Below are 112,103 nucleotides of genomic sequence, written 5' to 3'. Positions count from 1 at the left end.
GCCGCCACGGCGGCGGTCAACGCGCCGACGGCGTCCTCGGGCCGGTAGATCGTCTCGAGCAGCGTGAACCGCTGGAGCTCCGCGAGGGTGGCGGCGCCCCGCCGGGCCAGTTCCGCCAGCAGCGCCCGCCGCAACGGCAGGAGCTGCGGGGTGAGCGAGATGTCGACCAGCGTGCCCCCGGCGTCGCGCGGGTCGCGGTAGCGGATGCCGGCGAACTCGTCCACCGCCCACAGCTCGTTCTTGAACGTCGCGAGGTGCCGGCTGTCCGCCGTCGCGAAGACCAGCGTGCGGGCCGTCCCGTCCTCGGCGACCAGGTCCACGGCGACCGCGCACCCGAGGCCGGCGGCCCGCAGCCGCTCGCGGTCGTCCGTTCCCGGCGCCGCCGCGAGCAGGACCTCGTGCGCCTTGCCCCGCACCAGGGACGGCGGCCAGGCGCCGGCCAGGTGCGCCAGCACCGGCCCGGCCACCCGGACGTCGGCGAGGTCGCCCGCCGTCCGGACCACCAGTCCCGCCGGCACCGCCGGCACCGCGGCCGGCACGGCCGCTCCGACGAGGACCACCTCCAGGTGGTGGCCGCCGAGCCGGTCGGCGAACTCGCCGAACACCCGGAAGGCGTCGGCCGCGAAGGCGCCGCACTCGACGTAGGTGCCGCCGCGCTGCGACCGCAGCACGGTCGCGGTCCACGCGTCGAGGTACCGCACCAGCACGTCACGTTCGACGGAACCGTGCGGGTCGGGACGCCGGTCGCGCTCGGCCACCTCCCGGTTGTACCGCATTCCCCCGCGCGTCACCAGAGAGAACGTCCGGGTGCGCCACTGCACCGGGTCGCTCTGTCCGATGTGGACTCTTCGCGACCGGCGCGGGCGGTCGTCACCCGGGACGGTCGCGGGATCACCCATCGGTGGCACGTGCCGTCCGACCGGGTTGAGTTTGCCGGACAGCCGGGCTTATCGTGGGCTCGACCGGTTCAGCCGCGAGCCGTCCCCCCATTCCGCGCGGGTGAGTTCGGTGGAATCGGAGCCTGCCATGTCCCAGCACCGTTCCGGCGGAAAGACTCTTGCCGATCTTCCGGCGCCCTCGTTCGGCGCGCGGATCGTCCAGGGAAGGCCCGGCGTGGTCACCGTGGCGGTGTCCGGGGAGCTCGACTCGGTCACCGTTCCCGGCCTCGACAAGGCGGTCCGCGACGCGCTCGCGGCCCGGCCCTGGCGCCTGACCGTCGACCTGACCGCCGTCACGTTCTGCGGCTCCGCCGGGTTGCGGACCCTCGTCGCGCTGCACGCGGCGGCCGGGGCGGCCGCGGCCCGGATGGCGGTCCGGCCTTCGCCCGCGATCGGCCGCCTGCTCGCGGTCACCCACTTGGACCGCACCCTGCCCGTCCTCGATCCCGCCCGTTCCTGACGGTTGCGGCCGTCCCTCACCGGGCAGTCCGAACGGGCGCCGGACGGGGAGGGAGAACACGGCTACCGCGATCGAGATCGCACCGGTGGAAGCCGGGCAGGCGCTCGTCGTCCGGGTGACCGGCACCCTCGACACGGGCACCGCCGCGGCCACCCTGATCCGGCTGCTCGGGGCCGCCGCGGCCCTGCTGCCGCCGCACCTGGTCTTCCTGGACCTGCGCGACATCGAAGTGCTCACCGCCGCGGGCGTTCGCGCCCTCGGCGAATTCGCGGTCACCGGAGCGCAGAGCGGCTTCCGCTCCGTCGCTCTGCTCGACCCCGGCGGGTCCCACGCCCGTGTCCTGCGCAGCGGGCTGCCCTCCGCCACGCTGCCCGTGTACGCCGGCGTGTCCGAAGCGCTCACCGCCCACACCGGCGAGCACCGGCTCGGCGAGCAGCTGGCGGACCTCACGCGGGTCCTGCTCGACGCTCCCAGCGTCACGCGGGCCCTGCAGCACGTGGTCGCCGCCGCAACCGTCGTCGTCCCGCACGCCCGGCTGGTCAGCATCACCCTGCGCGACCCGGGCGGGCACTTCTTCACCCCCGTCGAGACGCCGGACATCGCCGCCGACCTCGACCGCGTCCAGTACCGCACCGGCTCCGGCCCCTGCCTCGACGCCGACCGCCCCGACGGCCCCGCCTACGCCCTCGACCAGGACCTCGCGACGAGCTCGGCGTGGCCGCAGTTCGCCGCCGTCGCCACCGCCCACGGCCTCGGCGCCGTCCTGTCCACCGCATTGCTGCCGGCCCGGCCGGGCGGGTTCGGCGGTGCGCTCGACATCTACGCCCACCGCAGCGGGATCACCGACACCGACCGCCTGCGCGCGCTGCTGCCGGCCACGCACGCGTCACTCGCGCTGGCGCACGCCCGCAGCGTCGAGGTCGCCGAACTGGAGCGCACCCACCTGCGCCGGGCGATCGCGTCCCGGGACGTGATCGGGCAGGCCAAGGGGATCCTGATGGCGCGCCAGGGGCTCGACTCCGAGGCGGCTTTCGCGTTGCTGCGCCGCACTTCGCAGGACCTGAACGTCAAGCTGGCGGACATCGCCGCGACCCTCGTCCGGAACCACACCGTGCTCGCCCCGGCCGAAGAGGAGTGACGCCCGGCGGGTTTCCGGTTGGCCGCAGCCACCCCGGGTACGCGGCCCGGATGACCGACAACGGAAATCCCGCACCGGGCGTGACCGTCCGGCAGTTCACCGACGACCTGCTCGGCGCCGCGATGGCGGGCGACCACGACGACGTCACCGAGGCGGTGGCCGTCCTGGCCCGCTCGGGTTCGACCCGGGTCGCGACCGCGGTCGTCGGCGAGCTGGTCGCCCGGTGCCGCACGGCGATCGCCACCCGCCGGGACGCGGACGCCGGGGCGTTCTTCACGGTCGTCGTCGAAGACGCCCGAGGGGAGTCCGCCGAAGTCGAGCGGCTGCCCCCGGGGCCGCGATCGGCGCTGCGCGCGCTGCTGGCGGCCCTCAACGACGACGGGCCGAGCCGCGACATCCACGTCGAGCTGGCCGCGCGCGGCCGTCCGGCGGAGCTGGTCGCGGTGGTCACCCACCTGGTGGTCTGGTACCTGGAACTGTCCGGACCGGCGTCGGCGCTCCCGCTGCTGAGCTGCTTCGCCGACTGAGCCTCACCGAGCCTCACCCGCGGCCGCCCGCGACCGCGCCGGATCCACCGCCGAGCCGCGGTAGCCCGGGCCCGCGTGCCGCGCCGGGTCGAGCAAGCGCTCCGCCCGCTCAGCCGCCGCCACCGTCCCCGAGCTGCGTCTCCGACTGAGCCTCACCCGCGGCCGCCCGCGACCGCGCCGGATTCAGCGCCGCCGAGCTGCTTCTCCCACTGACCCTCACCCCGCCGCCGCCCGCGACCGCGCCGGATCCACCGCCGCCAGCAGGTCACGCGCGCACGCCCGCGCCGCATACACCGCCGGGCCGCGGTAGCCCGGGCCCGCGTGCCGCGCCGGGTCGAGCAGGCGCTCCGCCCGCTCGGCCGCCGCCACCGCCCGGTCCACGCTGCCGGCGCCGGCCAGCACGTCGCACGCTTCCGCCAGCTCCGCCACCGCCTCACCCCACGCCTGCGGCAGCTCTTCGCCGGCCTCGACGGCCGCGCGGGCGACGCGCACCAGCCCGAGCACCGCGTTGGCCTGCAGGGTCAGGTGCCTGCTGCGGGCGATGGCCTGGTGCACGCCGCGCCGCGACCGCCACCGGCGCGGGGCGATCAGCACCACCTGCCGCGCCGTTCCGCGGGCCTGGGACAGCGCCGCCAGCCGGGCGTGGATGCGCTGGCCCGTCGCCAGTTCGCGATCGGGGTCGTCCCCGGCGGCGGGGGTGTCCGAGAGCCCGGCCAGCGCGTCGCGCAGCTCCGCGAACAGGCCGCGCTCGGCTTCGGCGAGCAGGCGGTGCGGGTCCGCGGGCACCAGCAGGACCCCGATCACCACCACGACACCACCGCCGACGAGCGCGTCCACCAGCCGTTCGGTGCCCGATCCCGGGCGGTGCAGCGCCAGGATGAGGATCGCCGACGCCGCCGTCTGGTTGACGAACATCAGCCCCTGGCCGAACGGGCCGCCGCCGAAGGCCAAGGCGCCGTACACGGCCAGGAGCGCCGCGGCCGCGAACGCCACCGGACCGGTTCCCGCGACCGTCTCGACGACCGTGCCGAGCACGATCCCCAGTGCGACACCGCACATCAGCTGCAGCGCCCGCTGCCCGCGCAGCACGTCACTGGCCGACAGCGACACCGCCGCCGCGATCGGCGCGAAGAACGGCTGCGGGTGCCCGAGCAGGTCGTGGGCGATCCACCACGACACGCTCACCGCGACGGCGGTCTGGACCACCGCCCACCGCGGCCGCCGGAAGCGCGCGGCGGCCGCCCCCGCCGCCTCGCGCAGGCGTTGCCGCGCTCGAAGCTCCATCACCGGCGGGTACCCGCTGCGGCGGCGGTCAAGCCGCAAGTCCACTGTGGACTCTCCGGCACGGCGGAACGCCGGCGGGCCGTGGTGGGCGACCGCCGACGCTCCTGGTGACCACGCCGTGCGTGGTGGCTAGCCCAGTCCCGGGCCCCGCGCCGCCTGCGGACCCGACGTCGTCCGGCCCGCGCGGGACGTCAGCAGCCCCAGCGCGATCATGCCGACACCCAGCACCAGGTGCAGCCAGTTGTCCGCGTTGTTCACCGGCACGAAGTTCGCGTCGCTGCCGCGGTCGATCAGCAGCCCGTAGAGCCACAGCACCAGGTACACGACCCCACCGGCGATCAGGAACAGCCGCGCGCCCCGCGCGGTCCGGGCCGAGGCCAGCCCGACCACCCCGAAGAGCAGGTGCACGATGTTGTGCAACACGGACACCATGAACAACCCCAGCAACATCGCCATCGAATTGTGCCCGGCGAAGCTCAGCTGGTCGTAGTGAGTGGTGACACCCGGGATGAACCCGAGCACGCCGACCAGCAGGAAAACGACCGAAACGACCGCGGCCGCGACCTGCACCGGCGTCCGGGAGCCCGTGTGAGTGGCAGTGGACATGGCATTTCCTTTCCGCACGCGCCACGGGAGCGGCGCCACGACCGGCGCATACCCGGGCTCACCACCGTTAAGCGGCCCTCGGGGCACCGGTTTCCGGCGCGATCGGCAGGCATATTTTCCGCCGCAGCGGTTAACCTGAACCGGACAAGACGAAGACGTGCCACTCCCCTGGCGTGACGCTGCGGCCCCGGATGCGGCCGCGGAAAGGCGAGGGTCATGGCGGAAGTCCGCATGGAGCTCACCCACCGGTCGCGCTCGGCCGTGCTCACCCTGAGCGGGACCCTGGATGTGCGGTCCCACGCCACCGTGCGCGACGGCCTGCTGAAGGCCGCCACCGAAGCGCCGGAAGGCTTGATCGCCGACGTCTCCGGGCTCGATTTCGCGAGCAGCGCCCGGCTCAGCGTCTTCGCGCTCGTGGCGATGCGCCTGGGCAACTGGCCGGGGATCCCGTTCGCACTGGTCGCCCGGTCACCGGAGAAGGCGGCGCTGCTGCGCGGGCTGCCGATGGCGCGCTACGCGCCGGTGCACCGGGACCCGGCCGAAGCCGAAGGCGAGTTCGGCGGGCCGGTGCGGCGCCGAGCCGTCCGCGAGTTCCCGCGCACCGGCACGACCGCGGTCGTCGCCCGCGAGTTCGTCGCCGAGGTGTGCCGCGCATGGGGCGTGCCGGGGCTCGTGGAAGACGCTCTGGTGATCGTGACGGAGCTGGTGGAGAACACGATGCAGCACACGGCCTCCTGTCCCGAAGTCCGCGTGGACCTCCGCCGCGGCATCTGCACGATCGCCGTCGCCGACGACGACCCGCACCCGGCCGTGCTGCGCGAGCGGCAGACGACGATCGAACCCGGCCTCGGCTTGAAGCTGGTGGCGCAGTTCACCCGCGTGTGGGGCTGCAGCGAATCCTGGCGCGGCGGCAAGGTGGTCTGGGCCACCCTGAGCGTGGCCCCGGACGCCCTCGGCGCCGGCCCGGCGCGCTCCGGACGGCGATTTTCCTGACGGGGAACCCGCTTCCGCCCGGCGAAGGCCGCGGGGGGTACAGCCTGCGAGCGGAAGCGGGAAGCTGTGACGACCTCAGCCGGACCCGCACGCCCAGCCTGCGACTCTCCGACGAGGAACCCGCTTCCGCCCAGCGAAGGCCGCGGGGGGTACAGCCTGCGAGCGGAAGCGGGAAGCAGCGACGACCTCAGCCGGACCGACACGGTCCACCACCCACGATTCCCCCGTCGGGATCCCGCTCCCGCCCAGCGAAGGCCGGGGGGACGACCTGCGAGCGGAAGCGGGAAGCTGCGCCGGGCTCAGCCGGACGGACGCGGCCGGTAGTCGCGTTCGCTCTCGACGGCGCCGTCGGGGGTGTGGACCAGGTGCCCCACCCGGCGTTTCTTCGCCGCCTGGCGGCCGGCGACCACGGCGTCGACGCGGCGCGGGGACGTGTTCGAGGCCCGCGTGCCGCCTTCCACCCGGTTCTTCCACACGCCGTCCTCGTAGACGGTGTGCACGTCTCCTGCGGCCACGGTGCTGCTTCGGATCGGGCGCGATCGTTTGGCGATCGCTGATCGGGGGTATGCGAGGGGGTTCCGGCGTGAGGAGGCACGCATGACGGAAAGCCTGCGGGGCGTACGGCCGCCGCTGTGGTCGATCGAGGTCGTCCGCAGGGGAGAACGGCCGGTTGTCGTCGTGACCGGAGAGCTCGACCTGGGCGCCCACCCGGGGTTCGGGGAACGGTTGCAGGAACTGACCGCCGGCGCCGCGGACCCCGTCGTCGACCTCAGCCGGGTCCGGCTGCTCACCGCGGCCGGTGTCCGGCAGCTGCTCGTCGTGGCGGACGCACTCGCCCGCGGCGGACGGCACCTGCGCGTGGTGACGGGCTCCGCTGTCGCGCTGCGGGTGCTCCGGGCCACGCAGGCCACGGACGTCCTCGAAACCTCCGCCACGCTCGAAGCGGCGGAGCACGCCCTGCAGCGGCTCCGGGAGGCCGACGCCGGCACCGGTGAGCTCGAGCAGCTGCGGCGCGAAGTCACCGAGCTGCGCGCCAAGCTCGCCACCCGGCCGGTGATCGCCCGGGCCCTCGGCATGGTGCAGGAGCGGTACCGGCTGGCCGATCTGGACGAGGCGTTCCGGCTGCTGCGGTTCGCGTCGCGGACCCACAACGTCAAGCTGTTCGTGCTCGCCCAGACGCTGGTGGAGCTGCCCCGCCCGCGGGACAGGGCGTGGCTCATCGGCGCGTTGCAGCGTCCGGCGCCGCCCTTGGACCTGGCCGCCCGCCGAGCCGGGGCGAAGCCGGTCGCCGTGCTGGAGCAGCTGGTCCAGGAGGCACTGCGCCACACCGGGGCGGCGGCGGGGTACGCGCAGCTGCCGGACGGAACCGGGTTGCGCCTGGCCGTGCACCGCGGGCTGGGGCCGGACTTCGCCACGGCGTTCGCCCACCTCGACGGCGAGCAGTCCACCTGCACGGCCGCCCACGTGCGGGGCGTGCCCGTGCACAGCGCGGACATCGCCCGTGATGCGGTCTTCTCCCGGCCCGGACCCCGCCACGCCCTGCTCGCCGACGGGTTCGGCACCGCACGGAGCACGCCCCTCGCCACGCCCACGACCGGCAGCGCGGGCGTCCTGACCACGTTGCACGAAGGCATCGATCACCCCGTCGGCGTCCCGGCGACCGAGCGGGTGGAGACGCTCTGCCGCCAGACCGGCGCGTGGCTGACCTGGTACCGCCACCACGAAGTGCTCACGGCCCTGCAGGACCTCCACGCCCGGGTGACGGCGGGGAAGCTCGGCTGACGTCTGCGCGGGCCCGCCGGTGCTCCGCTCCGGATTCCTTGCCTGCCAACGGGTTCGGTTAAGTTCGGGCCGATCGCCCGGACACGCGTCGACGCACGTGCTCGTCGTCTGCCCGAGGCCGCCGCGCCACAGCCCGGGTGCGGCCGCGATGGCCGGGCGGGCCGGGCCGTCGGGGATCCGGCCCGGCGGTGCGAAGGGCAGGTCAGCCGGGGCCACGGTCGCCCTCCTCGGGCCGCCGCAGCGGCGTGCAGTCGCGTTCGGCCACGTACTCCGGCCGCCGGGCCGGCGCGGCGAACGGCTCGCCCGCGGCGTTGTCGACGCTGTTGAAGACGACGAAGAGGTTCGAGCGCGGCAGCGGCGTGATGTTGCTGCCCGAGCCGTGCAGGATGTTGGCGTCGAACCACAGGGCGTCGCCGGCGGGCCCGGTGAACTGGCGGATGCCGTGCCGCTCGGCCAGACGCGCGATGTCCGCCTGCGCCGGCACGCCGATTTCCTGTTCCCGCAACGAATCCCGGTAGTGGTCGGCGGGGGTCTCGCCGGTGCACGGCACGAACGTGCGGTGCGACCCCGGAATCAGCAGCAACCCGCCGTTGTAGGACAGGTTTTCGCACAGCGCCAGCGACATGCTGACCGCGCGCGGCGCGGGCAAGCCGTCTTCGGCGTGCCAGGTTTCGAAGTCGGAGTGCCAGAAGAACCCCTTGCCGACGAACCCGGGCATGCAGTTGATCCGGCTCTGGTGGACGTAGACGTCCGAGCCGAGGATCTGCCGGGCGCGGTCCAGCACGCGCGGGTCGAGCAGCAGCTCCGCGATCAGCGGGCTCATCCGGTGCACCTGGAAGATCGACCGCACCGCACCGGACCGCTTCTCCCGGACGACCCGGGGATCGACGTCCGGCCCGGGATCGTCGGCCAGCCGGGCGAGTTCGTCGCGCAAGGCCGCCACCTCGATCGCGGTGAGCAGCCCGGGAACGACCACGTAACCGTTCCGGTCGTAGCAGGCCAGGTCCGCGGCGGCGACGGGCCCGGGCGGTCCGCCCGGCCAGACGACGGGGTGGCTCCGCGGCACGGGCGCCGCGGGACGCGGAGTCCTGGTCGGGTAGCGGTCGGTGGCCGTGGTGGCCGTCGTGGTCATGGCATCCCCCGGGGTCGTGCCGACCCGGAGGAAAACGTGGGCTCCTCCGGACGGCGGCGCGGCGCACGGTCGCGCCGGCAGGCCGGTGACCCGTCACCTGCGTGCGACGGGCCCGGCACGTCCGGAGGGCTGGAGACGAACCAGGGCCAGGCTACCCGCCACCGCGGCGGGCAAACCAGCGGTCGCGGAGAATTTCGCGCCACGAGGGCCGGCAGCGGCGGGCCCGGGGTGCGGGCGAGCACGGCGGCCGCGGCGATCAGGTCCCAGCCGGGGGCGTACTGGTTCCCGGTGCCGGCGTGGGCGGCGTGGCGTTCGTAGCGCTCGAGCACCGCCTCCACCGCGGCGGCCAGGTAGACGTGCACGCGAGCTTACGCGGAGTTAGCGTTAACACATTTGGCGGCGCGAATCGCCGACCCGCTTCCGGGCCGCCGCCAGGAGACTTTCATTGCGGGTCGCCGCACCTGGAGTTCGAGCCAATGTAACCAGCCGACGAGACATCGTCAACGGGCGGTTTTCAGTATCAGAGCCGGAAATCGGGCCGTCCGAACACCACCCACCTTGTCGAATGCCATTCGACGAGGTGCTCTCGAAAAATCATCTTTGTACCGGCGTCACAAAACGAATTCTTCGAATGGCGGTCCGCCCGGTCGGCCGAAGGCGATTACCCCTTCGGCCGCGTTGCGCACGTCCGGTACCGAGCGAAGACCCGTCGGCATCCTGCGGCTGGGCACAAAGCGGGCGCTTACAATGACGATGACCGGGCCGGCCGTCGTGGCCGCCGGGGGGCGGTACCAGCTGGGAGGATCACCGGATGACCGTGTCGCTGTCGGCCGAGCTCTGGCCGGACGTGCAGCCGGAGACCGCCCGGCGGCTCATGCTCGCCGGGGTCGAGGCGTTCGCCGAGCGGGGCTACCACGCCACCACCACGCGGGACATCGCCGGGGCCGCGGGGATGTCGCCCGCCGCGCTCTACGTGCACTTCCCCTCCAAGGCCGCGCTGCTGTTCGCCATCAGCCGGTACGGCCACGAGCAGACCCTCGCGCTCGTCGAGAACGTCGTCGCCAAGGAAGCCGACCCGGTCGAGCGGATCCGGCTGATCGTCGAGGACTTCGTCGCCTGGCACGCGCGGCGCCACACCGTCGCCCGGGTCGTGCAGTACGAGCTGCAGGCGCTGCCCGAGCAGGAGTTCGAGGTGGTCGCCGCGCTGCGGCGGCGGATCGAGCGGATCGTGCGTGAAGTCATCGCCGAGGGCGCCGACGCCGGCGTCTTCACCGTGTCCGACCCGCACGTCGCCGCGCGGGCGGTGCTGTCGCTCGGCGTCGACGTCGCCCGCTGGTACAGCGAGCGCGCCCGGCAGACGCCGGCGGCGCTGGGCAAGGAGTACGGCGGGCTCGTGCTGCGGATGCTCGGCGTGTCCGCCGAGTAGCGGACAGATCCTGACCGCTTTCTCCGGCATGGTGCCTTCGTGTCCAACGTTCTCGACGCGCGGGCCCTCAACCGCGCCACGCTCGCCCGGCAGCTGCTGCTCGAACGCGCCGAGCTGCCCGTGCTCGACGCCGTCGCCCACCTCGGCGGCCTGCAGGCGCAGGAGCCGCAGGAACCGTTCACCGGGCTGTGGTCGCGCCTGCGCGGGTTCGACCCGGCTGCGCTGGACGCGCTGCTGACCGGACGGCGGGTCGTGCGCACCCACCTCATGCGCCGCACCGTCCACCTGCTCGCCGCCGACGACGTGCTGGCCTGGCGGAGCCGGTTCGACGCCATGCTGCTCCAGCGGGTCGTCGGCGTCTACCGCCAAGAGCTCGAGGGTGTCGACTTCGCCGAGCTGGCCGCGGCGGGCCGGGCGGTGCTGGCCGACGGCGAGCCCCGCTCGATGGGCGAGCTCGCCCGGGCCGTCGCCGACCGGTGGCCCGAGCCCGGCCCGCGCCCGCTCGGCGAACTGCTGGTCGCCGCGCTGATCCCGTCGGTGCAGCTGCCGCCGCGCGGGCTGTGGCGCACCAAGGCGGGCGCGCGGAACCTCCCCCTCGAAGCCTGGCTGGGCCGCGCCGCGGACCCGCTCGACCCCGCCGACGGCGTCGGGCGGACGCTGGTGCGGCGCTACCTGGCGGCGTTCGGGCCGGCGGCGACGGCGGACCTGCGCGCGTGGTCCGGCCTGGCCGGGCTGCCGTCGGCGGTGAAGGCGGTGCGCGAGGAACTGGTGGCGTTCCGCGACGAGCGCGGCCGCGAGCTGCTCGACCTGCCCGGCGCACCCCGCCCCGACCCGGACACCCCGGCCCCGGCGCGCTTCCTGCCGGCGTTCGACAACGCGATCCTCGGCTACGACGACCGCACCCGCATCATCGACGACGCCCACCGCGGGCTCTCGGTCGCGGGCGAGCGGGTGGTCCTGCTCGACGGCCGCGTCTCGGCGACCTGGACGGTGGCGGAAGCGGCCGTGGTCGTCCGCCCCCTGCGGCGGTTGACGAAAGCGGAACGCGCGGAAGTGACGGCCGAGGGCAGCGAGCTGGCCGCGTTCTTGAGCGAGGGCGAAAGCGCTTGCGTCCGGGTGGAAGCGCACTAGCCGACCCTGCCTCCACGCGCCCCAATGTGGCTTTCGGGCGCTCAGCCCACCGCGCGGGCGAACCGCTCCGCCACCTCCCGCAGCCGCTCGACCAGTCCCGGCGGCGCCTCCTCGACCACGAAGTCGAACCCCCACTGGGCCAGGTGGTACGGCACCGCGTCCAGGTCCTTCGCCCCGGTCCGGACCCGGCAGCTCTCTTCGTCGATCGCCTCGACGACGCCCGAGGTCGGCGGCACGCGGCGGGCCACCACGCCGGCCGGGGCCGCCACGCGCAGGACGAGCTGGTGCGGGTACGGCGCCGTCGAGATCTGGCGGGACACGTACTCCGCGAGGTCCGGTGCCGGGGGTTCGCGCGGGGTGAAGCGGAACCCGGTCACCGGCACCCCCGTGATGCGGTCCGCCCGGAACGTGCGCCAGCCCGCGCGGTCGACGTCGAAGGCGACCAGGTACCAGCGCCACCCCGTGTGGACCAGCCGCAGCGGCTCGACCGACCGGTGCGTCGCGGCGCCGGACCGGTCGGCGTAGCCGAAGCGCAGCCGCTCGTGGTCGCGGCAGGCCGCCGCGATCGCCGTCAGCACCGAGGCGTCCACCGTCGGGCCCGTGCCGGGCAGGGAGACCGTCGCCGCCTGCAGGGCGCCGACGCGGGGACGCAGGCGGGCGGGCAGCACCTGCTCCAGTTTCGCCAGCGCGCGCACCGACGTCTCCTCGATGCCGGCGACCGTGCCGCTCGCCGCCGTGCGCAGGCCGACCGCGACCGCGACGGCCTCGTCGTCGTCCAGCAGCAGCGGGGGCAGCGCCGCGCCCGCCCCGAGCCGGTAGCCGCCCGCCACCCCCGGCGTCGCGTGCACCGGGTAGCCGAGGGACCGCAGCCGCTCGATGTCACGGCGGATCGTGCGGACGTCCACCTCGAGCCGGGCCGCGAGGTCCGCGCCCGGCCAGTCCCGGCGCGCCTGCAGCAGCGACAGCAGCCGCAGCAGCCGTTCCGAAGTGCCGTACATGAGCACGCAGTGTGCCAGACATCGCGGACAGCTCCTGTCCGTGATTCGCCGGAACGGGCCGAACACTTGCCAGGCACCACCCGGGCCGGAAAGAGTGACGCATGCCGATCGATCCGCACGCCCTGCTGGCCGTCGCCCGCGAAGAAGCCGAACTGGGCAAAGCCGAAGGGGGCGTCCCGATCGGGGCCGCGCTCTTCGACTCCGCGGGCACGCTGCTGGGCCGCGGGCACAACCGGCGGGTGCAGGACGGCGACCCGTCGATGCACGCCGAGACCGCGGCGTTCCGCAACGCCGGCCGTCGCCCGCACTACCGCGACACGATCATGGTCACCACGCTCTCGCCGTGCTGGTACTGCTCGGGGCTCGTCCGTCAGTTCGGTATCGGGCGCGTCGTCATCGGTGAAGCCGAGACGTTCCACGGCGGTCACGACTGGCTCGCCGGGCTGGGTGTCGAGATCACCCTGCTCGACGATCCCGGCTGCACCGCGCTGATGACGGCGTTCATCGCCGCGCGCCCGGACCTGTGGTTCGAGGACATCGGGGTCGAGAAGTCCGAATAGGACAGTTCTGGCGAGGAGCCGGTATGCCGTCATCCGTTCCGCTCGTGGACCTTTCGCCGTGGTTCGCGGGCACGTCCGAGGGCCGGGCCGAAGTGGCGGCCCGGATCGACAGCGCGCTGCGGGAGTCCGGCTTCCTGCTGGTCACCGGGCACGGTGTCCCCGACGACCTGCGGCAGCGGACGCGCGAGCTGGCGCGGGAGTTCTTCGCGCTGCCCGAGGACGTCAAGCAGCGCTACGCCGTCACGGTCGGCGGCCGCGGCTGGCTGCCGCCGGGGGTCGAGGCCAACGGCTACGCCGAAGGCACCGAGACCCCGCCGGACCTCAAGGAGTCCTACTCGGCGGGCGCGGACACCCGCACCGGCGTCGCCGAGGTCGACGGGTTCTGGTTCCAGCCGAACGTCTGGCCGCACGAGGTGCCCGGCCTCGGCGAGGCGGCCACGGAGTACATGCGCCGGATGCGGGCGCTGGCCGACCACCTGCTGGAGATCTTCGCCGCCGCGCTCGGCCTCGCCCAGAGCCACTTCACCCGGCACACCGGGCACCCGACGTACACGTTCAACATCAACTGGTACCCGCCGCTGACCCGCGTCGGCCCGCCGGCGCCGGACCAGTTCCGGATCGGGCCGCACACCGACTTCGGCACGGTCACGGTGCTCGACCGCCAGGCGGGCGTCGGCGGCCTGCAGGTCTGCACGGCCGGCGGCGAGTGGGCGGACGCGCCCTTCCACCCGGACGCGTTCACGGTCAACATCGGCGACCTGATGGCCCGCTGGACGGGCGACCGGTGGCGTTCGACGCGCCACCGCGTCCTCCCACCGCCCGCGACGGCGCCCGAGGAGGACCTCGTGTCGCTGATCTTCTTCTACGAGACCGACCACGACGCGCGGATCACGTCGCTGGCACCGCCGCTGGGCACCCGGACCTACCCCGAGGTGATCGCGTCGCAGTACCTGAAGGAGAAGCTGGACGCGATCACGATGAGCTGACGCCGGGCTCGGCGCACACCGTCCGGTTCCGGCCCGCCGCCTTCGCCTGCAGCACCGCCCGTTCCGCGGCCAGCAGCGCGTCCGCGAGGACGCCGTCCGGTGAGCAGCCCGCCACGCCGATCGACACCGTCACCCCGACGAACTGCGGGCCGTCGCCCGAGGCCTTCAGCGCCACCAGCGTCGAGGCGATCCGCAGCCGGATCCGTTCGGCGATCGCCATCGCGTCGAAGGGGCCGGTGCCCGGCAGCAGCACCGCGAACTCCTCGCCGCCGGAGCGGCCCACGAGGTCGGCGGCCCGGACTTCGTCGCGCAGGGTGCCGGCGACCGCCCGCAGGACCGCGTCGCCGACGCGAACGCCGTAGCGGTCGTTGAGCAGGCGGAAGTGGTCGAGGTCGAGCAGCAACACGGCCGGGCCGGGGCCGCCGGGGCGGTCCAGCCGGGCTTCGGCGGCGCCGCGCCAGGAGGCGGCGGTGAGCACCCCGGTGCCGGGGTCGATGCTGACGTGGTCGCGGCGCCCGGCGCCCAGCCCGCCGCGGTGCAGCACGACGGTGGCGCCGGCCAGCACCGGGACCAGCAGCGGCGCGGCGGCGACGGCCCAGGCGAGCGGGAGGCCGAACGCCGTCATGGCGGCGTCGAAGGCGTGCCCCGGCGCGGCTTCGCGCGGGCGGCGAGGACCGTCGGCCCCGGTCACGAGCGCCGCGTTCACCACGAGGAACACCAGCCCGGCCACCGTGAGCAGGCCGACGGTCCGGGCGTCGAGGACCTCGCCGAGCGGCCGGACACCGGTCGCGGTGAGGAACGCCCCGGCGGCGAGCGCGGCCAGCGTGGTCGCCGCGGCGCCGAACACCTGCCGGTAGCCGGGTTTTCTGCGGACCCGGAACCACTGGTGCAGCGCGGAGAGCACCACCAGCGCGGTGGCGAGGCCGGGCCGCAGCACGAGCACCCCGGCGAAGATCCACGGCGTGTCGACGCCGGGCCCGAGCAGGGTGTCCTCGCGGTGGCGCTCGACCGGCCGCGCGAGCTCCGCCGACACGACCATCCCGGCCGCGAGCAGCGCGAACGGCGCCACCACGGCGGTGGCCGGCGGGAACCGGAGGGCGGCGAGCACGACCGCGGCGACCGCGAGGGCGTCGACCCCGACGAGGTAGCAGACGCTGCCGCGGCGCGGCAGCCCCCACAGGGCCCACCGCCGCAGGGCCCAGCGCTGCGGGACGAGGGCGGGCAGGAACCGGCCCGGGCGGCGTTCCCCGCCGGCGGCGACCGTGGAATCCCCCACCATTTCGGCAAAGTAGCCGGAATGCGCGCTGGTGTCGATCCGCCTTAAGGGGAATTTAACACCGTGACTCCGCGGCAGCACCGTCAGTCATTTTCCGACCGACGGAGGGTTGACACGCAACATTGGTCTAGTCCACTGTGTGGTGGCACGCAGCACTCCTCCCGGGATGACCCCGCCGCCTCAAACCGGAGGTGCTCCACCCTGCCCGTTCGGAGGACCCCCATGAAATCAGTGCGCCGTCTGCTCACCCTCGCGACCGCGGCCACGGCCGCCCTCGCGACGACGGTCGGGCTCGCCCCGCAGGCCATGGCCGCGGTCGACCCGGTGCTCGCCTCCCCGTACCTGTACCAGTGGGGCGGGCAGACCAGCCCCACCGCGGCGATGTCCGCGACCGGCGTGAAAGCGTTTACGCTCGCCTTCGTCCTGTCGGACGGCACCTGCAACCCCAAGTGGGACGGCACGCGGTCGCTGACCGGCTCCGACAAGACGATGATCCAGAACATCCGCAACGCGGGCGGGGACGTGATCCCCTCCTTCGGCGGCTGGTCCGGCACGAAGCTCGGCTCGAAGTGCACGACGGCCTCGGCGCTCGCGGGTGCCTACCAGAAGGTGATCGACGCCTACGGCCTCAAGGCGATCGACCTGGACATCGAGAACACCGACGAATTCCAGAACAACACGGTCCAGGACCGCATCCTCAACGCGGTCAAGCTGACCAAGCAGAAGAACCCGAACCTCCGCGTGGTGATCACGATCGGCACCACCACGACCGGCCCCGACTCGTGGGGCAAGCGCCTGATCACCCAGGCCAAGGCGATCGGCGCGCCGGTCGACGTCTGGTCGGTCATGCCGTTCGACTTCTCCAGCGGCGGTGACATGGCGGCGCTGACGAAGTCCGCGGTCGACGGGCTGAAGAACCAGCTCAAGACCACGTTCGGCTGGAGCGACGACACCGCCTACCGGCACAGCGGCCTCTCCTCGATGAACGGCAAGACCGACAACGCGGGCGAGACGGTCACGGTGGCGAACTTCAACTCCATCCGCGGCTACGCGGCGAGCCACCACTTGGCCCGCTTCACGTCCTGGGCCACCAACCGCGACTGCAGCGGCGGCGGCGAGTGCAGCGGCATCACGCAGGACAAATACGCGTTCACCAAGATCGTCGCCGGCTACACCGGCTGACACGGACCCGTAGTGGGGCAGTCGGAGGCCCTCTCACCGGCATCGGGGTCGGTGAGGGGGCCTTCGCGGGTCAGCGCCGCGGCCCGCCGGAGTAGGGCCCGCAGAGGTACGGGTAGCACGGGTTCCACGGCGGGTTGCTCTTCGTCGTGGCCGGCGGAGGTGGCAGCTCGACCGTCACGGTCGGGGTCGGGGTCGGCGTCTCGGTGCGGCGGGCGTGCATGACCACGGGTGAGGGCGTGGTGGTCTCGGTGGGAACGGCGAGCGCGCTCGAGGTGGGCACGGCGGTGGCCGGCTGCAGCTGCGGGAACTGCGTGGACCCGGGCACCGGATCCGGCCGCGTGGCCAGCACGAGCACGAGCCCGCCCAGCACGACGATCACCGCCGACGCCAGCGCCAGCCGGGCCGCCGCAGGGGTCGCGCGCCCGGGATCGCCGTCCCGCTGCGCCGCCAGTTCGGCCGCCCGCGAGCCCGGTTTGCGCGGCCGCTGGCCGGTCTGCCGGAGCAGCTCGTCGACCGTGACCCGATCCCGCCGCCTGCGCGTCATGCACGACCTCCACCCGGTACCCCCGCCGCGCTCGCCCGCGGCCGCCTGATCCGGGGTGGATCGTAGAAACCCTTGCGGTAATTGTAAACGCGCTGATCGCCGCGGTCTCGTTACCGTTTCGAGACAACCGGATCGCGCTCCCGGCCGTAGCCGTCAACGAGCCACGAGCCGCCGCCCCAACCCCGCCACCCGGCGCGTCACCGGAGGAACTCGGCCCCGGCGAGAACGATCGCGCTCCATGCCGCGGCCGTAGATCGCCGCCTCCAGCCACGCCGCCCGGCGGGTCACACAACCGCAGCGACCAACCGCCCTTCCGGCCGCGGCACTCGACGAGCCATGACCCGCTGCTGCAATCCCCCTACCCGACGAGTTACCTCAACCGCAGCAACCGCTCCCCCGGCCGACACCGATCGCGTTCCCTGCCGTAGCTGTCAGCGAGGCCGGGTGGCAGTGGGTCGGGCGCCCGGATCGGGCTCGAGCGGCACGGTCTTCCCAGCCCTCAACGAGCCACGAGCCGCCGTCCCAACCCCGCCACCCGGCGCGTCACCGGAGGAACTCGGCCCCGGCGAGAACGATCGCGCTTCGAGCCGCAGCCGGACCACCGCCACGGCCGGCACCGATCGCGCCTCCCGGTCGCAGCGCTCGACCAAGCCTGGGGTGGCACCCACCCGCAGCCATCAACGCACCAGCAGCCGCCGCAAACACGCTACCCGGAGCAAAACCGGACCCGGCGAAGCCGATTCGCCCTCCCAGTCACAGCCGTCAACGAGCCACGAGCCGCCGCCCCAACCCCGCCACCCGGCGCGTCACCGGGGTGAACTCCGGCAGCCTCAGCAACGCCAGCAACCCGAACGGCACCGCCATCCCCAGCAGTCCCTGCACCGGCAGCTTCACCCACGCCCCCGCGATCACCCCGAGCGAAGCCGGCACCGCGCGGCCCGCGAGCACCGCCACCACCACGCCCAGCCCGCTCACCGACAGCGTGATCAGCCCGACCCGCAGCGACCGCTTGCTGCGCAGGTGCCCGAGGCGGACCCACAGCCACACCTGACCGAGGACGGCGCCGACCACGAACCCGGCGCCGTTGACCAGCATCACCCCGTAGACCACGTGCTCGCCGTCGAGCAGGCCGCGGCACAGCAGCAGCAGGGGGATCTTCACCGCCGTCATCACCAGCATGATCAGCGTGGGCGTGCGGGCGTCCTTCATCGCGTAGAACACCCGCAGCTGCAACATCACCAGCGCGAACGGCAGCAGCCCGACCGCCGACACGGCGAGGGTCTGGCCGAGCCGCTCGGCGTCGTCGAGGGTGCCGCGGCCCCACGTGAAGATCGCGATGCCGATCGGGGTGCCGACCACCGCCAGCACCGCCGAAATCGGCACGAACAGCACCGTCGACATGCGGGAGGCGAGCGAAAGGTCGCCGACGAGCGAGACCGTGTCGCCGTCCGCGGCGGCGCGGCTCATCCGCGGCATCAGTGCCGTCAGCAGCGAGACCCCGAGAATCCCGTACGGCAGCTGGAAGAGCAGGGACGCGTAGCTGTAGGCCGTGACGCCGCCGCTGTTGCCGCCGGTCAGCACGCGGGTGGTGATGACGAACCCGACGTGGCTGACCACGACGTAGCCGAGGATCCACGCGGCGAGCCCGCCGAACTCCTTGATCCGCGGGTCGAAACCCCAGCGCCAGCGGAACCGGAACCCGGTGCGCAGCAGCGCCGGGATGAGCACGACCGCCTGCGCGACGATGCCGAGCGTGGTGCCGAGGCCGAGCACCAGCAGCTTGGGGTCGCTCATCCGGACCGGGTCGAGGGTCAGCTCCCCCGGCACGACGGCGAACACCACGAGCGTGCCGGTGACGACGACGTTGTTCAGCACCGGCGCCCAGGCCGGCGGGCCGAAGACGTTCTGCGCGTTGAGGATCGCCGACAGCAGCGCGAACAGGCCGTAGAACAGGATCTGCGGCAGCAGCAGGTACGCCAGCGCGGTGGTCAGCGCCGGGTTCGCGGTCGGGGACGATTTGTCGACGTACAGCGCGGTGAACAGCGGGGCGATCGCCACCGCGACGGCCGTGCCGACGGCCAGCAGCACCAGGGCCATCGTGATCAGCCGCTGGGTGTAGGCGCGGCCGCCGTCCGGGTCGTCGTGGGAGCGGACCAGCAGCGGCACCACCACGCTGGCCAGGACACCGCCGAAGAGCAGTTCGAAGACGATGTTGGGCAGCGTGTTCGCCACGGTGAAGGAGTCGTTGACGACCCCGGCCCCGGCCACGGCGGCGAGCAGGAGCTTCGCGACGAAGCCGGTGACCCGGCTGACGGCCGAGGCGACCGCCATCCGGCCGCTGGAGCGGGCCAGCGACGAGCCGGCGCCCTCGCCGCGCCCGGCGCTGACCGGCGACGCGGGCGGCCGCGCGACGATCTGGCCGGCGAACTCGTCGTACGGTCGGCGCGAGACGTCGAGGTCACGGGTCGGCCAGTGCGGGCCCCGCAGTTCGCTCGGGAGGAAGACCGTCGCCTCGTTGTCCACCGTTGGTGGGTGCTCCGCCATGGGGACAAGCCTGCCAGGTCAGGGGCATCGACGGGAGCCCGAACACCTGTTCGAACCCGCGACCCTCCGTGACGCTCAGGCGGCGACGGTGATCGCCAGCGCGGCCCGCCCGGCCTCGGTCAGTTCGGCGGGCACCCGCCCGGTGCTGCCCTCGACGGCGGGCCGCAGGTAACCGCCGTGCGCGAGCGCGTGCGCGGTGATCTGATCGCAGCAGGCGAATCCGTCGACGAAGAGGTCCGGCTCGCAGCTGCAGGACATCTGCGCGCGCCCGGCGGCCACCGCCTTCAGCATGGCCATCGCGCGGTGGGTGAGCTCGACTCCTGAACCGGACACCGGACTGCCTCTCTTTTTTCGCCACTACAACGGGTTATTCGCCCGTTGGGCCGATTGTGTTACTTACGGCACTGTGACGCTTGGGACGCGGTCGAGGTTCCGTCCGGTCTCGGCCGGGCGGTCACTCGACTCGGCCCGTAGCCGGCATGGTGGTCGAACGACCTGGCCCGACCGGCAACGACTGATCGGCTACCGCATCCGCCGAAGTCCGGACAGGCGCGCAGACCTCGCGGTGCGTGCATTCGGGTGAGACCCCTCCGCAGGCGTCAACCTGGCTATTGAGGTGAGCGTGTTGGGCTGCGAGCCCGAAACTTCCGGGCCCCGAATCGACCACGAGGGGATCTTCTTGCTCACCACGCTGAAGTCCACGTCACGTCCCGTGCCGGCGTCCGCGCGCCGCACCCGCCGCCGTACGGTTGCGGCGGCCGGCGTAGCCGCAGCGGGGCTCGTCCTCGCCACCGCGCCCGCCGCGACGGCTGCGCAGGTGTCCGTCGTCCGGAACTTCTACGTCCCCTACGGGGCCAGCTACGCCACAGGCACCGCCACCTTCACCAACCGGTGGGTGACCCTCGACGGCACGCTGCACGCCGTCGGGTGTGGCCGAACCGTCTACGGCGACTCCTACGCGGCGGGGAACCCCATCCCCGGTGGCAGCGCGAGTTCGACACCGCGTTGTGACGGAAACTGGCCGATCCACATCCCGGTCCCGGCCGACGTGGTGGGCGGCGCCGACAGCGTCGCCGTCTCACTGATCGTCCCGGATGGCTACAACTTCGTGGTGGTTGACCGCTGATCCGATTCTCGGCGGCGGTCGGTGCGATCGTGTGGGAGCCCGGCCCGGCCGGTCTTCAACCGGCCCGGCCGGTCTTCAACCGGCCCGGCCGCTGGTTGACGCCCGCAGCCGGGCGGACTCCGGCACCGCCGGACATCCGTCCGGTCTCGGCCGGGCGGTCAGCGGCGGGGTTCGAGCTTCAGGTCCCCGCGCATCACCGCCCGGATGTGGTCGCCCGCCAGCAGGTCGTGCGGGTAGCCGAGGTCCACGGCGCCGGCCTCGTCGAGGCGCGCGAGCTGCTCGCCGGTGAACTCGACCGCCAGGGCGTCGAGGTTCCCGGCGAGCTGCTCGGGTGTGCGGGCCCCGACGATCGGGGCGGTCACGCCCGGGTTCTGCAGCGTCCAGGCCAGCCCGACCTGCGCGGGCGTCCGGCCCAGCTCCGCGGCGACCGCCGCGACCACCTCGGCGATGGCGAGGTTCCGCTCGGTCACCAGGCCCAGCCCGGCGTTGAAACTCGCCCGGGCGCCCTGGACGGCGTCGCCGCGGCGGTACTTGCCGCTGAGCAGGCCGCCCGCCAGGGGCGAGTACGGCGTCACCCCGAGTCCCATCGCCCGCGCCATCGGGATCAGGTCGCGTTCGGCGACGCGGTTGACCAGGTTGTACTCGACCTGCAGCGCGACCAGCGGCGACCAGCCCCGCAGGTCGGCGATCGCCTGCATGCGCGAGATCTCCCACGCCGGGGCGTTGGACACCGCCACGTACAGGACCTTGCCCCGGCGGACCAGGTCGTCCAGACCACGCAGGATCTCCTCCACCGGGGTCGTGAAGTCCCACACGTGCAGGTAGAGCAGGTCGAGGTAGTCGGTGCCGAGCCGCCGCAGGCTGGTTTCCACCGAGGCGAACAGGCTCTTGCGGTGCGCGCCGGTGGCGTTCGGGTCGCCGGGGCGGCGCAGCGTCGTGTACTTCGTGGCCAGCACGAGGCTTTCGCGGTGGTCGCGGCTGAATTCGCCGAGCAGGCGCTCCGAACTGCCGTCGGTGTAGGTGTTCGCGGTGTCGATGAAGTTCCCGCCGCGCTCGACGTAGGTGTCGAACAGCTTGCGCGCGTCGGCCTTCTCCGCGCCCCAGCCCCATTCGGTGCCGAAGGTCGCCGTGCCCAGGGCCAGCGGGGAAACCCGCAGCCCGGAGCGGCCCAGCAGCCGGTAGGTGTCGAGGGTGAGCGGCATGTGTCCTCCCGTTGTCGATGTCGATGTCGATGTCGATGTCGATGTCGGGAGCGAGTCTCGGTCCGCCGCGGCCGCGGGGTAAGGGAGGCGGTTTCCTGGGAACACGAGTCCCACCCCGGCTGTTGCAGCGATCATGACGACGCCCACCGCGGAGCTGGCCGCGTTCCTGCGCACCCGGCGGGAACGCCTGGACCCGCGCGACTTCGGCCTGCCGCCCCGCCGCCGGACGCCGGGACTGCGCCGGGAAGACGTCGCCGAGCTGGCCGGCATCAGCGTCGACTACGTCGTCCGGCTGGAGCAGGCGCGCGGGCTGCGGCCGTCGGCGGAGGTCGTGGAGGCCCTGGCCGGGGCGCTGCGCCTGGCCCCCGGCGAGCGCGCGTACCTGTACGACCTGGCCGGGCAGCGTCCCCGTGGCACCGGCGAGGTCGCCACGACCGCGGCACCGCCGCTGGCCCGGCTCGTCACCGACCTGTCCCCGCTGCCGGCCATGCTCCTCAACCACCGCTACGACGTCCTGGCGTGGAACTCCGAGATGGCCCGGCTGCTGGTGGATTTCGGCACGCTGCCGCCGGCCCGCCGCAACGCGATCTGGCTGTGCCTGCGGCACCCGCGGGTGCGCGAGTTCTACGTCGACCGGGAGCGCGTGGTCCGCGAAGGGATCGCCCACCTGCGGGCCGCGTGGGCCGCGCACCCGGACGACCGGGCGCTCACCGGCCTCATCCGGGAGCTGACGAGCGGGGACGCGGAATTCGCGCGGCTGTGGGACCGCCAGGACGTCAAGGTCAACGGCCGCGGGCGCAAGGTCGTGCGCCACCCCGACGTCGGCGTCCTCACCGTGCAGTTCGAGACGCTCCGGCCGCTGGAGGACCCCGGCCAGCTGCTGGTGGTCCACCGCGCCGCCGACGAGGCGAGCCGGGTGGCGCTGGACCGGCTCACCCGAGCCGCAGCTCCAGCGTCCGCGCCCACTCCCTGACGATCTGCTGCCGTCGCCGTGCGTCGTCGGTGAGCAGGTTCGCCAGGCCGAGGCCGCGGGCGAGGTCGAGGGTGGCCTGGACCAGTTCGCGCACCCCCGGGCGGGACTCGTCGACGCCGAGGAGCTCGACCGTCACCCGGTGCGCCTCGCGGCCGACCCGGGCCTCCAGCGGCACGAGCACGTCGCGCAGGGCGTCGTCGGTCGCCGCCACCGACCACAGCTGCAGGGCCGCGCGGAACAGCGGGCCGGTGTACAGGTTCAGCACCATCTCCACGACCCGCTCGATGCGGGACGCGCCGCTCGGGAGGTCGGCGGCCTGCGCGCGCAGCTCGTCGATCTGGGCCTCGCCGAGCAGGTCCACCGCCGCCACCACGAGGTCTTCGCGCGCCGGGAAGTGGTGCTGGGCCGCGCCGCGGGAGACGCCGGCGCGCTCGGCGATGCCGGCCACCGTCACGCCGTGCCAGCCGCGCTCGCCGAAGCTGTCGAGCGCGGCCTCGACCAGGCGCCGCCGCGTGGTGCGGCTGCGTTCCTGCTGGGGTTCGCGGATCCCGGTCAAGCCCGGCCCCTAGTACGACTTCGGGAGGCCGAGGCTGTGCTGGCCGACGAAGTTGAGCACCATTTCGCGGCTGACCGGGGCGATCCGGCCGAGCCGCACCGCCGTCACCAGCGTGCCGAGGCCGTACTCGGTGGCCAGGCCGTTGCCGCCGTGGGTCTGCACGGCCTGGTCGGTCGCGCGGATGGCGACCTCGGCGGCCGCGTACTTGGCCATGTTGGCCGACTCCCCGGCACCGAAGTCGTCGCCGGAGTCGTAGAGCGACGCCGCCTTCTGCGTCATCAGCTTCGCGAGTTCCAGCTCGATCTTGATCTCCGCCAGCGGGTGCGCGAGGCCCTGGTGGGCGCCGATCGGGGTGCCCCAGACCTGCCGCTGGTTCGCGTAGCCGACGGCCTTGGAAAGCGCGTACCGCGCGATGCCGAGGGAGAACGACGCACCCATGATGCGTTCCGGGTTCAGGCCCGCGAACAGCTGCGCGATGGCCGCGTCCTCCTCGCCGACCAAGGCCTCGGCCGGGAGCTTGACGTCGTCGAGGAACAGCGAGAACTGGTTCTCCGGCGCGACGATGTCCATCGGGATCTTCGTGTACTCGAAGCCCTCGGTGCCGGTCGGCAGGATGAACAGCGCGGGCTTGAGCCGGCCGGTCTTCGAGTCCTCCGTGCGGCCGACGACGAGCACGGCGTCGGCCTCGTCGACGCCGGAGATGTAGACCTTGCGTCCGCTGAGGACCCAGCCGTCGCCGTCGCGCTTGGCGGTGGTGGTGATCTTGTGCGAGTTGGACCCGGCGTCCGGCTCGGTGATGGCGAAGACCATCCGCTTGCTGCCGTCGGCGATGCCCGGCAGCCACTGCTTCTTCTGCTCTTCGGTGCCGAACCGGGAGATCACCGTGCCGCAGATGGCGGGCGAGACGACCATGAGCAGCAACGGCGAGCCCGCGGCGGCGAGTTCTTCGAGCACCGCGGCGAGGTCGGCGATGCCCGCTCCGCCGCCGCCGTACTCCTCGGGGATGTTGACGCCGAGGTAGCCCAGGCGCCCGGCTTCGTCCCAGAGCTCGTGGGTCTTCTCGTCGGCGCGGGCTTTCTTCGCGTAGTACTCGTGGCCGTACTTGGCGCCGAGTTCGGCGACGGCCTTGCGGAGCGCGATCCGCTCCTCCGGCTCGATGAAGTTCATGTTCATTCTGCTTCTCCCACCACAGTGTCCGATTGCGCGTCTCCGACGACGGCGAGTACCGTGCCCACTTCGACCTGTTGCCCCACCGTCACCGGCAGTTCCGCGACCACGCCGTCGGCGGGGGCGGCGATCCGGTGTTCCATCTTCATCGCTTCCAGCCACAGCAACGGGTCGCCGGCCTTGACCGGGTCCCCGGCCTGCACGGCCAGCCGCACGACGGTGCCCGGCATCGGCGCCACCAGCGATCCGGCCGCGAGCGCAGCGTCCGGGTCGGCGAACCGAGGTTCGGCCTTGAGCACCACCGAGCCCAACATCGAGTCCACATAGGACACGCCGTCGTGGCGGGCAACGTCGAACGCGCGCCGGACCCCGGCGACGTCCAGGACGACCCGGCCCGGCTCGGCCGACACCAGCTCGGCTTCGAAACCTTCCGCCCGGAGGCCGTCCCGCGTCAGCGAGTAGACGACCTCGTACTCGCGGTCCGCAACCGTGAAGACCTTGCGCTGCCCGGCCGAGCGGACGTTGCGCCAGCCGCTCGGCAGCCTGCCCTGCGTGGTCGCGGACGCCCGGTTGCCCGCCGCGTCCGCCAACGCCGCCGCCAGCGCGGAGAGCCGCTCGGTGTCCACAGTGGCCAGGGGCGCGGCGAGGGTGTCGAGGCCGTGGCGGTCGAAGAACGCCGTGTCGGTCTCGCCCGCCAGGAACGCCTCGTGGCGCAGGATGTTCACCAGCAGATCGCGGTTGGTGACGACGCCGTGGACCTTCGCCGCCGCCAGGGCCTTCGCGAGCCGCCGGGCGGATTCGGCGCGGGTCGGCGCCCACGTGATGACCTTGGCCAGCATCGGGTCGTAGTGGACGCCCACCACCGAGCCGGTCTCGAAACCGGAGTCGAGCCGCAGGCCGGGTCCGTGCGTGAACGAACGGTCCACCTCGGGCACTTCGAACGTGTGGAGGGTGCCGCTTTGCGGCTGCCAGCCCGCGGCCGGGTCTTCGGCGTAGAGCCGGACCTCGATGGCGTGGCCGACGGTCGGCGGCGGGTCGGCCGGGAGCCGCTCGCCCTCGGCGATCCGCAACTGCAGGGCGACCAGGTCGAGGCCGGTGACGTTCTCCGTGACCGGGTGCTCGACCTGCAGCCGGGTGTTCATCTCCAGGAAGTAGAACCGGCCGTCGGGCCCGGCGAGGAACTCGACCGTGCCCGCGCCGACGTAGTCGATCGCCTGGGCGGCCTTGCGCGCGGCATCGAACAGCTCCTCGCGCATGGCCGCGTCGACGAACGGCGACGGCGCTTCCTCGACGACCTTCTGGTGCCGCCGCTGGATCGAGCACTCCCGCTCCCCCACCGCCCACACCGTGCCGTGGGTGTCGGCAAGCACCTGGACCTCGATGTGGCGCCCGGTCTCCAGGTACCGCTCGCAGAAGACGGTCGGGTCGCCGAAGGCGGACCCGGCCTCCGCGCTGGCGCCTTCGACCGCCTCGGCCAGCTCGTCGAGCGAACGCACCACGCGCATGCCGCGGCCGCCACCACCCGCGGACGCCTTGACCAGCAGCGGAAGGTCGGCTTCCGTGACCGAGTCCGGGTCCAGTTCGGACAGGACCGGCACCCCGGCCGCGGCCATCAGCCGCTTGGACTCCACTTTGGAGCCCATCGTCTCGATCGCCTCCGGCGGCGGCCCGACCCAGGTGAGCCCGGCGTCGAGGACAGCCCGGGCGAAGGCGGCGTTCTCGGACAGGAAGCCGTAGCCGGGGTGCACGGCGTCGGCGCCGGTGCCGGCCGCGGCCTTGACCAGCAGTTCGGCCCGCAGGTACGTCTCCGAAGGCGCGTTGCCGGGCAGCCGGACGGCCGCGTCGGCCTCGAGCACGTGCGGCGCGGCGGCATCGGCGTCGGAGAACACCGCCACCGTGCCGATCCCGGCGTCGCGGCAGGTGCGGAAGACGCGGCGGGCGATCTCGCCGCGGTTGGCGACCAGCAGGTTCTGGATCATCGCTCGCTCACATCCGGAAGACGCCGAAGCCTTCGGCGCCCTTCACTGGTCCATTGTGGATGGCGGACAGGCTCAGCCCCAGCACGGTGCGGGTGTCGCGCGGGTCGATGATGCCGTCGTCGTAGAGCATGCCGGAGAGGAACATCGGCATCGACTCGGCTTCGATCTGGCCCTCCACCATGGCCCGCATGGCCTTGTCGTGCTCCTCGTTGTACTCCTGCCCGCGGCTTTCGGCCGCGGCGCGGGCTACGATGGACAGCACGCCGGCCAGCTGCGCCGGGCCCATCACCGCGGACTTCGCGCTCGGCCACGCGAACAGGAACCGGGGATCGTAGGCGCGGCCGCACATCCCGTAGTGGCCGGCGCCGTAGGACGCTCCCATCAGGACGGACAGGTGCGGCACCTTCGAGTTGGACACGGCGTTGATCATCATCGCGCCGTGCTTGATGATGCCGCTCTGCTCGTACTCCTTGCCGACCATGTAGCCGGTCGTGTTGTGCAGGAACACCAGCGGCGTGTGGATCTGGTTCGCCAGCTGGATGAACTGCGCGGCCTTCTGCGACTCCTCGCCGAACAGCACGCCCTGGGCGTTGGCCAGCACGCCGACCGGGTAGCCGTGGATGCTCGCCCAGCCGGTGACCAGCGACGAGCCGTACAGCGGCTTGAACTCGTCGAAGTCGGAGCCGTCGACGACCCGGGCGATGACCTCGCGCGGGTCGAACGGCACCTTGAGGTCGGTCGGCACGATGCCGAGCAGGTCTTCGGCGGCGTACAGCGGCTCGGCGTAGTCCGGCTTCGGCGTCGGCCCCTGCTTGGTCCAGTTGAGCCGCTTGACGATGTTGCGGCCGAGCCGGATCGCGTCCTGCTCGTCGACGGCGAGGTAGTCGGCCAGGCCCGACGTCCGCGCGTGCATCTCGGCGCCGCCGAGCGACTCGTCGTCGGACTCCTCGCCGGTGGCCATCTTGACCAGCGGCGGCCCGCCGAGGAACACCTTCGCGCGTTCCTTGACCATCACGACGTAGTCGGACATGCCCGGCAGGTACGCGCCACCCGCCGTCGAGTTGCCGAAGACCAGCGCGATGGTCGGGCAGCCCGCGGCCGACGCCCGGGTGAGGTCCCGGAAGATCCGGCCGCCCGGGATGAAGATCTCCTTCTGCGTCGGCAGGTCCGCGCCGCCGGACTCGACGAGGTTGATCGACGGCAGCCGGTTCTGCGCGGCGATGTCCGCGGCCCGGAAGCTCTTCTTCGTCGTCCACGGGTTGCTGGCGCCGCCCTTGACCGTCGGGTCGCTGGCCGAGATCAGGCACTCGACGCCTTCGACAACGCCGATCCCGGTCACCAGGCTCGCGCCGACGCGGTAGTCGGTGCCCCACGCGGCCAGCGGCGACAGCTCCAGGAACGGCGAATCCTCGTCGAGCAGCAGCTCGATCCGTTCCCGCGCGAGGAGCTTGCCGCGCTTGCGGTGCCGTTCGACGTACTTCTCCCCGCCGCCGGCCACGGCCTTGGCGTGCTCGGCGTCGATCTCGGCGAGCTTCTCCAGCATCGCGTCGCGGTTCGCGCCGAACTCGGCGGCCCGCGTGTCCACTGTGGACCTCAGAGCAGTCACGACGTGTATCCCAATCGCTTCGCGGCCAGGCCGGTGAGGATCTCGGTGGTGCCGCCGCCGATGCCGAGGATCCGGACGTCGCGGTAGTGGCGTTCCACTTCGGACTCGCGCATGTAGCCGAGCCCGCCGTGCAGCTGGACGGCCTCGTTGACCACCCACTCGGCGGCCTCGACGGCGGTGTTCTTGGCGAAACAGGCTTCGGCGATGACCTCCTCGCCCGAGACGTGCCGGATCGCGGCCTGCCGGGTGTAGACCCGGGCCACGTCCACGCGACGCGCCATCTCGGTGAGCTTGTGCTGCACGACCTGCCGCGAGATGAGCGGACGGCCGAACGTCTCGCGCAGCCGGCACCAGTCCAGCGTCAGGTCGAGCGCGCGCTGGGCGTGCGCGTACGCCTGCACGGCCAGCGAAAGGCGTTCGGTGACGAACTGGGTGGCCACCTGCGCGAACCCGCTGTTCTCGGCGCCGACCAGGTTCTCCACCGGCACCCGGACGTCCACGTAGGACAGTTCGGCGGTGTCGGAGCAGAGCCAGCCCATCTTCTCGAGCTTGCGGCTCACCGTGAACCCCGGTGTCCCGCGTTCGACGACGATCAAGGAGAGGCCGTGGGCGCCGTCGCCGCCGGTGCGCACCACCGTCGTCACGAAGTCGGCGCGGCAGCCGGAGGTGATGTAGGTCTTGGCGCCGTTGATGACGTACTCGTCGCCTTCGCACACGGCCGTGGTCCGGATCCCGGCGACGTCGGACCCGCCGTCCGGCTCGGTCACCGCGAGCGAGCCGATCTTGGTGCCTTCGAGGGCCGGGCGCACCCAGCGTTCGATCTGCACCGGGTCGTTCGCTTCGGCGATGTGCGGGACGGCGATGCCGCAGGTGAACAGCGAGGCGAACAACCCGCCGGAGCCGCCGGCATAGTGCATTTCCTCCGCGACGACCAGTGCGTCGAGGTAGTTGCCGTCCCCGCCGCCGATCTCCTCGGGGAAAGCCACCCCCAGCAGGCCCAGGTCCCCGGCCTTGCGGTGCAGGTCGCGGGGCAGCTCGCCGGCGCGCTCCCAGTCGTCGAGGTGCGGCAGGACCTCCTGCTCGACGAACCGGCGCACGGTCTTGCGCAGCTCGGCCCGTTCGGGCGTCCGGAAGGGGTCGGTCACAGCAGGACCTCCGGAACGTCGAGCTCCCGCGACCGCAGCCACTCGCCCAGTGCCTTCGCCTGCGGGTCGAACCGCGCCTGCGAAGCGACGCCCTCGCCGAGGATCCCTTCGACGACGAAGTTCACCGCCCGCAGGTTCGGCAGCAGGTACCGGGTCACCGGCAGACCGGCGGTCTCGGGCAGGAGCAGCTGGAATTCGGCGACCGTGAGCCGGTGCGCCAGCCACCGCCACGCCTCGTCCGAGCGCACCCAGACACCGACGTTGGCGTTGCCGCCCTTGTCGCCGCTGCGGGCGCCGGCGACCGTGCCGAGGGGCACCCGCCGCACCGGCCCGTGATCGAGGGGCTCGGGCAGCGCGGGCTCGTCCACATCGGACACGTCCCGGGTGGACAGGGCGGGCGCTATGTCGACACGCATGCCGTCGGGCAGCACGGCGACGTGCGGGACCTTCCCGGCGTCCACATAGGCGGCGGTGTAGACGCCGTACGGCGAGGCGTCCGACGGCGGCGCGGTCACGTGGAAGCCGGGGTAGCTGGCCAAGGCGAGTTCGACGGCGGCACCGGTGAACGCGCGACCGGCCACCTTCGGGTCGGCGTCCTTGACGGCGACGTGCAGCAGTGCGCTGGCGGTCTGCTCGGTGCCGGCGTCGCGGTGATCGGTGCGCGCGAGCGTCCACCGGACGTCGGCGGGCGGCCGGTCCTTCAGGGACGCTTCCAGCTGTTCTCTGACCAGCGCGGCTTTCGCCTCGATGTCGAGTCCGGTGAGGACGAACGTCGTCTCGTTGCGGAAGCCGCCGAGGGTGTTCAGCGCGACCTTCAGCGTCGGCGGCGGCGCCTCTCCGCGGACGCCGGAGATGCGGACGCGGTCCGGACCTTCCTGGGTCAGGGAGAGCGTGTCGAACCGGGTCGTGACGTCCGGCCCGGCGTACCGCGCGCCGGTGATTTCGTACAGCAGCTGCGCGGTGACCGTGCCGACGTTCACCACACCGCCGGTGCCCGGGTGCTTGGTGATGACGCTGGCGCCGTCGGCCTCGATCTCGGCGATCGGGAAGCCCGGGACGCCGAGCGAGTGCTCGGTGAAGAAGGCGTAGTTGCCGCCGGTCGCCTGGGCGCCGCATTCGATGACGTGCCCGGCGGCGACCGCGCCGGCGAGGGCGTCGAAGTCGTCTCGGGCCCAGCCGTAGTGCGCGGCCGCCGGGCCGACGATGACGGAGGCGTCGGTGACGCGGCCGGTGACGACGACGTCGGCACCCGCGTTCAGGCACTCCGCGATGCCCCAGGCGCCGAGGTAGGCGTTGGCGGTCAACGGTTTCCCGAGGTCCAGCTCGTCGGCCCTGGCCACCAGGTCGTCGCCTTCGACGTGCGCGATCGCGACGTCGAGGCCGAGCTCGGCCGCCAGTTCGCGTAGGGCGCCGGCGAGCCCGGCGGGGTTGAGCCCGCCCGCGTTCGCGACGATCTTGACGCCCTTTTCCTGCGCCAGCCCGAGGTTTTCCTCCATCTGGCGGAGGAACGTCTTGGCGTAGCCGCGGTTCGCGTCCTTCATCCGGTCACGGCCGAGGATGAGCATGGTCAGCTCGGCCAGGTAGTCGCCGGTCAGGACGTCGAGGGGGCCGCCGGTGAGCATCTCGCGCACCGCGGAGAACCGGTCGCCGTAGAACCCGGAAGCGTTGCCGATGCGATAAGTCATGCGAACTGCCCCGGCTCGCGGCCGTTCCCGGGCGGTCCCGCGAAGGCCTGCGCGACGGTGAGCCACTCCTCGACGTCGGCACCGTGGGCGACCAGGTCGGTGTCGGCCGGGTGCCGCCGCTGGGTGACGACGAGGCAGAAGTCCAGTGCGCTGCCGGTGAGCTTCTGTTCGGCGTCCTCCGGCCCGAACGCCCAGGTGGAGCCGTCGGGCGCGGTCAGCTCGACGCGGAACTCCTCGGCCGGCGGTGCGAGGGAGTTGACCTTGTAGGCGAAGTCGCGCGTGCGGGTGCCGAAGCGGGCGATGTGCCACAGCCGCATGGTCGGCTCGCGGGTGAGCCCGAGCGCGTCGAAGACGTCCTGGCCGTGCGCCCAGGTTTCCATCATCCGCGCGGTCGCCATCGAGGCGGCGCTCATCGGCGGGCCGTACCAGGGCAGCTTCTGCCCGTCCGGCACCGCGGCCAGTGCTTCGGCCAGCGCCGCGCGCCCCGCGCGCCAGTCTTCGAGGATGTCCTGCGGCGGGAGCTGGGCCCCGGCCGCGGCGCCGTCGTCGACGTAGGTCTCCCCGGCTTTGAGGAGCTCTTCGACCTCGGCCTGCCAGTCTTCCGGGTGCGCGGCCGCGATCAGCGCCTTCCGGTCGGTCCAGGCCAGGTGGGCGATCTGGTGCGCGATCGTCCACCCTTCGGCGGGTGTCGCCCGCGCCCAGTCCGCCGCGGGCAGCTGCGCCACCACGTCGTCGATCGTCCGTGTCTCCGCGTCGAGATCCCCGAGGATCACGCCGAGGTCCGCCATCGCCCGCCTCCTTGCGTCCTGCGGCCCAGCGTGGCACCGGGGGCGAGAAAAATCAAGCACGCCTGATTGTTTTGCCGCGGACGCTGCGGACCCACTATTGACATCTTGCCAGTAGCACCCGGCTGCCCTAGCGTCGTCGCATGGCCGACTACGCCGAGATCACCTACGCCGTCGCGGACCGGGTCGCCACGGTCACGCTGGACCGCCCCCAGGCGCGCAACGGCTACACGATCCGGATGGCCGACGAACTCGCCGCGGCGATGGACCGCGCCGATCGCGACGAGGACGTGCGTGTCGTGGTGCTGACCGGCGCGGGCCCGGACTTCTGCGTCGGGGCCGACCTCTCGCAGGGCGGCTTCGACTTCGACCCGGCGGACGGCCCGGACGCGGCGTGGCAGGAGCCCGCCGGGCGGTGCTCGAAGCGGATCTTCACCATGAACAAGCCGGTGCTCGCCGCCCTGCAGGGCGCGGCCGTCGGCGGCGGGCTCACCATCACGCTCTCCTGCGACTACCGGCTCGCGTCGGAAGATTCGCGGTTCGGCTTCGTGTTCACCCGCCGCGGCATCTACCCCGAAGGCGCGTCGGCGTGGTTCCTCCCCCGGCTCGTCGGGATGGGCACCGCCCTCGACTGGATGATCAGCGGCCGCGTCTTCGACGCGGCCGAGGCCCTGGAAAAAGGCCTGGTGCACAAGGTGTTCCCCACCGGAACCGTGCTCGAAGAGGCGCAGCAGCTCGCGCGGGAGATCGTGGAGAAGACCGCGCCGGTGTCGGTCGCCGTCACCCGCCAGCTGCTCTACCGGATGGCGAGCGCCGAGTCGCCGTTCCCCGTGCACGCCCTCGACTCGAAGCTGATCGGCGGCCTCGGCGCGAACCCGGACGCCGTCGAAGGCGTCCTGTCGTTCCTGCAGAAACGGCCGCCGTCGTTCGGCATGCGCGTCGAGACGGACCTGCCCGACTACCTGCCCTGGCTGGAGAAATGACCCCGTACCCGCCGCCGCCCTGGAACCTGGTCGCCGACGCCCACCTGTCGATCTGGCGCGTCCCCGCTCGTGACGTCCACCCGGCCGCGCTGTCCGTCGCCGGCTACACGTCCGTGTTCACCGCGTGGATCGCCTACCGCGAGCCCGGGCAGCTCAGCTACCACGAACTGCTGGCCGCCGTCCCGGTCCGGGGCAAGCGCACGACGTGCACGATCACGCAGATCTGGGTCGACTCCGCCGTCTCGCTCGCCGGCGGCCGCGAGCTGTGGGCCATCCCGAAGGACCTCGCGGCCCTGCAGTTCACCGACCGCACGTACACCGCGGCGACCGACGCCGACTGGATCGCCACCGCGGCCTTCACCCGGCGGGCGGGTGCGCCGCTGGCGCTCCCCAGCCGCTTCGACGTCCTCCAGGACCGCGACGGCACGCCCGTGCGAACCCCGGTCGGCGCCAAGGTCCGGCCCGCGCTCGCGGCGGCCGACTGGAGCGTCAACGCGCGCGGTCCGCTCGGCTACCTGGCCGGCCGGCGACCGTTCCTGAGCCTCGCCCTGCCCGGCACGGAGCTGGAGTTCGGCACCGCTGGGTGATCACGTAATCCCGTCAGGGTGAACTCGCGACACGCCATCTAGGGGCCCGTGCGGGCGATCACCCCAACATGTAGTCTCTCAACACCGGCAGCCCCCAGCGACGGGGAGACCGCTGCGGAGGGTCGCCGGGCAGCTTTGGAGAAACCGCAGCGCACGGCCTCATGCGGCCGTGTGGCGATCGAACGCGCCCGAAAACTTGGAGACACGCATGTCAGTCGATACCGGTCAGCGGCCCTCCGCTGCCGACGCACCCACCGCGATCCGGGTCATCCGGCGGGACGGCAGCGTGTCGCCGTTCGACGCCGGGAAGATCTCGGTCGCGCTGACCAAGGCGTTCCTCGCGGTCGAGGGCGGCGACGCCGCCGCGTCCTCCCGCGTGCACCACGTCGTCGCCGAGCTGACCGAGCAGGTCGAGGCGTCCCTGCTCCGCCACGCCGGCCCCGAGACGGCCCTGCACATCGAGCAGATCCAGGACCTGGTCGAACTCGCGCTGATGCGCGGCGAGCACCACAAGGTCGCCCGTGCCTACGTCCTCTACCGCGAGGAGCGCGCGAAGGCCCGCGAGGCCGCGAAGCCGGCCGCCACCGAGGTCGCGCTGAACGTCAAGGGCACCGACGGCGTCCTGCGCCCGCTCGACTGGGCCCGCGTGTCCCACGTCGTGGGCGAGGCCGTCGCCGGCCTCGACGACGTCACGGCCGAGCCGGTGCTGGCCGAGACCAAGCGCAACCTCTACGACGGCATCAGCGCCGACGAGCTGGCCCTGGCCCAGATCATGGCCGCCCGCGTGCTCGTCGAGCAGGAGCCGAACTACTCCTACGTCTCCGCCCGCCTGCTGCTGGACAAGCTGCGCGGCGAGGCACTGAGCTACCTGGCCAAGCAGCCGCGTCAGGCCAGCCAGGACGAGATGGCGGCCGAGTACCCGGCGTACTTCCGCGCCTACCTGCGCCGCGCGATCGAGCTGGAGCTGGTCGATCCGGAGCTGCAGCGCTTCGACCTCGGCAAGATCACCGAGGCGATCCGCCCCGAGCGGGACCTCGACTTCGGCTTCCTCGGCCTGCAGACGCTGTACGACCGGTACTTCCAGCACCACGACGGCACCCGCTTCGAGCTGCCGCAGGCGTTCTTCATGCGCGTCGCCATGGGTCTCGCGATCCGGGAAGACGACCGCGAAGCCCGCGCGATCGAGTTCTACGAGCTGCTGTCGAGCTTCCACTTCATGGCGTCCACCCCGACGCTGTTCAACTCGGGCACCACGCGCCCGCAGCTGTCGTCGTGCTTCCTGACCACGGTGGACGACGACCTGGACTCGATCTTCCAGGCGTACAAGAACAACGCGCTGCTGGCCAAGTACTCGGGCGGCCTCGGCAACGACTGGACGCCGGTCCGCGGCCTCGGCGCGCACATCAAGGGCACCAACGGCCAGTCGCAGGGTGTCGTGCCGTTCCTCAAGATCGCCAACGACACCGCCGTCGCGGTCAACCAGGGCGGCAAGCGCAAGGGCGCGGCCTGCGCGTACCTCGAGACGTGGCACGTCGACATCGAAGAGTTCCTCGACCTGCGCAAGAACACCGGTGACGACCGCCGCCGCACCCACGACATGAACACCGCGAACTGGGTGCCGGACGAGTTCCTCCGCCGCGTCGAGGCCGACGCGCAGTGGACGCTGTTCTCGCCGAACGAGACGCCGGACCTGCACGACCTGTACGGCAACGAGTTCGCGCAGCGCTACCGCGAGTACGAGGCCGCCGCCGACCGCGGCGAGATCAAGGTGTTCCGCCGGATCCGCGCGGTCGACCTGTGGCGCCGCATGCTGACCATGCTGTTCGAGACCGGCCACCCGTGGATCACCTTCAAGGACCCGTGCAACCTGCGCTCGCCGCAGCAGCACGTCGGCGTGGTGCACTCGTCCAACCTGTGCACCGAAATCACGCTGAACACCAACAGCGAAGAGGTCGCGGTCTGCAACCTCGGCTCGGTGAACCTGCTCAAGCACGTCACGCCCGAAGGCCTGGACACCGCGCGGCTCGAGAAGACCGTGCGCACCGCCGTCCGCATGCTGGACAACGTGATCGACATCAACTTCTACACGATCCCGGAGGCGCGCCGCTCCAACCTGCGCCACCGCCCGGTCGGGCTGGGGCTGATGGGCTTCCAGGACGCGCTGTTCGAGCTCGGCCTGCCGCTGTCGTCGGAAGCCGCCGTGCAGTTCGCCGACACGAGCATGGAGCACATCTCCTACTACGCGATCTCGGCGTCGACCGACCTCGCCGAGGAGCGCGGCCAGTACCAGTCGTTCGAGGGTTCGCTGTGGAGCAAGGGCATCCTGCCGATCGACTCGATGCAGCTGCTCATCGACGCGCGCCAGGGTGACAACCTCGACGTCGACACCTCGGCCACGTTGGACTGGGCGCCGCTGCGCGAGCGGGTCAAGACCGTCGGCATGCGCAACTCCAACGTGATGGCGATCGCGCCGACCGCGACGATCTCGAACATCTGCGGCGTCGGCCAGTCGATCGAGCCGCTGTTCCAGAACCTGTACGTCAAGTCGAACATGTCCGGCGACTTCACCGTGGTGAACCCGCACCTGGTCCGCTCGCTCAAGGCGCGCGGGCTGTGGGACGAGGTCATGGTCAGCGACCTGAAGTACTTCGACGGCAGCCTCGGCCAGATCGACCGCGTCCCGGACGACCTCAAGGCGCTGTACGCGACGGCGTTCGAGATCGAGTCGAAGTGGCTGGTGGACGCGGGTTCGCGGCGCCAGAAGTGGATCGACCAGGCGCAGTCGCTGAACCTCTACATCGCGGCGCCGAGCGGCCGCAAGCTCGACCAGCTCTACCGCTACGCGTGGCACAAGGGCCTCAAGACCACGTACTACCTGCGGGCGCAGTCCGCGACGCACGTGGAGAAGAGCACCCTGCGCGGCACCGACGGCAAGCTGAACGCCGTCTCGGCCACCCCGGCTCCGGCCGCGGCTGCCCCGGCCCCCGCGCCGACGCCTGCCCCGGCCCCTTCGCCTGCGCCCGCGCCTTCGCCCAAGCCCGAGCCGGACGTCGACTTCGTCGCCACCGAAGGCGCCGCCTGCCGCATCGACGACCCCGACTGCGAAGCCTGCCAGTAAAGGAATCCCTGCACAGATGACCAACGTGGAGACGACGGACGCGACCGGCCTCGGGGAGATCGAGGTCGGCGCCGCCCGGATCAACGTCGACGACAAGCGCATGATCAACGCGCGCGCCGACGTCAACCAGCTGCTGCCCATGAAGTACAAGTGGGCGTGGGAGAAGTACCTGGCCGGCTGCAACAACCACTGGATGCCGACCGAGGTCGCCATGCAGGCGGACATCGCGCTGTGGAAGTCGCCGGACGGCCTCACCGAGGACGAGCGGCAGATGCTCAAGCGCAACCTGGGCTTCTTCGCGACCGCGGAGTCCTTGGTGGCCAACAACATCGTGCTCGCGGTGTACCGGCAGATCACCAACCCCGAGTGCCGCCAGTACCTGCTGCGCCAGGCGTTCGAGGAGGCCGTGCACACGCACACCTTCCAGTACATCTGCGAGAGCCTCGGCCTGGTCGAGGGCGAGCTGTTCAACATGTACCGCGAGGTCCCGTCCATTTCGGACAAGGACGCGTGGGCGCTGAAGTACACGCAGAACCTGGAGAACCCCGACTTCGAGACCGGCACGCCGGAGGCCGACCAGGCGTTCCTGCGTGACCTGGTGGCGTTCTACGTGATCTTCGAGGGCATGTGGTTCTACACCGGCTTCGCGCAGATCCTGTCGCTGGGCCGCCGGAACAAGATGGTCGGCATCGCCGAGCAGTACCAGTACATCCTGCGTGACGAGTCGATCCACCTGAACTTCGGCATCGACTGCATCAACCAGATCAAGATCGAGAACCCGCACCTGTGGACCGAGGAGTTCCAGGCCGAGGTGCGCGGGATGCTGAAGGAAGCGTGCGAGCTCGAGGTCAAGTACGCCCGCGACACGATGCCGCGCGGCATGCTCGGGCTCTCGGCGCAGCTGTGCGAGCAGTACATGCACTTCATCACCGACCGCCGCGCGCAGCAGATCGGGCTGGCGCCGATCTTCGGCGAGACGGAGAACCCGTTCCCGTGGATGTCGGAGGCGATGGACCTGAAGAAGGAGAAGAACTTCTTCGAGACCCGCGTGATCGAGTACCAGTCGGGCGGCGCCCTCGACTGGGACTGACGTCCCGGTGAAGCCGGCCCCGCCCTGGTCCGCCAGGGCGGGGCCGGTTCACGTCCGCACGGCGATTTCCGCGTCGAGCGGGCTCATGTCCGGCTCGACGGGCTCGCGCGGCGACCACCACCGGAACCCGAGTCCCTCCTCGCTCAGGGTGAGCCGGGGCGCGGCCGCGAGGTCGGTCCGGTAGACGGCGAGCAGCTCGCGCCGCGCGGGCCGGAGGAGCTCGAACTCGGCCACGGCGGCGAAGGTCGGCGCCACCCCGCGGATGCCGGTTTCCTCGGCGAGCTCGCGGACGGCGGTCTCGCGGGCCGTTTCGCCGGCTTCGGCCATCCCGCCGGGGAGCTCCCACTGCCGCCGGCGCCGGTCGAACACCATCAGAACGGCCCCGGCGTGGACGACCACGACCACCGAGGCGGGCACCGGCGGCAACTCGCTTTCGGCGACGCGGCGCACGGCGAGCAGCACGGTGCCCGCCGGGTCCCGCAGCGGGAGCTCGGCCATCCCGGCATCCTCCCGGGTCAGTAGGCGTAGCGGCGCACGGTTTCCGGGTGGATCACCAGGCGCAGCAGCTCGGACTTCAGGATCGCCTCGAGTTCGGCGGCGCGAGCCGGGTCGTCGAGGTCCCAGTACCGGGGCGCCAGGCGCGCGGCGAGGTCCTGGGCGCCGTCCGGTTCCACCGAAACCCGGCCCGCCACCGAAACCCACCGTTCGCGCTCCCCCACCGGGGCCGCGACCACGAGCGACGCCCGCGGGTCGCGGCGGGCGCCCCGGACCTTGAGCGCGTCCGCTTCGGAGAAGAGCTGGATCAGGCCGTCGCCGGTGGTCTCGAACCACACCGGGCGGGGTTCGCCGCCGGCCACGGTCAGGAAGCCGTGCAGGGGACGCCGGAGGAACTCGATGTCGTCGGGAGTCAGCGCGTTCATGAGTTCCAGTGAACCGCAGCGGCTCGGACGATCCCATGGGTGAAACGCCGGAATCCCTGTCCGTTCGTCTAACCTCGCGAGGGTGGACGACCTCTTTCGCGGTGTACGGGCCCACGGGGCGCTGTTCGGCAGCTCGGTGCTCACGCCGCCCTTCTCCCTGCACTTCGTCGACGGCGCCCCGCTGACCCTGTGCACCGCGCTCTCCGGCGGCGGCTGGATCGTGCCCGAACACGGCGAACCCGAACGCCTCGACGCCTACGACACCGTCGTCGTGCGCGGGCCGGGGACCTTCACCTTCGTCGACGAGCTCGGCACCCGCGCCGAACCCGTCGCCTGCGGTGAGTACTGCGCCGCTCCCGAACTCGGCGGGACGCGGTACCGGCGCGGCTGGCGCGACGACGGCGACGGCCCGACCACCCTGATCGTCGGCGCCTACCCGGCCGGCGGCGAGGTCAGCCGGCCGCTGCTGGACGCGCTTCCGCCGGTTCTGCGCGTCGACGGCGGCGGCACCGGGGACCCCGTCCTCGACCACCTCGCCGCCGAAGTCGCCGTCGACGCCCCGGGGCAGCAGGTGGTCCTCGACCGGCTGCTCGACTGGATGCTCGTCTGCACCCTGCGCGCGTGGTTCGACCGCCCTGGCGGCGAACCCCCGGCGTGGTGGACCGCCCAGCGCGACCCGGTGGCCGGCCCGGCGCTGCGCCTGCTGCACGACGACCCCGCCGCGCCGTGGACGGTCGCCACCCTGGCCGAGCGGGCCGGAGTCGCGCGCTCGACGCTGGCCAAGCGGTTCGCCGAGCTGGTCGGCGAACCGCCGCTGACGTACCTGACCCGCCGCCGGATGGCCCTCGCCGCGGACCTGCTGGCCGACCGGCCGTCGGCGACCGTCTCGGAAGTGGCCCGCCGCGTCGGGTACGCCGACGCCTTCGGCTTCAGCGCCGCCTTCAAGCGGGTCCGGGGCGTCACACCGAGCGAGTACCGGCGGAGGCCGGGACCACCCGAAAAGACGGCCGACGAGGTGTTGTCAGACCGTCAACAAGAGGGCATCGTGAAGGGGTAGTCCGATCTCGACGGGGAGATGGTCAGATTGCCGGGCACCGTGAGCCGAGCCGCCGAAGCCCTGCGTGAACGCGTGCCGGCGCTGACCGCGCTTCCCCTTCCGGCCAAGGTCGACCAGCGGTGGCTGCGGTCGCGGTGGCCGGTCGAGGAGCTCGCCACGCCGCCCGCCGGGAGCGGCCTCAAGCCGGTGCTCGGCGACGAAGGGCCGCCGGTGGTCGGGCACATGCTCGAGATGATGCGGTTCGGCCCCGCGTTCGGCCTGCGCCGCCACGAGCTCTACGGCCCGGTGTCGTGGACCGGCGGGTTCGGCCGCCGGATCGTCGCGCTGTCCGGCCCCGAAGCCACGCAGATCGCGCTCGTCAACAAGGACAAGGCGTTCTCCCAGGAGGGCTGGAAGTTCTTCATCGAGAAGTTCTTCGAGCGCGGCCTGATGCTGATGGACTTCGGCGAGCACCACCTGCACCGCCGGATCATGCAGGAGGCCTTCACGCGCCCGCGGCTGGCCGGCTACGTCGGCGAGATGGGACCCGCGCTGCGCGAAGGCGTCGCGAGCTGGGGTGCGACCGAGCGGCCGCGGCTGTACTGGTCGCTCAAGCAGCTGACCCTCGACGTCGCCACCCGCGTGTTCATGGGGATGCCCAGCGGCGCCGACGCGGCCCGGATCAACCGCGCGTTCGTCAGCTGCGTGCGGGCCGGCACCGCCTTCGTGCGCTTCCCGGTGCCGGGCGGGCGCTGGTCGGCCGGGCTGCACGGCCGGAAGGTGCTCGAGCGCTACTTCGGCGAAACCCTGCCCGCCAAACGGGGTTCGGGCGGCGACGACCTGTTCGCCGCGCTCTGCCAGGCGACCACCGAGGACGGCGACCGGTTCTCCGACACCGACATCGTCAACCACATGATCTTCCTGATGATGGCCGCGCACGACACGACCACCATCACCAGCAGCGCCATGGCCTACTACCTGGCGAAACACCCGGAGTGGCAGGAACGGGCCCGCGCGGAGTCACTGGCGCTGGGCGACGACGTCCTCGACATCGACGCCGTCGAAAAGCTCGAAACCCTCGACCTCGTGATGAAGGAGGCACTGCGGCTCGTCGCGCCCGTGCCGTCGCTGACCCGGCAGACCGTCAAGGACACCGAAGTGCTCGGCCACTACATCCCGGCGGGCACGCTGGTCGGCGTCTCGCCCACGGTCAACCACTTCGCGCCGGAGTGCTGGACGAACCCCTTCGCCTTCGAACCGGAACGCTTCGCCGAGCCGCGGCGCGAGGACAAGTCGCACCGGATGGCGTGGCTGCCGTTCGGCGGCGGCGCGCACAAGTGCATCGGGTTGCACTTCGGCGGTCTCGAGGTGAAGTTGCTGATGCACGAACTGCTGCGGGCCTACCGCTGGTCGGTTCCGGAGAGTTACACCGCGCGCTGGGACTACGTCTCGCTGCCGGTGCCCGCGGACGGTTTGCCGGTGCACCTGACCCGTCGCTGACCCGGTCACCGTCCACCGATGCATACACTAGGTAACGAAAAGTTACCGGTTGTGGAGATTCGTTCACTCGTTCAGCCGGTAGACACCCCGTGACCCGCATGATGGCGTGGCATCGATCGTGGGTGACGGCTGCCTGGTGCGGCTTCCCGATCCCCGACACCGTGTCCGACCTGGCCATACCTGTGCGTGAAGAGGTGGAGTGTGCCTGAACCCGGTGCCGCGTCCGGACTACTGGACGTGGCGCGCCGGTGGGCGGCGACGTTGGCCGACACCAAAGGAGTAACGCTTCCCCCGGAGGAGCTCGAAGCGCTCCTGCTGGAGGTCGCGAACGACGCGGTCGACCAAGCCGGCTCGCAGCACGACGGCGCCCTGCTGCGGTTCACCGCGCTGTACGCCGCGTCGCCGATGGGGATCGCGCTCGCCGACCCCGACGGCGCCATCGTGGAGGCGAACCTCGCCCTCGGCCAGCTGCTCGGCTGCTCGCCGGAACGGTTGCGGGGCAAGCACATCACCGAACTCGGGTCGACCGAGCACGACGTCTCGCGCCTCGAAGCCGGCCTGGAGCAGGTGCGCCACGGGCGCGACCGCTACCAGGAGCGGATGCTGCTCGACCACACCGAGGACGGGCAGCTCTGGACCGACGTGACGCTCGCCCGGCTGCCCGGCGACCGCCCCGGCTCGGTGTACCCGGTGCTGATGGTGTCGGACGCGAACGAGCTGCACCTGCTGCGGGAACGGCTGCTGCACCAGAACGTGCACGACCCGCTGACCGGGCTGCCCAACGCGTCGTCGTTCACCACCAAGCTGGAGGCCGCGCTCGGCGCCGGCGCGCGCGACGACATCGCGCTGGTCTACCTCGACGTCGACGGCTTCAAGGTGGTCAACGACGGCCTCGGCGCCGGCGTCGGCGACCAGGTGCTGCGCGGGGTCGCGAACAAGCTGTCGGCGGTGTTCACCGGCCGCCACGACGGGTTCGTCGCGCGGCTGTCCGGCGACGGCTTCGCGGTGCTGCTGCGCGGCGAGCTGACGGCGGCCGAGGTCGTCCGGCTGGTCGAGCGCGCCCTGGAGGACCTCAACGAGCCGATCTACCTGGGCGGCCACGGCATCGGCGTCAGCGCGAGCGCGGGCATCGTCGTGCGCGCGGCGGTCGAGGGCGGCGCGGCGGAACTACTGCGGGCGGCGGAGATCGCGCTGCACCGGGCCAAGGAGGCCGGCAAGGCGCAGTGGATGCTGTTCGACCCGGAGGCCGACGCCCGCGACCGCGGCCGCTACCAGCTGGGCGCGGTGATCGCGGGCGCGCTGGAGAACGGCGAGTTCTCGCTCGTCTACCAGCCCACGGTGAAGCTGTCCCGGCCGGACGAGCTCGCCGCCGTCAACGCCGGGCTGCGCTGGAACCACCCGGAGAAGGGCGAGCTCGACTCCGAGGAGTTCTACCCGCTGGCCCAGACGACGGGCATGACGGTGCCACTGGGCCGCTGGCTGCTCGCCGAGTCACTGGCGGCCACGGCCCGCTGGCGCACGCACCTGGGCGACGCGGCCCCGGACGTCTGCGTCCGGCTGCCGACCCGGCTGGCGATCGACCCGGACCTGGTGCTGCTGGTGAAGGAGCAGCTGGACAAGCACGAGCTCCCGGCGCGGGCCCTGCGGCTGTGCACGGACCGCGCCTCGATGCTCGACCCGCGCGGCGAGGTCCTGGATTCCTTCGCGGTGCTGGCCGACCTGGGCGCGCAGCTGGTGCTGACGATCTCGGGGTCGGCGGACCTGGAGCTGATCCCCCAGCACCGCCTCCCGATCCGGCACGTGATCCTGTCGGGCCCGGTGGTCGACGCGCTGGACACCGACGAGCCGGCCGAGCCCGACCTGCGCCACCTGACGCAGCTGATCACCCGCGCCCGCGAGCTGCACCTGCGGGTGGGCGCGGAAGGCGTCCGCACGCACGAGCAGGCGGCCCGGCTGCGCCAGCTGGGCGTGCTCGCCGCGCGCGGCCCGTTCGTGGCGGACTCGGCCACGGGCGACGAGGTCGACGAGATGATCGCCCGCCACCCGCCGAAGTGAGCCTGAGCGCCCCGATGAGGCTTCCCCGCCGAGTCCGTGGTTCGTGGTGGGTGCGGACGAGGGCGGCTTGGACGACCCCGCCGACGATGCCCGGGTCGCGGGCGGCGGAGAGGTTGTTGCGGGCGCCGGGCAGGGGCTGGTGAAGTCCAGAGCGGGAACCCGTCGGTCGCTGGTCAGGAACTGGGTCTTACCGCCGAATGGCGCTCATGGCGGCGAGCCGGGGCAAAGCATCCAGCGGCCCTAGCCGGTAACGGCGCTCCAGCAACGTTACAAAGTAGGCGTTACTGAGCGATGCGGTACGCTCCGGTCGTTGTAAAGCGATGGGGCGGACGCCCGGTTCGGACACCCGCCCCCTGCCTAGCGACCCAAGAGCCTGGAAACTTCGTGGATCGTGGCAGCCAGCACCGCGAGGAGCTGGATCACCCAGATGAGGACGTGGCGCCGGTCGGGGTTCTTCTCCCCGCCGGGGTCACGGTCCGGTGGTTCACTGCCGGACGCGTCGTCGCCGTCTTCACCTTTCTGACGGTCACTCACCCGTTCTCCTTCCTCTCACGGAGGTCGGTCCCGACCCCCTCCCCGAGGGGCGGGAGCGGCAACAACGGGCGCTGAGTGACACCGTGCGCTAGCGTAGCCTGCCCGATCTTCGTTCGAAGATATGGGGCCCTGCAAAGGAAATACGTCAACTCATGTGGACGTGAGGGCCGCGAAGACCGGATCAACGAGGCTGAGCCGCCGCCTGCGGTGGAGATCGTGCCACCGCAGTGGGTGACGGAGACGGGGCGCGGGATCTGGGACCGGCTGGCGCCGAGCCTGACCACCCACGGGACCACGCCGAGAACCCGCGACTTCCGGTGTGCGGCTGGTCCTTCGACGGACGTGCCCGCCGCCGGCGCGGCGACCACCTCTGCCAACAGCGCCGGCACCGTCGAGAAGGTACCCCTGGGCCAGGGCGGGCCGGCGCCTGCTCAAGACGCCGGGCAAGGAGTCCTCTACTCCGAGCCGCTGGCCAAGACGGACTCGGCAGACGAGGTCCAGATCTACCGAGAGATCGGGCTGGAATACACCTCTGCCCCCGCTGGCGACGCTTGCCGATCGGCGAGCACGAACCGAAATCAAGGTGTCCACTGAGCAGAAACTCGAGCGACCGTGCGGCTGACCGACGCATCGGAGCGGGTCCGGCAGGAGGTTCCGGACCCGCCGGACCCGACTACCGCAGGCGGGGAACGCGGGGGCCGTACTTCTCGAGCAAAGCCGTGTTCGCCTCGTCGCCACCCTCCACATTGGAGCTCCGCCAGAGCGGGACGTCGAGACCTTCGGCCGTGCCGCGGTCGTAGACCTCGGCCAGCACGAGGTTCCACAGGAACGCGGTGACCACAGTGGACAGCGGGCCGGTGCGCGGGGCGTCCGGCGGGTAGCTCGCGTCGCCGGGGACGACCAGCGAGTCCAGCACCACCGTGCCCTGCTCGACCAGCGTGCTCGACGACCGCCGCGGCGCCGCGGCCACGCACGCCCGCGACGTCACCGCGATCACCGCCGCGCCCCGCTCGCGCGCCTCGATGCACAGCTCGACGGGGTACGGGTTGACGCCGGACGTCGAGAACACCACCAGCACGTCGTCCGGCCCCGGTGCGCGCTCGGCCAGCACCTCCGCCGCCAGGCCGCTGCGCCGCTCGGTCTGCGTGCTGGGCACCGCGCCGTGCAGCGGCAGCAGGTCCGGGTGGTACAGCGGGTAGACGCAGGCCAGCCCGCCGGCCCGGTAGAACGTCTCGGCCACCGCGGCCAGCGAGTGCCCGGCGCCCGCGGTGTAGACCAGTGCGTCGGCCCGGATCACCCCCAGCACCAGGTCCGCCGCGGCCCGCACCGCTTCGGCGTTGGCCTGCTCGACGTTCGCCAGCTGCTCGGCGATGCTGCCTGCGATGTCCGTGGCGCTCACCACACCCACCCTTCCGTCGGGGATCGGCCGCCGAATCTACCGTGCGGACCACTTCGCACGGTGGAATAGCCGGGTGGGAGCCGAGGTTGACCCGGGAGCGGGGAACAGGAGGACGTGGGTGGGCGAAGCAGATCCGGCGGTGTCGGTGTGGCCTGCGCGCGGGCGCACGCGCGCCGTGGTGCTCGTGCTGCACGGCGGCGCGGAGCGGGGCACCGGGCGGGTGCCGCCCTGGAAACTCGCCTACCTGCGGATGGTGCCGATCGCGCGCGCCCTGCACCGGGCCGGCCACAAGGACGGCGTCGAGGTGCGGCTGGTGCGCAACCGCCGGTACGGCTGGAACGCCCCCGCCGAAGACCCGATCGAGGACGCCCGCTGGGCCCTGGACCGCATCCACGCCGACCACCCCGGCCTGCCGGTCGTGCTCGTCGGTCACTCGATGGGCGGACGGGTGGCGCTGCGCGTCGCCGACGACCCGGCCGTGCGCGGGGTCTGCGCGCTGGCGCCGTGGACGCCGCGGGGCGAGCCGGTCGACGCCGTCAGCGGCCGCTCGGTGCTCATCGTGCACGGCACCCGCGACCGGATGACGAGCCCGGCGGAGTCGCACGCCTTCGCCGAACGGGCCGCGCAGGTCGCCGCCCGCATCGCCCGCTTCGAGATCGCCGACGAAGGCCACGCCATGCTGCGCCGGGCCCGCGTCTGGACCCGGCTGACGGTGGCCTTCACCCGGGACGTGCTCGCCGGGGACGACGGCGGGGCGCTGCGCGGCGCGTGGGCCGAGACCGGCCCCGGCCGGCTGCGGATACCGGTGTGAAAGCGCCCCGAACAGGGCATTCGGCGAAGCGCGCCGCGGGGGTGCGGCGACTAGGATCGATCACCGGCGAACCTGGCCGGCCGGAGGGAGTACCCGTGACCACTTCGAGCGCTGACCGGGCGTCGGCCCGGACCGTCCCCGACGGGACCCGGTGGCCGGGCCTGGCCACCCCGCCGCACTCCGCGGTCCGCGCGCGAATCGCCGCCGCACTCTTCCGCCGCGCCGTCCGCCCGCTCGACGTGCGGGTGACCTTCCCGGACGGCACCGTGCTCGGCGCCGGCGGCCCGGATGCACCCGAAATGCGGATCCTGCGGCCCGCGGCCTTCTTCCACCGCCTCGGCGTCGACGCGAAGATCGGCTTCGGCGAGTCCTACATGGCCGGTGACTGGACCGCCTCGGACCTGGCCGACGTGCTGACCCCGTTCGCGGAGCGGATGGCCACCCTCGTCCCGCCGGCGCTGCAGAAGTTCCGCCGGCTGGCCGAGCGGACGCAGCCGCCGTCCGAAGAGAACACTCTCGAAGGCGCGCGGGCGAACATCCACCGGCACTACGACCTGTCCAACGACCTCTTCGCCACCTTTCTCGACGAGTCGATGACCTACTCCTCCGCGCTGTTCGCGCCCGAGGACGACGTCACCGCCGCGCAGCACCGCAAGATCGACAGCGTGCTGGACTACGCCGGCGTCCGCCGCGGCAGCGAGGTCCTCGAAATCGGCACCGGATGGGGTGAACTCGCCATCCGCGCGGCCGGCCGCGGCGCGCACGTGACGTCACTGACCATTTCCGAAGAGCAGCGCGCGCTGGCCACCGAACGCATCGCGGCGGCCGGGTTCGCCGACCGCGTCGAAGTGAAGCTGTGCGACTACCGGGAGTCGAGCGGCCGGTACGACGCCGTGGTCAGCGTCGAGATGATCGAGGCCGTCGGCGCGTCCTACTGGCCGGAGTTCTACCGGGTGATCGGCGAGCGGCTGCGTCCCGGCGGCCGGTTCGGCCTGCAGGCCATCACCATGGACCACGACCGGATGCTGGCGGCCTCGCGCGCCTACGGCTGGATCCACAAGTACATCTTCCCGGGCGGCCTCATCCCGTCGGTGCGGTCGATCGAGGAGGGCGTCAAGGCGAACACCCGGCTCAAGCTGGCCGGGATGCGCGAGTTCGGCCAGGACTACGCGCGCACGCTACGGTGGTGGCGCGAGCGGTTCCTGCAGCGCTGGGCCGACATCGCCGGGTTCGGGTTCGACGACGTCTTCCGCCGGATGTGGGAGTTCTACCTGGCCTACTCCGAGGCCGGGTTCCGGTCCGGGTACCTCAAGGTCCACCAGTTCGGCTACGAGGCGACCGGCCGGTAACTCCCCGCGGCAACCCGACCCCGGTGCCGCACGTCCTCCCATCGAGGACGTGCGGTGTACTGACGGCGACAGATTTGTCCGGATCGGGATTGGGTGATGGTGATGACGTACCGTGGCGACGACGGCGGGCGCCGGATGCCGCCGCCCCGGCCGCCTGCCGGCCGCTCCCGTGACCACCAGCGCGCGCAGATGATGCCGCTGCCCGGGCGGGGCCGCAGCCCGTACGACGAGCGCACCCGCCCGATGGGCACCCGCGAGCCGGAGTACGCCCCGCCCCCGCCGCCGCGGCAGGACCCGCCCCGCCGTCCGGTCGACGACTACCCGCCGTCCCGGCCGCCGCGCCGGCGCCGCTGGAGCATCGGCAAGGTCCTGGGCGCGCTGGTGCTCGTGTTCGTCGTGTTCCTCGCCGGCATCTGGGTCTACCTCGAGTTCTCGATCAAGCGCGTCGACGCGCTGGCCGACTACTCCGGCCGCCCGGTGGCGGCGTCCGGCACCAACTGGCTGATCGTCGGCTCGGACAGCCGTGAAGGCCTGACCGAGGCGGACGAAGAGCGGCTCGCCACCGGCGACGTCGCCGCGGCCGGCGGCGGGCAGCGCACCGACACGATCATGGTCGCGCACCTGCCGGACAACAGCACCAAGCCGACGCTGCTGTCGCTGCCGCGCGACTCGCAGGTGTCGATCCCCGGGCACGGCAAGAACAAGATCAACGCGGCGTTCTCGCTCGGCGGCCCGAAGCTGCTCGCGCAGACCGTCGAAGGCGCGACCGGCCTGCACATCGACCACTACGCGGAAATCGGCTTCGGCGGGTTCGCCAAGATCGTCGACGCGATCGGCGGCGTCGACATGTGCATCGACAAGGACATGGACGACACCATGACCGGGATCAGCATCAAGGCGGGCTGCCAGTCGCTGGACGGCCGGTCGGCGCTGGGCTTCGTCCGGATGCGCCACAGCTCGGCGACCCCGCGCTCGGACCTCGACCGCGTCGCCAACCAGCGCAAGTTCATCGGCGCACTGGTCAGCCAGATCGCCAGCCCCGGCACGCTGCTCAACCCGTTCGACTTCTTCCCGCTGCTGTCCTCGGCCCCGGACGCGCTGACCATGGACTCGGGCGACCACGTGCACAACCTGGCCGGCCTGGCGATCGCGATGCGCGGGATCTCCTCCGGCGGCGTGGTGACGACGACCGTGCCGGTGACCAGCGGCTCGGCGGAGAACTGGGACAAGGCCAAGTCGAAGCAGCTGTTCGACGCGCTGAAGACCGACGCCGAGGTGCCCGACAGCGTCATCGTGAATTAGTTCGCGTCCGACGTCCCGGCCGGGGCACCATGAGGTGCATGGAAACCCCGGCCGAGACCTACCGCGAAGACGGCTTCACGCTGGCCCGCTGGCAGCTGGCCGACGAGCCGGAGCTGACGGCGACGGTCAACGGGTCCCTCGAGCACATCGGCGCGTGGATGATCTGGGCGACCGGCGGCTACACGGCCGAAGACAGCGCGGAATTCCTGCGCACCACCCGGCGGGCCTGGGCGAGCGGCGAAACGCACGACTTCGCGATCCGCGTGGACGGCGCGATCGCCGGGGCGGTCGGCATCATGGCACGCGAGGGCGGCGTCGAAATCGGCTACTGGCTCGCGCGCGAGTTCGTCGGCCGTGGCCTGGTCACCCGCGCGGTCCGGGTGCTGACGGCGGAGGCGTTCCGCCTGGGAGCCGGGTACGTCGAGATCAAGCACGACGAGCGGAACGTCCGAAGTGGAGCGGTGCCCGCGCGCCTGGGGTTCACGAAGGTGCGCACGGAACCGGCGGACAAGCCGCCGGCCCCGTCGTGCACGGGCACCAACCACGTGTGGCGGCTGGCTAGGACACCTTGTTCCGCTCCCGCAGCACCTTGAGCGCCTCGTCGGCGTGGACGGTGAAGTTCAGCTCGCTCTTGATCTTCGCGAGGACCTTCCGGTCTTCACCGATGACGAAGGTGGCCCGCTTGGTGTGCAGCGGCAGCAGCTTCCGCCAGACGCCGAACTGCCGGGCGACCGTACCCTCCACATCGGACAGCAGCGGGTAGTCGAAGCCGTTGGCGTCGGAGAAGGCCCGCTGCTTGGTGACGCCGTCCGGGCTGATGCCGACCCGGTGCGCGCCGACGGCCGCGAACTCGGCGGCGAGGTCGCGGAAGTGGCAGCTCTCGGCGGTGCAGCCCCCGGTCATCGCGGCCGGGTAGAAGAACAGGACCACGGGCCCGGTGGCCAGGAAGTCCGAGAGCGTCCGCTCCTGGCCCTGGTCGTCGGGCAGCGTGAAGTCGGGGGCGAGGTCTCCGGCGTCCATGGACGTCCCTTCTCGTCGGGTCAGAACCCATCTTGCCGGGTCTTCGGAGCGGCGGGGACACCGGCTTGGTCCGGACCCGCTGCCCTCCACGAGCCGCTCCCCGGCCCCGGGGTCACGCGATGGCGGGTTCCTGGTCGGCGAACTGGGTTGCGTGGAGGGTTGCGTAACGGCCGGCCGCGGCCAGGAGTTCTTCGTGGGTGCCGCGCTCGACGATCTCGCCGTGCTCCAGGACCAGGATCTGGTCGGCCGCGCGGACCGTCGACAACCGGTGGGCGATGACCAGGGCCGTGCGGCCCGCGAGGGCGTGCGTGAGGGCCTCGCCGACCGCGGCTTCGGATTCGGAGTCCAGGTGGGCGGTCGCCTCGTCGAGGATCACGACCTTGGGCTGGGCCAGCAGGAGACGCGCGATCGTGAGCCGCTGGCGCTCGCCGCCGGAGAGGCGGTAGCCGCGCTCGCCGACCGTCGTGTCGAGGCCGTCGGGCAGTGCGTGGACCAGCTCGCCCAGCCGGGCCCGGTCGAGGGCTTCCCAGATCTCGTCGTCGGTGACGTCCGGGCGCGCGTACGCCAGGTTGGCGCGGATCGTGTCGTGGAAGAGGTGCCCGTCCTGCGTGACGACGCCGACCGTCTCCCGCAGCGAAGCGAAAGTCAGGTCCCGGACGTCCACATCGGACAGCCGCACCGAGCCGGAATCGACGTCGTAGAGCCGCGGCAGCAGCGACGCGATCGTCGACTTCCCCGCCCCCGACGACCCCACCAGCGCGACCATCTGCCCGGGCTCGGCCCGGAAGGAGATGCCGTGCAGCACTTCCTCGCCCCCGCGGTGGTCGAGCGTGGTGACGTCCTCCAGCGACGCCAGCGAGTACTTGTCCGCCGCCGGGTACCCGAACCGGACGTCGGAGAACTCGACCGAAACGCCGCCCGAGGATTCCAACGCACGCGCCGAAGGCTTCTCCTCGATCATCGGCTTGAGGTCCAGCACCTCGAAGACCCGCTCGAACGACACCAGCGCCGTCATGACGTCGACGCGGACGTTGGCCAGCGCGGTCAGCGGCGCGTAGAGCCGGGTCAGCAGCAGCGCCAGCGCGACGACGGTGCCCGGGGCCAGCGCCCCGGTCAGCGCCAGGTACCCGCCGAGGCCGTACACGAGCGCCTGCGCCAGCGCCGAAACCAGGGTCAGGCTGGTCATGAACCAGCGGGTCAGCATCGCGGTACGGACGCCGATGTCCCGCACGCGCCCGGCGCGCAGCCCGAAGTCGTCCGCTTCCTGCACCGGACGGCCGAACAGCTTCACCAGCGTCGCGCCCGGTGCGGAGAACCGCTCGGTCATCTGCGTGGTCATGCCGGCGTTGAGGTTCGCGGCCTCGCGCTGCAGCCCGGCCATCCGGCGGCCGAGCCGGCGCGCGGGGATGACGAAGATCGGCAGCAGCACCAGCGCGATCAGCGTGACCTGCCACGACAGCGTGAGCATGACGGCCAGCGACAGCGCCAGCTGGATGACGTTGGTGACCAGCCCCGACAGCGTCGCGGTGAACGTCCGCTGCGCGCCGATGACGTCGTTGTTGAGCCGCGAGACGAGCGCGCCGGTGCGGGTGCGCGTGAAGAAGGCGATCGGCATGCGCTGGACGTGCTCGAAGACCGCCCGCCGCAGGTCGTAGATGATGCCCTCGCCGATGCGCGCGGACTGCCACCGCTCGATCAGCCCGAACCCGGCGTCGGCGACGGCCAGCGCGGCGATCACCACGGCGAGCCAGACCACGATGGCGACGTCGTGGCCGCCGACGATCGCGTCGACCACCTTGCCCGCGAGCACCGGCGTCGTCACGGCCAGGACGGCCGAGACGACGGTGAGCACGAGGAAGGCCACCAGTCGCCGCCAGTGCGGCCGGGCGAAGCGCGCGACGCGCTTGAGCGTGCCGCGCGTGAGTGCCTTCGGCGCGTCGCCGGCGCGCATCGCCGAGCTCCACAGCCCCCACATGTTGTCCACGGGAAACCCCCAGTGTGTCAAACCTCTAGCTTAGCCGAGGTTTTCGCCGGATATGACCTGGGCAACGCCGTCGGTGCCCGTTTACTTCCCGATGCCGTTCACCCGCCGCGAACGACCTGGTGCAGGGCGGCGCGCAGCCGCTCGGCGTCCTCGGCGGAGAGAGGTTCCAGCAGCAGCGCCTCGGCCTGCCGTGTGACTTCCTCCCCCGCCTTGCGGACGCGCTCGCCTTCGGGCGTCAGCAGCACGAGGCGCTTGCGGCGGTCCCCGGGTGCGACCTCCCGCCGGACCAGTCCCTTGGCCTCCAGCTCGTCGACGAGCGCCACCATCGTCGTCCGGTCGACGCCGAGCCGGGCCGCGCCGTCCTGCTGCGACCGCGCGGGGCCGTCGCCGAAGAGGACGAGCAGCGCCAGCTGCCGCCCGGTGACGCCGAGCGGGACGTACAGCGGTTCGGCCAGCTCGGCGAGCCGCAGCTGCGCGTGCTTGAGCAGGTAGCCGAGCCGCTGCGTGACGGCGAGGGGCGCGCTGGACATGCGAGGACTCTACACCTACGCTGATCGTCAGTTTAACTGATGATTTATTCGACTGATGATCAGGAGTTCCCGTGACCACGATCGGTCTCAAGCCGCCGCAGCAGCACCTCGGCGTCACCGCGCTGCGCGAGATCTGGGCGATCGCCGACGACGCCGGTTTCGACGGCTGCTGGGTGTTCGACCACCTCGCCCCGATGGGCCCCGTCCGCACCGGCGACGTCTTCGACGGCTGGAGCCTGCTGGCCGCGATGGCCGAAGCGACGAAGCGGGTGCGGATCGGCTGCCTCGTCTCGGGCAACACCAACCGGCACCCCGGCACCTTCGCCAAGATCGCCGCGACCATCGACCACCTCTCCGGCGGCCGCCTCGACGTCGGCCTCGGCGCCGGCGGCGACACGATGACCGACACGATGATGGGCACGCCCACGCCGTCCGCGGCGGAACGCGTCGCCAGGCTGGCCGAGGCCTGCGAAATCCTCCGTCTGCTGTGGACCGAGCCGGTGACCTCGTACGAAGGCCGCCACTACACGCTGACCCGCGCCATCAGCGACCCGAAGCCCGTCCAGCGGCCGAAACCCCCGCTGTGGCTGGGCAGCAGCGGCGAGAAGCGCGGCCTGCGGGTCGTCGCCGAGCACGCCGACGTCTGGCTCAACGCGGCCTTGCCCGGCACGGAAATCGCCGAGCTGCAACGGCTTTCGCGCGTCTTGGACGCGCACTGCGCGGCGGTGGGCCGGCCTCCGGCGTCGATCCGCCGGGCCGTCCAGTTCCGGCTCCCGTCCGACGCGGATGTAGCCCTGCGTCTCACGCAGGGCTACGTCGACGCCGGGTTCACCGAGCTGGTCCTGATGCCCACCGGCGGCGAAGACGTCGTCGCGGCGTCCGAAGCGGCCGCGAAGCTGCTCCCCCGTCTGCGCGACGTCGGCTGAACCGGGCGGCGGGCTCCTCGGTAGCCTGGCGACGTGGGAACGGAGGTGGGCCAGGTGCCCGCATGGCGGCGCGCGGCCCGGCTCTTCACGGCGCCGTCACGCACTCAGGAGGCCGCCCCGCTGCGCTGGGACCTCGGGTTCTACCTGGCCTGCCTGGCTTTCGCGCTGCCGACGGCCCTGGTGTCCGAATTCTACGGTTACCGCGTCTGGGGCAACTTCGCGACGGCGGCGTACGCCTTCGGCGCGGGGCACAGCGGATACCTGCTGCTGTCCGCACGCCGCGGCCGTACGCCGCGTGGCGCACCCGGTTCACGCTGGTGCGGCATCGCCGCGGTCGCGCTGTTGGGGATGATCATCCCGTTGGCGCTCCTGGTGATCCGCCGCCTGACCGGAGTGGACTGGCTGATCACGCCGATCTCGTGGGCCGCCCAGCCCGAGGTCTGGGTGATCGAGCGGTCCGCGGACCTGCTGCTGCACCACGGAACGCCGTACGTCGACGTCACCGCGCTCGGTCGTGCGCCGGTGGTAAACGATTACACCCCCTACGGCCCGGTGATGGCGGTCTTCGGCCTGCCGCGGGCGCTGTTCGGCGGCACGCCGCTGACCGACGCGCTCACCGACGCCCGCTGGATGTTCGCGCTCGCCGCCTGCGCGTGCGTGCTGGGCACGCTGAAGCTGCTGAAGTGGCCCCGGGTACCGGTCGGTGCCGCGCAGCTCGCGCTGGCCTGCCCGCTCACCGCGCTCACCTGGGCCGTGGCCGGCCCGGACCTGGCCATCGTCGGCCTGCTGGTGCTCAGCTGCGCGCTCGCGGCCACCGGGCGCACCGCCTGGTCGGGCCTGGTGCTGGCCCTGGTCGTCAGCGCGAAGCTCATCGTGGCACCCGCGGCCGCGGTGCTGGCGGTGCTCGTGCTGGTGCGCCGCGGCGGCGGCCCCGACTGGGCGGCGCTGGGCCGGTTCGCGGCGGCGCTGCTGGCGACGACGGCCGCTCTGCACCTGCCGGTGTACCTGGTGGATCCGGCGGCGTTCACCGAGCACGTCATCCGGTTCCCGCTCGGGATGGGCGTCGTGCGATCGCCCGCGGCCAGCCCGCTGCCGGGCCACCTCATCGCCGAGACCGGTCCGGCCGGCCAGGTGGCGGCGTTCGTGCTCGTCGGCGCCGCGGCCGTGGCCATGGTGGTCTGGCTGGTGCGCCGGCCCCCCGCGAACGGCTCCGGCGCGCTGCTGCGCACCGCCGTCGGACTCGGCGCGTTGATCCTGCTCACCCCGGCCACCCGGTACGGCTACCTGGTGTACCCGCTGGTCCTGCTCGGGGCCCACCTCGCGTTCCGCGCGGCCGAAGTTCCCGCTGCGCCCCCCGCGCAGCAGTCCACGACTTCTACTTCTTCTTGACCCTGGTGGCCCCGCCGCGCCCCCGCAGCTGGACGCCGGACTCCGACAGCACCCGGTGGACGAACCCGTAGGACCGCCCCGTCGACTCCGCCAGTGCCCGGATGCTCGAGCCCTTCTCGTATTTCTTCTTCAGGTCAGCGGCCAGCTTGTCGCGCGTGTTGCCGGTGATCCGCGCGCCTTTCTTGAGATCAGCCACGTCGATCGCCTTCCCGCCGAGAGTGTTCTGGGCCACATATCAGCCCCTGCCGGGGCAATGATCGAACACTGAGCGCCGGATTGCCAGACGACAGCCGGGAAACAGCCGAAATTGCGATCACATTGGGCCATTCCAGTGCTCTGCGGTCCGCGATCTTGCACCCGAATGGACGCACGCCTCAGGCGAGCTGCACAAGCTCGAGGTAGTCCGCCGACCAATGGTCCTCGGTGCCGTCGGGCAGCAGGATGACCCGCTCGGGCTCCAGCGCCTCGACCGCGCCCGGGTCGTGGGTCACCAGGACGACGGCGCCGGAGAAGCTGCGCAGGGCGTCCAGGACCTGGGCGCGGCTGGCCGGGTCGAGGTTGTTGGTCGGCTCGTCGAGCAGCAACACGTTGGCAGCACTGGAGACCAGGCCCGCCAGCGCGAGCCGGGTCTTCTCGCCGCCGGAAAGCGTGCCGGCGGGCTGGTCGAGTTGTTCGCCGGTGAAGAGGAACGAGCCGAGCAGGTTCCGCAACTCCTGCGCGCCGGTGTCCGGAGCGAGATGTCGGATGTTTTCCCACACCGACGCATCATGATCAAGAGTTTCGTGCTCCTGAGCGTAATAGCCCAGGCGCAATCCGTGACCCGGAACGACGGATCCGGTGTCCGGGGTTTCCATTCCGCCGAGCAGCCGGAGCAAAGTCGTCTTTCCCGCGCCGTTCAGCCCGAGTACGACGACCTTCGAACCGCGGTCGATGGCGAGATCGACGCCGGTGAAGATTTCCAGCGAACCGTAGGACTTCGAGAGCCCCTCGGCGGTGAGCGGCGTGCGGCCGCAGGGCGCGGGCTCGGGGAACTTGATCCGGGCGACCTTGTCGGCCTGCCGGGTGTCCTCGAGCGAGGACAGCATCTGCTCGGCGCGGCGGGCCATGTTCTTGGCCGCCACCGCCTTCGTCGCCTTCGCCCCGAGCTTGGCGGCCTGCTGCTGCAGCGCCGACGCCTTCTTCTCGGCGTTGGCGCGCTCGCGGCGGCGGCGCTTCTCGTCGGTCGCGCGCGCGTCGAGGTAGCGCTGCCAGCCCATGTTGTAGAGGTCCAGCTCGCCGCGGGTGGCGTCGAGGAACCAGACCTTGTTGACCACGTCGGCCAGCAGCTCGACGTCGTGGCTGATCACGACCAGGCCGCCGTCGTGCTGCTTGAGGAACCCGCGCAGCCAGTTGATGGAGTCCGCGTCGAGGTGGTTGGTCGGCTCGTCGAGCAGCAGGATCGTCTCGGACTTGCCGCCGGCGCCGGCTTCGGCCGCGGCGAACAGGATCCGGGCCAGCTCGACCCGGCGGCGCTGCCCACCGGAGAGCGTGCCCAGCGTCTGGGCGAGAACCCGGTCGGCCAGACCCAGGTTGGAGCAGATGCGCGCCGCTTCGCTCTCCGCGGCGTACCCGCCGAGGGAGGCGAAGCGCTCTTCGAGCCGGGCGTAGCGGTTGATGGCCTTGTCGCGCGCGGCTTCGTCGACGAGCTCGGCCATCGAGGCCTGCGCCTTCTCCATGTCGCGCATCAGCTTGTCCAGACCGCGCGCCGACAGCACGCGGTCCTTCGCCGTGACCGAAAGATCACCTTCGCGCGGGTCCTGCGGCAGGTAACCGAGCTCGCCGGTGCGGCGGACCTCGCCCGCGTGCGGCTCGCCTTCGCCGGCGAGGACCTTCAGCGAGGTGGTCTTGCCCGCGCCGTTGCGGCCGACGAGGCCGATGCGGTCGCCGGGCTGGATGCGGAGCGTGACGCCGTTGAGCAGGATGCGCGAACCCGCGCGCAGCTCGAGGCCGGTGGCCGTGATCAAGGGGAACTCCCGTGGAATGGGGGCGTACGGAGGACAGCGTCAGGCGGCCGCGCGGGCCGCGGCGTCACTCCAGCTGGATATCCACGGAGCCCAGTGTACGGGGCGGTGTCGACGGGATTTTCCGGACGTGTGCGGTCTCACCCGTCGCGCAGCGTGACCTGCACCGACAGCGCCCGCACGGCGGCGTCCTCGAGCACGGCGTAGCTCGGCTCGCCGACGTCGAGCACCCGCGGTTCGGCCCGGGCGAACAGCGGCGCCAGCCGGCGGTCCGCGCGCAGCTCGTCGAGGGCGCGCCGATCCCCGCCGAGCACGACGGCGTCCACTTCGGACAACCTCGGCACCAGGACCTCGAAGACGTCGTCGGCCGCGTCCTGGAGCGCGTGCCGCGCCTGCCCCGCGCGGCGGCGGGCGAAGCGCTGCTGCGACCAGCCGCCCGCGGCGGAGCGCCCCTGGACGAGGTGCCGGCCGGTGCGCGAGACCCCGATCCGGCCGTCGCACGCGATGCCGATGCTGTGGCCGCCGCGGCGGACCAGCACGAGCGCGATCGTCCGCGGGAGCAGCGCGTGCGCGACGAGGGTGTCGACGGAGGGTGCGGCGAGAGGTCCGAAAGGGACGGTCGCGGCCGCGGTGGTCCCGTCGGCGGCGCTCACCCGGACCTCGTGCGGGGTTCCGGACGTGGCCACGATCCCGCCGTGCCGCCCGACGAACCGCTCGAACCAGCCCGTCAGCCGCTCGGGCGGCACCTCGACCGCGCGCCCGCCACCCGCGACTTCCCGCACCTTCGCCACGACCCCACGCTACGGCCCCAAGCGCCCCAATGTGGCCTTCGGTGCGTTGAACCAGCACTGCGGCGCGAAGCGCCTCCGTTGAGGGTGGCGGCGGGGGCATGGATGGAGCACCCAAGGCGGCCTTCGGTGCGTCACACGCACCGAAGGCCGCCTTGGGGCGCTTGGACTACAGCGGGTGCACCGGGCCGTTGTTCGTCACGCCCCGCACGTTCGACGGCGCTCCGGCCGCCGGGGGCTGGACGAACCCGTTGATGTGCAGCGCCACCGACCGGATGAAGCCGGTGTCGCCGCCGGCCGCGTCGACCACGCCGAACGTCCACGTGCCGTCGGCGACCGCGCCGGCGAGGTTGCCGGTCAGGGCCTGCGCCGGCCGCCAGGTGCCGGTGAACGGCGCGTTGGCCGAGGTGACCGTGCTGAACGCGGCCGCCGCGTTGTCGGCGAAGACCACCTTGCACAGGTTCTTGCCCGAACCGCCGTTGCGCTGGAACACCGTCGCCTTGGCGCCCGAAGGCGCGGTCAGCGTACCGACGAGGTCACCGACGTACGAGTGGTTCAGGCCCACCGCCGTCGACGCCGGGTCGGTGCTGCACGTGGTGCCGTCCACGGAGAACGTCACCTTGGCCGCGCGGCCGACCCCGGTGACCGGGATGGTCACCGACGCCCCGACCGGGCTGTTGTCCGGGATCGCCACCGGCGCGCCGGTGTAGGCGAAGTCCTGCGCGACCGGCGACGGGGTGCCGACCGGCAGCGAGAACGTCGACGTCGTCGGCGAGTGCGAGCCGGCGAAGGTGACGCGGGCGTTCAGCACCACCGGCACGCCGAGCTGCTGGCTCGCCGGGACGGTGATGGTGAAGTCGTTGACGCCGGTCTGCCCCGGGCTGATGGTGCCGTAGGACTTCGCCCGCGGCGCCACCGTGACGCCCGGGGTCGGGCTGGTGAGCACGACGCTGGTGGACACCGCGGTGCCGTCGCCGTCGTTGGTCACCGGCAGCGTCACCTTGGCGGTGTCGCCCGGGTCGAGCGCCGAGCCGCCGTCGGCCGGGGTGACCGTCGGCTGCTTGGCCACCGCGAGGGGCTGCGGGCTGGCGCCGGTGTAGGCCAGCACCTTGTCCGCGAGGATGACGCCGGCCCCGGTGAAGTTGTCGCGGCCCGGGGTTTCGATGTCGACCGCGGTGTTGATCAGCGCTTCCCGCACCTCCGCGGGCGGCAGGCCGGGGTTGCCGGACAGCACGAGCGCGGCGATGGCGGCCGCGTGCGGTGCGGCGGCCGAGGTGCCGAAGAACGGGTTGAACCCGGTCACGCTGGTCTGCACGCCGTCGGCCGCGGTGATCTCCGGCTTGTTCCGGACCTCACCACCGGTCGAGGAGACGTTGCCCGGGGTGATCGGCGTGCCGTTCGCCTCGTAGAACACGCGGCGCGGACCGTCGGAGCTGAACCGCTCGGCCTTGGTGGCGCCGCTGAACGAGCCCGGGTACGGACCCGCCGGGTTGGCCGGGTCGCCCGGCTCCAGCGCCCGGCCGAACGCCTTGGCCGCGGGGGCGGCCGCGACGCTGAAGGCGTCCCGCGCGGCCGAGTGGCCGACCGTGACGCCCGGGGTGTTGTACGCCTTGAGCCCGTCCGCGGAGTCGGAGAACCGGCCGCGCAGCGCGGACAGCGACAGGTAGCGGTTCTGGCCGGAGAACTTCACGACGGCCAGGCGCAGCCCGGTGCCGCCGAACGTGGGCGTCTGCAGGATCTCGTACGGGTCCTGGGTGCCGTCCTGGACGTTCTGGCTGAAGCTGACCACGGCACCCGCGGAGTTGAGCAGGTAGAGGTCGTAGTCGTTGGCGGACGCGCCGAGCGGGTCCGACCAGTGCAGCGTCACCGGCACGCCGGCCGAGGACGCGTTCGAGATCGGCTCGTAGATCTGGGTGCCCGCCGCGCCGGCGAAGTTGTGCGCGGTGCCGGCGAACTTGCCGACCGACTTGCCCGAGTCGACGAAGTCGCCTTCCCAGTGCGCGGCGGTGCCGCTGGCGACATTGCCTTCGTTGCCCGCCGAGGAGAAGTACAGCGCGCCGTCGGCGGTCACGTCGTTCACGGCCTGGGCGATGATCCAGTCCTGGAACGGCGATTCCTTGAAGTAGATGACGTCGTCGACGATGACGTCGCAGTGGGACTCGAAGCGCAGCTTGCGGATGTTGTCCGCGAAGCTGGCGTCGGAGTTGAACGCCGAGGCGAAGCCGAGCGCGGCGCGGGGCGCGAGGTCGTGGATGATCTCGAGCATCGCGGTGCCCTCGTCGCCCTCGCCCTCCTGGCCGGCGATGACGTCGACGTCCGGCGGGAGCTCGCCCTTGGCCTGCGAAGCGGCCAGGGAGTCGACGCCGTCGGACAGGGCGCACGTCTTGACCCCGACGCCGGTGACGCCGAACTGCTGGCGGGCGAGGTCGGCGTTGTGGGCGCGGTCGCCTTCGCTGACCAGCGGTGCGGCCGCGACGGCGCTGCGCTGGGACTTGGCGCTGACGGCCTTCTGCAGCTCGCCGGCGATGCGGTCGGCCTTCTGCTGCTTGGTTTCGGCCGGGGCCTGCTCCTTGCCCGTCGTCGCCGGGGTGGCCAGTTCACGGGCGGTCATCGCCTGGTCGGCCTGTTCGACGCGCTTGACGTCGCCGCGCGCGGCGATCTCGCTCACCTTGGCCACCGGGAGCTCGGCGCGGACGCTGCCGTACCGGTCGGACACCGCGCGGATGCCCGCCCCGGTCTTGGTGAGCCCGGCGATGAGGTCCGGCGAGACCTTGCTCGCGCGGATGTCGACGACGACAGTGCCGCCGGCGCTCACGCCGGACTGCAGCGCGTTCAGCTGCTTCCCCAGTCCCTTCTCGGCGACCAGCAGCTTGCTGTCTACTTTGGACTCGGTGGCGGTGCGGCCCGCCTTGACCGCCTGCAGCGCGGCGATCTGCTGCTGCGCGGTTTCGCTGAAGCTGTCCGGTGTGGACGTCGTCGCGGCGCCCGCGGCGGGCGGCGAGACGAGGCCGAGGGCGGCGAGCAGTGCCGCGGCCCCGGCGGTCAGGACGGTGGTTCTCGATCTGTTGGAACGGGTACGACGCACGGGCGCCCTCCGATTCTCCAGGCGCGTGCCCCGACTCACGCTGACCGATCGCCGGTGATCACCGGCTGGACCCAGCTAAGTACCGTGAGTTCTCCGTAAACATCAGCCGTTCGAGTGACAAAGGACGGATAATTTCCCGAATGGGCCGGATGACGTAGGCCGTTCAGCGCAGCGGACAACCGGTCACCGGACACGCACCGGACAAAAGCTCGGCCGCAAGGGGGTCCACGGACCGGGAGTCCACAATCACCACCCCGGCGCTCAGAGCACGAAGGAATCCGACCACGGTTGCGCGGCCCGCCCGGACAACGCGTCCAGCAACGTCACCGCCTGCTTGTCCGTCAGCGACGCCACGAAGTCCACCACCGCCCGGCCGCGCGCCAGGCCGCGGACCGCGTCCGCCCCCGTCACCGGTTCACCCGTCGCGCCGACCAGCAGCTCCGGCGCCGTGCGCGCCAGCCCGGCGTACTCGGCGCGGGCCAGCTCCACCAGGTCGTGCAACCGGCGCGGGAGGCGGGAGACCTCGTCGCGGTCGAGCAGCCAGGCGTCGAGCGCGTCGACCAGGCTCGTCACCAAGCCGGCCTGCCCGCGCTGGTGCAGCGCGAGGTCCGGGCGCAGCAGCACGAACCGGCGGTGCACGAACTTCAGCACCTGGACCTCGTGCCACTGGGCGGGCCGCAGCGAGACGTGCCCGGTGCGCGTCGAGGGCGCCGGCAGCAGGAAGACGCCGTCGACCAGGCGGGCCGTCCAGTTCGCGGAGAACGCCGCCGTCGCCTGCTCCGCCTCGATCGAGCCGTCGAACTCGCCCGCCAGCAGGCCGTCGACCAGCTCCGCGCGCACCCGCGCGACCGCGGCGGCGAACGCGTCGTCGTCGACGATCCAGCCGTCCTTCGCGTGCATGCGGCGGCGGAGGCGTTCCAGCGACCGGCCCGGGCGGCGCAGGTCCGCGTGCAGCGTCTCGTCGTCCAGCGACGCCAGCTCGAGCGCGTGCTCGAGCCACTCCCCCAGCTCCGCCGCGACCGGCGCGTGCTGCAGGACGCCGATGCGGTGGAAGTCCTGCAGGTCGTGGATGGCGTAGGCGATGTCGTCGGCGGTGTCCATCACGGACGCTTCGACGGTCTGCTGCCAGTTCTCGACGCGGCCGGCGAAGACCGCGCGGGCCTGCTCGAAGTCGTCGAGTTCGGTGGCGTAGGCGGAGAACTTCGCCGCCCCGGTGCCCGGCAGGTCGCCGGGCTCGCCCGCGCCGCGCGGCGGCACGGCCAGTTCCGACGGGTGCGGGTCGGGGTGGTGCAGCCGCAGCCACGGGTACTTGAGGACGGCGGCGCGCACCGCGGCGGTCAGGTCGAGCCCGATGGCCGACGGCCCGCGCACGTCGGTCGTGGTGATGATCCGGAACGTCTGCGCGTTGCCCTCGAAGCCGTCGGCGAGGCCGAAGCGGTGGCGGGCGATCCGGTCGAGCGTCTGCTCCCCGAGGTGCCCGAACGGCGGGTGCCCGAGGTCGTGGGCGAGCGCGGCGGCCTCGGCGACGTCGGGATCGCACCCGCCGAGCTTGTCGGCGAGGCCGGCGTCGGGCCCGGTGGTGACCCGCTCGGCGATGGCCCGGGCGACCTGCGCGACCTTGAGGCTGTGGGTGAGCCGGTTGTGCAGCAGCCCGGCCCCGCCGGCGCTGACGACCTGCGTGACGCCGCCGAGCCGCGCGAAGAACGGCGACGCGGCGATCCGGTCGCGGTCGATCCGGAACGGGCTGGTCGCCAGGTCGGTGAACCCGCCGACGTTCGCCACGGGATCGCGCCGCGCGGCCCGCGGGTCGGTGTGCTCGCTGCCCTGATCCATGCGCCCGACCTTATCCGCCAGGTTCACCTGAACGGCGGGCAGGCGCGTGGGTATCCCTCGTGCATGTCCCGACGAATGGTGACCGCGGTCGCGGTCCTCGCCTTCGCCCCGGTCGCGTGCGGCGCCCCGTCCGGCAGCCCCGGCACGGCGACCCCCACGAAGACCTCGGCTTCGACCGCGACCGCGGCGAAGCTCATCAAGGTCCCGGACGTCTCCGGCATGAACCACCAGGACGCCCAGGACACGATGCAGCGAGCCAGCCTCTACAACCTGCGCGAGGTCGACGGCACCGGCCAGGGCCGCGCGCTGGTGATCGACCGCAACTGGGTCCAGACCGGCCAGAACCCCGCCGCGGGCACGGAAGTCACCCCCGACACGGTGATCACCCTGACCGCGGTCAAGTACACCGACCGCTGACCCGTGATGCCCCCGCAATCACGCGTGATGCCTTTCCAAGCACGCGTGATGCCCCTTCCGTCACCGGTGATGCCCGCGACACCCGCGAGGTCGGCCGCGGCGGACCGTGCGGCGAGGGGTCACACCCGTGACGGGACAGGCATCTCGCGTGATTGAGGGGGCATCACTCCGGGGTCAGGATTCCGGTGGGGTCGTGTACGCCTTCAGGGTGCGGTCGGCCGCCGCGCGGGCCGTGGCCGGGTCCGCGCCCGCCGCGACGTCGGCCTCGTACCACGCCTCGCTCGACGCCGTCATGAACCGGATGCCCTCCGGTGACATCATCCAGGCCATCGCCGCCTGCGGGTCGACCGGCGTGCCCGGCGTGCGCAGGTGCAGGACCAGGCCGACCAGCGCGCCGTCCCAGCCGATGCCGACCGCGCCGGGGCCGAACTCCTCCCAGCGGTCGTCGATGTGGGCCACGTGCTCCAGCTCGAACCGGGTGCCCGCCCCCTCGGGCGTCAGCCGCACCTCGATCCAGCTGACGTTGCCGCCGAACTCCCAGGTGGCCGCGAAGCTCTTCGGCGGGTCACAACGCTCGACCGTGCCGCCCGCGTTGCCCTCGAACTGGTACTTCCCGCCGACGCGCAGCTCGCCGGATACCGGCAGGAACCAGCGCGGGATGCGCTCGGGGTTCGTGCAGGCGTCCCACAGGTCGGCGAGGTCGGTGTCGTAGACCTGGCTGATCGTGAGGACGCGGGCCTCCTTCCCCTCGAGCACCCGGTCGCCGAGCGTGCGGCGGACGGCGCTGATCTGGTGACTGACGTCGATCACGAACCTTCTCCTTGACTGAGGCGGCGCTCGCGCTTGCCGCGGGCGATTTCGGTGGCCAGCGCGTCCAGCGGCGGTGTCCAGTACCGGCGGAACCGGTCGAGCCAGACGTCGACGTCACGCAGCGGGTCGTGCCCGACCGCGTACAGCCGCCGGGTCCCGTCCGCGCGGACGACGGCGAAGCCGTTCTCCCGCAGCACCTTCAGGTGCTGGGAGACGGCCGGCTGCGAGATGCCGAACTCGGCCCGGATCACCTCGGTCACCGCGCCGGCGGCCCGCTCGCCGTCGGCCAGCAGCTCGAGGATCCGGCGGCGGACCGGGTCGCCGAGGACGTCGAACGCGTGCACCTCGTCAAGCTACAAGCAGCAACTTATATAAGTCAACACTGAAACATGTACGCCGATGGTGGTAACCCCCGGTGAACATCAGTCGACATCGGTTCCGCTACGCCGAGCGACCCGCGACGATCGAGGCCGTGAAGTCGCCACGCACGGTCCGCTTCGCCTTCCAGCCGCTGTACAGCCTCCACACCGGCGGCGTGGTGGCGCACGAAGCGCTGGCCAGGCCCGGCCGCGGAACCGTCCCCGAGCTGCTCGCCGAGGCGCGCCGCGAAGGCAGGCTGGCCGAGGCCGACATCGGGCTCGCGATCGCCGCCGTCCGGCAGGACGCCGAGCACCCGACGTCGCTCCCCCTGCACCTGAACCTCTCGGCCCGCACCCTGGCCGCGCCGCAGGCGATGTACGACGACCTCCTCGAAGAGCTCGGCGACGCCGGCCGCCGCACCCGCGACGTCGTCCTGGAGATCGGGCCGCCGTTCGCGGCGCTGCCCGCCGGCCGCGCGCTCGCCGGGATGCGGGAGCTCACCGAACTCGGCTTCCGGCTCGCGCTCGACGGCCTCGGCCGCGGCGACCTGCCGCTGGGCCTGCTCGTCGAGGCGCCGATCGACGTCGTCAAGCTCGACCGGACGGTGCTGCGGGGGCTGCCGGACGAGCCGGCGCCGGCCGCCGTGGTCGAGGCGCTGCTGCACTACACGAACCGCACCGGCACCCGGCTGGTGGCGACCGGCGTGGAGACCGACGCGCAGCTCGACGCCGTCCGCGGCCTCGGCGTCCGGATCGCCCAAGGGCACCTCCTCGCGCCGCCGACCGCGGCCGGGCCCGCGCCGGCGCTGCTGACGCGCGGGCGTCCCGCGGCCGCGGCGCCCGCCCCGTGCGTCGGCGACTTCCTCCGCCCGGCGACGACGCTGCCTGAGACGGCGACCTGCGACGAGGTCCGCGAGGTGCTGGCGGCGGCCGACGCGCCGAGCGGCGTCGTCGGAGTGGACGAGCTGAACCGGCCGCGCTGGTCGGTCGACCGGACGCGGTTCCTGGTGGCGGTCACCGGCCCGTACGGGCACGCGCTGCACGCGAAGCGCCCGGCGGCCCGGCTGGCCGACACCCCGCACACGATCGAGGCCCGCGCGGGCGCGATGGAGTTCCTCGAGCTGGTGACCGACGCCGACTGGGGCCGCACCGGCGACGACGTGGTGGTGGTCGACGAGCTCGGCCGCTGCCTCGGCGTGGTGCTGGTGACCGAGGTGGTCCGCGGCGTCGCCGAGGCGAAGGTCGAGGCGGCCGCGGCGCTGAACCCGCTGACGCGGCTGCCGGGCAGCGACACGATCGCCCGCGACGTGGGCCGCCGCATCACGATCGGCGAGCCGTTCGTGGCGGCCTGGCTGGACATCGACGCCTTCAAGGCGATCAACGACACGGCCGGCTTCGCGGCGGGCGACAACCTGATCCGCGAACTGGGCGCCGCACTGACGGACCTCGCCGGCGGCCTGCGCCGGATGCGGGTGAGCCACGTCGGCGGCGACGACTTCCTGGTGGTCTGCGACGTCGACGAGATCGCCACGGTGGCGGCGGCGCTGCTGGACCGCCACTGGACGGCGGAGGGCCTGCCGGTGACGGTCTCGCTGGCGACGCTGGTCTGCGCGAGCGGCGCGATCGGCTCGTACCAGGAGGTTTCGCGGTTGCTGGCGCCGCTGAAGAAGCGCGCGAAGGCGGTACCGGGGTCGAGCTGGGTGCTGAGCCGCCCGGGTTCGGAGCGGGTGGAAGTGCTGCGCGGCATCGGAAGCCGCGGCTTGCAGGCGGCCGCCGGCTAGCGCCCCAAGGCGGCCTTGGGCACTTGAATCCGGCTGTCACGGCCGGGCGAGCGTCACCCGTGGGCCGCGAGGTAGCTCGCGAACCGCTCGTCGACCTCCTCGGCCGTCAACCCGAAGTCCGCCAGGCTGTACCGGTGCACCGGTTTCCGGTCCCCCGTCCGGCTCGCCTCGTGCACCGCCGTCATGGCCGCCCGCGCCGCCGGCGTGAACTCCAGTCCGAAGTGGTCGTACACAGTGGACACCGTGCCGATCGGGTCGGCGACGAAGTCGTCGTACCGCACGTCGCAGAACTGCGCCGGGTCGTGCCGGGCCCGGGCCCAGCCGAACTCGTCCGCGCCACGTGCCCACAGGTCGAGCTGACCGCGGCCGATCACCTCGCCGCGGAACTTCGCCGACCAGCCGTCCGCGGCCTTCTCGGCGAGGCTGCACATCGACGCCATGATCGTGCGCGGCGCCCGGTGCGTCTGGATCACCAGCGCGTCCGGGTAGTTCGCCATCAGCGCGTCCAGGGCGAACAGGTGGCTCGGGTTCTTGAGCACCCAGCGCCGGTCCGCGTCCGGCAGCCCGATCAGCTGCAGGTTGCGCTTGTGCCGCGCGTAGGCGTCCGTCCAGTCCTGTTTGGCCAGCCAGCGCGAATAGCGCGGCACGTGCGCCAGGCATTCGAACGAGATCGACCGCATCGACTGGCGCAGCAGCTGCCAGCACTCCTCCACCTGGTCGGCGGACATGTGGTGGACACCCATGAACTCCGGGTGCTCGACGTGGTGGCGTTCGTAGCCGGCCTGGATGCCCCGGAAGACCGGGTTGTCCGCCCACGTCTCCCGCGGCGGCCGCGGCTGCGGCACCTCGGCGAGCCACACTTCGAGGCCCTGGTGCGCCGGGTCCTCGGCGAGGAGCCGGTGCAGCGCCGTCGTGCCGGTGCGGGGCAGCCCGGTGACGAAGATCGGCCGCTCCACGCGGACGTCCGCGTACGCCGGATGCTGTTTCCACGACGCCTCGCTCAGCAAGCGTGCGACCAAAGCGCCGCGCAGGAACGCCCGGTGCACCTTGTTGCCGTACGGCGTCAGTTCCGCGTCCGCCTCGTACGACTCCAGCAGCACGCGCAGACCTTCGAGGTAGTCGTCCGCACCGAAGTCGGCGAGCCCGGTCAGCTTCGACGCCGAGGCGTGCAGGTCCTCGACGGTGCCCACGTCTTCCCGGCCGGGGAGCATCTCGTTCTCCTTAGTGGTGGTACTCGCCGCCGTTGACGTCGAGGCACTGCCCGGTGATCGCGCGGGCCATCGGCGAGGCGAGGAACACCACGGCGTCGGCGATCTCGTCGGGCTCCGGCAGCTTGCGCAGGTCTGTTGTGGACGCGGTTTCGGCGTAGACCTCCTCGGGCGTGACGCCGCGTTCCTTGGCCAGGTAGGCGAAGTACCACTGCAGGTTCGGCCCCCAGATGTACCCGGGCGCGATGGTGTTGACGCGCACGCCGTCCGGCCCGAGCTCGCTGGCGAGGCTCTGGGACAACGACAGCAGCGCCGACTTGGCCATCTTGTAGGCACCGAACGTCCGCCGCGAGTGCCGCAGCACGGCCGAGTTCACCATCACCAGCGAACCCTTGCTCTCCTTGAGCGCGGGCAGGAACAGCCGGGTCAGCCGGAGCACGGAAATCGCCGCCGTCTCGAACCCGGCGCGGACCGCGTCGAGGTCCACAGTGGCCAGATCGGTCAGCGGCGGGACGGCGAAGGCGTTGTGCACCACGGTGTCCACCCGGCCGAACGCCTCGACCGCCGCGCTCACCAGGTTCGCCGCGGAGTCCGCGTCGTCGATGTCGGTGCGGACCGCGACCGCCCGGCGCCCGAGGTCGGTCACCTCCTTCGCCACCTCGGTCAGCCGCGACTCGGTGCGCGCGGCGAGCACGATGTCCGCGCCGGCCTGCGCGCTGCGCACGGCGATCGACCGGCCCAGCCCGGGGCCGATGCCCGAGACCACGACCACCTTGTCCTGCAGCAGGTCCGCCACGCTCACCCCAGCATCCGGGCGGCGACGGCGTCCTGCCGGGCCGCGATCCTCGCCGCCCACTGCTCCGGCGTCACGCGCGCGTCGGAGTGGTAGGGCAGCCGGTCGGGCAGTTCGTCGGTCTTGACCACCTCGACGACCGGGCCGTCGGCCGGGCCGAGGTCACGGGCGAGCCGCTGCCAGCGGATCTGCACGTACCCGCGGTCGTGCCCGGTCAGCTCGAGCCAGTTCGCCAGGCCGGGATCGCGCTCGGCGATGACGAACCGGATCTTGCCGTCCGGATCGACGCGCGCCTGGTCGGCCGTGAGGCTCGTCTGGTGGTTGATGTAATCGAGCGAGACGTACCAGAGGCTGCCGAGCTGGATGCCCTGGTAGGGCGCGTCCGCGCAGCGCGGCACGGTGACGATCATCGCCTCCTCGCCGCTCAGCTCGTAGTGCCCGGCCGAGGAGAACTGCGTGGTGAGCCCGCCGGGGGTCGAGCGCGGCTCGGTCAGCGTGTTCACCGGCAGGTCGTAGTAGAACCACTTCGGGAAGGCCAGGAACGTCTTCAGCCGGCTCAGCAGGATCTTGCCGGTGACGCCGTAGCGCTTGGCCAGCGCGGCCCGGTCCGGCACCGGCGGCGCCTGGCCCGCCGTGTCGACGCACCGGATGCGGATCTCGCCCCGCCGTTCGGTCGCCCAGTCGCTGTAGACCTCGCGGACGACGAGCATCGACGAGCCTTCGCCGAGGACGAAGTAGTTCGGGCCCGGGTTCTCGCGGGCCGGGCCGAAGCGCAGCTCGAACCGGCCGTCCGGGCCGATCTCGATGGCGCGGTCGTCGAACGCGGCGAGGCTGTCGGGCACCTCGACCGGCGAGTAGTCGCCGTTGAGGACCTGGAAGCTCAGGTCGGCGGTGGTCCCGCGGACGCCGGTGACGACGTACTCGCGGTCGGCGCGGATGTTCGCGTTGAAGTACAGCGTGTCCGGGTTGTCCAGGCCCATCTTCGTGTAGGGCCCGGTGGACGCGGTGAAGTACGGGAAGTCGCGCTGGTAGGCCCAGGCCATCTGCAGCGACGCCCGGATGCCGCCCGCGAGGTAGTCGTAGCCTTCGAGGAGGTCCTGCTCGGTCCGCACGTGCGGCGCTTCCGCGATCAGCTTCTCGGCCTCGACGATGGCGTCGGCGAACGGCCGGGTCAACGAGAACTCGTTCTCGATCATGCCGGAACGGCCCAGCGGTTCGCGAGCAGCCGGAAGCCGGGGAGCGCGTCCCAGGACAGCATCGACTCGTAGGTCCGGACGTACCCGATGTGCGACATCCGCCAGGCGCCGTCGTCGTCGCGGCGGTAGGTGTCCTCGTAGAACGCAGCGCCTTCGATGATCACCTTGTGCTCGGGCACGATGACCTTGTCGGTGAACGACCACCGCCCGGTCGCGGTGTCGCCGTCGACCTCGATCTCGGGCTGACCTGCGTGGTGCACCGTGATGATGCCGTTGCCGAGGCTCTCGGTCAGGAAGCCGACGATGGCGTCACGGCCTTCGAACCGCTTCCCGGCACCGCCCACGGCGTGCGTCCCGTAGTCGGCCGTGGCGTCGGCGGTGAACGTGCCTGCCACCTCGTCCCACAGTTTCAGGTCCACCCCGCGCAGGTACCGGTACTTCAGCCGCTTGATCTCTTCGAGTACGACCAGGTCCATCTCCACAGGGTCCCGCACCGCTTGACCGATGACAAGAACATGTTCTACTTTTTTCCGGTGTCCGTGACCTCGTACGAGCTCTCGCACCTGGCCGCGCTCGAAGCGGAGGCCGTGCACGTCTTCCGCGAGGTGGCGGCGACCTTCGAGCGCCCGGTCCTGCTCTTCTCCGGCGGCAAGGACTCCGTGGTGATGCTGCACGCCGCCGCGAAGGCGTTCTGGCCCGCGCCGCTGCCGTTCCCCGTGCTGCACGTCGACACCGGCCACAACTTCGACGAGGTGCTGCGGTTCCGCGACGAGACCGCCGCCGCGCTCGGCCTGCGCCTGCTCGTCGCGCGCGTGCAGGACGACATCGACGCCGGCCGGGTCGTCGAGGAGACCGGGCCGGGGGCCAGCCGAAACCGGCTGCAGACGGTGACGCTGCTGCGGGCGATCCGCGAGGGCGGGTTCGACGCCGTGTTCGGCGGCGCCCGCCGGGACGAGGAGAAGGCCCGCGCGAAGGAGCGCGTGTTCAGCTTCCGCGACGAGCACGGCCAGTGGGACCCGCGGGCGCAGCGCCCGGAGCTGTGGAACCTCTACAACGGACGGCACCGGCGTGGCGAGCACATCCGCGTCTTCCCGTTGTCCAACTGGACCGAACTGGACATCTGGCAGTACATCCGGGACGAGCGGATCGCGTTGCCGCCGCTGTACTACGCGCACCGCCGTCCGGTGGTCCAGCGCGACGGCATGCTGCTGGCGGCCACCCGCTTCCTGTCGCTTGTGGACGGTGAGACGCCGTACGAGGCGACCGTGCGGTTCCGGACCGTGGGCGACGCCACCTGCACCGGCTGCGTCGAATCGTCGGCGGCGACCCCGTCGGAAGTGGTCGCCGAGGTAGCCGCCACCCGCGTCACCGAACGCGGGGCGACCCGCGCCGACGACCGGATTTCCGAGGCAGGCATGGAAGACCGCAAGCGGGAGGGCTACTTCTGATGCAGCTGCTGCGGATCGCCACGGCGGGCAGCGTGGACGACGGCAAGTCCACGCTGATCGGCCGGCTGCTGTTCGACTCGAAGGCGATCTTCACCGACCAGCTCGCCGCCGTCGAGCGCGCCAGCCGCGACCGCGGCGAGGACTACCCCGATCTGGCGCTGCTCACCGACGGCCTGCGCGCCGAGCGCGAGCAGGGCATCACCATCGACGTCGCCCACCGCTACTTCGCCACGTCCAAGCGGAAGTTCATCATCGCGGACACGCCGGGGCACCTGCAGTACACGCGGAACATGGTGACCGGCGCGTCCACCGCCGACCTGGCGCTGGTCCTGGTGGACGCGCGCAAGGGCGTGCTGGAGCAGTCGCGGCGGCACGCGTTCCTCGCGTCGCTGCTCGGGATCGGGCACCTCGTGGTGTGCGTGAACAAGATGGACCTCGTCGGCTGGTCGCCGGCACGGTTCGCCGAGATCCGCGAGGAATTCCGCCGGTTCGCGATGAAGCTCGACGTGGCCGACCTGACGTTCGTGCCGGTCTCGGCGCTGCACGGCGACAACGTCGTCCACCGCAGCGCGAGCATGCCGTGGTACGAAGGAACTTCGCTGCTGCACCAGCTGGAAGAGGTGCACGTCGCCTCCGACCGCAACCTGATCGACGCCCGGTTCCCGGTGCAGTACGTGATCCGCCGGTCGGACTTCCGCGGCTACGCGGGCACCATCGCGGGCGGGGTCTTCAAGCCGGGCGACGAGGTGGTGGCGCTGCCTTCGGGGTTCACGTCGAAGGTGCGCGCGGTCTGGGGGCCGGGCGGGCAGCCGCTCGAAGAGGCGTTCACCGGCCAGGCGGTGGCGGTGGAACTGGCCGACGACCTCGACCTGGGCCGCGGCGCCATGCTCTGCCGCCCCGGCAACCGCGCGGAGTCGGCCCGCGAGGTCGACGCGCTGGTCTGCTGGTTCTCCGAACGCGCGGCGCTGGCACCCGGCGCGACCTACGCGGTGCGGCACACGACCACCGAGACGCGGGGCACGGTGGAGCGGCTGGAGTACCGCCTCGACGTCACCACGCTGCACCGCGACGAGACGGCGGAAGCGCTGTCCTTGAACGACATCGGCCGGATCCGGCTGCGCACGCGTGCGCCGCTGCTGTTCGACCCCTACCGCCGCAACCGGGCCACCGGCGGCTTCCTGCTGGTCGACGAACACACCGGCGACACGGTCGCGGCCGGCATGATCACCGGGGCGGTGGCGTCGCCGGTCGTCTGGCACACGGCGGCGGTCCGGCGCGAGGACCGCCCGACCCGCGGCGCGACGGTGTGGCTGACCGGCCTTTCGGCGTCCGGCAAGTCGTCGGTGGCGGTCGAGCTGGAGCGCCGGCTGGTCGCGGCGGGCCGCCCGGCGTACCTGCTCGACGGCGACAACCTGCGCCACGGGCTCAACGCCGGGCTGGGGTTCAGCCCCGAGGACCGGGCGGAGAACGTCCGGCGGGTGGCCGAGGTGGCGCGCCTGTTCGCGGACGCGGGCGTGGTGGCGATCGCGTCGCTGATCAGCCCCTACTCGGAAGACCGCGCCCGGGCGCGGGCGGTGCACGACGGGCTGCCGTTCGTGGAAGTCTTCGTCGACACGCCCCTGGCGGTGTGCGAGGCGCGGGACCCGAAGGGCATGTACGCGAAGGCGCGGGCCGGGGAGATCACCGGCTTCACCGGCATCGACGCGCCCTACGAGCGCCCGTCGGCCCCCGACCTGGTGCTGCGCCCGGCCGACGGCGACCCGGCGGCGATGGCGGCGGCGGTCCAGGCGCTCCTGGACGAGCTCGGCTGAAAATCCCTTGCCCGCGCCTCCTAGGGTGGGCGCATGACGTCGGTCAGGCAGGTCCAGGTCACCTTCGACTGCGCGGATCCGGAGCGCGTCGCCCGGTTCTGGTGCGAAGTGCTGGGGTACGAGCGGCAGGGGGACACCGCCTGCGTCGACCCGGCGGGCGTGGGCCCGCGGCTGTACTTCCAGCGGGTGCCCGAAGGCAAGGTCGTGAAGAACCGCGTGCACCTCGACGTCCGGGTCGGCACCGGGCTCGTCGGCGAAGAGCGGCTGGCCGCGCTCGAGGCCGAGTGCGCGCGCCTGGTCGCGCTCGGCGCGGTCCGCGGGCAGCTCCTGCTCGCCGACGGCGAAAACGAATCGTGCCAGAACATGCAGGACGTCGAGGGCAACGAGTTCTGCCTCGATTGAGACCTATTCGGCTTCCAGCACGAAGAACAGGAAGCTCGGGAAGGTGTCGAGGATTTCGAAGTCGCCGGGGAACAATTCGCGCGCGGCCGGGACCGGGTGCGGTTCGCTGACGACGGCGATCCGGAAGCCCGCGGCGGTGAAGGCGTCGGTCATCGCGTGCAGCGGCTTGTTCCAGAACGTCATGCGCGCCTTGCGGCCGCGCAGTTCGAATTCGTCGGTCCAGGTGTAGGCCTCGAAGTAGTCGGGGCGCGGCCCTTCGTGGCGGTGCGTGAGGTTGACCATCATCGGGTGGTTGACCGACGCGATGAGCCGGCCGCCGGGCTTCAGCACGCGCCGGAACTCGGTGAGCAGCGGGTCCCAATCCCGCAGGTAGTGCAGCACCAGGGACGCCACGACGTCGTCGAACTCGCCGTCGGCGAACGGCAGCGGGTCGGCCAGATCGGCGACGCGCAGGTCGGCGCCGTCGCCGAGCCGCCGCCGGGCGTGCGCCAGCATTTCCGGGCTCTGGTCGATCCCGGTGACGACGGCGCCCTTGTCCCGCAGCGCCTGGAACAGCGGGCCGGAGCCGCAGCCGGCGTCGAGGATCCGCCGTCCGGCCACGTCACCGGCGAGCGCGAGGGTGGCGGGCCGCTCGTAGTAGGCGTTCATCAGGCTGGTGTCGTTCTCGGCCGTGTACGCCTCGGCGAAGTCGTCGTATGCGGCAGTCATGGGGCCCATGGTGCCCGAATCAGCGCGACGGCGTCACGAAGCCCGATTCGTAGGCCCGGATCACCGCCTGGGTCCGGTCCCGGGCGCCCAGCTTCGCCAGCACGTTGCCCACATGGGTTTTGACGGTCTGGACACCCACGTAGAGCTCGCCGGCGATCTCCACGTTGGAGAGCCCACCAGCCATCAGCCGCAGCACTTCGCGTTCGCGCTCGGTGAGGCCGGCGCGGGCGAGCCCGTCACCGGCGGGCACCGGCGCGTGCCGGGCGGCCAGCCGGCGGATGGCCGCCGGGAACAGCAGGGACTCACCGGCCACCACGGTCCGGATCGCCGCGACGATCTCTTCCGGCCGGGCCCGCTTGAGCAGGAACCCACTGGCGCCGGCGACGAGCGCGTCGTAGACGTAGTCGTCGTTTTCGAAGGTGGTCACCACGATCACCTTCGGCGGATCATCCACAGTGGACATGAGGTGCGTGGTGGCCCGGATCCCGTCGACGGCGGGCATCCGCACGTCCATGAGCACGACGTCGGGCCGCAGCCGCGCGACCAGCCCCGGCACCTCGGCACCGTCAGTGGCCTCGCCGACGACGGTCAGGCCGGCTTCGCTGTCGACGATCGCCCGCAGCCCGGCCCGGATCAGCGGCTCGTCGTCCACCAGCAGCACCCGCACACTCATCGCCTGCTCCCCCACGGCACCCGCACCACGACCTCCCACCGCCCACCGACCGGACCGGCCGAAAACTCCCCACCCAGCACCGCCACCCGCTCGGCCATCCCGCGCACGCCGCGCCCGCCCCCGGACCGGCGGGAGCCGCTCCCCAGCGGGTTCGTCACCCGGGCCACCAGCTCGTGCGCCGCGACTTCGACCGCCACGGCCACCGGCACCCTACCGGCGTGGCGCACCGCGTTCGTCAGGCATTCCTGCAGGATCCGGTACACCTCGCGCGACACCACCGGCGGCACGGCGGCCAGGTCGCCGCCGAGGTCGGCGGTCACCGCCGTCCCGGCGAGCCGCGTCGTTTCGAGCAGGGCGGGTAGCCCCGCCAGCGTCGGCTGCGGTGCGCGGCCGGCCGTCTCCTCGCGCAGCAGTCCCAGCACGTGGTCGAGGTCGTCGAGCGCGGTGCGCGCCGACTCCTCGATCGCGCCCAGCGCCCGCTCGGTGAAGTCCGGGTCGGTGCGCAGCGTCCGGCGAGCCGCGCCCGCCTGGACCGTCACGACGCTCAGCGCGTGCCCGACCGAGTCGTGCAGCTCCCTGGCCAGCCGGTTGCGCTCGGCGAGCTGCTCGGTCCGCCGTTCGAGCCGGGCGATCCGGTCGGCGGCGGTCGTCCCGAGCAGCGCGGCCGCCGCCCGGCGCAGCAGCCCGCCGACCAGGCTGACGGCGTAGCCGAGCAGCACCACGCCGAGCCCGAACACCACCGGCAGCCACACCGAACCCCAGCCCTTCGGCACGGTGACGGCGGCGCCTTCGCCGGTCTCGAAGAGCTGCCCGGTGAAGACGGCGCTGATCGACAGCCCGATCGCCACCGGCGCGGCCAGGCTGAAGAAGCTCACGACGAACCCGGCGCCGACGTGCAGCACGAACATCACCGCGGCGCGCAGGCGGCCCGAGCGGGTGCGCGGTTTCGCGGGGGCGTCCGGCACCGGGTCGTCGAGCAGCTCGCGGACCGCGGTCGACTCCAGGACCTGCACCGCGGGCAGGAACGCCGTCGCGGCCACGACGGCCAGGGTGAGCAGCCCGCCGACGACCGTGGCCCGCGCCACCGTGGTGACGAAGGGCAGCAGCGACGGCACGGCGACGGCCGAGAACAGCAGGTACGGCACGCTGATGGCGCCGCCGAGCACCAGGTAGACCCAGCGGCGGTAGGTCGCCTTGCTCGTCAGGGGCCGGAGGATGCGCACCGGCCGATCTTCGCAGCCCAGCGGCCGGGCGCGCCTCCCTCTCGCGGTGGACCGGCTCGGCACGGGCTGCACCGAAGAAGGACCGAGGTGGCCTTCGGAGCGAAGGCCACCTCCGACCGGATCAGTAAGCGACCGCGCGGGTCTCGGCCCGAGCCGCCAACCCGTTGACCCACAACGACTGCACCTTCGCCGCCTCGGCCGGCGACGGCTTCGCGTTCTTGCACGCCGTTCCCGGGCCGTGGCCGGACATCAGTTCCGTGCACGGTCCGCTGTAGTGGTCCGGCAGGCCCAGGTTGTGGCCCAGCTCGTGGGCCGCGATGCGGGTCGGGTCGTAGCCCTCCGCCACCTGGCTCGTGTCCAGGTAGACCTGGCCGCGGCCGTGGCCGTTCGTGTTCGTGTACGAGCCGCCGCTGTGGATCTCGTGGAACACGATCGTGGCGCTGGAGTCGCGCTTGACCAGCTTCACGTCCGTGACCGCCGCGTTCCAGTTGGCCGCGCCCTGGTCGATCTGGGCCAGGTAGTCCGGTGCGCCCGACGAGCTGTAGTACAGCGTCGTGACCGCGGCCGCCGAGGCGGCCGGGGCGGTGGCGAGGCCCAGCCCCAGCGGGGCCGCGACGGCCGTGGCCAACGCCACGACCCGGCTGATCACGCGTCCGTTCATCGTGTCTCCTTCGTCCGAATCAGGGAGCACTTCACCGTGGTTCGCGCGATCAGGTTAGAAGGCCACCACTTCCGCGGCCACGGCCGAAAGTCGTTCCCCCACGGGAGGGAGACGCCTCCCGCCGCCGCGTGAGCCGCCGGCCGCGGCCGGCGTGGTCTGCTCGGTCCCGGCGAAAGGGAACCGATGGACATCTTGCTGGGCCTGCTGACCCTCCCCCTGTACGTGCTGGTGCTGTGGCCGCTCGTCGCCGCCTCCCGGCGCGTGCTCGGCGTCCGGATCGGCGCCGTTCGGGCCCTCTGCGCGGCCGCGTTCGGGTGGCTCGTCGCCGGCGGCATCGGGCAGGCCTTCCCGGTTTCGCTGCTGCACAACGGCGGCGCGGCCCTCGGCCTGCTGATCCCGTTGGCGGGCAGCGCCTTCCTCGCGACGCTGATCTTCCTGTTCGTCGCGGAGATGGCGCTGCCGCACGGCATCGGGTTCGGCCGGCTGCGGGGCCGGCTCGGCCGCACCCGCCGGTACGTCCAGATCAGCCGGATCGCGGTCAAGCACGGCCTCGGCCGCTACCTGACCGGCCGGCGCGAACCCGGCCTCGCGCCGGGACGGCACGCGAAGCTCGCCCGGTCCCTGTGCCGCGCGCTGGAAGAGGGTGGCGTGACGTTCGTGAAGCTCGGCCAGCTGCTCTCCACCCGCGCGGACCTGCTGCCCCCGGTGTTCGTCGACGAGCTCGGCCGGCTCCAGGACCGGGTCGCGCCCGCCCGCGCCGACGCCGTGTGGGCCCTGCTGGCCGAAGAACTCGGCGGCTCGCCCGACGACGTCTTCGCCGAGTTCGACCCCGAACCGCTGGCCGCCGCGTCGGTCGCGCAGGTCTACCGCGCGAAGCTGCGCAGCGGCGAGGACGTCGTGGTCAAGGTCCAGCGGCCGGGCGTGCGGGAACAGGCCGAGCGCGACACGGCGATCCTCCGGCGGGTCGCCGCGGCGCTGGAGGACCGCGCGGACTGGGCGCGCTCGCTCGGCGTCGGCGAGCTGGCCGACGGGTTCGCCGACGCGCTGGCCGAAGAACTCGACTTCACCATCGAAGCCCGCAACATCGCCGCCGTCGCCGCCACGGGCGCCCCGGACGTCGCGCTCCCGCGAGTCCACAAGGGACTGTCCACCGAGCGCGTGCTGGTCATGTCCCGCCTCGACGGCAAGCCGCTGGCCACGGCGAAGGACACCCTGCCGCCGTCCGAGCGCAAGCGGCTGGCACGCTCGCTCCTGCGGTGCCTGCTCGACCAGGTGATGCTCGGCGGCGTCTTCCACGCCGACCCGCACCCGGGCAACCTCATGCTGCTGCCCGACGGCCGCCTGGGCCTGCTCGACTTCGGGTCGGTCGGCCGGCTCGACGCCGGGCTGCGCGGCGGCCTGCAGAACCTGCTGCTCGCCCTGGACCGCGGCGACCCGGCCGGCCTGCGCGACGGGCTCCTCGAGGTCGTCGACCGCACCGGCGAGATCGACGAACAGCGGCTCGAACGCGCGCTCGGCGCCTTGGTCGCCCGCCACTTCGGTCCCGGGAGGACCCCGGACCTCGACCTGTTCACCGGCCTGTTCCGGGTGGTCGCGGACTTCCGGCTCAGCGTGCCGCCACCGGTGGCCGCGGTGTTCCGCGCGCTGGCCACGGTCGAGGGCACGCTGGCGGCGCTCGACCCCGGTTTCGACATCGTCGCCGAGTCCCGCGCCTTCGCCGTCGAACAGGTCGGCGCCGGCCTCCGCCCGGGCCCCCTGGGCCGCACGGCACTCGGCGAGCTGACGGCGCTCCTGCCGGTGCTGCGCCGCATCCCCCGCCGCATCGACCGCATCGGCGCGGCGATCGAGGAGGGCAGGCTCTCGGTGAACGTCCGCCTGTTTTCCGACGAGCGCGACCGCGAAGTGGTCACCGGCCTGGTCCACGAGATCCTGCTGGCCTGCACGGGCGCGGCGACGGGCCTGATGGCGGTGCTGCTGCTGACCGGCTCGGGCGGCCCGCGCATCACCGCGGACCTGACGCTGCACCAGGTGTTCGGCTACAACCTGCTGGTGATCAGCGCCCTGGTGGGACTGCGGCTGCTCTTCGTCGTCTTCCGGCGCTCCGGCGCTACCCGGCGCGCGGGGCGTACATGATCACCGCAACCCCGGCCAGGCACAGCAGCGCACCGAGCACGTCGTACCGATCCGGCCGGTAGCCGTCCGCGACCATCCCCCACCCCAGCGATCCCGCGACGAACACCCCGCCGTACGCGGCGAGGATGCGGCCGAAGTGGGCGTCCGGCTGGAGCGTCGCCACGAAGCCGTACACGCCCAGCGCGACCACTCCGCCGCCGATCCACAGCAGGCCGCGGTTTTCGCGGACGCCCTGCCAGATCAGCCAGGCGCCGCCGATCTCGCACACCGCCGCGGCCAGGAACAGGAGGATCGACCGCAGGACCACCCCGGGATACTAACTCCCGTGCCGTTCACGTTGAGTCATCCCGCCGCCGTGCTGCCGCTGGCGAGACGGCCGCTGGTGCCCTCGGCGCTCGTCGCCGGGTCGGTCGCGCCCGACGTCTTCTGGTTCGTGCCACGGCTGCCCGATGTCGGCCTGAGCAAGACCCACGAGTTCGCGTCGGCCCTCTGGCTCGACCCGCTCATCGCCCTGGTCCTGCTGGCGCTGTTCCACGTGCTGCTCAAGCGGCCCCTGCTGGCGCTGGCGCCGCGACCGCTCGCCGAACGGCTCCCCCGTCACTTCGGCTGGAAGCGACCCGGCTGGATCGGCCTCTCGCTCGTCCTCGGCGCCCTCACGCACGTCGGCTGGGACGCCTTCACGCACGAAAGCGGCGGGTTCGCCTTCCTGCGGATCCCGCTCGTCACCGGCGTCGACGTCGGACGGCTGATCCAGCTGGTCAGCACGATCGCCGGCGCCGCCGTGCTCGCCTGGTGGCTGGTCCGCTGGTACCGCCGGGCCGCCACCGCGCCCGCCCCGCCGCCCAGCCGGCACCGGAGGCTCGTGACGGCGTTCCTGGCGGCCGGCGCGCTCGCCGGCGCCGCGGTGCAGGTGCTGCCGTTCCTCGCCGGGCACGACCCGATGACGCCCGCGGGCGTCTTCGGCAACGGGACCTACCTGGCCGTCACCGGCTCGGGCAGCGGGCTCCTGACCGCGCTCGTCCTCTACGCCCTGACCTGGCACACGTATAGGGCGTTATACGCGAAACGGGCCACCCCGGAGGGTGACCCGTTCGACGTGGCAGAACTCAGACGGTGAAGCCGAGGGCGCGCAGCTGCTCGCGGCCGTCCTCGGTGATCTTCTCCGGGCCCCACGGCGGCATCCAGACCCAGTTGATCCGGAAGTCCTTGACCAGGCCGCCGGAGGTCAGCGCGGCGTTCGTCTGGTCCTCGATGACGTCGGTCAGCGGGCAGGCCGCGGACGTCAGGGTCATGTCGAGGGTCGCCGTGTTGTCCGGTTCGACGCGGATGTCGTAGACCAGGCCGAGGTCGACGACGTTGATCCCGAGCTCGGGGTCCACGACGTCGCGCATGGCCTCTTCGACGTCCTCGATCTTGGCGAGGTCGAGGTCCTGCTTCGCGGTGGTCTCGGCGTCGAGGTCGGCGGCGGTGCGCCCCTCACGAGTGGCGGTTTCTTCGGTCATGCCTGTCCATTTCCACTGCTCGTCCGGGCGACGGCGTCCTTGAAAGCCATCCAGCCGAGGAGGGCGCACTTCACGCGGGCCGGGTACTTGGCGACGCCCGCGAAGGCGACCCCGTCCTCCAGCACGTCCTCGTCCGGCTCGACCTTTCCCTTGCCCTGCATCAGTTCCACGAAGGCGTCCATGGTGGTGAACGCCTCCTCAAGCGTGTGGCCGACGACGAGATCCGTCAAGACCGACGTCGAGGCCTGGCTGATCGAGCAGCCCTGGCCCTCGTAGGAGACGTCGGCGACCTTGCCGTCGTCGACCTTGACCCGCAGCGTCACCTCGTCGCCGCAGGTCGGGTTGACCTGGAACGACTCGGCGTCGAACGGGTCGCGCAGACCGCGCCCGTGCGGGTTCTTGTAGTGGTCCAGGATGATCTCCTGGTACATGCTCTCCAGGTTCACTGCCCCACCCCGAAGAACTTCTGCGCCTCGCGGACCCCGGCCACCAGGGCGTCCACTTCGGACAGCTCGTTGTACAGGTAGAAGGACGCGCGCACGGTCGCCTGCGCGTTGCAGGCCCGGTGCAGCGGCCACGCGCAGTGGTGGCCGACGCGGACGGCGATGCCGAGGCTGTCGAGCACCTGGCCGGCGTCGTGCGGGTGGACGCCGTCGATCACGAACGACACGGTCGCGCCGCGGTCTTCGAGGTCCGTCGGCCCGATGATCCGGACGCCGGGGATGGCGCCGATGCCTTCCAGCGCCGCCGCGGCGAGTTCCTTCTCGTGCGCCGCGACGCGGTCCATGCCGATGGCGGTGAGGTAGTCGACGGCCGCGCCGAGGCCGATGGCCTGCGACGTCATCGGCACGCCGGCCTCGAACCGCTGCGGCGGCGGCGCGAAGGTCGAGCCCTCCATCCGGACCATCTCGATCATCGAGCCGCCGGTCAGGAACGGCGGCATCGCGGCCAGCAGCTCGGTGCGGCCGTAGAGGACGCCGATGCCGGACGGGCCGAGCATCTTGTGCCCGGAGAACACCGCGAAGTCGACGCCGAGGGCGTGGAAGTCCACCGGGAAGTGCGGCACCGACTGGCAGGCGTCGAGCACGGTGAGCGCGCCGACGGCCTTGGCCTTCTCGACCAGCAGCGAGACCGGGTTGACCGTGCCGAGCACGTTGGACTGGTGCGCGAACGCGACCACCTTCGTGCGCGGCGTGATCAGTTCGTCCACATCGGACAGGTCGAGGCGGCCCTCCGAAGTGACCTTGAACCACTTCAGCGTCGCCCCGGTGCGCTGGCACAGCTGCTGCCACGGCACGAGGTTCGCGTGGTGCTCCATCTCGGTGACGACGATCTCGTCACCCGGGCCGACCACGAACCGCGCCGCTTCGGAACCGGCCGTGGCGGCGTTGCTCATCGAGTACGCGACGAGGTTGATGCCCTCGGTGGCGTTCTTGGTGAACACCAGTTCTTCGGGGTCGGCGCCGACGAACTCGGCGATCTTCGCCCGCGCGGACTCGTAGGCGTCAGTGGCCTCTTCGGACAGCTGGTGCGCACCGCGGTGCACGGCGGCGTTCGACGTGAAGACGTACTCGCGTTCGGCCTCGAACACCGCGGTCGGGCGTTGGGACGTCGCCCCGGAGTCCAGGTACACCAAGGGTTTCCCGTCGCGAACCGTGCGCGACAGGATGGGGAAGTCGGCCCTCAGGGCCGCCACGTCGAGTGGCACAGAGCTGGCCGAGGTGGTGGTCATCGGGCCGACTCCTCTCTTCTCGGTGTAATGGAACGTCAGACCGCGGCGGGCTCGGTCTTGCCGGTGTACTTGACGTACCCGTGCTCCTCGAGCTCGTCCGCCAGCTCCTTGCCGCCCGACTCGACGATCTTGCCGCCGGCGAAGACGTGCACGAAGTCCGGCGTGATGTGCCGCAGGATCCGGGTGTAGTGCGTGATCAGCATGACGCCGACCTCGCTCGAAGCCTTGTACTGGTTGACGCCCTCGGAGACGATCCGCAGCGCGTCAACGTCGAGGCCGGAGTCGGTCTCGTCGAGGATGGCGAACTTCGGCTTGAGCAGCGCCAGCTGCAGGATCTCGTGGCGCTTCTTCTCGCCGCCGGAGAAGCCCTCGTTGACCGAGCGCTCGGCGAACTCCTGCGAGATCTCGAGCTTGCCCATCTCCTCCTTGACCTCCTTGACCCAGTGGCGCAGCTTGGGGGCCTCGCCACGGACCGCGGTGGCCGCGGTGCGGAGGAAGTTGGACATCGACACGCCCGGCACCTCGACCGGGTACTGCATGGCCAGGAAGAGGCCGGCGCGGGCGCGCTCGTCGACGCTCATCTCGAGCACGTTCTCGCCGTCGAGCAGCACCTCGCCGGAGGTCACCTGGTACTTGGGGTGGCCGGCGATGGCGTAGGACAGGGTGGACTTGCCGGAGCCGTTGGGGCCCATGATCGCGTGCGTTTCACCCGACTTGATCGTCAGGTCGACGCCCTTGAGGATCTCCTTGGCGCCTTCCTCGGTGGTCACCGAGGCGTGCAGGTCCTTGATTTCCAGCGTTGCCATTCTTCGTTTTCCTAAGTCAGAGAGGGCGGTCAGGCGCCAACGGCTTCGAGTTCGGCTTCGATCGCCGCTTCGAGGCGCTCGCGCACCTCGGGGACGTCGATCTTGACCAGGATCTCGTGGAAGAACCCGCGCACGACCAACCGGCGGGCGGCTTCTTCGGCGATCCCGCGCGACTGCAGGTAGAACAACTGCTCGTCGTCGAACCTTCCCGTCGCGCTCGCGTGGCCGGCGCCTTCGATCTCGCCGGTCTCGATCTCGAGGTTCGGCACGGAGTCCGCGCGGGCGCCCGGGGTGAGCACCAGGTTGCGGTTGAGCTCGTAGGTGTCGGTGGCCTCGGCGGCCGCGCGGATCAGGACGTCGCCGATCCACACCGTGTGCGCGCCCTCGCCCTGCAGCGCGCCCTTGTACATGACGCGCGACTTGCAGTTCGGCACCGCGTGGTCGACGAAGAGCCGGTGTTCCTGGTGCTGGCCCTGGTCGGCGAAGTAGACGCCGAGCATCTCGACGTCGCCGCCCTTGTCGGCGAACGTCGCCGTCGGCGAGACGCGGACCAGGTCACCGCCGAGGGTGATCACGGTGTGCCGCAGCGCGGCGTCGCGGCCCAGCTTCAGGTGCTGTTCGGAGACGTGCACGGCGTCGTCGGCCCAGTCCTGGACGCTGACCACGGTGACCTTGGCGCCGTCGCCGATGACGAACTCGACGTTGTCGGCGTAGGTGCCCGAACCGACGTGGTCGAGCACGATCACGGCCTCGGCGAACGCCTCGGCGCGGACCTGCAGGTGCCCGTAGGCGACCTGCCCCTCGCCCGGGCCGTGGATGCGCAGCACCGACGGCTTCGACGCCTTCGTCTCCTTCGGCACCGTCACGACGGTGGCCTTGGTGAACGAGGAGTAGGCCTGCGCGGCGATCCGGTCGCTCGGGACGCCGGCCTGGCCCAGCCGCGGGTCGTCGCGGCCGACGGTCACGATGCCCAGCTCGGGCGCGGCCTCGACATCGATGGTGATCTCGCCGGTCGCGGTGGCACTGCCGTCGTGAAGGCCGCGAAGGCGCTTCATCGGCGTGAAGCGCCAGTTCTCCTCACGGCCGCCCGGGACCTCGAAGGCCTCGACGTCGTAGGAGGTGAAGCGCTCCGCGCGGGAGGCGGCCGGGATGACCGCCCCCTCGCGAAGGGCCTCGGAAACGTTGTTCTCGGTAACCGACATGACTAGCCGACGGACCCTTCCATCTGGAGCTCGATCAGGCGGTTCAGCTCGAGCGCGTACTCCATCGGCAGCTCACGGGCGATCGGCTCGACGAAGCCGCGCACGATCATCGCCATCGCCTCGGCCTCGTCGAGCCCGCGCGACATCAGGTAGAACAGCTGGTCCTCGCTGACCTTGGACACCGTGGCCTCGTGGCCCATGGACACCTCGTCGTTGCGGATGTCCACGTACGGGTACGTGTCCGAGCGCGAGATCGTGTCCACCAGCAGCGCGTCGCAGACCACGCTGGAGCGCGAGTGGTGCGCCCGCTTCGCGACCTTGACCAGGCCGCGGTAGGACGTCCGGCCGCCGCCGCGCGCCACCGACTTCGACACGATGGTCGAGGACGTGTACGGCGCGAGGTGCTCCATCTTGGCGCCCGCGTCCTGGTGCTGGCCCTCGCCCGCGAACGCGACCGACAGGACCTCGCCCTTGGCGTGCTCGCCCATGAGGAACACCGACGGGTACTTCATCGTCACCTTGGAACCGATGTTGCCGTCGATCCATTCCATGGTCGCGCCCTCTTCGCACTTGGCGCGCTTGGTGACCAGGTTGTAGACGTTGTTCGACCAGTTCTGGATGGTCGTGTAGCGGCAGCGGGCGCCCTTCTTGACGATGATCTCCACGACCGCCGAGTGCAGCGAGTCGGACTGGTAGATCGGCGCCGTGCAACCCTCGACGTAGTGCACGTACGCACCTTCGTCGACGATGATCAGGGTGCGCTCGAACTGGCCCATGTTCTCGGTGTTGATCCGGAAGTAGGCCTGCAGCGGGATCTCGACGTGCACGCCCTTGGGGACGTAGATGAACGAGCCGCCGGACCACACCGCCGTGTTCAGCGCGGAGAACTTGTTGTCGCCAGCCGGGATGACCGAGCCGAAGTACTCCTGGAACAGCTCCGGGTGCTCCTTGAGCGCGGAGTCGGTGTCCAGGAACAGGACGCCCTGCTCCTCCAGGTCCTCGCGGATCTGGTGGTAGACGACCTCGGACTCGTACTGCGCGGCGACGCCGGCCACGAGGCGCTGCTTCTCCGCCTCGGGGATGCCCAGCTTGTCGTAGGTGTTCTTGATGTCCTCGGGCAGTTCCTCCCAGGAGGTGGCCTGCTTCTCCGTGGACCGCACGAAGTACTTGATGTTCTCGAAGTCGATCCCGGAGAGGTCGGCCCCCCAGTTGGGCATGGGCTTCTTCTCGAAGAGCTTGAGCGCCTTCAGTCGCGCTTCGCGCATCCACTCCGGCTCGGACTTCTTCGAGGAGATGTCGGTGACGACGTCCTCGTTCAGCCCGCGACGGGCGCTGGCGCCCGCTTCGTCGGAGTCGGCCCAGCCGAACGCGTACTTGCCAAGGGACTCGATGGTCTCTTCCTGGCTCAGTGGCGCGGTGGTGGGAGTGCGCTGCTCGGCAGCGGCAGTCATGCGGGTTTCCCTCCATTCGGGATCCGTGCTGTGCGCCCAGGGGGCACCGTGCTGCCCGGCTCGGGATGGGCCGGGTTGTTACCCGCCGGAACGGGAACGTGGGTGGTGCACGCGGAGTCCCCGCGTGCGATGGTCGCCAGCCGCTGGACGTGGGTGCCCAGCAGCTTCGCGAACGCCTCCGTCTCGGCCTCGCACAGCTGCGGGAACTCCGCGGCGACGTGGGCGACCGGACAGTGGTGCTGGCAGAGCTGCGCTCCGACGTTCTGGCTGGTGCCCGTGACATTCTGGCTGGCTGCGGGAGCGCCGATCTGGCGGGTCGACGCAGCGTAGCCTTCCCTGGTCAGCGCGGTCGCGAGGGCCTCCGCGCGCGTCGCGGGATCACCCGGTGCGGTGATCGCGGAGCGGTGCGGGCCGACCAGCTTCTCGATGCGCCGCTCGGCGAAGGCGCGGACGGCGTCCTCCCCGGCGTGCTCGGCCAGGAAGCGGATGGCGGAGACGGCCAGGTCGTCGTAGGCGTGCCCGAACCGGGCGCGGCCGGGCTCGGTCAGCAGGAAGAGCTTCGCCGGACGACCCCGGCCCCGGGGTCCGCGGCGCGGCGCGTCCCGCGTCTCGGCTTCGCCATCCGCGAGAAGTGCGTCCAGGTGCCGCCGGACGGCGGTGGGGCTGATCCCGAGCTGCTCGGCGACCACGACGGCGGTCATGGGACCCTGTTCCAGCAGGAGCCGGGCGACCTCGTGCCGGGTCTTGCCCTCGGCGCTGACCTGCGACGGGACGTGCAGGTGCGCGGCGCGGAGCATGTCGCCGCCCGCCTGGTCACCCGCCTCCGTCTTTTTCACAACACAAGTGTGTCTTATTTCCGCCCGGGCGGCAAAGGCGGGGTGTCCGGCAGTGACCCGACTCACTCGCCGGGGGGACCGATACCCTGCACTGCGTGGCAGTGGGTGAACAGGAGCAGCAAGTCGCACGGCTCGAAACCGGGAGTACCCACCCGGTGACGCTGTCCCCCGTCCGCCCCCGCGAACCGCTCCCCCTGGAGGCCGGCGAGCAGCGCGGCCTGAACGTCGTCCGCCGCTTCGGCACGGTCGGGTCGCTGTTCCTCGCCCTCGGCTCGCTGGGCGCCGGCGCCGCCCCGGTGATCAACCCGGTGCAGGAGATCCCGGTGCTGCGGCTGTTCACCCGGATCCCGACGGTGTCGCTGGCCATCGCCATCTCCGGCATGGGCATCCTGGTGCTGAGCTGGTTGATGCTCGGCCGGTTCGCCCAGCCCAGCCGCACGCGCCTGGCGTCGCAGGGCCAGCTGGCGCGCACCATCGCGCTGTGGGTGCTGCCGCTGCTGGTCATCCCGCCGCTGTTCTCCCGCGACGTCTACAGCTACCTCGCCCAGAGCGAGATCGTGCACCGCGGGATGGACCCGTACGTCCTCGGCCCGGCGCAGGCCCTCGGCGTCGCCGACCCGTTCACCGCGGGCGTGTCGAACATGTGGCGCGAGACGCCGGCGCCGTACGGGCCGGTGGTGCTGCGCCTCGGCGGCTGGCTGGCCCCGCTGGCCGGCAACAGCATCGCCGTCGGCGTCCTGCTGCAGCGGCTGCTCGCGCTGGCCGGCGTCGTCCTGATCGTCTGGGCGCTGCCCCGGCTGGCGCGCCGCTTCGGCGTCCAGCCCGCGACCGCGCTGTGGCTCGGCGCGCTCAACCCGCTGCTGATCTTCCACTTCGTGGCCGGCGCCCACAACGACGCGCTGGCCGTCGGCCTGATGCTCGCCGGCCTCGAGGTCGGCATCCGGCGGCTGCCGATCCGGGTGAAGGGTGACACCCCGCCCCCGCTGGCGCGCGGCGAGCTGCTCTACATCGGGCTCGGCGTCGCGATCATCACCCTCGGCGTCGCGGTGAAGCTGCCCGCGGTGTTCGCGCTGCCGTTCTTCGCGGTGATGGTGGCCCGGCGCTGGCACGGCAGGCTGAAGGACCTGTTCCTGGCGGGCGCTCCGATGGCCTTGTGGTTCGGCGTCGTCCTGGTCGCCGTCTGCTTCGGCACCGGCCTCGGCTTCGGCTGGTTCGGGGCGACGTTCAACACCCCCGGCCTGGTCCGCTCCTGGATCTCGCCGACCGCCGAGCTGGCCAACCTCTCCGGCGTCCTCGGCATCGCGCTCGGGCTCGGCAACCACACCGACGCGCTGGTGCCGATCCTCGGCGTGCTCGGCTACGCGGTCGCGCTGGCCATCACGTTCAAGTTCCTCTGGGACAGCTTCAAGTGGCGCTACCGGCCCATCATCGGCCTCGGCGTCGCCCTCGGCGCGGTGATGATCCTGCAGATCAACCTGCAGCCGTGGTACGTGCTGTGGGCGGTGATCCCGCTGGCCGCCGCGGCCGGGACGTCCCGGTTCCGCGTCGCGGCGACGGTGATCAGCGCGGCCCTGCCGTTCCTTCTCCCGCCGACCGGCAGCACCTTCGACGGGCGCCCGTACGTCCTGCCGTTCGCCTACGTCGCGGCCGTCGTCGTCTGCGGCAGCGGGACGCTGATCGTGCGGCGGCTCGCTCCCGCGTTGCTCGCCAAGCCGTCCCCGCGGGTACCCGAGCCGGTCGACGCCGTATCGTGACCCGATGTGAGTGTCGTGGCCGTCGAGATCAGCGGGCTGGTAAAGAACTTCGGCTCCACCCGCGCGGTCGACGGCCTCGACCTGCGGATGGAGCGCGGCAGCCTGCTCGCCCTGCTCGGCCCGAACGGGGCCGGCAAGACCACCACCGTCGAGCTCTGCGAAGGCTTCCTGCGCGCTGACGCGGGCACGGTGCGGGTGCTCGGCCTCGACCCGGTCCGCGAGTCGGCGCAGCTGCGCCCCCGCATCGGCATCATGCCCCAGGGCGGCGGCGCGTACCCCGGCGTCCGCGCCGACGAGATGCTGCGCCTGGTGGCCTCGTGCGCGGCCTCACCGCTGGACCCGGCGTGGCTGCTGGAGGTCCTCGGGCTGGCCTCGGTGCGCCGGACGCCGTTCAAGCGCCTGTCCGGCGGCCAGCAGCAGCGGCTGTCCCTGGCGTGCGCCCTGGTCGGGCGGCCCGAGCTGGTGTTCCTCGACGAGCCGACGGCGGGCATGGACCCCCAGGCCCGCCGCCTGGTGTGGGACCTGCTGGGCGCCCTGCGCCGCGACGGCGTCTCGGTGCTGCTGACCACGCACCTGATGGAGGAGGCCGAAGCACTGGCCGACACGGTGGTGATCGTGGACCACGGCAAGGTGGTCGTCTCGGGTGCGCCCCAGTCGCTGACGACGGACGAAACGGGCAGCGCGGGCCTGCGGTTCAAGGCCCGCACCCGGCTGGACACGGCCCTGCTGACGGCGGCGCTCCCGGAGGGCTACGCGGTGCGCGAGTCGGCCCCGGGGACGTACACGGTGGTCGGCTCGGTGGACCCGCAGGTGGTGTCGACGGTCACGGCGTGGTGCGCGCAGCAGGGCGTGCTGCCGGAGGAACTGCAGGTCGGCAAGCGGACCCTGGAAGAGGTCTTCCTGGAGCTGACCGGACGGGAGCTGCGGGCATGACTTTCGCCCCTGGGACTTTCACCCCCGCGCCCGGCCGGGGATCGCTGGGCCGCATGCTGCGCACGCACGCGCGCGTCGAGGTGAGCTTGACATTGCGCCACGGCGAGCAGGTGCTCCTGACCCTGCTCATCCCGCTGGCGCTGCTGATCGGGCTGTCCCTTTTGGACATCCTGCCGGCGTCTTCACTGGGCGCTGTACCGCGAGTGGACTGGATCACCCCGCGGATCCTGGCGCTGGCGGTGATGTCGTCGGCGTTCACCGGCCAGGCGATCGCCCTGGGCTTCGACCGCCGTTACGGGGTGCTGAAGCGGCTCTCGGCAACGGCGTTGCCGCGGTGGCTGCTGGTGGCCGGCCGCCTGGCGGCGGCCCTGGTGGTGGTGCTCCTGCAGTCGGTGATCATCGGCGTGGTGGCGGCGTTCCTGGGGTGGTCGCCTTCGCCGGCGGGTCTCTTCTCGGCGGTGTTGCTGCTGGTGCTGGGAACGCTGGCGTTCGGTGCGCTCGGCGTCCTGCTGGGTGGGGCGTTGCGGGCCGAGGCGGTGCTGGCGCTGGCGAACATCGTGTGGTTCGTGTTGTTGCTGGCGGGCGGGATCCTGCTGGCGCCGTCGTCGCTGCCTGCGGGGCTGGCTCGGGTGGTGGAGCTGCTGCCTTCCGGGGCTTTGGCGGAGGGGATGCGCGCCGCGTTGGTGGACGGCTCGTTCGCGCCCGAACCTTTCGTGGTGCTCGCGGTCTGGGCGGTCGTCGCGGGTGCGGTGGCCTCGCGGACGACAAAGCTCACCTGAGCCCCAAGCGGTCCTGGCGCCTGGGTGACCTTGGTCCCTTGCTGCGGTCTTCCCGTTCTGGACGTCCGGGCCTGCCGGAAGCGCGTTTTCCGCGCGCTCTACCATCGATGGCGTGCCGTTCACCAGCCTCGTCGCCCGTCTGCCGTTTCCCTCCGCCGCCGTGCAGCGGGCCGTCGGGGTCGCCGCCGTCGTCGCGCAGGCGCTGATCGGCGTCACCGGGTCCATCGTGCGCGTCACCGGGTCCGGGCTCGGCTGCCCGACCTGGCCGCAGTGCGTCGCCGGGAGCCTCGTGCCGAAGCACGACTCCGGGATCGCCGCCCTCAACCAGTGGATCGAGTTCGGCAACCGGCTGCTGACCGTGGCCGTCATCCTGGTCGCCGCGGTCGCTGTCCTCACGGCGTGGCGCGTGCAGATCGACCACCCGAGCCGCACGCGCCTGGTCAAGCTGGCCTGGACGATGCCCGGTGGTGTCGTGCTGCAGGCCGTCGTCGGCGGGCTGACCGTGCTCGCGAAGCTCGAGTGGTGGACCGTCGCGATCCACTTCCTCGCGACGACGCCGCTCGTCTGGCTCGCCGTCCTGCTGCTGCGCGCGTTCGGCGAAGGCGACGAGCCGCCGCGGCTGCTCGTCCCGGCGGCCGGCCGCACGATCCTGGTCCTGCTCGCCGCCGTCATGTGGCTCGTGCTCGCGGCGGGCACCACGGTGACCGGCGCCGGCCCGCACAGCGGCGACATCAACACCCACCGCCTCGACGCCCCGGTCGAGTCGCTCGCCCAGGTCCACGGCGGCCTGCTGGTGCTCTACCTGCTGCTGCTCGCGGTGTTCGGCCTCCAGCTGCTGCGCGTCGGCGCCCCGAAGAGCCTCTGGCAGCGCTACACGGCGGTCTGGGTGGTCGCGGTCGCGCAGGGCGCGCTCGGCTCGCTCCAGTACGCGCTGGGCGTGCCGGAGGCGATGGTGTCGTTCCACGTCCTGGGCGCGATGGCGGTCATCATCGCGACGGCGACGCTGTGGACGGGCAGCCGCGACCGTGGCCCGGTGACCTCGCTGACGGCGGCGCCGCGCGAGCTCACCGCAGCCTGAAGTCAACGCCGGCTTAACTCCGCGTCGGCGTGGGTGTCCGGTTCGTGAGCTAATGTTCGCGCCATGACGTCGCGCACCGCGCCCAAGCCGCTGATCTCCCACCGCCGCGGCACCGGCGAGATGATCGTGCTCAAGACCTTCCTGCTGGTGCCCTTCGCGGCGCTCCTGCTAGCGGTCCCGCTGGTCTGGGGCTGGGGCATGACCTGGGTCGACCTGATCCTCGCGGCCGCGTTCTACGTGTTCGCGACGCTCGGGGTGACGGTCGGCTTCCACCGGTACTTCACCCACGGCGCGTTCAAGGCGTCGCGGCCGCTGCGGGTGGTGCTGGCCATCGCGGGCAGCATGGCGGTCCAGGGCTCGGTGATCTTCTGGGTGGCCAGCCACCGCCGCCACCACGCCTTCGCCGACCGCGAAGGCGACCCGCACTCGCCGTGGCTGTTCGGCACGTCGCCGTCGGCGCTCCTGCGCGGCTTCTGGCACGCGCACATGGGCTGGATGTTCGGCCGCGAGGTGACCAACGCCGACCGATTCGCGCCGGACCTGGTCGCGGACGCGGACGTCCGCTGGGTGAACCGGTACTTCTGGCTGTGGATCACGCTGAGCCTCGCCCTCCCGGCGGTGCTGGGCGGCCTGCTGACGTGGTCGTGGTGGGGCGCGGTCACGGCGTTCTTCTGGGCCGGGCTCGTGCGGATCGCATTCCTGCACCACGTGTCGTGGTCGGTGAACTCGGTGTGCCACCTGATCGGCGAGCGCCCGTTCGCCAGCCGCGACCACGCGGCCAACTTCTGGCCGCTAGCGCTGCTGTCGATGGGCGAGTCGTGGCACAACTCCCACCACGCCGACCCGACCTGCGCGCGGCACGGGGTGCTGCGGGGCCAGGTGGACGTCTCGGCGCGGCTCATCTGGGCGTTCGAGCGGCTGGGCTGGGCGACGGATGTCCGGTGGCCGCGAGCCGATCGGCTGGCCGCCAAGCGGGTCTGAGTTCGGCGGCTCTTCTACTCACGGTAGCCTTGTCTTGCAGACAGTGATCTGCGCATCCGAACAAATACATAGAGGAGAGAGCGCGTGGAGCACCACGACCACGCTGGCGGAGGCGGCGGCGAAGGCGGCGGCAACACCGGCAACTGACCTGGCCCTCCGGTGCCAGCTCTCTCCAGGGGAGGAGATGGAGCCACGTTGGCGTGATGTGGCTCCATACCCCTCACTTCCCCGGCCAGCTGAAGGCGATCCCGTACTCCTCTCGGGGGTGGCAACACCCGTCGAAGGTGTGCTGCACGAACCCGTCGCCGACGTCGAGCAGACGCGGGCTGCCCGTCGGCGGCCGGCGCAGTCGTTCGACTTCGAGCTGTTCGGCGTACCACCAGCAGGCTTCGGGCAGGCAGTCCTCGTCGAAGTTGACCCGGATCGTCAGTCCGGCCCGCGCCACGCCGTGGTGGTCGACCTCGACGCTGATCCACCGCCGCTCTTCGTCGAGGTGCGCGTCGACCGCCTCTGACACGAAGTTGTAGGCCTCGTTGACCCACAGCTTCCGCCGGAAACGCAGCTTGGCCAAGCCGGGATCGCCGGGCGAAGCCACGAGGCGGCAGTTCCACAGAGCCTTCACCGGGATGTCGGCGAGGTTGCCCGACCACCCGATCAACGCGTGGACGACGTAGCCGTCGACGCCGTCCTTGCGGGCGACGACGTCCCGTTCCGTGATGCGGCGCAACGCCGTCCGGCGGTGCATGACGACCGTGACGACCATCCGCTCGACGAACACCGGCTGCGCTCCCTCGGACGGCGTCCGGCAGCCATCCGGGCTGTTGTCGCCGGAGGGTGTTTCCGCCGCCGCGGCGGATCGCCCGATGTCCGCGTAGGGCAGCCAATCGTCGCCCTCGAGGTGTCCCAGTTTCCCCGTGACGGCGGTGGCGAGCATTTCCAGCGCGCCGGCCCAGGCTTTGTTCATCGGCGTGTTGGACAACGGTTTCCGTTCTCCGAAAAGACCACGGACCTCGGCCAATTGGCCGAATCGATCACCGAGGTTCGCCGCCCAGGTCGTGCTGCCGTCCGGAAGCGGCGGCAGGCGAAACGCGGCCAGCAGGACGAAGTGCTCCCGCGGTTCCACCACCGACCCCAGCTTGGCGATCTCGTCGACGATGAGGCCCCAGATCGCCCAGGCGCGCAGCGCCGGCGTCGCCCCCGGCAGCGAGGCGGTCGGATCCACCAGGCAGGCGAGCGGAGTTCCGGGGCCACCGGGCGAAGATTCGACCGCTCGGCGGAGCGCACCCACCAGATCCCCGTCCCGGCGCCTGGCCAACGACCCCAGCGCGGCCTTCGCCGGTGACTCCGGAAGAGCCTCCGGCAAAGATCGAAAATCCGCGGAAAAGTCCGACACGAAGAAACACCTCCGCACCACCAAAGATCAATTACGGCCCCGGCTCCCGCGTGGCACGCTGAAATGCGGGCGTACTAGTACACCACAAAGAAGGGTAGTACAGTGGGCAAGGAAAAGGACACTTCCCGGACAACGGGACAAATGATCAAAGCCAGCTTGACCGGGATCGGCGGGCTTTACGTAGTCACCGGTTCGGTGACCGTCACCGCGATCGGGGCGGTCGTCGCCCTGGGGCTGGCCGGGGCGCAGCGAGCCGGCCGGGGACGCTAGGCCAGCTGCTGCCGCACCGCGGAGGCGAACCGCATCGCCGCACCCTCGTCCGCCTGCCGGAACCCCAGTGACGGCTCCGTCAGCTCCAGCTCCAGCAGCAACGGCTTCCCGTCCGCCCCGCGCACCACGTCCACCCGCGCGTACAGCAACTCCGCCCGCAGGATTCCCAACAACGCCGAAGCCGCGTCCAGCGCGTCTTCCGCCAGCGCCACCGCGTCCGCGGGCGGCGAAGCCGGGGCCAGCTCCTCCGACAGGTACAGCCCGGAAGCGTCCAGAGTGGACCCCAGGATCGCGCTCTTGGTGAACCCGTGGGAGAAAACGCCGCCCAGGTACACCAGGGACAGCTCACCTTCACTGTCCACGCTGGACTGGTACGGCTGCACCAGCGCCGTGTGCCCCTCGGCGTGCAACGCAGCCACGTGCGAAGCAGCGTCGGCGCCCGCGGCGAACCGGGCCGCTCCGCGCGAACCCGCTCCCACCGACGGCTTCACCACGTAGTCCGACGTCGGGAAGGCGGCCGGCGAACCGGGCGGGACCAACGACGTCGGCACCACCGCCAGTCCCGCGTCGAGCAGCTCCACCAGGTACGACTTGTCCGTGTTCCACCGCACCACGTCGGCCGGGTTGAACAGCGACGGCACCGACTCGCACCACGACAGGAACTCCGTGCGCCGCGAAGCGTAGTCCCAGGTCGCGCGCAGGATCACCGCGTCCGCCGCCGCGAAGTCGTAGTCCGAATCCCAGGGTGCCCACGAGACCGAAAAGCCCAGCGCCGACAACGCCGACACCACGGCGTCTTCGTCGCCGTCACCCGAAGGGAGTTCCGCGCAGCTGACCAGGACCGCCGTGCGGCTCACCGGCCCGCCATCTTGCGGCGGTGCTCCGGGCCGATCTTCGTCTGGTTGACCGTCTCCGCGTCCCACGTCGCCGGGGCGAGGTCCTCGACCGCCTCGATCAGCGCTTCGCCCGTCGCCGCGGACGGGACCACGACGTCGCCGAGAGCGCCGTCCGCGCCGACCAGGACCACGCGGGCGCCCGCCCGGCCGATGTTCTCCACCACCGCACGGGAGGGCTTGCCGTGCGCCTTCACGAACTTGCGGGCCGCGGCCAGCTGGGCGCCGGTCGGCGGCACGACGGTTTCTTCGGTTTCAGCCACGTCCCGAACCATACAGCGGAGCGAAGCTCCTCCTTCGAGGGTGGCGGTGGGGAAGGTGGCGGAACAACCGGCCGGAACGCGGAACAGCGTGGCCTCGGCCATAGTTGGACCGGGGAGAACCCGATCCGAGGAGGACGCATGCCCACCGCAGTGCAGGTGACGAAGACCGGCGGCCCGGAAGTGCTCGAACCGGCCGAAGTGGACGTCCGCGCCCCGCAGGACGGCGAGCTCCTCGTCGACGTCGCCGCGGCCGGGGTCAACTACATCGACACCTACCAGCGCCAGGGCATCTACCCGATGGACCTGCCGTTCGTGCTCGGCCTCGAAGGCGCCGGCACCGTCGTGGAGGCGGGCGCCGGCACCGGCTTCGCCCCCGGCGACCGCGTCGCGTGGCAAGGGTCGATCGGCAGCTACGCGGCCCGCAAGCTCGTCCCGGCGTCGGTCGCGGTGAAGGTGCCCGAAGGCGTTTCCCTGGAGACCGCCGCCGCGACCATGCTGCAGGGCATCACCGCGCACTACCTGGTCGCGTCCACCTTCGAGGTCAAGCCGAGGCACGACGTGCTGGTGCACGCGGCCGCGGGCGGCGTCGGCCTGCTGCTGGTCCAGCTGGCGAAGGCGCGCGGTGCCCGCGTCATCGGCACGGTGTCGACCGAGGAGAAGGAGAAGCTCGCCCGCGAAGCCGGCGCCGACGACGTGATCCGCTACGACCGCGACGACTTCGCCAAGATCACCCGCGAGCTGACGAACGGCGAAGGCGTCGACGTCGTCTACGACGGCGTCGGCAAGGACACCGTCGACGGCAGCCTGGCCAGCCTGAAGGTGCGAGGCCTGCTGGCCCTGTTCGGCGCGTCCAGCGGCCCGGTGCCGCCGCTGGACCCGCAGCGCCTCAACTCCGGCGGCTCGCTCTACCTGACCCGCCCGACGTCCGTGCACTACGTCCGCACCCGTGACGAACTGGACTGGCGCGCGAAGGAACTCTTCGACGCCATCCAGGCCGGTCAGCTGAACATCCGCATCGGCGGCAAGTACCCGCTGGCCGACGCCCGCAAGGCCCACGAAGACCTCCAAGGCCGCCGCACCACCGGCAAGCTCCTGCTGATCCCGTAAAGCGTGAAGGCCACCTCCGTTCTCTCGGAGGTGGCCTTCACACACGTCAGGCGGCGGCGACCGACACGGCGTCGGTGACGAAGACCAGGGTCTCGTTCGGCTTCATCCGCCCGCCGCCGTCGCCGTAGGCGAGGTCCGGCGGGATGATCAGCAGGCGGCGGGCGCCCTGCTTGATGCCGGCCAGGCCCTGGTCCCAGCCCGGGATGACGTCCCCGGCGCCGAGGTTCAGGTCGAACGTCTGGCCGCGGTCGAAGGAGCTGTCCAGCTTCTGCTTGTCCGACCAGGTCACCAGCAGGTAGTTCATCTTGAGCTTCTGCCCGGCCTTGGCCGGCTCGCCGGTGCCTTCGGACAGGTCCTTCGTCACCAGCTTCTTCGGCGGGTCGCAGTCGTCGGGGATGGTGATCGTCGGCACTTCCCCGAACTTGCCCGTCGTCTTGACGTCGTCCGCGGTGCACTCGCGGCCCTTGCTCTGGGTCGCCGGTGCGGCGCTCGACGACGACGGGGCCGGCGGGCTCGCCGGGGCGGCCGTCTCGGTCTTGGCCTGCTGGCCGCACGCGGCCAGCGACAGCGCCGCCGCGGCGACGACCACGATCTTCCCGATGTTCTGCATGCCGGGCACCCTAGCCAAGCACGGAGAGTGCCGGGACGTCGTCACCCGTGGTGACCAAGCCGAGCCGGCGCGTGGCCCGGGTCAGCGCCACGTACAGGTCGTTGAGCCCGCGCGGCGACCCCGCGACGACCTCGTCCGGCGCGACCAGCACCACCGAATCGAACTCCAGCCCCTTCGACCGCTCCACCGTCAGCACGCTCAGCCGTTCGTCGTACGAGCCGAGCAGCGCCGAGACCGCTTCGAACCGACCGGCGGGCACCAGCACCGCCACCGTGCCACCGTCCGCTTCGGACAGTTCGCGCGCCACCAGCCCGGGCAGCTCCGCCGCCAGGGACTCCGGCCGCACCGACCACGGCGGCACCCCGGTTTCCCGCACCGACGACGGCGCCGACAGCTCCGGCGAGACCGCCGCGAGCACCCGCGCCGCGACGGCCATGATCTCGGCCGGCGTGCGGTAGTTCACGGTCAGCTGCTCCAGCCGCCAGCGGTCCTTGACGTACGGCGAGAGCACCTCGCCCCACGACCGCGCCCCACCCGCCGCGCCGGTCTGGGCGACGTCGCCGACCAGCGTCATCGACCGGTTCGGCGTGCGCCGCATCAGCAGCCGCCAGTCCATCGCCGACAGCTCCTGGGCCTCGTCGACGATCACGTGGCCGAAGGTCCAGGTCCGGTCCTGCGCGGCCCGCTGGGCGGCGGTCAGCTCACTGCGCTCCTGCTGGCGCTCGGCGAACAGCTCGGCGTCGAGGACGTCGGACACGCGCAGCAGTTCCTCGTCGATGATCTCTTCGTCCTGCTCGAGGATATCGAGCACGCCCTCGGCGTACGCGCGGTCCTCGCGCTCACGGCGTTTGCGCTCGACGCGGGCTTCGGTGTCGTCGACGCCGATCAGCTCGGCGAGCTCGTCGAGCAGCGGCACGTCGGCGGGTGTCCAGCGGGCGTCGCGACCGCTCTCGAGCAGGGCGCGGTCGGCCTCCGGCAGCAGCTTGCCGACGGCGCCGGCGAGCCGTTCGCGGTCGGCGAACAGGTCGTCGAGCACGCCTTCCGGGCTCAGCACCGGCCACAGCTCGTTCAGCGCCGCGGCGACGTTGTCGTCCGCGGCCAGCTCCGCGCGGATGTCGGCCAGGTCCTGCCCGTCGAGGAGGTCCTCCCCCAGCTTGCGGGCCGCCTGGCGGGTGAGCGCGTCGAGGACGTCGGAGACGAACAGGCGGCGCGCCGGGTTGTGCGGGCGCCGCGACCGGCGGGCGCGGGTGCGGGCGTCGGTGCACGTCTTGCGGTCCAGCTTGAGCACGTCGTGCTCGTACTCGATCTCCAGCACCGGCTCGGGCACGCGCTGGCGGTCGCGGACGGCGTTGGCGAGCACCTCGGCCATGACCAGCCTGCCCTTGACCTCGGTGGCCTCGCGGGGTTCGACGCCGTCGGCGTCCAGGCCCGGGTAGAGCTGCCCGATGGTGGCGAGCAGCACGCCGGTCTCGCCGAGCGACGGCAGCACCTGGCCGATGTAGCGCAGGAAGGTGCTGTTCGGGCCGACGACGAGCACGCCGCGCGTGGTGAGCTGCTGGCGGTGCGTGTAGAGCAGGTAGGCCGCGCGGTGCAGCGCGACGGCGGTCTTGCCGGTGCCCGGGCCGCCCTGGACGACCATGACGCCGCCGAGCGGGGCGCGGATGATGCGGTCCTGCTCGGCCTGGATGGTGGCGACGATGTCGCTCATCTCGCCGGTGCGCCGCTGCTCCAGGGCGGCCAGCAGCGCGGCCTCGCCGGCCAGCCCGAGGTCCTGGCCCTGGTCGGCGGCGGTGAGGTCGAGGACCTCGTCGTCGAAGCCGGTGACCTTGCGGCTCAGCGACCGCAGGTGGCGCCGCCGCCGCACCCCTTCGGGTGACGCGGCGGTGGCCAGGTAGAACGGCCGCGCGACCGGCGCCCGCCAGTCGACCAGCAGCGGCCGGTAGTCGTCGTCTTCGTCGAACAGGCCGAGCCGGCCGATGTAGGTGGTTTCCTCGGCGCTCTCGGGGACGAAGTCGAGCCGGCCGAAGGCCAGGCCCTGCTCGACCGAGCCGAGCTGGGCGAGCCGGTCGGTGTAGAGGGTGGTGGCGACGTCGCGCTCGGTGCGGGCCTGCGGGGTGCCGCCGGTCTGCCGCAGGGTTTCGTCGAGGCGGCGCTGGGCTTCGAGGCGCTCGGCGTCGAGCTTCGAGTAGAGGGTGGTGACGTACGCCTGCTCGCGGGCGAGCTCGGCGGAAAAGTCGTCCGAAGACAAGGATCCTGCTTTCGCCTCAAGGAAAAGAGCCAACGAAGTGTAACGGCGGCCGCCGCGGGATCATTCCGTCCCGAGGGCGCAGTACGGGGAGACCTCACCGGCCCGCACGGCGACCGGCAGCACCTTTTCCCCCGGCGCGCACGAAACGGCCGCCGGCGGCAGCTGCTCACCGCCGGTGATTCGCCCGTCCGGGGCACGGAACAGCACCGCGGCGCCCCGGCTGGTCAGCGGACGGCAGTTCCCGGAGCGGTAGCGGACCCCGCCGGGGACGACTTCGGCGGTCACGGGCGTGAAGCCGCCGAGCGACTCGAGCGGCAGCCAAGTGGCCGGGCCGACGACGGGGTGGCCGAGCACCACCCCGATCCGCTGCCCCGGGGTGAGCACGGGCACTTCGACGGTCTGGGCCCCGGAGGTGACGCCGATCCGGTAGGCAGCGAGGGTGCTGGTGTTCTCCAGCACGGCGGCGCCCGCTCCCTGCTCGGCGACGCGGACGGCCCCGCCGTCGGGAGCCGGGCCGGGGACCGCGGTGATCTTGGCCGGGATGGCGCAGCCGGTCCCGAGGAGCCGGTTCTGGTCGAGGTCGAAGCGGCCGCGCCCGAGGAGGGCGAGCAGCGCGAAGACGGCGATCGCGACCACGGCGATGCCGATCTTCTTGAACACCGGGGTTCTCACGGGATCCCGGCGTTCGAGCTCACGACGCTGTCGAGCTCGCGGGCTTGCCCGTAATACGCCCCGGCCACCTCGTAGACCATCGCCCGCGCACTGGGCAGCCAGTAAGCAGGGATCTCGTCCAGGTTTGCCGGGAACAGCACCTCCGCCAGCGGGACTCGCCGCCCGGCGAGCAGCGCGGTGATTCCGTCGAACGTCCGCGAGCCGGGGGTGTTCTCCGCACAGTCGTCGCCCAGCAGTTCCGCCACCCGCTCGGGTGACCAGGTGTGGTCGGCGCCGAGGACGGTGCCGGACTCGATGACGTCGGCGAAGAACTCCGCCGGGCTCAGAACCGGATTCAGAACGGCAGGCCGAGGGTGGGCAGCCCGATGGCCGAGTCCACGGCCAGGGCCACGAACACGATCATCAGGTACGTGTTCGACCGGTGGAACAACGCCATCGGCTTGGTCTCTTCGCCCCGCCGCACGGCCGCCTGCAAACTGTGCGCGTAGAAGAGGAACCAGCCGCCCGCGAGGATCGCGAACGTGCCGTACAGCCAGGACGTCACCGGGAGCAGCAGCAGCGTCCACGCCACCATCACCCACGAGTAGATGACGATCTGGCGGGCGACGTGCTGGGCCGTCGCGACCACCGGCAGCATCGGGACGCCCGCGCGCTCGTAGTCGTCGCGGTACTTCATGCCCAGCGCCCACGTGTGGGGCGGGGTCCAGAAGAAGATCACGCCGAACATCACGAACGCCGGCCACTGGACCGTGCCGGTGACGGCCGCCCAGCCGATGACCACCGGCATGCAGCCGGCCGCGCCGCCCCAGACCACGTTCTGCGACGTGCGCCGCTTGAGGCCGAGCGTGTAGACGAAGATGTAGAACAGGATCGTCGCGATGGCCAGCAGAGCCGAGAGCAGGTTCACCGTGAAATAGAGCACGACGAACGACGCGACGCCCATCACCAAGCCGAAGACCAGCGCGCCGCGGCGGGGCACCGAGTCCTTCACCAGCGGACGGCGCTTCGTGCGGTTCATCACCTTGTCGATGTCCGCGTCGATCACGCAGTTGAGCGCGTTCGCGCTGCCCGCGGCCATCGTCCCGCCGACCAGCGTGGCCAGGACCAGCCACGGCGAGGGGATCTGACGGCCGGCGAGGAACATCGCCGGGATGGTGGTCACCAGCAGGAGCTCGATCACCCGCGGCTTGGCCAGCGCGGCGTAGGCCCCGACGACCCGGCGGAAGCTTCGCCGGTCACCGTGCGGTCGCTCACCGGTCGGGTGCACGGCGCTGGTGTCGTCACTGCGTCCGTGCGCAGCGTTCACCAACGACATTTCTCTCCCTGCGTCAGGTTCGGGCGGGCAAGTCCGGGTAGGCAGTGGTGGTGCCGCGCAAACCTGCCGGACTGAACCCTCGAACGATGTTAGACGTGGTGAATCCCGTGGGTGATCGCGGGTCCTCGACCGGCCCAAGCACTAGGCTGACCGCGACGGGCCGCGATTGCCCCTGCGCATGGCCGCGAGCAGGAATATCGTCCCTTCGGGATCGATTGAGATAAGTAGCCGCGCGTACGGGTAACCGGAACGAGGAAGACCAGCCGCAACCATCATGACCGGGAGTTGGAGTTCAGTGTCCGAAACCGCCACTACCAGCGAGAACAACCCACTCCTCCGGCGCAACGTACCCGCCGACTGGACCGACACCGACACCCGCGCCGTGGACACCGTCCGGGTGCTCGCCGCCGACGCGGTCGAGAACTGTGGCAGCGGCCACCCCGGCACCGCGATGAGCCTGGCGCCGCTGGCCTACACGCTGTTCCAGCGCACCATGCGCCACGACCCGAACGACCAGCACTGGCCGGGCCGTGACCGGTTCATCCTGTCGGCCGGGCACTCCAGCCTGACCCTCTACATCCAGTTGTTCCTCGCCGGCTACGGCCTCGAGCTCGAGGACCTCAAGCAGCTGCGCAAGTGGGGCTCCAAGACCCCGGGTCACCCGGAGTACCGCCACACCGACGGCGTCGAGACCACCACCGGCCCGCTCGGCCAGGGCCTGGCGAACGGCGTGGGCATGGCGATGGCCGCTCGCCGCGAGCGCGGCCTGCTGGACCCGGACGCCGCTCCGGGCGAGAGCATCTTCGACCACCACATCTTCGTGATCGCCTCCGACGGCGACATCGAAGAGGGCGTCACCTCCGAGGCCTCGTCCATCGCGGGCCGCCAGGAGCTGGGCAACCTGATCGTCTTCTACGACGACAACAAGATCTCGATCGAGGACGACACCAACATCGCGCTGTCCGAGGACACCGTCGCGCGCTACGAGGCCTACGGGTGGCACACCCAGGTCGTCGAGGGCGGCGAGGACGTCGTCGCGATCGAAGAGGCGATCAAGAACGCCAAGGCCGAGACGCAGCGGCCGTCCTTCATCGCGCTGCGGACCGTCATCGGCTACCCGGCCCCCAAGAAGATGGGCACCGGCAAGGCGCACGGCGCCGCGCTGGGCGGCGAAGAGGTCGCCGCGGTCAAGGAGATCCTCGGCTTCGACCCGAACCAGTCGTTCGTCGTCGAGGACGACGTGCTCAAGCACACCCGCCAGGCGGCCGAGCGCGGCAAGGCCGCCCACGCCGAGTGGCAGGAGAAGTACGAGGCCTGGGGCCGGGCCAACCCGGAGCGCAAGAAGATCGGCGACCGGATGGCCACCCGCACGCTGCCCGAGGGCTTCGCCGACAACCTGCCGAAGTGGGAGCCGGACGCCAAGGGCGTCGCGACCCGCAAGGCCTCCGGTGAGGTGCTCAACGCCCTCGCCGAGCCGCTGCCGGAGCTGTGGGGCGGCTCGGCCGACCTGGCCGAGAGCAACAACACGACGATGAAGGGCGCCGACTCGTTCGGTCCCGAGAAGGCCGCCACCGACATGTGGCAGGCCAACCCGTACGGCCGGACGCTGCACTTCGGCGTCCGCGAGCACGCCATGGGCTCGATCCTGAACGGGATCGCGCTGCACGGCGGCACCCGCCCGTACGGCGCGACGTTCCTCATCTTCTCCGACTACATGCGCCCGCCGGTCCGGCTGGCCGCGCTGATGAAGGCGCCGGTCACCTACGTCTGGACGCACGACTCGATCGGCCTCGGCGAGGACGGCCCGACGCACCAGCCGATCGAGCAGCTCTCCGCGCTGCGCGCGATCCCGGGCCTCAACGTCGTCCGCCCGGCGGACGCCAACGAGACCGCGTACGCCTGGAAGGCCGTGCTGGAGGACATCCACCACCCGTCGGGCCTGGCGTTGACCCGCCAGAACGTGCCGGTGCTCGAGGGCACCAGCGCCGAGGGCGTCGCCAAGGGCGGGTACGTGCTCGCCGACAGCGACGGCACCCCGGACGTGGTCCTCATCGCCACCGGTTCCGAGGTCCAGCTGGCGGTCGAGGCGAAGAAGACCCTGGACGCCGACGGCGTCAAGGCGCGTGTCGTGTCCATGCCGTGCGTCGAGTGGTTCGACGCGCAGGACGCGGCCTACCGCGAATCCGTCATCCCGGCCGCCGTGAAGGCCCGCGTGTCCGTCGAGGCGGGCATCGCCCAGTCGTGGCACCGCTTCACGGGTGACGCCGGGGTGAACGTTTCCATCGAGCACTTCGGTGCGTCGGCCGACGCGGCCACACTGTTCCGTGAGTTCGGGTTCACCGCGGAAGCCGTCGTCGAGGCCGCCCGTCGCTCGATCCAGAACACCAAGAATTCCTGAAGGGGATGACAGCAATGAGCAACGACAAGCTCGCGGCTCTGTCCGAAGCCGGCGTATCGATCTGGCTCGACGACCTCTCGCGTGAACGCCTGAACACCGGCAACCTGGCCGACCTGATCCGCGACAAGCACGTCGTGGGCGTGACGACCAACCCGACGATCTTCGCCAACGCGATGTCGAAGGGCGACGCCTACGACGAGCGGACGCGGGAGCTCGCGGCCCAGGGCGCCGACGTCGAGGCGACCATCCGCGACCTGACCACGACCGACGTGCGCAACGCCGCGGACCTGTTCCGCGACGTGTACAACGCCACGAACGGCGTCGACGGCCGCGTCTCCATCGAGGTCGACCCGCGCCTGGCCAAGGACAGCGACAAGACGGCCGTCGAGGCGCAGGACCTGTGGAAGACCGTCGACCGGCCGAACGTGCTGATCAAGATCCCGGCCACCGAAGAGGGCCTGCCGGCCATCACGAAGACCCTGGCCGAGGGCATCAGCGTCAACGTCACGCTGATCTTCTCCGTCGAGCGGTACAAGAAGGTCATCGAGGCCTACTTCGCCGGCCTGGAGCAGGCGAAGGCCAACGGCCACGACCTGCGCGGCATCCACTCGGTCGCGTCCTTCTTCGTGTCCCGTGTGGACACCGAGGTCGACAAGCGCCTGGAAGCGATCGGCACCGACGAGGCCCTGGGCCTGCGCGGCAAGGCCGCCGTCGCCAACGCGCGCCTCGCCTACGCGGCGTTCCAGGAGCTGTTCGCCTCCGACCGCTGGCAGGCCCTCGCGGCCGACGGCGCCAACGCGCAGCGCCCGCTGTGGGCGTCGACCGGCGTGAAGAACCCGGACTACTCCCCCACGCTGTACGTCGACGACCTGGTCGTCAAGGACACGGTCAACACGATGCCGGAGAAGACCCTCGACGCGGTCGCGGAGCACTCCGAGCTCAAGGGTGACCAGGTCACCGGCCACGCCGAAGAGGCGCAGCAGGTCTTCGACAGGCTCGCCGAGGTGGGCATCGACATCACCGACGTCTTCCTGACGCTGGAGAACGAGGGTGTCGAGAAGTTCGAGAAGTCGTGGACCGAGCTCCTGGACACCGTGAACGGGCAGCTCGAGCAGGCGAAGGGCTGAAGCACGACATGACGACAGGCGAAAAGACCGGCGTCGAGATCGTGGACGCCGAACTGGCGGAGCGGGCCGCGCCGCTGGCCGAGCGGCTGGTCGCCGACCAGGCCGCGTCGAAGCTGGCGGCGCAGGACGCGACGCTCTGGGGGCCGGACGCCGAATCCGAGGCGTCGATCCGGCTGTCGTGGACGACGCTGCACAAGTCGTCGCGGCCGCTGATCGGCGAGATCGAGGCGCTGCGGACCGAGCTGCGGTCCGAGGGCGTCGACCGGGTCGTGCTGGCCGGTATGGGCGGCTCGTCGCTGGCGCCGGAGGTCATCACCGCGACCGACGGCGTCGCGCTGACCGTCCTCGACACCACCGACCCGGGCCAGGTCGCGGACGCGCTCGCGGGCGACCTCGAGCGCACGGTGATCGTGGTGTCGTCGAAGTCGGGCGGCACCGTCGAGACCGACAGCCACCGGCGGATCTTCGCGAAGGCGTTCGCCGACGCGGGGATCGACGCGGGCCGGCGGATCGTGGTCGTCACCGACCCGGGCTCGCCGTTCCAGCAGCTGTCCGAAAAGGAGGGTTACCGCAAGACCTTCCTGGCCGACCCGCACGTCGGCGGCCGCTACTCGGCGCTGACCGCGTTCGGGCTCGTCCCGGCCGGCCTGGCCGGCGCGGACGTCGCCCGGTTGCTGGACCAGGCCGCTTCGGTGGCCGAGGAGCTCGCCGCGGACTCGGCGGACAACCCGGCGGTCAAGCTGGCCGCCGCGTGGGCCGCCGCGCACGAGGCCGGCGCCGAGAAGGTCGTCCTCGCCGACACCGGCTCCGGGATCAAGGGCTTCCCCGACTGGGCGGAGCAGCTGATCGCGGAGTCCACCGGCAAGCAGGGCACCGGCCTCCTGCCGGTCGCGGTCGAGAGCCCGGACGCACCCGGCTTCGTGGACGCGAAGTCCGACGCGACCCCGACGGCGATCGGCAGCCCGCAGGGCGCGGCGAAGGTCGCGGTGACCGGCTCGCTCGGGGCGCAGCTGCTGCTCTGGGAGTTCGCCACGGCGCTGGCCGGCCGGCTGATCGGGATCAACCCGTTCGACCAGCCCGACGTCGAGGCGGCGAAGAAGGCGGCCCGCGCGCTGCTGGACGACCCGGAGAAGCTCAAGGGCGGCGAGGAACCGTCCGCTGTGGACGGTCCGGTCGAGATCTTCGGGTCCGATGGGGTTTCCACGGACGGCAGCCTCGCTGACGTGCTCCGCGCGTTCTTCGCTTCGGCGCCGGACGGGGGCTACATCGCGGTGCAGGCCTACCTCGACCGGCTCGACGACGCCTCGACGTCGCTGCTGCGCGGTGAAATCGCCAAGCGCACCGGGAAGCAGACGACGTTCGGCTGGGGCCCGCGGTTCCTGCACTCCACCGGCCAGTACCACAAGGGCGGGCACCAGAACGGTGTCTTCCTGCAGCTGACCGGCGCCGTCGAGCAGGACCTCGACGTGCCGGACCGGCCGTACACGCTGGGGCAGCTGCAGCACGCGCAGGCCCTCGGCGACGGGCAGGTGCTCGCCGAGCACGGCCGCCCGGTGCTGCGCCTGCACCTGACCGACCGGGCCGCGGGCCTCGCGGCCGTCGTCCGCGCGGTACAGGAGGGCTGAGCATGACCTGGACCAATCCGCTGCGCGATCCGCGGGACAAGCGGCTCCCGCGCATCGCCGGGCCCTCCAGCCTGGTGATCTTCGGTGTCACCGGCGACCTGGCCCGCAAGAAGCTGATGCCCGCCATCTACGACCTGGCCAACCGCGGGCTGCTGCCCGCGGGCTTCTCGCTCGTCGGGTTCGCCCGGCGCGACTGGGAGCACCAGGACTTCGGCGAGCTCGTGCACGACTCGGTCAAGGAGCACGCGCGGACGCCGTTCAAGGAGTCGGTATGGAACCGGCTCGCCGAAGGCATCCGGTTCGTGCAGGGCACCTTCGACGACGACGACGCCTTCGACCGGCTCTCGCAGACGGTCCGCGACCTCGACGCCGAACGCGGCACCGGCGGCAACACCGCGTTCTACCTGTCGATCCCGCCCGGCGCGTTCCCGGTGGTGACCAAGCAGCTGGCCCGCTCGGGCCTGGCGAACGCCGACGAGAACACCTGGCGGCGCGTCGTCATCGAGAAGCCCTTCGGCCACGACCTGAAGAGCGCCGAAGAGCTGAACGCGATCGTCAACGACGTCTTCCCCGAGGAGTCGGTGTTCCGCATCGACCACTACCTCGGCAAGGAGACGGTGCAGAACATCCTGGCGCTGCGCTTCGCGAACCAGCTGTTCGAGCCGATCTGGAACGCCAACTACGTCGACCACGTGCAGATCACCATGGCCGAGGACATCGGCCTCGGCGGCCGCGCGGGGTACTACGACGGCATCGGCGCGGCCCGCGACGTCATCCAGAACCACCTGCTGCAGCTGCTCGCCTTCACCGCGATGGAGGAGCCGCTGTCGTTCGAGCCGCGGGCCCTGCGCGCGGAGAAGATCAAGGTCCTCTCCGGCGTCACGCCGGTCGGGCCGCTGAACAAGACCACCGCGCGCGGGCAGTACGCCGGCGGCTGGCAGGGCGGCACGAAGGTGCCCGGCCTGCTGCAGGAAGAGGGCTTCGCGAAGGACTCGAAGACCGAGACCTACGCCGCGGTGACGCTGGAGGTGCAGAACCGCCGCTGGGCCGGGGTGCCGTTCTACCTGCGCACCGGCAAGCGGCTCGGCCGCCGCGTCACCGAGATCGCCGTCGTGTTCAAGCGGGCGCCGCACCTGCCGTTCGACTCGACGTCGACCGAGGAGCTGGGGCAGAACGCCCTGGTCATCCGGGTCCAGCCGGACGAGGGCATCACGCTGCGGTTCGGCTCCAAGGTGCCGGGGACCACGATGGAGGTCCGCGACGTCACGATGGACTTCGGGTACGGGCACGCGTTCACCGAGTCCTCCCCCGAGGCCTACGAGCGGCTGATCCTGGACGTCCTGCTCGGCGAGCCGTCGCTGTTCCCGGTGAACGAAGAGGTCGAGCTCTCCTGGAAGATCCTCGACCCGATCCTCGACCACTGGGCCAAGGAAGGCGCGCCGGAGCAGTACGCGCCCGGCACGTGGGGCCCGGCGTCCGCCGACGAAATGCTGGAGCGCACCGGCCGGAAATGGAGGCGCCCGTGATCATCGACCTGCCGTCCACCACGACTTCGGCACTGAACAAGAAGCTGGTGGAGATCCGCGAACAGGGCGGGCAAGTCGCGCTCGGGCGGGTGCTGACGCTGGTCATCGTGGCCGACGACGACAACCACCTCGAAGCGGCGATCGAAGCGGCCAACGGGGCCAGCCGCGAGCACCCGTCCCGGGTGATCGTGGTGGCCAAGGGCGCCCGCACCGCGTCACCGCGCATCGACGGCCAGATCCGGGTCGGCGGCGACGCCGGCGCGAGCGAGGTCATCGTGCTGCGGCTCTACGGCCCGCTGGCCGCGCAGGGCCAGAGCGCGGTGGTGCCGCTGCTGCTGCCGGACGCACCGATCGTGTGCTGGTGGCCCGGGGCCGGCCCGAAGGACCCGGACAAGGACCCGCTCGGCGAGCTGGCCCAGCGCCGGATCACCGACTCGGCCGCGGAGAAGAACCCGGTCAAGGCGCTGACCACGCGGGCCAAGGCGTACACCGAAGGCGACACCGACCTGGCCTGGACGCGGCTGACGCACTGGCGTGCGCAGCTCGTCTCGGCGCTGGACCTGCCGCCGTACGAGAAGATCACCGGCGCGACGGTGACCGGCGAGGCCGACTCGCCGTCCACCGAACTGCTGGCCGCGTGGCTGGCCGAGTACCTGAAGGTGCCGGTGAAGCGGGTCAAGAGCTCGGGCGCCGCCGGGATCATCTCGGTGACGCTGGACCGCCGCTCGGGCCCGGTGGAGCTGCACCGGCCGGACGGCCGCGTGGGCACGCTGACCCAGCCGGGCCAGCCGACCCGCCGGATCGCCCTGCAGCGGCGCAACACGCAGGACTGCCTGGTCGAGGAGCTGCGGCGGCTCGACCCGGACGAGGTGTACGAGGCCGCGCTGCACGGGCTGGGCAAGATCACGTCCGGCACGAACGGCAAGACGGGCGCGCCGGCCAAGGCCGACGTGACGTCGCCGGCCGCGGCGGAGGGCTCGGCTGCTTCGGGTGCCGCGAAATGAGCAAGACGGAAGTCGTCGTCTACGCGAACCAGGACCTCCTGGCGGCCGCGGCGGCAGCCCGGCTCGTCACGCGGCTGGTGGACGTCCAGGCGGCCAAGGGATCGGCATCCCTGGTGCTGACCGGCGGCGGCACGGGCATCGCGGTGCTGTCGGAGCTGCGGGAGTCCTCGGCCCGCGACGCGATCGACTGGTCCCGGCTGGACATCTACTGGGGCGACGAGCGGTTCGTGCCGGCGGATTCGGACGAGCGGAACGAGAAGCAGGCGCGCGAGGCGCTCCTGGACCACGTCCCGCTGGATCCGAAGCGGGTCCACGTGATGGCCCCGTCGGACGGCGAGTTCGGGTCGGACGTCGACACGGCGGCTGAGGCCTACGCTTCGGTGCTGGCTGCCCAGGCGGGCCCCGAGGACCACGGCGACGTCCCATCGTTCGACATCATGCTGCTGGGCCTCGGCGGCGAGGGCCACACGGCATCGGTGTTCCCGGAGTCCCCGGCGGTGCACGAGACCGAACGGTCGGTGGTGGCGGTGCGCAACTGCCCGAAGCCCCCGCCGACGCGCATCTCGTTGACCCTGCCGGCGATCCGCCGGGCCCGGGACGTGTGGCTGATGACGGCCGGCGAAGCCAAGGCGGACGCGGTGGCTTTGGCGTTGGCGGGAGCGGGGGAAGTCCAGCTCCCGGTGGCGGGGGCGCGCGGCCACCGCCGGACGCTTTGGCTGCTGGATCGGGCCGCGGCGGGGAAGCTGACGAAGGTGTACCAGCCGCCTACGGCTTGAGGTTTGTCCGGTGAAGGCCCCCTGCTTCGGCAGGGGGCCTTCGCTTTTGCGGTGTTGTCGCGCGGGCCGGGGTCGCCGGTGTGGCTGGAGGCTGCCGCTGGGCAGGTCCGGCGGGGTGGCCCGGGTGGTCGGTCACGGCCGGGGCGCCGCCCGGCGGATCGGTCCCGCTTGAGCAAGCCCGGCGTGCCGCCCGCGCTTCAAAAGCCCGACGTACCGCCCGCGAGGCCGGTCCCGCTCGATCAAGTCCGGGGCGCGCCGAGTGGCCAGTCGCGCTTAAGCAGGCCGCGCGCGTGCCGCCTGCGGGCCGCCCGCGCTTCAACAAGCCTGACGTACCGCCCGCGAGGCCGGTCACGCTCCACCAAGCCCGGCGCACCGCCCGCGAGGCCGGTCACGCTCCAACAGGGTCGGACCGCCGTCGGCGTGCCGGTCGCGGTACCTGCCGCGTCACTCCGTCCGCCAGCCCCGCTCCAGCCGGGCGAAGATCTCCTCCGCCGCCCGCCTGCGGTGCGGGTGGGCGAGGATCAGCTCCCTCGACGCCAGTGCGAACCGGGCCAAGGCCGCGCACGCCACGTCGTCCGCAGGCGCGCCCGACTCCTCGGCGATCGCCCGGGCCAGCGCCGTCTCGTGGCGCATCCACATGCTCCGCGCGTAGTCGCGCAGGGCCGGGGTGCTCTCGATCAGGCGGATGAACTGCTCGCTCGGGCCGCCGTCCGCGCTGTCGCGCAGCATGTGCTCCCGCAGCGCGTCCACGATCGTGTGCGCCGGGGGCCGTCCGTGCACCGCCAGGACCAGCGCCGCCTCGATGTCCTCGTCCTGGTCGAACACCAGCGCTTCCTTGCTCGGGAAGTACTTGAACAACGTCGTCACCGAGACGTCGGCGGCGTCCGCGACCTCCTTCACCCCCACCTGGTCGTAGCCGCGCTCCAGGAACAGCGCGAGCGCGGCGTCGGCCAGCGCCCGGCGGGTCTGCGCCTTCTTGCGCTCGCGGCGCCCGATCACTTCCGTCATGCGGCGAAGTCTAACTCACTTCAAAAGTTGAGTCGTTGCACTTTTTGAGTGACTATGCTTTCGTAGTGACATGACTTTTCCCCGTATCGCGATCGCCGGCGCCGGTCTCGGTGGGCTCGCCTGCGCCCGCGTCCTGCAGCTCCACGGCCTCGACGTCGCCGTCTTCGAACAGGAATCCGCCGCTGACGCGCGCCCACAGGGCGGCACGCTCGACCTGCACGGCGACACCGGCCAGGTCGCCCTCCGCACCGCCCGGCTGGAAGACCGCTTCCGGGCCCTGGCCCGCCCCGAAGGCCAGCAGATGCGCGGCATCGACCCGCACACCGCCGAGGTGGTCATCGACGACGCCCCCGACGGCGACTTCCGCCCCGAGATCGACCGCGGCCAGCTCCGCGGGATGCTGCTGGACTCCCTCGCGCCCGGCACCGTCCGCTGGGGCCGCCCCATCGCCGATGTCACCCGGGCCGGACAGGTGACGTTCGCCGACGGCGGCTCGGCGGACTTCGACCTGGTCATCGGCGCGGACGGGGCGTGGTCGCGCGTCCGCCGCGCGCTCACCGGCGTCCGGCCGGAGTACAGCGGCGTCACGTTCGTCGAGTTCGGCCTGGACGACGCCGACCGCCGTCACCCGGCCCTGGCCGCGCTGACCGGCCAAGGGACGATGATGACGAAGATCGGCGGCAAGGCGCTCGTCGCCCAGCGGACCAGCAGCGGTCACATCCGCTGCTACGCCACCTTCTACGCACCCGAGGACTGGGCCGCGGGCCTTGACTTCGCCGACCCCGCCGCGGTGCGCGACCACCTGCTCGAGCGGTACGCCGGCTGGCACCCGGACCTGCTCGCGTACCTGCGGGAGCAGGACGGCGGGTTCACGAACCGGCCACTGCACGTCCTGCCGGTCCCCCACGCCTGGACGACCACGCCCCGGCTCACGCTGCTCGGCGACGCCGCGCACCTGATGCCGCCGCTCGGGGTCGGGGCCAACCTCGCCCTGCTGGACGGCACCGAGCTGGCGACCGCGCTGGCCACGGCGCCAAGCGTCGAGGAGGCCGTCCGCGCGTACGAGGCCGGGATGCTGCCGCGGTCGATCGAGACGGCCAGGGCCTGCGCCTCGGGCCTGCACGACCTGCTGAGCGACGACCTCCACTCGATGGCAGCCTGAGAACTACCGCCGGACGACCACACGTGGGTAACATGATTCCCACGATGTGGTCGTCTTGGTGCACAGTGGGAAGCAGAATTCCCACTCTTGGTAGCAACGATCTCCGGCTATCCCCCGGACGGCCCAGCCGGTTACGGAATCCGGACGTGGGTACACCGACCGCGGGTGAAACTAACCGTCTCCGTACGCCACCTCGTTAGCATCCGCACATTTGTCGGCGGCTGCGCGTCCCGATCGGGCCCTGAGCGCCTCTCACCAACAAGTCCACAAGACGAATGGGGTCGCCAGCGATGAGTACAGAGGGACTCTCGATTCCAGGCATCTCGATCGCGAGCTCGGGGCCGTCGGCCGCCGAGCGGGTGCGCAAGCGAGGGCTGAGCGTGTTCGGCTCGGTGCCGCGTCCCGCCGTCGTCACGTTTTCCATCGAGGCGGCCGCGGTCATCCTGGCCGTGCTCGACGTGTGGCTGGTGATCCCCGAGAAGGCCCAGCCCTACTCGATCTGGCTGTCCGGCGCCGCGTGCCTTGCGGTGGTGTTCCGGCGGAAGTTCCCGTTCCTCGCCGTGCTCGTCGCGGTCCCGGGCTTCCTGGCCGGCTGGGCGCAGCTCGCGTCGATGATCACCCTCGGCATGCTCGCCACCCGCCGTCAGCTGCACTGGCAGACGCTGGTCGGCGCGGCGCTGGTGTGGATGTGCCGGTTCGTGCAGTGGCCGCTGGAGGACTTCGCCGAGCTCAGCTGGCGCGAGCACATCCTGGACGGCATCTACGGCGTCCTGGTCGCCGGCATGCCGATCGCGATCGGCCTGCTCATCGGCGCGCGCACGGAGATTTCGAACAAGCTCGCCGAGCTGGCCACGAGCCGCGACCGCGAGCGCCGGTTCCACGCCGACGCCGTCCGCGCCGAGGAGCGCGCGCGGCTGGCCCGCGAGATGCACGACGTCGTCTCGCACCAGATCACGCTGATCGCCATGCAGGCGGGCGCGCTGCAGGCCCAGACCACCGACGACCGCGCGCAGGAGACGGCACAGGTCATCCGCACGCTGTCCAAGCGGACGCTGGAGGAGCTGCGGTCGCTGCTGAGCGTGCTGCGCGCGGGCCCGGACGACGACGGCCCACGCCCGGGCATCAACGACCTCGACCGGCTGATCCGGACGTCGGAGGTGCCGGTGCACCTGTCGGTGGAGCACCTGCCGGAGGCGCTGCCCAACCAGGTCTCGGCGGCGGCGTACCGGACGGTCCAGGAGTGCTTGACCAACGTCCACAAGCACGCCCCGGGCGCCACGGCGACGATCCGCATCCAGGGTGAGCACGGCGCGCTGAAGATCGAGGTCCGCAACGAGCGCGCCAACCGCCCGGCCGAGCGCTTGCCTTCGGGCGGCCACGGCCTGACGGGCTTGGCCGAGCGGGCCCGCCTGCTGGGCGGCAGCTTCGAGACATCGGGGACCGAGGACGGCGGCTTCCGCGTCCGGGCGCGGTATCCGCTGGACCGCTGACCTCCGGCCCCGGTATCCAGTTTACCGGCGAGGGACGACGATTTCGGCTTCGATGGCCCCGCGAGCGGAGGATTCCGGACGGAAACGACCGGAAGCCTCCGCTCGCGGCGGTTCTGGGCCCGGAACTGTCGGTGCTCGCCCGTAGTGTGGAATCGGGGGCTGCTCAGCACCGGACCGGAGGCATCGCGCCCGATCAGGCGGGCAACTTACGTGACCGGCCGGCATCTCACGTGATCAGGCGGCCATCTGACGTGGCTTGGCGGGGCATCTCGCGTGTCTGGGCGCGCATCTCGCGTAAGCGGGCGGGCATCTCGCGTGAGCAGGCGGGCATCTCGCGTGACTGGCGGGGCATCACGCGTGATTGGGCGAGCATCTCGCGTGACTGGCGGGGCATCACGCGTGACTGGCGGGGCATCGCGACGATGCCCCTCCAATCACGGGTGTGGAGTTGCCCCGGTGAGGCGGACACGGGTTTTTCAGGCAGCCAGGGCCTGACGGTAGCTGGTTCGGGCTTCGGCTGGGGTGTGGTGGCCGACCGTTGAGTGCAGCCGGTTGTGGTTGTAGTAGCG

At 71.9% G+C, this 112,103-nt stretch carries 104 protein-coding genes (1 of these 104 running past the window's edge); 47 read left to right on the top strand and 57 right to left on the bottom strand.

The features are described 5' to 3' along the window. A protein-coding gene (locus tag ACLJPY_RS25270; RefSeq protein ID WP_410592027.1) for a hypothetical protein crosses the window boundary here: on the bottom strand, window positions 1-899 show its 5' portion. It extends 70 nt beyond the left edge of the window; 899 of the gene's 969 nt are visible here — the first part of the coding sequence; its start codon is at window positions 897-899; the stop codon falls past the left edge of the window. A gap of 127 nt (window positions 900-1,026) precedes the next feature. On the opposite strand from ACLJPY_RS25270, the gene ACLJPY_RS25265 reads away from it, so the two are divergent. From ACLJPY_RS25265 to ACLJPY_RS25255, 3 genes are all read left to right on the top strand, one after another. After that, a complete protein-coding gene (locus ACLJPY_RS25265; protein ID WP_410592026.1) occupies window positions 1,027-1,398 on the top strand; it encodes an STAS domain-containing protein in 372 nt (123 codons plus the stop codon). Window positions 1,399-1,483: 85 nt separating this feature from the next. Then, window positions 1,484-2,536, top strand: coding sequence for an ANTAR domain-containing protein (locus ACLJPY_RS25260; protein WP_410592024.1), 1,053 nt, complete (start codon window positions 1,484-1,486; stop codon window positions 2,534-2,536). A 50-nt stretch (window positions 2,537-2,586) separates the two neighbouring features. After that, on the top strand, window positions 2,587-3,063 hold the full coding sequence (locus ACLJPY_RS25255) for a hypothetical protein (RefSeq protein WP_410592023.1): 477 nt from the start codon (window positions 2,587-2,589) through the stop codon (window positions 3,061-3,063). Between the two features lie 216 nt (window positions 3,064-3,279). On the opposite strand, the gene ACLJPY_RS25250 is transcribed toward ACLJPY_RS25255, so the two are convergent. After that, window positions 3,280-4,347, bottom strand: coding sequence for an FUSC family protein (locus ACLJPY_RS25250; RefSeq protein ID WP_410592022.1), 1,068 nt, complete (start codon window positions 4,345-4,347; stop codon window positions 3,280-3,282). 129 nt (window positions 4,348-4,476) lie between these two features. After that, complete coding sequence (locus ACLJPY_RS25245) at window positions 4,477-4,953, bottom strand: DUF4383 domain-containing protein (protein WP_410592021.1); 477 nt, start codon at window positions 4,951-4,953, stop codon at window positions 4,477-4,479. 216 nt (window positions 4,954-5,169) lie between these two features. Between ACLJPY_RS25245 and ACLJPY_RS25240 the strand changes: the two genes are divergently transcribed. Next, window positions 5,170-5,946: an STAS domain-containing protein gene (locus tag ACLJPY_RS25240; protein WP_410592020.1), complete on the top strand. Its 777-nt coding sequence runs from the start codon at window positions 5,170-5,172 to the stop codon at window positions 5,944-5,946. Window positions 5,947-6,245: 299 nt separating this feature from the next. Here the strand turns inward: ACLJPY_RS25240 and ACLJPY_RS25235 are convergent, their stop codons facing one another. Next, window positions 6,246-6,461 (bottom strand): DUF2188 domain-containing protein, encoded by a 216-nt coding sequence (locus ACLJPY_RS25235; protein WP_410592018.1) that lies wholly within the window; start codon window positions 6,459-6,461, stop codon window positions 6,246-6,248. An 82-nt stretch (window positions 6,462-6,543) separates the two neighbouring features. On the opposite strand from ACLJPY_RS25235, the gene ACLJPY_RS25230 reads away from it, so the two are divergent. Continuing rightward, on the top strand, window positions 6,544-7,728 hold the full coding sequence (locus ACLJPY_RS25230; protein WP_410592016.1) for an ANTAR domain-containing protein: 1,185 nt from the start codon (window positions 6,544-6,546) through the stop codon (window positions 7,726-7,728). 202 nt (window positions 7,729-7,930) lie between these two features. Here the strand turns inward: ACLJPY_RS25230 and thpD are convergent, their stop codons facing one another. Then, window positions 7,931-8,860 carry an ectoine hydroxylase gene (thpD, locus tag ACLJPY_RS25225; RefSeq protein ID WP_410592014.1) on the bottom strand — a complete coding sequence of 310 codons (930 nt, stop codon included), beginning with the start codon at window positions 8,858-8,860 and terminating at the stop codon, window positions 7,931-7,933. 811 nt (window positions 8,861-9,671) lie between these two features. Here thpD and ACLJPY_RS25220 point away from each other — a divergent pair. Next, the gene (locus tag ACLJPY_RS25220; protein WP_410592013.1) at window positions 9,672-10,286 is read left to right on the top strand and encodes a TetR/AcrR family transcriptional regulator; all 615 of its coding nucleotides are present in this window, start codon (window positions 9,672-9,674) and stop codon (window positions 10,284-10,286) included. Window positions 10,287-10,325: 39 nt separating this feature from the next. After that, on the top strand, window positions 10,326-11,417 hold the full coding sequence (locus ACLJPY_RS25215) for a winged helix DNA-binding domain-containing protein (protein ID WP_410592012.1): 1,092 nt from the start codon (window positions 10,326-10,328) through the stop codon (window positions 11,415-11,417). Window positions 11,418-11,458: 41 nt separating this feature from the next. Here the strand turns inward: ACLJPY_RS25215 and ACLJPY_RS25210 are convergent, their stop codons facing one another. Continuing rightward, a complete protein-coding gene (locus ACLJPY_RS25210; RefSeq protein ID WP_410592010.1) occupies window positions 11,459-12,415 on the bottom strand; it encodes a helix-turn-helix transcriptional regulator in 957 nt (318 codons plus the stop codon). Between the two features lie 101 nt (window positions 12,416-12,516). On the opposite strand from ACLJPY_RS25210, the gene ACLJPY_RS25205 reads away from it, so the two are divergent. Both ACLJPY_RS25205 and ACLJPY_RS25200 read left to right on the top strand, forming a co-directional pair. After that, window positions 12,517-12,975 (top strand): nucleoside deaminase, encoded by a 459-nt coding sequence (locus ACLJPY_RS25205; protein WP_410592009.1) that lies wholly within the window; start codon window positions 12,517-12,519, stop codon window positions 12,973-12,975. Window positions 12,976-12,998: 23 nt separating this feature from the next. Further along, the gene (locus ACLJPY_RS25200) at window positions 12,999-13,961 is read left to right on the top strand and encodes an isopenicillin N synthase family dioxygenase (RefSeq protein WP_410592008.1); all 963 of its coding nucleotides are present in this window, start codon (window positions 12,999-13,001) and stop codon (window positions 13,959-13,961) included. On the opposite strand, the gene ACLJPY_RS25195 is transcribed toward ACLJPY_RS25200, so the two are convergent. After that, window positions 13,948-15,240, bottom strand: a complete 1,293-nt coding sequence (locus tag ACLJPY_RS25195) for a diguanylate cyclase (protein ID WP_410592006.1) — start codon at window positions 15,238-15,240, stop codon at window positions 13,948-13,950. The two genes, ACLJPY_RS25200 and ACLJPY_RS25195, sit on opposite strands and share 14 nt — an antisense overlap. A 219-nt stretch (window positions 15,241-15,459) precedes the next feature. On the opposite strand from ACLJPY_RS25195, the gene ACLJPY_RS25190 reads away from it, so the two are divergent. Further along, window positions 15,460-16,419, top strand: coding sequence for a chitinase (locus ACLJPY_RS25190; RefSeq protein ID WP_410592005.1), 960 nt, complete (start codon window positions 15,460-15,462; stop codon window positions 16,417-16,419). 70 nt (window positions 16,420-16,489) lie between these two features. On the opposite strand, the gene ACLJPY_RS25185 is transcribed toward ACLJPY_RS25190, so the two are convergent. The 3 genes from ACLJPY_RS25185 to ACLJPY_RS25175 all read right to left on the bottom strand — a co-directional run bounded on the left by ACLJPY_RS25185 (window position 16,490) and on the right by ACLJPY_RS25175 (window position 19,840). Then, window positions 16,490-16,963: a hypothetical protein gene (locus ACLJPY_RS25185; protein WP_410592003.1), complete on the bottom strand. Its 474-nt coding sequence runs from the start codon at window positions 16,961-16,963 to the stop codon at window positions 16,490-16,492. A 762-nt stretch (window positions 16,964-17,725) separates the two neighbouring features. Continuing rightward, a complete protein-coding gene (gene murJ, locus ACLJPY_RS25180) occupies window positions 17,726-19,507 on the bottom strand; it encodes a murein biosynthesis integral membrane protein MurJ (protein ID WP_410592002.1) in 1,782 nt (593 codons plus the stop codon). Window positions 19,508-19,582: 75 nt separating this feature from the next. Then, window positions 19,583-19,840 (bottom strand): hypothetical protein, encoded by a 258-nt coding sequence (locus ACLJPY_RS25175; RefSeq protein ID WP_410592001.1) that lies wholly within the window; start codon window positions 19,838-19,840, stop codon window positions 19,583-19,585. A gap of 346 nt (window positions 19,841-20,186) precedes the next feature. On the opposite strand from ACLJPY_RS25175, the gene ACLJPY_RS25170 reads away from it, so the two are divergent. Next, a complete protein-coding gene (locus tag ACLJPY_RS25170; protein ID WP_410592000.1) occupies window positions 20,187-20,633 on the top strand; it encodes a hypothetical protein in 447 nt (148 codons plus the stop codon). Between the two features lie 158 nt (window positions 20,634-20,791). Here ACLJPY_RS25170 and ACLJPY_RS25165 read toward each other — a convergent pair whose 3' ends face one another. Beyond that, on the bottom strand, window positions 20,792-21,835 hold the full coding sequence (locus tag ACLJPY_RS25165; RefSeq protein ID WP_410591999.1) for an aldo/keto reductase: 1,044 nt from the start codon (window positions 21,833-21,835) through the stop codon (window positions 20,792-20,794). A gap of 133 nt (window positions 21,836-21,968) precedes the next feature. On the opposite strand from ACLJPY_RS25165, the gene ACLJPY_RS25160 reads away from it, so the two are divergent. Beyond that, a complete protein-coding gene (locus ACLJPY_RS25160; protein ID WP_410591998.1) occupies window positions 21,969-22,808 on the top strand; it encodes a helix-turn-helix transcriptional regulator in 840 nt (279 codons plus the stop codon). Here the strand turns inward: ACLJPY_RS25160 and ACLJPY_RS25155 are convergent. Genes ACLJPY_RS25155 through ACLJPY_RS25125 form a run of 7 tightly spaced genes read right to left on the bottom strand, consistent with a single transcriptional unit; the run spans window position 22,768 to window position 31,734 of the window. Continuing rightward, window positions 22,768-23,364, bottom strand: coding sequence for a TetR/AcrR family transcriptional regulator (locus tag ACLJPY_RS25155; RefSeq protein WP_410591996.1), 597 nt, complete (start codon window positions 23,362-23,364; stop codon window positions 22,768-22,770). The two genes, ACLJPY_RS25160 and ACLJPY_RS25155, sit on opposite strands and share 41 nt — an antisense overlap. A 9-nt stretch (window positions 23,365-23,373) precedes the next feature. Next, window positions 23,374-24,531 (bottom strand): acyl-CoA dehydrogenase family protein, encoded by a 1,158-nt coding sequence (locus ACLJPY_RS25150; protein WP_410591995.1) that lies wholly within the window; start codon window positions 24,529-24,531, stop codon window positions 23,374-23,376. Between the two features lie 2 nt (window positions 24,532-24,533). Next, on the bottom strand, window positions 24,534-26,510 hold the full coding sequence (locus tag ACLJPY_RS25145; protein WP_410591993.1) for an acetyl/propionyl/methylcrotonyl-CoA carboxylase subunit alpha: 1,977 nt from the start codon (window positions 26,508-26,510) through the stop codon (window positions 24,534-24,536). A 7-nt stretch (window positions 26,511-26,517) separates the two neighbouring features. Next, window positions 26,518-28,116 carry an acyl-CoA carboxylase subunit beta gene (locus tag ACLJPY_RS25140; protein ID WP_410591992.1) on the bottom strand — a complete coding sequence of 533 codons (1,599 nt, stop codon included), beginning with the start codon at window positions 28,114-28,116 and terminating at the stop codon, window positions 26,518-26,520. Further along, entirely contained in the window at window positions 28,113-29,261 is a 1,149-nt protein-coding gene (locus ACLJPY_RS25135) for an acyl-CoA dehydrogenase family protein (protein WP_410591991.1), read from the bottom strand. The genes ACLJPY_RS25140 and ACLJPY_RS25135 overlap by 4 nt, the downstream gene beginning before the upstream one ends. Beyond that, window positions 29,258-30,946, bottom strand: coding sequence for an acyclic terpene utilization AtuA family protein (locus tag ACLJPY_RS25130; RefSeq protein ID WP_410591989.1), 1,689 nt, complete (start codon window positions 30,944-30,946; stop codon window positions 29,258-29,260). The genes ACLJPY_RS25135 and ACLJPY_RS25130 overlap by 4 nt, the downstream gene beginning before the upstream one ends. Further along, window positions 30,943-31,734: a TIGR03084 family metal-binding protein gene (locus ACLJPY_RS25125; RefSeq protein ID WP_410591988.1), complete on the bottom strand. Its 792-nt coding sequence runs from the start codon at window positions 31,732-31,734 to the stop codon at window positions 30,943-30,945. The genes ACLJPY_RS25130 and ACLJPY_RS25125 overlap by 4 nt, the downstream gene beginning before the upstream one ends. Before the next feature lie 140 nt (window positions 31,735-31,874). On the opposite strand from ACLJPY_RS25125, the gene ACLJPY_RS25120 reads away from it, so the two are divergent. From ACLJPY_RS25120 to ACLJPY_RS25105, 4 genes are all read left to right on the top strand, one after another. Continuing rightward, window positions 31,875-32,714: an enoyl-CoA hydratase-related protein gene (locus tag ACLJPY_RS25120; protein WP_410591986.1), complete on the top strand. Its 840-nt coding sequence runs from the start codon at window positions 31,875-31,877 to the stop codon at window positions 32,712-32,714. Further along, entirely contained in the window at window positions 32,711-33,301 is a 591-nt protein-coding gene (locus ACLJPY_RS25115) for an acetoacetate decarboxylase family protein (RefSeq protein ID WP_410591985.1), read from the top strand. The genes ACLJPY_RS25120 and ACLJPY_RS25115 overlap by 4 nt, the downstream gene beginning before the upstream one ends. 208 nt (window positions 33,302-33,509) lie before the next feature. Then, window positions 33,510-36,419, top strand: a complete 2,910-nt coding sequence (locus tag ACLJPY_RS25110) for a ribonucleoside-diphosphate reductase subunit alpha (RefSeq protein WP_410591983.1) — start codon at window positions 33,510-33,512, stop codon at window positions 36,417-36,419. Between the two features lie 16 nt (window positions 36,420-36,435). Further along, the gene (locus tag ACLJPY_RS25105) at window positions 36,436-37,509 is read left to right on the top strand and encodes a ribonucleotide-diphosphate reductase subunit beta (RefSeq protein ID WP_363998036.1); all 1,074 of its coding nucleotides are present in this window, start codon (window positions 36,436-36,438) and stop codon (window positions 37,507-37,509) included. A gap of 48 nt (window positions 37,510-37,557) precedes the next feature. Here the strand turns inward: ACLJPY_RS25105 and ACLJPY_RS25100 are convergent, their stop codons facing one another. Together ACLJPY_RS25100 and ACLJPY_RS25095 are read right to left on the bottom strand one after the other, a co-directional pair. Then, on the bottom strand, window positions 37,558-38,007 hold the full coding sequence (locus ACLJPY_RS25100) for an NUDIX hydrolase (RefSeq protein ID WP_410591982.1): 450 nt from the start codon (window positions 38,005-38,007) through the stop codon (window positions 37,558-37,560). Window positions 38,008-38,024: 17 nt separating this feature from the next. After that, window positions 38,025-38,429, bottom strand: coding sequence for a pyridoxamine 5'-phosphate oxidase family protein (locus tag ACLJPY_RS25095; RefSeq protein WP_410591981.1), 405 nt, complete (start codon window positions 38,427-38,429; stop codon window positions 38,025-38,027). Window positions 38,430-38,511: 82 nt separating this feature from the next. Here ACLJPY_RS25095 and ACLJPY_RS25090 point away from each other — a divergent pair, with 82 nt between their 5' ends. From ACLJPY_RS25090 to ACLJPY_RS25080, 3 genes are all read left to right on the top strand, one after another. Continuing rightward, window positions 38,512-39,486, top strand: a complete 975-nt coding sequence (locus ACLJPY_RS25090) for an AraC family transcriptional regulator (RefSeq protein ID WP_410591979.1) — start codon at window positions 38,512-38,514, stop codon at window positions 39,484-39,486. Between the two features lie 18 nt (window positions 39,487-39,504). After that, window positions 39,505-40,965 (top strand): cytochrome P450, encoded by a 1,461-nt coding sequence (locus tag ACLJPY_RS25085; protein ID WP_410591978.1) that lies wholly within the window; start codon window positions 39,505-39,507, stop codon window positions 40,963-40,965. 237 nt (window positions 40,966-41,202) lie between these two features. Continuing rightward, window positions 41,203-43,020, top strand: a complete 1,818-nt coding sequence (locus ACLJPY_RS25080) for a diguanylate cyclase domain-containing protein (protein ID WP_410592466.1) — start codon at window positions 41,203-41,205, stop codon at window positions 43,018-43,020. 357 nt (window positions 43,021-43,377) lie between these two features. Here ACLJPY_RS25080 and ACLJPY_RS25075 read toward each other — a convergent pair whose 3' ends face one another. Beyond that, a complete protein-coding gene (locus tag ACLJPY_RS25075; RefSeq protein ID WP_410591977.1) occupies window positions 43,378-43,554 on the bottom strand; it encodes a hypothetical protein in 177 nt (58 codons plus the stop codon). A gap of 673 nt (window positions 43,555-44,227) precedes the next feature. Further along, the gene (locus tag ACLJPY_RS25070) at window positions 44,228-44,956 is read right to left on the bottom strand and encodes an SIS domain-containing protein (RefSeq protein ID WP_410591976.1); all 729 of its coding nucleotides are present in this window, start codon (window positions 44,954-44,956) and stop codon (window positions 44,228-44,230) included. Window positions 44,957-45,071: 115 nt separating this feature from the next. Between ACLJPY_RS25070 and ACLJPY_RS25065 the strand changes: the two genes are divergently transcribed. The 4 genes from ACLJPY_RS25065 to ACLJPY_RS25050 all read left to right on the top strand — a co-directional run bounded on the left by ACLJPY_RS25065 (window position 45,072) and on the right by ACLJPY_RS25050 (window position 49,008). Then, window positions 45,072-45,764: an alpha/beta hydrolase gene (locus ACLJPY_RS25065; protein WP_410591974.1), complete on the top strand. Its 693-nt coding sequence runs from the start codon at window positions 45,072-45,074 to the stop codon at window positions 45,762-45,764. Between the two features lie 95 nt (window positions 45,765-45,859). Next, the gene (locus ACLJPY_RS25060; RefSeq protein ID WP_410591972.1) at window positions 45,860-47,113 is read left to right on the top strand and encodes a class I SAM-dependent methyltransferase; all 1,254 of its coding nucleotides are present in this window, start codon (window positions 45,860-45,862) and stop codon (window positions 47,111-47,113) included. Between the two features lie 96 nt (window positions 47,114-47,209). Next, window positions 47,210-48,415: an LCP family protein gene (locus ACLJPY_RS25055; protein WP_410591971.1), complete on the top strand. Its 1,206-nt coding sequence runs from the start codon at window positions 47,210-47,212 to the stop codon at window positions 48,413-48,415. 38 nt (window positions 48,416-48,453) lie between these two features. Beyond that, window positions 48,454-49,008 carry a GNAT family N-acetyltransferase gene (locus ACLJPY_RS25050; protein ID WP_410591969.1) on the top strand — a complete coding sequence of 185 codons (555 nt, stop codon included), beginning with the start codon at window positions 48,454-48,456 and terminating at the stop codon, window positions 49,006-49,008. On the opposite strand, the gene ACLJPY_RS25045 is transcribed toward ACLJPY_RS25050, so the two are convergent. From ACLJPY_RS25045 to ACLJPY_RS25035, 3 genes are all read right to left on the bottom strand, one after another. Then, on the bottom strand, window positions 48,974-49,435 hold the full coding sequence (locus tag ACLJPY_RS25045; protein ID WP_410591968.1) for a peroxiredoxin: 462 nt from the start codon (window positions 49,433-49,435) through the stop codon (window positions 48,974-48,976). The genes ACLJPY_RS25050 and ACLJPY_RS25045 overlap by 35 nt on opposite strands. A 112-nt stretch (window positions 49,436-49,547) precedes the next feature. Further along, window positions 49,548-51,419 carry an ABC transporter ATP-binding protein gene (locus ACLJPY_RS25040; RefSeq protein WP_410591966.1) on the bottom strand — a complete coding sequence of 624 codons (1,872 nt, stop codon included), beginning with the start codon at window positions 51,417-51,419 and terminating at the stop codon, window positions 49,548-49,550. A 98-nt stretch (window positions 51,420-51,517) separates the two neighbouring features. Continuing rightward, the gene (locus ACLJPY_RS25035) at window positions 51,518-51,949 is read right to left on the bottom strand and encodes a MarR family winged helix-turn-helix transcriptional regulator (RefSeq protein ID WP_410591965.1); all 432 of its coding nucleotides are present in this window, start codon (window positions 51,947-51,949) and stop codon (window positions 51,518-51,520) included. Window positions 51,950-52,020: 71 nt separating this feature from the next. Here ACLJPY_RS25035 and ACLJPY_RS25030 point away from each other — a divergent pair, with 71 nt between their 5' ends. Together ACLJPY_RS25030 and ACLJPY_RS25025 are read left to right on the top strand one after the other, a co-directional pair. Then, window positions 52,021-52,875: an LLM class flavin-dependent oxidoreductase gene (locus tag ACLJPY_RS25030; RefSeq protein ID WP_410591963.1), complete on the top strand. Its 855-nt coding sequence runs from the start codon at window positions 52,021-52,023 to the stop codon at window positions 52,873-52,875. A gap of 33 nt (window positions 52,876-52,908) precedes the next feature. Next, a complete protein-coding gene (locus ACLJPY_RS25025) occupies window positions 52,909-54,264 on the top strand; it encodes a glycosyltransferase 87 family protein (RefSeq protein ID WP_410591961.1) in 1,356 nt (451 codons plus the stop codon). Here the strand turns inward: ACLJPY_RS25025 and ACLJPY_RS25020 are convergent. The 5 genes from ACLJPY_RS25020 to ACLJPY_RS25000 form a co-directional block, all read right to left on the bottom strand. Then, window positions 54,251-54,460 carry a helix-turn-helix domain-containing protein gene (locus ACLJPY_RS25020; RefSeq protein WP_003071237.1) on the bottom strand — a complete coding sequence of 70 codons (210 nt, stop codon included), beginning with the start codon at window positions 54,458-54,460 and terminating at the stop codon, window positions 54,251-54,253. The two genes, ACLJPY_RS25025 and ACLJPY_RS25020, sit on opposite strands and share 14 nt — an antisense overlap. 178 nt (window positions 54,461-54,638) lie before the next feature. Continuing rightward, on the bottom strand, window positions 54,639-56,267 hold the full coding sequence (locus ACLJPY_RS25015; RefSeq protein ID WP_410591959.1) for an ABC-F family ATP-binding cassette domain-containing protein: 1,629 nt from the start codon (window positions 56,265-56,267) through the stop codon (window positions 54,639-54,641). 137 nt (window positions 56,268-56,404) lie between these two features. After that, window positions 56,405-57,055: an acVLRF1 family peptidyl-tRNA hydrolase gene (locus ACLJPY_RS25010; protein ID WP_410591957.1), complete on the bottom strand. Its 651-nt coding sequence runs from the start codon at window positions 57,053-57,055 to the stop codon at window positions 56,405-56,407. Window positions 57,056-57,221: 166 nt separating this feature from the next. Then, on the bottom strand, window positions 57,222-60,137 hold the full coding sequence (locus ACLJPY_RS25005) for a S8 family serine peptidase (RefSeq protein WP_410591956.1): 2,916 nt from the start codon (window positions 60,135-60,137) through the stop codon (window positions 57,222-57,224). Window positions 60,138-60,398: 261 nt separating this feature from the next. Continuing rightward, window positions 60,399-61,970, bottom strand: coding sequence for a deoxyguanosinetriphosphate triphosphohydrolase family protein (locus ACLJPY_RS25000; protein WP_410591954.1), 1,572 nt, complete (start codon window positions 61,968-61,970; stop codon window positions 60,399-60,401). Between the two features lie 63 nt (window positions 61,971-62,033). Here ACLJPY_RS25000 and ACLJPY_RS24995 point away from each other — a divergent pair, with 63 nt between their 5' ends. Beyond that, window positions 62,034-62,387 (top strand): PASTA domain-containing protein, encoded by a 354-nt coding sequence (locus ACLJPY_RS24995; protein WP_410591952.1) that lies wholly within the window; start codon window positions 62,034-62,036, stop codon window positions 62,385-62,387. 174 nt (window positions 62,388-62,561) lie between these two features. Here the strand turns inward: ACLJPY_RS24995 and ACLJPY_RS24990 are convergent, their stop codons facing one another. Next, window positions 62,562-63,197 carry an SRPBCC family protein gene (locus ACLJPY_RS24990; protein ID WP_410591951.1) on the bottom strand — a complete coding sequence of 212 codons (636 nt, stop codon included), beginning with the start codon at window positions 63,195-63,197 and terminating at the stop codon, window positions 62,562-62,564. Further along, window positions 63,194-63,541 (bottom strand): ArsR/SmtB family transcription factor, encoded by a 348-nt coding sequence (locus ACLJPY_RS24985; RefSeq protein ID WP_410591949.1) that lies wholly within the window; start codon window positions 63,539-63,541, stop codon window positions 63,194-63,196. The genes ACLJPY_RS24990 and ACLJPY_RS24985 overlap by 4 nt, the downstream gene beginning before the upstream one ends. A 128-nt stretch (window positions 63,542-63,669) precedes the next feature. Between ACLJPY_RS24985 and ACLJPY_RS24980 the strand changes: the two genes are divergently transcribed. Beyond that, window positions 63,670-65,337: a GGDEF domain-containing protein gene (locus ACLJPY_RS24980; protein ID WP_410591948.1), complete on the top strand. Its 1,668-nt coding sequence runs from the start codon at window positions 63,670-63,672 to the stop codon at window positions 65,335-65,337. Window positions 65,338-65,390: 53 nt separating this feature from the next. On the opposite strand, the gene ACLJPY_RS24975 is transcribed toward ACLJPY_RS24980, so the two are convergent. From ACLJPY_RS24975 to ACLJPY_RS24960, 4 genes are read right to left on the bottom strand one after another with little or no spacing between them, the layout of a single operon-like run. Then, on the bottom strand, window positions 65,391-66,548 hold the full coding sequence (locus ACLJPY_RS24975; RefSeq protein WP_410591947.1) for a sulfotransferase family protein: 1,158 nt from the start codon (window positions 66,546-66,548) through the stop codon (window positions 65,391-65,393). Window positions 66,549-66,558: 10 nt separating this feature from the next. After that, window positions 66,559-67,347, bottom strand: a complete 789-nt coding sequence (locus tag ACLJPY_RS24970; RefSeq protein ID WP_410591945.1) for an SDR family oxidoreductase — start codon at window positions 67,345-67,347, stop codon at window positions 66,559-66,561. After that, window positions 67,344-68,534: a hypothetical protein gene (locus tag ACLJPY_RS24965; protein ID WP_410591943.1), complete on the bottom strand. Its 1,191-nt coding sequence runs from the start codon at window positions 68,532-68,534 to the stop codon at window positions 67,344-67,346. Before ACLJPY_RS24965 ends, ACLJPY_RS24970 begins: the two co-directional genes overlap by 4 nt. Then, window positions 68,531-69,010: a nuclear transport factor 2 family protein gene (locus ACLJPY_RS24960; protein WP_410591941.1), complete on the bottom strand. Its 480-nt coding sequence runs from the start codon at window positions 69,008-69,010 to the stop codon at window positions 68,531-68,533. The genes ACLJPY_RS24965 and ACLJPY_RS24960 overlap by 4 nt, the downstream gene beginning before the upstream one ends. Window positions 69,011-69,049: 39 nt before the next feature. Here ACLJPY_RS24960 and cysD point away from each other — a divergent pair, with 39 nt between their 5' ends. Genes cysD through ACLJPY_RS24945 form a run of 3 tightly spaced genes read left to right on the top strand, consistent with a single transcriptional unit; the run spans window position 69,050 to window position 72,195 of the window. Continuing rightward, on the top strand, window positions 69,050-69,982 hold the full coding sequence (gene cysD, locus ACLJPY_RS24955; RefSeq protein ID WP_410591939.1) for a sulfate adenylyltransferase subunit CysD: 933 nt from the start codon (window positions 69,050-69,052) through the stop codon (window positions 69,980-69,982). Next, complete coding sequence (gene cysC, locus ACLJPY_RS24950; protein ID WP_410591938.1) at window positions 69,982-71,793, top strand: adenylyl-sulfate kinase; 1,812 nt, start codon at window positions 69,982-69,984, stop codon at window positions 71,791-71,793. The genes cysD and cysC overlap by 1 nt, the downstream gene beginning before the upstream one ends. Window positions 71,794-71,826: 33 nt before the next feature. Then, window positions 71,827-72,195, top strand: a complete 369-nt coding sequence (locus ACLJPY_RS24945) for a VOC family protein (RefSeq protein ID WP_410591936.1) — start codon at window positions 71,827-71,829, stop codon at window positions 72,193-72,195. Between the two features lie 3 nt (window positions 72,196-72,198). Here ACLJPY_RS24945 and ACLJPY_RS24940 read toward each other — a convergent pair whose 3' ends face one another. The 4 genes from ACLJPY_RS24940 to ACLJPY_RS24925 form a co-directional block, all read right to left on the bottom strand. Beyond that, a complete protein-coding gene (locus ACLJPY_RS24940; RefSeq protein ID WP_410591935.1) occupies window positions 72,199-72,903 on the bottom strand; it encodes a class I SAM-dependent methyltransferase in 705 nt (234 codons plus the stop codon). Window positions 72,904-72,922: 19 nt separating this feature from the next. After that, complete coding sequence (locus ACLJPY_RS24935) at window positions 72,923-73,576, bottom strand: response regulator (protein ID WP_410591933.1); 654 nt, start codon at window positions 73,574-73,576, stop codon at window positions 72,923-72,925. Continuing rightward, window positions 73,573-74,799, bottom strand: a complete 1,227-nt coding sequence (locus ACLJPY_RS24930; RefSeq protein ID WP_410591931.1) for a sensor histidine kinase — start codon at window positions 74,797-74,799, stop codon at window positions 73,573-73,575. The genes ACLJPY_RS24935 and ACLJPY_RS24930 overlap by 4 nt, the downstream gene beginning before the upstream one ends. A gap of 121 nt (window positions 74,800-74,920) precedes the next feature. Beyond that, window positions 74,921-75,460: a snapalysin family zinc-dependent metalloprotease gene (locus ACLJPY_RS24925; protein WP_410591929.1), complete on the bottom strand. Its 540-nt coding sequence runs from the start codon at window positions 75,458-75,460 to the stop codon at window positions 74,921-74,923. Window positions 75,461-75,643: 183 nt separating this feature from the next. On the opposite strand from ACLJPY_RS24925, the gene ACLJPY_RS24920 reads away from it, so the two are divergent. After that, window positions 75,644-77,593: an ABC1 kinase family protein gene (locus tag ACLJPY_RS24920; RefSeq protein WP_410591927.1), complete on the top strand. Its 1,950-nt coding sequence runs from the start codon at window positions 75,644-75,646 to the stop codon at window positions 77,591-77,593. Here the strand turns inward: ACLJPY_RS24920 and ACLJPY_RS24915 are convergent. After that, window positions 77,568-77,900 (bottom strand): YnfA family protein, encoded by a 333-nt coding sequence (locus ACLJPY_RS24915; RefSeq protein ID WP_410591925.1) that lies wholly within the window; start codon window positions 77,898-77,900, stop codon window positions 77,568-77,570. The genes ACLJPY_RS24920 and ACLJPY_RS24915 overlap by 26 nt on opposite strands. Before the next feature lie 18 nt (window positions 77,901-77,918). Between ACLJPY_RS24915 and ACLJPY_RS24910 the strand changes: the two genes are divergently transcribed. After that, window positions 77,919-78,710: a DUF4184 family protein gene (locus ACLJPY_RS24910; protein ID WP_410591923.1), complete on the top strand. Its 792-nt coding sequence runs from the start codon at window positions 77,919-77,921 to the stop codon at window positions 78,708-78,710. On the opposite strand, the gene ACLJPY_RS24905 is transcribed toward ACLJPY_RS24910, so the two are convergent. From ACLJPY_RS24905 to ACLJPY_RS24875, 7 genes are read right to left on the bottom strand one after another with little or no spacing between them, the layout of a single operon-like run. Beyond that, entirely contained in the window at window positions 78,700-79,095 is a 396-nt protein-coding gene (locus tag ACLJPY_RS24905; RefSeq protein ID WP_003071384.1) for a metal-sulfur cluster assembly factor, read from the bottom strand. The two genes, ACLJPY_RS24910 and ACLJPY_RS24905, sit on opposite strands and share 11 nt — an antisense overlap. Continuing rightward, a complete protein-coding gene (gene sufU, locus ACLJPY_RS24900) occupies window positions 79,092-79,541 on the bottom strand; it encodes a Fe-S cluster assembly sulfur transfer protein SufU (protein WP_410591921.1) in 450 nt (149 codons plus the stop codon). The genes ACLJPY_RS24905 and sufU overlap by 4 nt, the downstream gene beginning before the upstream one ends. Continuing rightward, on the bottom strand, window positions 79,538-80,827 hold the full coding sequence (locus ACLJPY_RS24895; protein WP_410591919.1) for a cysteine desulfurase: 1,290 nt from the start codon (window positions 80,825-80,827) through the stop codon (window positions 79,538-79,540). Before ACLJPY_RS24895 ends, sufU begins: the two co-directional genes overlap by 4 nt. A 35-nt stretch (window positions 80,828-80,862) precedes the next feature. Further along, entirely contained in the window at window positions 80,863-81,633 is a 771-nt protein-coding gene (gene sufC, locus ACLJPY_RS24890; RefSeq protein WP_410591917.1) for a Fe-S cluster assembly ATPase SufC, read from the bottom strand. Between the two features lie 29 nt (window positions 81,634-81,662). Continuing rightward, window positions 81,663-82,835, bottom strand: a complete 1,173-nt coding sequence (sufD, locus tag ACLJPY_RS24885) for a Fe-S cluster assembly protein SufD (RefSeq protein ID WP_410591915.1) — start codon at window positions 82,833-82,835, stop codon at window positions 81,663-81,665. A gap of 2 nt (window positions 82,836-82,837) precedes the next feature. Then, window positions 82,838-84,286: a Fe-S cluster assembly protein SufB gene (gene sufB / locus ACLJPY_RS24880; protein ID WP_331663519.1), complete on the bottom strand. Its 1,449-nt coding sequence runs from the start codon at window positions 84,284-84,286 to the stop codon at window positions 82,838-82,840. Further along, the gene (locus tag ACLJPY_RS24875; protein ID WP_410591913.1) at window positions 84,283-85,122 is read right to left on the bottom strand and encodes a helix-turn-helix transcriptional regulator; all 840 of its coding nucleotides are present in this window, start codon (window positions 85,120-85,122) and stop codon (window positions 84,283-84,285) included. Before ACLJPY_RS24875 ends, sufB begins: the two co-directional genes overlap by 4 nt. Window positions 85,123-85,223: 101 nt before the next feature. Between ACLJPY_RS24875 and mptB the strand changes: the two genes are divergently transcribed. The 5 genes from mptB to ACLJPY_RS24850 all read left to right on the top strand — a co-directional run bounded on the left by mptB (window position 85,224) and on the right by ACLJPY_RS24850 (window position 90,647). Beyond that, a complete protein-coding gene (gene mptB / locus ACLJPY_RS24870) occupies window positions 85,224-86,876 on the top strand; it encodes a polyprenol phosphomannose-dependent alpha 1,6 mannosyltransferase MptB (RefSeq protein ID WP_410592465.1) in 1,653 nt (550 codons plus the stop codon). Window positions 86,877-86,882: 6 nt separating this feature from the next. Further along, the gene (locus tag ACLJPY_RS24865) at window positions 86,883-87,809 is read left to right on the top strand and encodes an ABC transporter ATP-binding protein (RefSeq protein WP_410591912.1); all 927 of its coding nucleotides are present in this window, start codon (window positions 86,883-86,885) and stop codon (window positions 87,807-87,809) included. After that, a complete protein-coding gene (locus ACLJPY_RS24860; RefSeq protein ID WP_410591910.1) occupies window positions 87,806-88,588 on the top strand; it encodes an ABC transporter permease in 783 nt (260 codons plus the stop codon). The genes ACLJPY_RS24865 and ACLJPY_RS24860 overlap by 4 nt, the downstream gene beginning before the upstream one ends. Before the next feature lie 112 nt (window positions 88,589-88,700). Further along, window positions 88,701-89,666: a COX15/CtaA family protein gene (locus ACLJPY_RS24855; RefSeq protein ID WP_410591908.1), complete on the top strand. Its 966-nt coding sequence runs from the start codon at window positions 88,701-88,703 to the stop codon at window positions 89,664-89,666. 63 nt (window positions 89,667-89,729) lie between these two features. Further along, the gene (locus tag ACLJPY_RS24850) at window positions 89,730-90,647 is read left to right on the top strand and encodes an acyl-CoA desaturase (protein WP_410591906.1); all 918 of its coding nucleotides are present in this window, start codon (window positions 89,730-89,732) and stop codon (window positions 90,645-90,647) included. A gap of 220 nt (window positions 90,648-90,867) precedes the next feature. Here the strand turns inward: ACLJPY_RS24850 and ACLJPY_RS24845 are convergent, their stop codons facing one another. Continuing rightward, the gene (locus tag ACLJPY_RS24845; RefSeq protein ID WP_410591905.1) at window positions 90,868-91,869 is read right to left on the bottom strand and encodes a hypothetical protein; all 1,002 of its coding nucleotides are present in this window, start codon (window positions 91,867-91,869) and stop codon (window positions 90,868-90,870) included. A gap of 312 nt (window positions 91,870-92,181) precedes the next feature. Between ACLJPY_RS24845 and ACLJPY_RS24840 the strand changes: the two genes are divergently transcribed. Beyond that, window positions 92,182-92,310 (top strand): hypothetical protein, encoded by a 129-nt coding sequence (locus ACLJPY_RS24840; RefSeq protein WP_410591903.1) that lies wholly within the window; start codon window positions 92,182-92,184, stop codon window positions 92,308-92,310. On the opposite strand, the gene ACLJPY_RS24835 is transcribed toward ACLJPY_RS24840, so the two are convergent. Together ACLJPY_RS24835 and ACLJPY_RS24830 are read right to left on the bottom strand one after the other, a co-directional pair. Then, window positions 92,307-93,167, bottom strand: a complete 861-nt coding sequence (locus ACLJPY_RS24835; RefSeq protein ID WP_410591902.1) for a RimK family alpha-L-glutamate ligase — start codon at window positions 93,165-93,167, stop codon at window positions 92,307-92,309. The two genes, ACLJPY_RS24840 and ACLJPY_RS24835, sit on opposite strands and share 4 nt — an antisense overlap. Further along, window positions 93,164-93,478 carry a hypothetical protein gene (locus ACLJPY_RS24830; protein WP_410591900.1) on the bottom strand — a complete coding sequence of 105 codons (315 nt, stop codon included), beginning with the start codon at window positions 93,476-93,478 and terminating at the stop codon, window positions 93,164-93,166. The genes ACLJPY_RS24835 and ACLJPY_RS24830 overlap by 4 nt, the downstream gene beginning before the upstream one ends. A 126-nt stretch (window positions 93,479-93,604) precedes the next feature. On the opposite strand from ACLJPY_RS24830, the gene ACLJPY_RS24825 reads away from it, so the two are divergent. Further along, entirely contained in the window at window positions 93,605-94,573 is a 969-nt protein-coding gene (locus ACLJPY_RS24825; RefSeq protein ID WP_410591898.1) for a quinone oxidoreductase family protein, read from the top strand. A 46-nt stretch (window positions 94,574-94,619) separates the two neighbouring features. Here ACLJPY_RS24825 and ACLJPY_RS24820 read toward each other — a convergent pair whose 3' ends face one another. The 5 genes from ACLJPY_RS24820 to ACLJPY_RS24800 form a co-directional block, all read right to left on the bottom strand. Continuing rightward, window positions 94,620-95,183: an FKBP-type peptidyl-prolyl cis-trans isomerase gene (locus tag ACLJPY_RS24820; RefSeq protein WP_410591897.1), complete on the bottom strand. Its 564-nt coding sequence runs from the start codon at window positions 95,181-95,183 to the stop codon at window positions 94,620-94,622. Window positions 95,184-95,193: 10 nt separating this feature from the next. Further along, the gene (locus ACLJPY_RS24815) at window positions 95,194-97,431 is read right to left on the bottom strand and encodes a HelD family protein (protein ID WP_410591895.1); all 2,238 of its coding nucleotides are present in this window, start codon (window positions 97,429-97,431) and stop codon (window positions 95,194-95,196) included. Window positions 97,432-97,491: 60 nt separating this feature from the next. Next, on the bottom strand, window positions 97,492-98,091 hold the full coding sequence (locus ACLJPY_RS24810; RefSeq protein WP_410591893.1) for a hypothetical protein: 600 nt from the start codon (window positions 98,089-98,091) through the stop codon (window positions 97,492-97,494). Between the two features lie 8 nt (window positions 98,092-98,099). Further along, complete coding sequence (locus ACLJPY_RS24805; protein ID WP_410591891.1) at window positions 98,100-98,348, bottom strand: hypothetical protein; 249 nt, start codon at window positions 98,346-98,348, stop codon at window positions 98,100-98,102. An 89-nt stretch (window positions 98,349-98,437) separates the two neighbouring features. Then, complete coding sequence (locus ACLJPY_RS24800; protein WP_410591890.1) at window positions 98,438-99,418, bottom strand: heme o synthase; 981 nt, start codon at window positions 99,416-99,418, stop codon at window positions 98,438-98,440. A 295-nt stretch (window positions 99,419-99,713) separates the two neighbouring features. Here ACLJPY_RS24800 and tkt point away from each other — a divergent pair, with 295 nt between their 5' ends. The 6 genes from tkt to pgl are packed head-to-tail and all read left to right on the top strand — an operon-like array spanning window position 99,714 to window position 107,874. After that, on the top strand, window positions 99,714-101,816 hold the full coding sequence (tkt, locus tag ACLJPY_RS24795; RefSeq protein ID WP_410591888.1) for a transketolase: 2,103 nt from the start codon (window positions 99,714-99,716) through the stop codon (window positions 101,814-101,816). Window positions 101,817-101,830: 14 nt separating this feature from the next. Next, the gene (gene tal / locus ACLJPY_RS24790; protein ID WP_410591886.1) at window positions 101,831-102,943 is read left to right on the top strand and encodes a transaldolase; all 1,113 of its coding nucleotides are present in this window, start codon (window positions 101,831-101,833) and stop codon (window positions 102,941-102,943) included. 8 nt (window positions 102,944-102,951) lie between these two features. Then, on the top strand, window positions 102,952-104,568 hold the full coding sequence (locus tag ACLJPY_RS24785; protein ID WP_410591885.1) for a glucose-6-phosphate isomerase: 1,617 nt from the start codon (window positions 102,952-102,954) through the stop codon (window positions 104,566-104,568). Between the two features lie 2 nt (window positions 104,569-104,570). Next, window positions 104,571-106,094, top strand: a complete 1,524-nt coding sequence (gene zwf, locus ACLJPY_RS24780) for a glucose-6-phosphate dehydrogenase (protein WP_410591883.1) — start codon at window positions 104,571-104,573, stop codon at window positions 106,092-106,094. Next, entirely contained in the window at window positions 106,091-107,098 is a 1,008-nt protein-coding gene (opcA, locus tag ACLJPY_RS24775) for a glucose-6-phosphate dehydrogenase assembly protein OpcA (RefSeq protein WP_410591881.1), read from the top strand. The genes zwf and opcA overlap by 4 nt, the downstream gene beginning before the upstream one ends. After that, window positions 107,095-107,874, top strand: a complete 780-nt coding sequence (gene pgl / locus ACLJPY_RS24770) for a 6-phosphogluconolactonase (protein WP_410591879.1) — start codon at window positions 107,095-107,097, stop codon at window positions 107,872-107,874. The genes opcA and pgl overlap by 4 nt, the downstream gene beginning before the upstream one ends. 444 nt (window positions 107,875-108,318) lie before the next feature. Here pgl and ACLJPY_RS24765 read toward each other — a convergent pair whose 3' ends face one another. After that, the gene (locus ACLJPY_RS24765; RefSeq protein ID WP_410591877.1) at window positions 108,319-108,882 is read right to left on the bottom strand and encodes a TetR/AcrR family transcriptional regulator; all 564 of its coding nucleotides are present in this window, start codon (window positions 108,880-108,882) and stop codon (window positions 108,319-108,321) included. Window positions 108,883-108,952: 70 nt separating this feature from the next. On the opposite strand from ACLJPY_RS24765, the gene ACLJPY_RS24760 reads away from it, so the two are divergent. Both ACLJPY_RS24760 and ACLJPY_RS24755 read left to right on the top strand, forming a co-directional pair. After that, a complete protein-coding gene (locus tag ACLJPY_RS24760) occupies window positions 108,953-110,044 on the top strand; it encodes an FAD-dependent oxidoreductase (RefSeq protein WP_410591875.1) in 1,092 nt (363 codons plus the stop codon). Window positions 110,045-110,334: 290 nt separating this feature from the next. Beyond that, a complete protein-coding gene (locus ACLJPY_RS24755) occupies window positions 110,335-111,534 on the top strand; it encodes a sensor histidine kinase (RefSeq protein ID WP_410591873.1) in 1,200 nt (399 codons plus the stop codon). The last annotated feature ends 569 nt before the right edge of the window (window positions 111,535-112,103 follow it).

Source organism: Amycolatopsis sp. lyj-23 (assembly GCF_046549135.1).
Classification (GTDB): Bacteria; Actinomycetota; Actinomycetes; order Mycobacteriales; family Pseudonocardiaceae; genus Amycolatopsis.
The sequence above is the reverse complement of the archived record's forward strand: the minus strand, read 5'-3'. Positions and strand labels throughout refer to the sequence as shown.

Excerpts from the sequence above, each read along its gene's own strand:
- sufB (WP_331663519.1), bottom strand. The coding sequence starts at position 84,286 with ATGACTGCCGCTGCCGAGCAGCGCACTCCCACCACCGCGCCACTGAGC.
- ACLJPY_RS25120 (WP_410591986.1), top strand. The coding sequence starts at position 31,875 with ATGGCCGACTACGCCGAGATCACCTACGCCGTCGCGGACCGGGTCGCC.
- tal (WP_410591886.1), top strand. The coding sequence starts at position 101,831 with ATGAGCAACGACAAGCTCGCGGCTCTGTCCGAAGCCGGCGTATCGATC.
- cysD (WP_410591939.1), top strand. The coding sequence starts at position 69,050 with ATGTTCTACTTTTTTCCGGTGTCCGTGACCTCGTACGAGCTCTCGCAC.
- ACLJPY_RS24925 (WP_410591929.1), bottom strand. The coding sequence starts at position 75,460 with ATGAACGGACGCGTGATCAGCCGGGTCGTGGCGTTGGCCACGGCCGTC.
- sufD (WP_410591915.1), bottom strand. The coding sequence starts at position 82,835 with ATGTCGGTTACCGAGAACAACGTTTCCGAGGCCCTTCGCGAGGGGGCG.
- ACLJPY_RS24995 (WP_410591952.1), top strand. The coding sequence starts at position 62,034 with ATGTCCCGACGAATGGTGACCGCGGTCGCGGTCCTCGCCTTCGCCCCG.
- ACLJPY_RS25055 (WP_410591971.1), top strand. The coding sequence starts at position 47,210 with ATGGTGATGACGTACCGTGGCGACGACGGCGGGCGCCGGATGCCGCCG.
- cysC (WP_410591938.1), top strand. The coding sequence starts at position 69,982 with ATGCAGCTGCTGCGGATCGCCACGGCGGGCAGCGTGGACGACGGCAAG.
- ACLJPY_RS25200 (WP_410592008.1), top strand. The coding sequence starts at position 12,999 with ATGCCGTCATCCGTTCCGCTCGTGGACCTTTCGCCGTGGTTCGCGGGC.
- ACLJPY_RS25045 (WP_410591968.1), bottom strand. The coding sequence starts at position 49,435 with ATGGACGCCGGAGACCTCGCCCCCGACTTCACGCTGCCCGACGACCAG.
- ACLJPY_RS25255 (WP_410592023.1), top strand. The coding sequence starts at position 2,587 with ATGACCGACAACGGAAATCCCGCACCGGGCGTGACCGTCCGGCAGTTC.
- ACLJPY_RS24940 (WP_410591935.1), bottom strand. The coding sequence starts at position 72,903 with ATGACTGCCGCATACGACGACTTCGCCGAGGCGTACACGGCCGAGAAC.
- ACLJPY_RS24820 (WP_410591897.1), bottom strand. The coding sequence starts at position 95,183 with ATGCAGAACATCGGGAAGATCGTGGTCGTCGCCGCGGCGGCGCTGTCG.
- ACLJPY_RS25210 (WP_410592010.1), bottom strand. The coding sequence starts at position 12,415 with ATGTACGGCACTTCGGAACGGCTGCTGCGGCTGCTGTCGCTGCTGCAG.
- ACLJPY_RS24895 (WP_410591919.1), bottom strand. The coding sequence starts at position 80,827 with ATGACCACCACCTCGGCCAGCTCTGTGCCACTCGACGTGGCGGCCCTG.
- ACLJPY_RS25145 (WP_410591993.1), bottom strand. The coding sequence starts at position 26,510 with ATGATCCAGAACCTGCTGGTCGCCAACCGCGGCGAGATCGCCCGCCGC.
- ACLJPY_RS24945 (WP_410591936.1), top strand. The coding sequence starts at position 71,827 with ATGACGTCGGTCAGGCAGGTCCAGGTCACCTTCGACTGCGCGGATCCG.
- ACLJPY_RS25250 (WP_410592022.1), bottom strand. The coding sequence starts at position 4,347 with ATGGAGCTTCGAGCGCGGCAACGCCTGCGCGAGGCGGCGGGGGCGGCC.
- zwf (WP_410591883.1), top strand. The coding sequence starts at position 104,571 with ATGACCTGGACCAATCCGCTGCGCGATCCGCGGGACAAGCGGCTCCCG.
- ACLJPY_RS24935 (WP_410591933.1), bottom strand. The coding sequence starts at position 73,576 with ATGAGTGTGCGGGTGCTGCTGGTGGACGACGAGCCGCTGATCCGGGCC.
- murJ (WP_410592002.1), bottom strand. The coding sequence starts at position 19,507 with ATGGCGGAGCACCCACCAACGGTGGACAACGAGGCGACGGTCTTCCTC.
- thpD (WP_410592014.1), bottom strand. The coding sequence starts at position 8,860 with ATGACCACGACGGCCACCACGGCCACCGACCGCTACCCGACCAGGACT.
- ACLJPY_RS25165 (WP_410591999.1), bottom strand. The coding sequence starts at position 21,835 with ATGCCGCTCACCCTCGACACCTACCGGCTGCTGGGCCGCTCCGGGCTG.
- ACLJPY_RS24785 (WP_410591885.1), top strand. The coding sequence starts at position 102,952 with ATGACGACAGGCGAAAAGACCGGCGTCGAGATCGTGGACGCCGAACTG.
- ACLJPY_RS25095 (WP_410591981.1), bottom strand. The coding sequence starts at position 38,429 with ATGAACGCGCTGACTCCCGACGACATCGAGTTCCTCCGGCGTCCCCTG.
- ACLJPY_RS25230 (WP_410592016.1), top strand. The coding sequence starts at position 6,544 with ATGACGGAAAGCCTGCGGGGCGTACGGCCGCCGCTGTGGTCGATCGAG.
- ACLJPY_RS24960 (WP_410591941.1), bottom strand. The coding sequence starts at position 69,010 with ATGGACCTGGTCGTACTCGAAGAGATCAAGCGGCTGAAGTACCGGTAC.
- ACLJPY_RS25195 (WP_410592006.1), bottom strand. The coding sequence starts at position 15,240 with ATGGTGGGGGATTCCACGGTCGCCGCCGGCGGGGAACGCCGCCCGGGC.
- ACLJPY_RS25130 (WP_410591989.1), bottom strand. The coding sequence starts at position 30,946 with ATGACTTATCGCATCGGCAACGCTTCCGGGTTCTACGGCGACCGGTTC.
- ACLJPY_RS24975 (WP_410591947.1), bottom strand. The coding sequence starts at position 66,548 with ATGCTCCCCGGCCGGGAAGACGTGGGCACCGTCGAGGACCTGCACGCC.
- ACLJPY_RS25110 (WP_410591983.1), top strand. The coding sequence starts at position 33,510 with ATGTCAGTCGATACCGGTCAGCGGCCCTCCGCTGCCGACGCACCCACC.
- ACLJPY_RS24840 (WP_410591903.1), top strand. The coding sequence starts at position 92,182 with ATGATCAAAGCCAGCTTGACCGGGATCGGCGGGCTTTACGTAGTCACC.
- ACLJPY_RS24850 (WP_410591906.1), top strand. The coding sequence starts at position 89,730 with ATGACGTCGCGCACCGCGCCCAAGCCGCTGATCTCCCACCGCCGCGGC.
- ACLJPY_RS24825 (WP_410591898.1), top strand. The coding sequence starts at position 93,605 with ATGCCCACCGCAGTGCAGGTGACGAAGACCGGCGGCCCGGAAGTGCTC.
- pgl (WP_410591879.1), top strand. The coding sequence starts at position 107,095 with ATGAGCAAGACGGAAGTCGTCGTCTACGCGAACCAGGACCTCCTGGCG.
- ACLJPY_RS25050 (WP_410591969.1), top strand. The coding sequence starts at position 48,454 with ATGGAAACCCCGGCCGAGACCTACCGCGAAGACGGCTTCACGCTGGCC.
- ACLJPY_RS25160 (WP_410591998.1), top strand. The coding sequence starts at position 21,969 with ATGACGACGCCCACCGCGGAGCTGGCCGCGTTCCTGCGCACCCGGCGG.
- ACLJPY_RS25265 (WP_410592026.1), top strand. The coding sequence starts at position 1,027 with ATGTCCCAGCACCGTTCCGGCGGAAAGACTCTTGCCGATCTTCCGGCG.
- ACLJPY_RS24830 (WP_410591900.1), bottom strand. The coding sequence starts at position 93,478 with ATGGTTCGGGACGTGGCTGAAACCGAAGAAACCGTCGTGCCGCCGACC.
- ACLJPY_RS24765 (WP_410591877.1), bottom strand. The coding sequence starts at position 108,882 with ATGACGGAAGTGATCGGGCGCCGCGAGCGCAAGAAGGCGCAGACCCGC.
- ACLJPY_RS24920 (WP_410591927.1), top strand. The coding sequence starts at position 75,644 with ATGGACATCTTGCTGGGCCTGCTGACCCTCCCCCTGTACGTGCTGGTG.
- sufC (WP_410591917.1), bottom strand. The coding sequence starts at position 81,633 with ATGGCAACGCTGGAAATCAAGGACCTGCACGCCTCGGTGACCACCGAG.
- ACLJPY_RS24965 (WP_410591943.1), bottom strand. The coding sequence starts at position 68,534 with ATGATCGAGAACGAGTTCTCGTTGACCCGGCCGTTCGCCGACGCCATC.
- ACLJPY_RS24760 (WP_410591875.1), top strand. The coding sequence starts at position 108,953 with ATGACTTTTCCCCGTATCGCGATCGCCGGCGCCGGTCTCGGTGGGCTC.
- ACLJPY_RS25220 (WP_410592013.1), top strand. The coding sequence starts at position 9,672 with ATGACCGTGTCGCTGTCGGCCGAGCTCTGGCCGGACGTGCAGCCGGAG.
- ACLJPY_RS24755 (WP_410591873.1), top strand. The coding sequence starts at position 110,335 with ATGAGTACAGAGGGACTCTCGATTCCAGGCATCTCGATCGCGAGCTCG.
- ACLJPY_RS25105 (WP_363998036.1), top strand. The coding sequence starts at position 36,436 with ATGACCAACGTGGAGACGACGGACGCGACCGGCCTCGGGGAGATCGAG.
- ACLJPY_RS25125 (WP_410591988.1), bottom strand. The coding sequence starts at position 31,734 with ATGGCGGACCTCGGCGTGATCCTCGGGGATCTCGACGCGGAGACACGG.
- ACLJPY_RS25115 (WP_410591985.1), top strand. The coding sequence starts at position 32,711 with ATGACCCCGTACCCGCCGCCGCCCTGGAACCTGGTCGCCGACGCCCAC.
- ACLJPY_RS25245 (WP_410592021.1), bottom strand. The coding sequence starts at position 4,953 with ATGTCCACTGCCACTCACACGGGCTCCCGGACGCCGGTGCAGGTCGCG.
- ACLJPY_RS25205 (WP_410592009.1), top strand. The coding sequence starts at position 12,517 with ATGCCGATCGATCCGCACGCCCTGCTGGCCGTCGCCCGCGAAGAAGCC.
- ACLJPY_RS25240 (WP_410592020.1), top strand. The coding sequence starts at position 5,170 with ATGGCGGAAGTCCGCATGGAGCTCACCCACCGGTCGCGCTCGGCCGTG.
- ACLJPY_RS24800 (WP_410591890.1), bottom strand. The coding sequence starts at position 99,418 with ATGTCGTTGGTGAACGCTGCGCACGGACGCAGTGACGACACCAGCGCC.
- ACLJPY_RS25150 (WP_410591995.1), bottom strand. The coding sequence starts at position 24,531 with ATGAACTTCATCGAGCCGGAGGAGCGGATCGCGCTCCGCAAGGCCGTC.
- ACLJPY_RS25000 (WP_410591954.1), bottom strand. The coding sequence starts at position 61,970 with ATGGATCAGGGCAGCGAGCACACCGACCCGCGGGCCGCGCGGCGCGAT.
- ACLJPY_RS25100 (WP_410591982.1), bottom strand. The coding sequence starts at position 38,007 with ATGGCCGAGCTCCCGCTGCGGGACCCGGCGGGCACCGTGCTGCTCGCC.
- ACLJPY_RS24905 (WP_003071384.1), bottom strand. The coding sequence starts at position 79,095 with ATGACCGAAGAAACCGCCACTCGTGAGGGGCGCACCGCCGCCGACCTC.
- ACLJPY_RS24860 (WP_410591910.1), top strand. The coding sequence starts at position 87,806 with ATGACTTTCGCCCCTGGGACTTTCACCCCCGCGCCCGGCCGGGGATCG.
- ACLJPY_RS25185 (WP_410592003.1), bottom strand. The coding sequence starts at position 16,963 with ATGACGCGCAGGCGGCGGGATCGGGTCACGGTCGACGAGCTGCTCCGG.
- ACLJPY_RS25035 (WP_410591965.1), bottom strand. The coding sequence starts at position 51,949 with ATGTCCAGCGCGCCCCTCGCCGTCACGCAGCGGCTCGGCTACCTGCTC.
- ACLJPY_RS25085 (WP_410591978.1), top strand. The coding sequence starts at position 39,505 with ATGGTCAGATTGCCGGGCACCGTGAGCCGAGCCGCCGAAGCCCTGCGT.
- ACLJPY_RS25190 (WP_410592005.1), top strand. The coding sequence starts at position 15,460 with ATGAAATCAGTGCGCCGTCTGCTCACCCTCGCGACCGCGGCCACGGCC.